The following is a 106,981-nucleotide window of genomic DNA, read 5'->3' as shown; positions in this document are numbered from 1 at the left end:
GGCTTCCGCCGCGGCACGACGCTTCTTGTCCTCTTCGGCGAACTTCTCGGCATCGCGCACCATCTGCTCGATGTCGGAGTCGTTCAGACCACCCGAGGCCTGGATGCGGATCTGCTGCTCCTTGCCGGTGCCCTTGTCCTTGGCGGACACGTTGACGATGCCGTTGGCGTCGATGTCGAAGGTGACCTCGATCTGCGGCACGCCGCGCGGCGCCGGCGGAATGCCGACCAGGTCGAACTGGCCGAGCATCTTGTTGTCGGCCGCCATCTCGCGCTCGCCCTGGAAGACGCGGATCGTCACCGCCTGCTGATTGTCGTCAGCGGTGGAGTAGACCTGCGACTTCTTGGTCGGGATCGTGGTGTTGCGGTCGATCATGCGGGTGAACACGCCGCCCAGCGTCTCGATGCCCAGCGACAGCGGGGTCACGTCGAGCAGCAGCACGTCCTTCACGTCGCCCTGGAGCACGCCGGCCTGGATCGCCGCGCCGATGGCGACGACTTCGTCCGGGTTCACGCCGGTGTGCGGCTCCTTGCCGAAGAAGTCCTTCACGACCTGACGGACCTTGGGCATGCGGGTCATGCCGCCGACGAGCACGACTTCGTCGATCGCCTCGGCCTTGACGCCCGCATCGGCCAGCGCCTTGCGGCACGGCTCGAGGGTGCGCTTGATCAGGTCATCGACCAGGCGCTCCAGATCGGCGCGGGTGATCGTCTCCACCAGGTGCAGCGGGGTGGTTGCGCCACCTTCCATGCGGGCGGTGATGAAGGGCAGGTTGATCTCGGTCGTCGCAGCCGACGACAGCTCGATCTTCGCCTTCTCGGCCGATTCCTTCAGCCGCTGCAGCGCGAGCTTGTCGGTGCGGAGGTCGAGGCCTTCCTTCTTCTTGAACTGGTCGGCCAGGTAATCGACGATCTTGTTGTCGAAATCCTCGCCGCCGAGGAAGGTGTCGCCGTTCGTCGCCTTCACTTCGAACACGCCGTCGCCGATTTCCAGCACGGAGATGTCGAAGGTGCCGCCGCCAAGGTCATAGACCACGATGGTCTTGTTGTTGTCCTTGTCGAGGCCATAGGCGAGCGCGGCCGCCGTCGGCTCGTTGATGATGCGCAGCACTTCGAGGCCCGCGATCTTGCCGGCGTCCTTGGTCGCCTGGCGCTGGGCGTCGTTGAAATAGGCCGGCACGGTGATGACGGCCTGCGTCACGCTCTCGCCGAGATACGATTCGGCGGTTTCCTTCATCTTCTGCAGGATGAAGGCCGAGATCTGCGACGGGCTGTACTCTTCGCCGCCGGCCTTGACCCACGCATCGCCGTTCGTGCCGCGCGCGATCGTATAGGGCACCAGCTCGGTGTCCTTCTTGGTCACGGGGTCGTCGAAGCGGCGGCCGATCAGGCGCTTCACTGCGAAGATGGTGTTGTCCGGGTTGGTCACCGCCTGGCGCTTGGCCGGCTGGCCGATCAGACGCTCGCCATCCTTGGCGAAGGCGACGATCGACGGCGTGGTGCGTGCGCCTTCGACATTTTCGATGACCTTGGGCTTGCCGCCTTCCATCACAGCAACGCAGCTGTTGGTCGTGCCCAGGTCGATACCGATAACTTTAGCCATGGTCCTCGTTGGCCCCCACAATCGAAACAAAAGGGTTCATAAGCGTTATCCGGATGCCGGCCCCAGAAGAGGCGACCGCCGTCCAGATGTCCGAGGGGGGATATAGGTGCGTCGTGCCTTGCCGCAAGACGCCCGGGTTTCTACAAGATTTCCCAAATCAAAGAGGGAGGATGCCGAATGCGCACTCTGGCGGGACTTGTAGCGGTTCTGGGGCTGGGGGCGTGTTCGCCCCAGGCGGATGGCGTAAAGGTCGATGGCGCCTGGATTAGGCTGCCCGCGGTGGCGGGCCAGCCAGGGGCAGCGTATTTCACGCTGCACGGCGGGCGCGAGGCGGAAACGTTGGTCAGCGTGTCGACTCGCGCGGCCGACAAGGCCGAGATTCACGAGAGCACCAAGGATGGCGCGGGCATGGCGAAGATGACCCAGCTCGCCAGCCTCGACCTGCCGGTCGGCTCCGAGGTGAAGTTCGCGCCGGGCGGCAAGCATGTCATGCTGTTCGGGTTGGTGCCCAATGTCCATGCCGGCGAGAAGGTGCCGCTGACGCTGCACTTCGCCAGCGGGCACGAGGCGACGGCGGTGGCCGATGTCGCCGTGCCGGGTGCCGAGCAGCGGTAGGCTTCCCAAACTCTCGCTTCTTCTAATCCCCCCCTCCCGCACGCGGGAGGGGGGATTTAGGGCAGCCTCAGAACGAAAGCCGTGCGCGCCCGAGCACGCGGTTGCCGCTGTGCTGCAGGTCCGCATAGGGCGACGCCACCGCGCGGTTGGTATCGATGTCGGTCCCGACATAGTCGACCCCCAGCGTCAGCGGCCCGCTGACATGCTCCACGCCGATCCGCCAATCGGTATAGTCGCCGGTCGGGCGCAGCCGCGCGGCGCGGATGTCGTCGGTGCTGCCGGTCGTATGGCCGATCGAGCCGGACACGGTGAACGGCGTCGACGGCACGCCCACCGCGGCGCCCGCGTGCAGATAGAGATTGTCGCCGCCGATCGGCCCCTGGTCCGGCGCATAGGTCGCGCCGCCGTTCAGCTGCAGCGGGCCGAGTGAAAACCTGCCGTCCGCGCCAACCTCGACATAGTCCATCGCGCGCGCCGCGCCGGTGAAGACATGGCCGGTGACGAAGCCGCGCAGCTTGAACACCCCGATGTCGAAGCCGTGGCCGGCTTCCAGGTCGAACACCGTGTCGGCCCCGGCATGGCGGCTCGATTCGCGCACCATCGCAACGCGCGCCGATGCGTCGAAGCCGAGGATGCCCGCGGACAGGTCGCCCGAGGCACTCAGCTGGTTCTCGCTCCAGCTGAGGCCGCGGCGGCTCTCGTCGGTCGAGAGTTCGACGCCGCCCGAAACCTTGGGCAGCACCTGGGCCTGGGCAGCGAGCGGGAGGGTGAGCGCGGCGAAGGCGGCAACGGCAATGGGAATACGCATCAGGTGTGTACACGTCCTATGTGATCGAGTTCGGCGCGCAGCATCTCGGCATCCTGGCCGGCGAGCGCCTCGACCGCGCCTCGCATGTCCTTGGTGGCGCTGGCAACGTCCTTGGCGATTACCGCGCGGTTGGCGGTGCACCAGCCGGGACGGCTGCCGGTCGCGACGCTTTCCTGGCGCAGCGCGCGCTGGAGCGTGCCGGCGGCGTGGCGCGCCTGGCGATCGACCACCAGATCGGCCTCCCACCGGCAGCGCAGCGTCGAGGCGCGGCCGCCGGGCCCTGCGACGCCGAGCTGCTGGTGGCGGACGTCGACCCGCATGCGGTAATCGGCATGGACCGGGCCGCTGTCATGATCGATGCGCACGCTGTGCGCGATCTCGGAAAAGGGGGCGGCGAGCAGCAGCCCCAGAATCAACGGGATCATGGCTCTTCTCCTGCGGTTGCCCCGGCTGTTGTCGCCGGTGGCATTGAGTCTTTGCGCGCTGCCTTCACCGGAATGCAAGTTACCAAGTGTTTCCGAGGGCTTGGGCCGCGCGGCTGAAATGTCGACCGTCGTACGGGTTGTGGGGCGGTGCGGGCGGCCTACATCGCGCACAAACAACGCGGAGAAGCACATGACCGGCACGCGCACCGAAACCGACTCGATCGGCGCGATCGAAGTTCCCGCCGACGCCTATTGGGGTGCCCAGACCCAGCGATCGATCCAGAACTTCCCGTTCGGGCCCGAGGAGCGGATGCCGATCGGCATCGTCCATGCCCAGGCGATCGTGAAGCAGGCCGCGGCGCGCGTGAACGTGAAGCACGGGCTCGATCCGAAGATCGCCGAGGTGATCGACCAGGTCGCGCAGGAAGTGATCGACGGCAAGCTCGACGACCAGTTCCCGCTGGTGGTCTGGCAGACCGGCAGCGGCACCCAGACCAACATGAACGTCAACGAGGTGATCGCCGGCCGCGCCAACGAAATCCTCACCGGCAAACGCGGCGGCAAGACCCCGATCCACCCCAACGATCATGTCAACATGGCGCAGTCGTCGAACGACAGCTTCCCGACCGCACTGCACATCGCCGCGGCGCGTGCGGTGACGCTGGACCTGTTCCCAGCGCTGGAGCGACTGCACACCGCGCTCGACCGCAAGGCGCATGACTGGGATCACATCGTCAAGATCGGCCGCACCCATCTGCAGGACGCGACGCCGCTGACGCTTGGGCAGGAATTTTCCGGCTATGTCGCGATGCTCGCCTCGGCGCGGGCGCGGTTCCAGAGCGTGCTGGAGCTCGACATTTTCAAGCTGGCGCTCGGCGGCACGGCGGTGGGCACCGGGCTCAACTCGCCGCCGGGCTATGCCGAGGACGTGGCGGCGGAGATCGCCAAGATCACCCGGCTGCCCTTCGTCTCCGCGCCCAACAAGTTCGAGATGCTGGCGACCAAGGACCAGCTGGTGAACCTGTCGGGGGTCTGCAACACGCTGGCGGTGTCGCTCACCAAGATCGCCAACGACATCCGCCTGCTCGGCTCGGGCCCGCGCTCGGGCCTGGGCGAGCTGGAGCTGCCGGCGAACGAGCCGGGCAGCTCGATCATGCCGGGCAAGGTCAACCCGACCCAGAGCGAGTCGCTGACGATGGTCGCCGCCCAGGTGATCGGCAACCACACCGCCGTGACGGTGGGCGGCATGCAGGGCCATTTCGAGCTCAACGTGTTCAAGCCGCTGATCGGCGCGAACCTGCTGCGCTCGATCACGCTGATGTCGGTGGGCATGACCAACTTCGCCGAACGCGCGGTGGACGGCGCGGTGGCGAACGAGGCGCGGATCAAGGAGCTGGTCGATCGCTCGCTGATGCTGGTCACCGCGCTGGCACCTGCCATCGGCTATGACGCGGCGGCCAAGATCGCCAAGAACGCGCACGAGAAGGGCCTCACCCTCAAGGAATCGGGCCTGGCGCTGGGCCTTGTCGACAGCGCGACTTTCGAGAAGTTCGTGAAGCCCGAGACGATGATCGGCCGTTGATCGGCTGCGGCGAGCGGCGGGAACGCCGCCGCCGCACCGCCGTTCTTGCGGGGAAGGAGAAGACAATGATCGGCAAGTTGATTGCAGGCTGGATCGGCAGCAAGATCGACCGGCGCGACGGCGAAGGCGGCGCGGTGGGCGCAGCGGTCGGCGTCGCGACCTGGGAAGTCGCCAAGCGCGTGGTGCCCGCGGCGTTCGTGCTCGGCGCGGGCGCGGTGGGCGCGGCCTATCTCAAGCGCAAGCTGACCACCGAACACGGTCCCGATACGGGCCTCGGCGCGTAAGCCGCAAACGGTGCCCGGGCTTGACGGCTCGGGTGCCGCTACGCCAAAGGCCCGCATGGCCCATACGCACCAGAACGACCCGCATGGATTCCATCGCCGCGGGGTTTTGTTTGTCCTTTCCTCGCCCTCGGGCGCCGGCAAGTCGACCATCGCCCGCAAGCTGCTGGCAGCCGAACCCGATCTCGCCGTCTCCGTCTCGGTGACCACGCGCGAGCCGCGGCCGGGCGAAGTGAACGGGGTCGACTATACGTTCGTCAGCGTCGACCGGTTCCGCGAGATGGTGTCGCAGCACCATTTCATCGAGTGGGCGCACGTCTTCAAGCATCGCTACGGCACCCCCAAGGGCCCGGTCGACGCGGTGCTCGCCACCGGCCGCGACATGCTGTTCGACATCGACTGGCAGGGCGCCCAGCAGCTCCACCAGACGATGGGCGGGGACGTGGTCCGCGTGTTCATCCTGCCGCCCTCGATGGCCGAGCTCCACCGCCGCCTCGAAGGCCGCCAGACCGACTCGCCCGACGTGATCGCCCACCGCATGGCCCGCGCCTCGAACGAGGTGAGCCACTGGGACGGCTATGATTACGTCCTGGTCAACGACGATGCCGACAAGTGCTTCGAGGCGGTCCACACCATCCTCAAGGCCGAGCGGCTCAAGCGCTCGCGCCAGACCGGTCTGATCGGCTTCATCCGCGGGCTGATGAAGCGTGGCGACCCCACCGGGGAATCAGACGTCCTCTGAGGCGTCTCAGAGGAGGCTGAGGAACCGCACCGCTGCGTCGAAATCCGCGCGACGGACGTTGCGGGCGCGGGTGGCGAGGTCGTCCTCGCCCCATTGCTCAACCTGCCAGTCCTCGTCGAGCATGGCAGAACGCCACACCGTCTCGCGGTCCGCGGCACCTTCGAGCAGCGCCAGCGCAGCGACCAGCGAGCCGCTGATCGTCACCAGCGGGCTCAGTGCCGCGAGCCGGAACGGGTCGAGCGCTGCCACCACCTCCTGCAACCGCGCGATTGTTGCGGCCGGCTGGGGGTGGTGCATGATGCCAGCGGTCGTCTCGAAATGAATGTCGTAGCGGGTGCGTGCCCAGTCGAGCAGCGGGTCCCATTGCGCGGCCTGGCGCGCAACCAGCGGCTCGGGCAGCTCGGCGCGGTAGCAGAGCAGGTCGCTCTCGCCATAGCGCGCGAGGTCGGCCGCGAACGGCGCGGGGTTCGGCGCGATCTGGTCGATCGCCGCGTTGGCGAGCCCGGTCAGCGGCATGGCGCGGGGATTGAGTTCCTCGCCGACACTCCGCCACTCCTCTGCCACCGCTTCGGCCAGTTGGGGCGTGGGCAGCGTCAGCGCAGCGCGGGCAGGGGTGCGGACGGGGCGGCCATCGAGTTCGATCGCGCCGTCGACGATCGTTACGGTCTTCCAGAAACGTTTCATGCTTCGGGGGGTGTCCTCCAGCGGCGGGCGAGCATCCGGGGGACCGCCGCCATGAACCAGAACGAGGCGAGCATCAGCGCGATGCCCAGCATCGTCAGCTCGTTGGTGTTGGCGCGGCCCAGGATCAGCAGCGCCAGCACCGCGCCGGCCACGCCGACGCAGTTCGCGCCCATCATCAGAAAATAGCGATTGCGCGCAAGGCGATCGGCGTCTGTCATAGGGCCTCCAGATGCGCCGGAATCGCCGACGCATGCTCCACGACCCGCACCGCGCCGGCCGCGTGGAGATCATGGGGAGTGTGGTAGCCCCATGCAACACCCAAGGGGTGGGCAGCAGCCGCCACGGCCATTGCCATGTCGAAGCTGGTGTCGCCGATCATCACCGTCGTCTCCGGACCCGCGCCGGCTTCGGCCATCGCGGTCTCGATCATCGAGGGGTGCGGCTTGGAGGGGTGGCGGTCGGCGGTCTGCAGCGTGACGAAGCGCTGGCCCAGGCCATGCGCCTCCAGCACCCGAATCAGCCCGCGATCGGACTTGCCGGTGGCGACGCCGAGCAACCAGCCATTCGCATCCAGCGTCTCGATCGCCTCGAGGATTCCGTCATACAGCGGCTCCTCCTCGATATGGCCGGCGGTGCGCAAGGCGAAATAGGCGAGCTTGTACTCTTCGGCGAGGTGGCGGTGGAAGTCGTCCTCCGCCGCCGGCAGCAGCTGGGCGATCGCCTCGACCAGGCTGAGCCCCACGATGCGACGAATCGCCTCGCGGGTGGGCGGCTCCAGCTTCTGGCCGGCGAAGCAATGCTCCATGGCGAGGCAGATGCTCGCCTGGCTGTCGACCAGCGTGCCGTCGCAATCGAACAAAGCGAGGCGGTTCATGGCTGCTTGCCGACCGCCATCACTTCTTCTCCCCGCGGCCCCGCCGTTCGCCGCGGCGTTCCTTGCGGTAATTCTTCGCGTGGGCCTTGGCCTTCTGCTTGAGCAGTTCCTTGCTCATCGGCGGCGGACCGTCGTCGATCTCCAGCGCGTTGCCCACCGACAGGTCGAAGCCCAGCGTATGCATCGACTCGGCGAAATGATGCGGCAGATCGGCGCGGACGTCGATCCGGCCGCCATCGGGATGGTCGATGCGGATGCGGCGGGCATGGAGGTGCATCTTGCGGCTGATGCCGCCGGTGAGGAACGCCTCCTGCAGCCCGTACTTCCCGTCGCCGACGATCGGATGGCCGATCGCCGCCATGTGGACGCGCAGCTGGTGGGTGCGGCCGGTAAACGGCTGGAGCTCGACCCAGGCGCAGCGATTGCCGGCCATCTCGATCACCCGGTAGCGGGTGCGGGCGGGCTGGCCCTCTTCCATGTCGACCTGCATCTTCTCGCCGCCGGTGCCCGGCTGCTTGCCGATCGGCAGCTCGATGAAGCCGTCCTCGATCTCCGGCACGCCCATCACCAGCGCCCAGTAGATCTTGCGCGCGGTGCGGCTGGAGAAGCTCTTGGAGAAGAACGCCGCGGCGCGCGCCGAGCGGGCGACGAGCAGCGCGCCCGAGGTATCTTTGTCGAGCCGGTGGACCAGCTTGGGGCGGCCCTCCGCCTCGAACCACAGCCCGTCGAGCAGTTCGTCGACATGCTCGAACGTCTTGGTGCCGCCCTGGGTCGCGAGGCCCGGCGGCTTGTTGAGCACCAGCGCGGCGTTGTCGCGGTGGATCACCAGCGATTGCGCGAACGCCGTCTGCTCCTCGCTGAGCGGCTTGGGGGCACGCTTGGCGCGCGGGGCAGACGCGGCGGCGGCCTTGGCCGGCTCGGCCGGAGGGACGCGGATCTGCTGACCGGCGGCGAGGCGGTCGCCCGGCGTGGCGCGGGCGCCGTCGACGCGCAGCTGGCCGGTGCGGGCCCAGCGCGAGACGATGTTGAAGCTCACGTCCGGCAGGTGCCGCTTGAACCAGCGATCGAGCCGGATGCCTTCATCGTCATAGCCGACGACGAACTGGCGGACGCCGTCCTCGTTGCTGCTCATGCCGTCACCGCCCGGGCGAGCGTCATGCCGACGGCGAGGGCGCCGATCGCGCCGATCACCGAGGCGAGGACATAGCCGAGCGCCACCAGCACATCGCCGCGCTCGATCATCGCGAAGGTTTCGAGCGAGAAGGAGGAGAAGGTGGTGAAGCCGCCGAGCACGCCGACGCCGAGCAACAGCCGCGCCTGTTCGGCATTAGGGCCGAAGCGCAGCAGGCTGGCGCCGAGCATCCCCATCAGGAAGCCGCCGACAAGATTGACGGCGAGGGTCCCCCAGGGGAAGGCCGGGCCGAGCAGGGCGACGCCGGCGCGGCCAACGCCGTAGCGGGCCGCGGAGCCGATGGCCCCGCCGAGCATCACGAGAAAAAGATTGGGCATGCCGCGCCCCTAGCGCGAATCGGGGCAAAGGGGAAGTTTCGGGGTGGGCGGTTGTCCCAGGGTCTCTGGGCGGTCGTTGCGGCGGCCGGCAGTCGCCAGCCTAAGTTCACGAAGTTCACGCATATGCGCAATTCGACTAGCGGCAAAATCGGGACCGCCGGGCAGGACAAGTTGCCAAAGTTCACACGCACGCACGTTTACCTATGCGAGCGCGTAGGTGCAGTCGTGCCGCCCAGGGGAACGATGCGCGGGGCCGCGGGACGTGCAGTCGCCGCGAACGTGCCAGGGAGAAGCTAAACCTTATCAAATAGCGGCGCGCATTTTGCGGGCATGAGAACATATGGGAAACATTGCGACGGGATCAAGCTTGGCAATCGCGCAATCGCCGGCGATACGCCGTTGCGCTCAGGTAATGTTCGGAGTGTCGGAGCGCGCGATCGTTAAGCAACGCGCGGTACCAGTTGCTCGTCGCCAGCTCCGCGCTGCCCGGGCGCGGTCTTGGTCGATCGTGAGAATGACACCCGTTGGTGGCAGTACCGATATGATCGTTCGCGGTTTCGCGAAACGTACGCCCCAGCGATGACCGATTTGGCGGAAGGAGCGTTGGCGTGAGTGCGAGAGATCACTCTGCAGGACGAGAAATCGTCGATTGCGTGGACGAGGGCCTGCACGGCGGCGCGACCGTCCAGCTCTATATCCGGGCGAGAGCCGAGCCCCTTGCCATCGTTCGCATCAACAAGAGCCAGTTCTCCGTCCGCGTCTACACGCAGGGCGGGGAGTTCTTCGATTTCGCGTACAGCGCCATCGAGGGCGCAAGGTACAAACGCCCGCCCACGATGGACCTGTCGGGCGTGTGAATCGATGGGGCTGCGGCAAACGTCGCGCCTAGGACGCGGAGGTGGTGAGTGGCCGGAATTGGTGGACAGCTGCCGGCGGGCTTCTTGGCGGCACGTGGCGATTCATGCGACAGGCATTTTTATGGCAATCTTGCACGAATCTGCCGCTTCGATCGGTTTCTACGGTGACGATCTCGATCCGGAGGAGATTTCAGCGGCTTTAGGTGCTGAACCTACCGTGGGTGTAGCCAAGGGCGGCCGGTGGAAAACGAAGTCAGGAGCGGTGAAAACAGCGGTGACGGGATCGTGGCGGATCGAAGCCGATCGGCGGCAGCCAAGTGATCTGGATGGTCAAATCAACGGCTTGCTCGACGGTTTGTCCAATGACCTCGTAGCCTGGCGGTCTTTTTCACAGCGACACCGGGGACGAGCATTCTGCGGCTTGTTCCTAAACAGCGGGAACGAAGGCCTGACATTGCGATCCGAGACGCTGTTTCGTCTGGGAGAGCGCGGGCTGCTCGTTGACCTCGACATCTACGGTTTGGATCAGCCTGGCTGAAGATTGCCAGTGGGGCGGTGGCGGCTCGGCTGCACCTCAAGTTGGCTATCACCCTCATTTCAATTTGAAGATGATTGGAATGAGGGTGAAGAAACGCAGCACGGAATCTTCCGATCCGTGCTCAAGCTGTTTGGCTACCTTCGCGAACGGAAACACGATATTTTTCTCGTCGAATCTGACTCCCCAGGACTCGTCGGTGAAAGCCCAGCTGCCGCCGAGGGAGCGTATGATGCACTCACCAAGAAAAGATCCGAGCAGGCTGATCAGCCCATCGCGAGTCGCGACTTCGCCGTGTTCATGCTGACGTTAAATATACCCATCGAGCCAACGCACACCCGTCTCGTCATATCCGATCGCTACACCAAGCTTCTCTGTCGCAAGCGAAAGGACCAACTGAGCGTTTGCGCGAAGGCGCTCCTCCATTGGTAGGTCGGCGGGCTGCATCGCTACTCAAACTCCTGCTGAATGAGGGCAGGACCATCGCCTGTTGACTGCTTTCAAATGGCGGCCCGACCGTTCCGTTTGCCGTATGTGCGCCAAGGTTAAGATCTTGTTGGGTCGCGCCAAAGCCTGCGCGTCCTATCTTGATAACACACCTCCGCTGCCCCACATGCCCGTCATGTTCAACGCACTCTCGCTGCTGATCGGGCTGGTGGCGCTGCCCTTTGCGCTGGTGGGGATCATTCCGTTCCCCTTCGTGCCGCTGGTCAACTGGATCGCCTTTCCGATCGCGGTCACCGGCACGGTGGTCGGTATGCTGTCGCGGGGCACGGCGGGGCGGAACCTCAACCTGCTGATCCTGATCGTCAGCGGCGTGCGGCTGATGCTCACCGGCGGGTTCATCTAGGCAACAAAAAAGGGGCCCGGCGAACCGGGCCCCTCATGATGCTTGCCGTCCGGCCTCAGCGGCAGCGGACGTTGCCGCGGTCCACCGACTGGCCGAGCGCGCCGCCCGCGACGGCGCCGAGCAGGGTGCCGAGCGTCGCATTGCCGCCCGAGGACAGCGCGTTGCCCAGCAGCCCGCCGCCCAGGCCGCCGACGATCAGGCCGGTCGTGCCGTCGTTGCGGCGGCAATAATAGCGATTGTCGCGGCCGCGATAGATGCGGTCGTTCCGGCTCAGCCGGCGCTCCTGATAATAGCGACCGTCGCGATAATATTGGTCGGCATAATAACGGCGCTGGCCGGGGCCGGGGCGGTTATAGTCATAGTTGCGGAAGCGGCGCCAATCGCCGCGATCCGCGCCATGGCCGCGCCCGCGATCGTTCCAGCGGCCGTCATGATCGCGGCCATGGCCACGGTCCTGCCAATGGGCGTCGCGATTCTGCCAGCCCTGCGCCATCGCGGGCACGGTCGGCAGGGTCAGCGCCGCCGCCGCGGCGGCTACGAACAACATGCGCATCGGGACATTTCCTTGTCGTTATCGATGCGTGCCGAACGTGCCGGGGCGGCGGCAAGTTGCGTGAATATGAAACTACATATGGTTCATTCGGCGTCCATCGACGGGACACGCGCGTCGCCCGGATAGGCGAACAGCAGATCGCTGCCGACTTCGGCGTGCAGTTCGGCATGGCCCTGTACGGTCACGCACTCGCCGGCCTTGAACGCGACGCCGTCGACCACGCCTTCGCCCCGGATCGGGATCAGCCAGCCGGTGGTGCCTTCGGGCAGATCGAAGCGGCGATGCCCGCCTTCCCAGCGCTCGAGCACGAACTTCGGGCCCTCGACCAGGATCGTACGGTTCGGCGCCACCGCGCCCGGCATCGGGTGCGGCACGAAAGGCACCGGATCGGCGACGGCGATGCCCGCATCCAGATGCAGTTCGCGCGGGCGGCCGTAATCATAGAGGCGGTAGGTGGTCTCGCTGTTCTGCTGGACCTCGATCAGCGTGATTCCCGCGCCGATCGCGTGCACCGTGCCCGAGGCCGAGTAGAAAAAGTCGCCCGCCTTGACCGGCTTCCAGTCGAGCATGTCCTCGATCGAGCCGTCGAGCGCCCCGGCGCGCAGTTCCTCGCGGGTATAGGGCTGCTTGGTGCCGAGTGCGATCGTCGAATCGGGCTGGGCGTCGAGGATCACCCAGCATTCGTCCTTGCCGCGCGGCAGCCCGGCGGCGTGCGCCTGCTCGTCGTTCGGGTGGACCTGCACCGACAATTTCTCGCTGGTGAACAGATACTTGATCAGCAGATCGGGGGTGCTGTCGCCCGGCGTCTGGAACCAGACCTCGCCGACCGGATCGCCGTCCTTGGCGGGATCGGCAAAGCCCGGATACAGGGTGTGGCGGCCCCAGGGTTTTTCGACGCGATGGGTGGCGAGAAGCGTGGCGGGCACGGAAGATCCCCTTCAATTACGGTCACGGAAACGGGAGCGCATGTGGCCCGAAGCAGGTTCCGCCGCAATCCCGCCCCGAAAAGGATTGTTTGCAGCCACGGCCCCGGTCTAAGAACCCCGCCATATGCGTAGTCCTCTGCCTCGCGCGCTTGCGTTCGCGCTTCTCCCGGTGTTCGCCCTTTCCGTCGCCGGCTGCGCCAAGCGCGGCGGAGTGAAGGATCTCCCCTATGTCGCGCGCGACGTGGGCACCTTGTACAGCACGGCCAAGCAGAAGCTGGACCAGCACCAGTACAAGCTCGCCGCCGCGCTGTTCGACGAAGTGGAGCGCCAGCACCCCTATTCGGTGTGGGCCCGCCGCGCGCAGCTGATGGGCGCGTTCAGCTATTATCTGAACCGCGACTATGCCGAAGCGATCGCCTCGGCGCAGCGCTTCCTGGCCGTGCACCCGGGCAACCGCGATGCGCCCTATGCCTATTATCTGATCGGCATCTCCTATTACGAGCAGATCAGCGACGTCACCCGCGACCAGAAGATCACCCAGCAGGCGCTCGATTCGCTGGGCGAGCTGATTCGCCGCTATCCCAATTCGCGCTACGCCGCCGACGCCCGCCTGAAGCTCGACCTCGTGCGCGATCACCTGGGCGGCAAGGAAATGGAAGTCGGCCGCTTCTACGAGAAGCGCGGCCAGTGGCTGGCGGCGGCGCTGCGCTTCCGCAACGTGGTCGACAACTATCAGATGACCACGCACGTGCCTGAGGCACTGATGCGTCTGACCGAGAGCTATCTCGCGATGGGCGTGCCGGAGGAGGCCAACAAGGCCGCCGCGGTGCTGGGTGCGAACTATCCGGGCACCGACTGGTACAAGCATGCGTACGAGCTGATGCAGGAAAACCAGGACAAGGTGGCAGCCGCCGCCAAGGCTAGCCCGCCGCCCAAGCCTGCGAGCTAAAAGCACTTTCGTTCTTCTCCTGTTCCTGCGATAGGAGGCCCCGATGCTGACCGCGCTATCCATTCGCGACGTGGTGCTGATCGAGGCGCTGGACCTGGAGTTCGGCGAAGGGCTCGGCGTGCTGACCGGCGAGACCGGGGCGGGCAAGTCGATCCTGCTCGACGCGCTGGGGCTGGCGCTGGGCGCGCGCGCCGATAGCGGGCTGGTCCGCAGCGGCGCGAGCCAAGCGGTGGTGGTGGCGAGCTTCATGCCGCCGGCCGCCGACGGCGAGATCGCCAACCTCTTCGCGCAGAACGGCATGGAGCTGGAACCGGGCGAGCCGCTGCTGGTCCGCCGGCTGGTCAAGGCCGATGGCGGCAGCCGGGCGTTCGTCAACGACCAGCCCGCATCCGCCGGGTTCCTCCGCGAACTGGCGCCGCACCTCGTCGAAATCCACGGCCAGCATGACGATCGCGGCCTGCTCAATCCGCGCGGGCACCGGCTGTTGCTCGATTCCTTCGGGCGCTGCGACACGGGGCCGGTGGCGATCGCGCATCGCGCCTGGCGCGCTGCCGAGGATGCGCTCGCGGTGGCGCGGGCCGAGCAGGACACCGCCGAACGCGACCGCGAATGGCTGGAACATGCCGTCACCGAACTTGCCGCGCTCGCCCCCGAGGAAGGCGAGGAGGAGCGGCTCGCCGAGCGTCGCGCCTCGATGCAGCGCGGCGAGAAGATCGCGACCGACCTGCAGGGCATCGCCGATCTGCTCGAGGGATCGGACGGCGGGCTGGCGCGGTTGCGGCAGGCGGCGCGGATCCTCGAACGCGTGTCCGACGATCACGAAGCATTGGCCGAGGCGCTGGCTGCGATCGATCGCGCGATCACCGAGGGCAGCGAGGCGCAGGCGCAGGTCGATTCCGCCGCCGAGGCGTTGGCGTTCGATCCTGCCGCACTGGAGGCTGACGAGGCGCGGCTGTTCGAACTGCGTGCCGTCGCCCGCAAGCACCGGGTGCAGCCGGACGAACTCCCCGCGCTGCTCGCCGAGCTTTCCGGCCGGATGGAGCGGCTGACCAGCGGCGGGGCGGGCATTGCCAAATTGGAAAAGGCGGCGGCGGCAGCGCATGCCGCCTATCGCGAGGCGGCGCAGACGCTTTCCGCCATGCGCACCATGGCAGCGGCGCGGCTGGATGCCGCGGTGGCCAGCGAACTCAAGCCGCTCAAGCTCGATGCCGCGCGCTTCCGCACGGTGGTCGAGCCGCTTGACGAGAATCAGTGGAGCGCGGCCGGCATGGACCGGGTGGAGTTCGAGGTCTCGACCAACCCCGGCGCACCCTTCGCGCCGCTGATGAAGATCGCCAGCGGCGGCGAGCTGTCGCGGTTCATCCTCGCGATGAAGGTGGCGCTGGCCGAGGAAGGCGGCGCCCGCACGCTGATCTTCGACGAGATCGATCGCGGCGTCGGCGGCGCGGTGGCGGACGCGATCGGCGAGCGGCTGGCGCGGCTGGCGCAGGGCTCGCAGCTGCTGGTGGTGACCCACAGCCCGCAGGTCGCGGCACGCGGCGCGCGGCACCTGCTGATCGCCAAGAGTCACGACGGCATCGTCACCCGCACCGGCGTCACCCCGCTCAGCCCCGAGCAGCGCCGCGAGGAAATCGCGCGGATGCTCTCGGGCGCCGAGATCACCCCCGAGGCGCGCGCCCAGGCCGAGCGGCTGCTCGCCGCCTGAACCTGAACGAAGGTCGCGAGCTTGCGACAATTGGTGACGGAAAATCTCGGTGGGTGGGACAAAATCGCGACATCGGCGTTCCACAACGGCTCTCGACCGCAGGGGCGGTCCAGTCGAATTGAGGAGTACCCGATGAAGAAGTTCATGCTGCTGATCGCAGGCCTTGGTGTCGCCACCGCCGCCGTTCCCGCATCGGCGCAGCCGGGCTGGCAGAACATCAACGCCCGCCAGGATCGCATCGAACAGCGCATCAACCAGGGCATCCGCTCGGGTTCGCTGAGCCGCCGTGAGGCGACCCAGATCCGCAACGAATATCGCGGCCTGGTGCGCCTGGAGGCGCGCTACCGCGCCTCGCGCCCCGGCCTGACCATGCAGGAGCGCCGCGATCTCGACCGCCGCTACGACGCGCTGTCGGCGAAGATCCGCTACGAGCGGCACGACCGCAACAACCACCGTCGCTGATCGCGGCGACGGGTGAAGGAGACGGGCCTCGCCGCACGGCGGGGCCCGTTTCGTATCTGCCGGCTATGCCTTGGGCGGTGAAATCCGCTGGAGCAGCAGCCGCCACAGGGGGATCGTCGCGAGCGTCATCTGCGAGGCGAAGGGAAACACCAGCGCCATGGCGAAGGCAGAGATGGTGCCGAGCAGCGTCGCGATCCCGCGCTGGCGGATCACCCGGCAATGCGCCTTGGACACGCGCTCACCAACCACTGGCGGCGAGGTCGCCAGCCGCTGCACCCAGATATTGGCGAGTGCGATCAGGATCATCCAGAAGGCATAGAGCGCCGAGGGCACCCGGTGCCCGTAATATTCGGACGAGAAGGCGGTGAAGAACGGCATCGCCGCCACCGTGCTGAGCATGAAGAGATTGGGCAGGATCAGCTTGGGCGACCAGTGGCGCGCGCAATCGAAGGCGCGGTGATGCCCCGCCCAGAACGCGCCGATCACGAAGAACGACACGAAGAAGCTGAGGAACTTCACCCACAGATGCGCCAGCGCCTGCAGGAACGCCGCGTCCGTGAGGGGCGGGTGGATCTCCGGTACGTGGATCTCGATGATCAGCAGCGTGATCGCGATGGCGAACACCGCGTCCGAGAAGAAGATCAGGCGCTCGATCGCATGGCCGGGTCCATGCGTCTCGGGCGCGTGCGTGGTCTGCATGAAGTGCTCCCCTGGTTACCCCGGCGCCCAGGATAGCAGGCGATCAGCTCTCCGTCTTGGGCGGCGTGCGGCGGGTGCGTGGCTTGGCGGTGGTGTCGGTCTTCTTGCGGGTGCGGCGCGGCGGCGGGGCCTTGGTGGGCTTTGCGACCGCGGTTTCCGGGGCAGCGGACGCGGTGGTCGTGTCCGCAGCGGCGGCCGGCTTAGCGGTCGCGGGCTTGCGGGCGCGGCGTACCGGCGCGGGTTTCGCAGCGGGCGCAGCCTCTGCTGGCGCAGCGGCGGCCGGCTTGCGGATGCGCTTCACCGCCGGCTTGGCGGGCGTTGCCGCCGCTTCGGTTGCGGCCGGTGCGGGCGCGGGTTCGGGCGTGGGCGCCGGCGTGGCTTCGGCCTTGGCTTCGCCGCCCTTGATCCGCTGGGCGAGCGCGACCAGGCCTGAGGCGAGCAGGTCGGCGATGACGGGATGCTTGGCGAGACTGGTAAGCTGGCGGCGGGCGTCCTTGGGCAGCTTGATGCCGTCGATCACCTTGGGCAGGAACGAGGTCTTCTTGCCGTCTTTCTTCGCCTTCTTCTCTTTCTTGCCGGCCATGCCGCACCTCCCTCTCTGGGTGAAGCGGCCAGCTTCCGCCAAGCGATTCGAGCTGTCAACGTTTGGCGGCAGGCGGGGTCAGTGGTGGGTCGGCTCGTCGGCCTCCCATTCGAAGACGATGTCGAAATCGGTCTCGACCGGCGCGGTGGCGGCGCGACGCAGCCGGCGCGGCGGCAACGCTGCCGGAGCATGGCGTCGGCGCGGCGATCGATAGGGCTTGGGCTTCTGCATCACGGGCTCCTTGCGTTTCCCCGACAGCTACGAACCCCTGCAGATACGCTCAGGTTCCGCGATGTTGGGCGACAAGTCGTGCCAGATGCCGGTGCAATCGTTCGCTGTTCGCTTCCCAGGTGAAGGGGGCGGCAACACGGCGGACATCCTCGGGGGCCGGGGGCGCGGCGAGCAGTTCGGCGATGCCGGCGGCGAGTGCGGCAGGGGTGCGTTCGACGATGCGCCCGGCGTCGGCTTCGGTGACGACCTGGCGCGCGCCGCCGACATCGGGGATCACGATCGGCGTGCCGCTCGCCAGCGCCTCGAGCCACGCATTGGCCAACCCTTCGGAGGCGGAGGCGAGCGCCATCACATCGGCGGCGGCAAGCAATTCGGCGATCCGCTCCGGGGGGAGGGGGCCGCACAGCCGGATGCGGTCGCCGCAGCCATGGCCAGCGATGCGGGCGGCAAGCCGCTCGGCTTCCGGCCCCTGGCCGGCGATGGCGAGATGGACGCCCGGCAGGCTCGCGACCGCGTCGATCAGCAGGTCGTGCCCCTTCAGCGGGATCAGCGCACCGATCGAGGCGACCAGCGGCCCAGTAATTCCCAGCGCTTGCTTGGCAGCGGCGCGGTCGCGAGGAGCGAAGCGGGCGAGGTCGACGCCAGTGACGATGCAGTCGGTCCGCTCCGCGGGCATGCCGAGCGCGATCATATCGTCGCGTAGTGCGAGGGAGACGGAGAGGAGCCCGTCCGCTGCCCGTCCCGCGCGCACGATCTGCCGGGCGATGGCGGGGCGGCGGGTCCATTGGTGGATGTCCGAGCCGCGTGCCTTGATCGAGACCGGCACGTCGAAGGTCTTTCCCAGCGCAACGGCGGCGGGTCCATCGGGGAAGAAGAACTCGGCGTTGATCACGTCGAAGGGGAAGGTGCGGCGCAGCTCGGCCAGCATCGGGCGAAGTGCGCGGGCGAGCATCGTGGCATGGAAGCGACCGCCGGTGCCGGGCAGGTTGAGGAAGCGCGGACGATGGACGGCGAGGCCGTTCCAGTCTTCGCGCGGGGGCTGGTCGGCAAGCGCGGCATAGCGCGGGTGGCGATCGAGCGGGAAGGGTGGCAGCCCGCGCGGGGCGACGACCCGCACCTCCACCCCGTCCCGCGCCGCGAGCGCCCGGGTCTGGCGCTCGACGAAGATGCCGAAATTCGGGCGCGCGGCGTCCGGGAACAGGGTGGAGAGGACGAGGACGCGAAGCATGCCCCGGCGTGTCTACCACCCCGGGGTTAATGCTTCAGCGCATCAGCGGCAGTTGCTGCCGCCCTTTTCGATCGCGCGGCCGGCCAGTGCGCCAGCGACGCCGCCGAGCAGGGTGCCGGCCATGCGGTCACCATCGGTGTCGATGGTGCGGCCGAGCAGCGCGCCACCGACCGCACCGACCACGGTGCCGGTGGTGCCGTCGGGCTTGCGGCAATAGCGGCGGCCGTCGCGACCGCGCCATTCGCGATAGGCGTAGCGGCGGTTGTCGTCGCGGTAGCGGCGGTCATCGCGATAGCGGCGATCGTCATGGTCGCGATAGTAACGGTCCTGGCCGATCGAAGCCTTTGCCTCGGCCTGGGTGGCAGGCAGCACGACCGCGGCAGGAATGGCGAGCGCGGCGGCGCTGAGCGAAAGCAGAAGGGTACGCATGGGATACTCCCCGAGTTGTTGTTGTTGAAAAGAACGTGTCGGGTTTAATCCCGGTTGCATGAACCCAATACTACGCGGCGTTCAGGCAGGAGGCAGGCAGTTGGACGAGGCGCGGAAGATCATCGAACGACTGGGGCTGGCGGCCCATCCCGAGGGCGGCTGGTATCGCGAGACGTGGCGGGCCCCCGCCGAGGGGGAAACCCGCTCGCCGGGCACCGGAATCCTCTTCCTGCTCGAGGCGGGGCAGCGCTCGCACTGGCACCGGGTCGATGCCGATGAATTGTGGCTCTGGCACGCCGGATCGCCGCTCGACCTGCTTATCGAGGGCCCCGAAGGGGCGATCGAACGCGTCCTGCTCGGGGGCGACGTGCTTGCGGGGCAGGCGCCACAGGCGCGCGTGCCCGCTGGGCGCTGGCAGGCGACCGAGGCGCCGCACGGCTGGGGCCTGGTGAGCTGCGTGGTGGTGCCTGGCTTCGACTTTGCCGGGTTCGAGCTGGCCGCGCCGGGCTGGTCGCCGCCGGGGCTCTGAGCGCGGGTTATCCCCGTTATCCACAGTATCAACAGGCGATGCCGCTTGGTCCGACTCGCCGCGAGTGAGACCCTCAAACCTGTAAGAAGGCTGGCGGCGCGGAGGGAAACCGAAGCGAAATCAGCAGCTTGCAAGCTGGTGTCGGCGCTGGTGCCTTTCGGAAACCGCGCGACCCGGCAGGTGCGCGACGATCGCCCCTCCCGGTGGCGGTTCGCGTGCCGAACCGGTGAGCGTCCCCCTGCCGGGGCGGTCGCCGCAGGCCGCCGACGGGCCAGGCGATGCGCTTCGGCGCACCACCCGATCGGCCGGCGACATGGGGGGGCTGGCGGCAACGCCGGCCCCCCTTTAGCGTCTGGCCCTATCCCACTGCGGTATGGCCCCGATTGGCAAGCGCCCGGCGCACGCGCATAGCGGCGCGACCACGGATCGGGAGCATCGGCTTGGGACGCATTTTCGAACGGTTCGCGCAGAGCGTCGCAGGATGGGCGGGGCGTCCGCCGGCCTTCGTCTTCGCCTTCCTGATCATCATCGTCTGGGGTTTCAGCGGGCCCGTGTTCCACTGGTCGGACACCTGGCAGCTGGTGATCAACACCGGCACCACCATCGTCACCTTCCTGATGGTGTTCCTGATCCAGAACGCCCAGAACCGCGACGCCGCCGCGCTGCAGGCCAAGCTGGACGAAGTGATCCGCGCGATCGACAAGGCGCGCAACGAGTTCATCGGCATCGAGCATCTCAGCGAGAAGCAGCTGCTCGACATCCGCGACCGGCTGGAGCGCGAGTTCGGCGAGGCCGATCCGGCGCGGCACGAATCGATCGAGAAGGTGATCTCGCGGCGCTGAATCCGTCTAGCGGACCTGCTTGCGGATCTCGGCTAGGCGGGCGAGCGCGGCGGGAATCACCGGGCCGCCGCAATTGACCAGGCTTCGCGAGAATTGCGCCTGGGTGACCTGGAGGCCTGTCTCGGCGATGGCGCGCGTGCGCAGGATCGCGGCGCGCGAATCACTGTCGTGCCCGGCGGCTTCGGGGGCGAGCATCACGCGCGGCGGGTCGGCGATCACCCGCTCCATCGGCAGATGGCCGGTATGGGTGAGGCCGTAATGCGCCGCCTGGTTGGAGAAGCCGGCGGTGGTCATCAGGTCGTCGAGCAGCGTCTGGCCGCCGGTGACGAGGTTGCCGCCGATCCAGAGCAGGGCGGGGGCCTTGGGACCGGTCCAGCGGGCGCCCGCGACGGCGGTTTCGATCTTGGCATTGAGCGCGGCGCCCTTGGCGGGCTCGCCGACGGCGGCCGCGAGTTCGGTCACCTGTGCCTTGCTCTCGGCGATCGAGGGCGGGATGCCGAGGTACAGCACATTCAGTCCCGCACGGGCAAAGGCCTCGCGGGTCGAGGGCGCCGTGAAACTGCTGGCCACCACCAGATCGGGCTTGAGGCCGATCACCTCTTCCGCCGTGCCGTTGTTGCCACGGAAACGGTGCGCGACCTCCAGCGAAATCGAGGTGGAATCGGCGCGCCGCGAATAATGGCTGATCGCGGCGATCCGCGACGGCGGCACCAGCTCCAGCAGCGTCGCGTCGGCGCAGGGATTCATCGAGACGATGCCCCCGCCGCCGACGGAAGGCGGCGCCGCGCAGCCCGCGAGCCCCAGGCAGAAAAGCCCAAGCCAGGCAAGCAGCGCGGCGCCGAACCTCACTGGAAGCGCACCCGCACGCCGCCAAAGGCAACGCGGCCATAGGTGCCGTAGCCGGTGGTCTGCTGGTAGCGCACGTCGCCGATATTATCGACGCGGCCATAGACCGAAAGCAGCTTCGTCACCGGCATCTCGGCGCGCACGCCGGCCAGCGCATAGCCGTCGATCGGGGTCAGGTTGCCGACATCGTTGAAGCTGTCCCCCACCATCGTCACCGTGCCGCCGATCGCCAGTCCGAAGGGGAAGCGATAGTCGGCCGATACATTGGCGGTGTCGCGCGGGCGGCGCGGCAGGTCGTTGCCCCGATAGCCGGTGCTGCGATTCTCCGAGAAGACATGGGTGACGTTCGCCCGCACCGTCAGCGCGCTAACCGGCTGGAGCAGCGCCTCGAGCTCCACGCCCTCCGCCCGCGTCTTGTTGAGGTTGTAATAGGTCGAGGTATCGAAGTTGTAGTCGATCTGGTTGTCCGAATCGCGGTGGAACCAGGTGGCGCCCAGCGCGACCTTGCCGCCCGCCAGCGTCTGCCGCACCCCGGCCTCGTAGCTCCTGGCCGTTTCCGGGCGGAGGCTGCGATCGCCATAGGCGCTGTAGAGCTGGTAGAGCGTCGGCGCCTTGAAGCCCTCGCCGATGCTGGCGTGCAGCACCGTGGTCGCGGTGGCGCGGACGGCGAGATCGCCGTTCCAGGTCCAGTGGCCGCCGAACGTGTCGTGATCGTCGTGGCGGACGCCGCCGGTCAGCGTCACCGGTGCGATCGGGGTGACGATCGCCTGGCCGTAGAAGCTGGTGATGCCCACGGCGTAGCGGCCGGCGCTGCCGAAGCCCTCGTCATAGCGGATGCGGCTCTGCTCATGCTCGGCGCCGAACACCAGGCGGAACTGCTCGGCCAGCGTCGCGTCGCCCTGATAGGTGTAGCGCTCGGCGCGGCCGCGATAGCGGTAGGCGATCGACGAATCGTCGTTGTAGCCGTCGCGGTGGATGTCGGAGAGCGTGAAGCCCAGCCGGTTGTGCAGCCTGCCGCCGACCGCGTCGTTCTTCAGCCCGGCATAGCCGTAGATCTCCTGGGTCTTGGCATATTCGCCCGTGTCGCCGAAATCGTAGGTCGGCGGGGCGTAACCGTCGAGGTCGACCTTGCTGTCGGCATAATAGCCGCGCAGGTCGAGCGCGAGGCCGGGGGCCAGCTGTACCTCGACATTGCCGGTGGCGCCGACCTGCCGATAGCCGTCGGCCTCCTTGCCATTCGCTGCCGCCGAGATGCCGTCGGTGGTGAGATAGCCTGCGGTCAGCCCCGCGGTGATCCGGTCGTTGCCGCCGGCGATCGCGGCGTTGCCGTTGAACGTGCCGAACGATCCGCCCTCGGCATTGCCGCGCATGTGCAGACCCTGCGCGCCCTGGAGCGTGGTGACGTTGACAACGCCGCCGATCGCCTGGCTGCCCCAGATCACCGAATTGGGCCCGCGCAGCACCTCGACGCGCTCGACCGATCCGGCGAGCAGGCTGGCGAAATTGTAGGCGCCGCCGGTCGCGGAGGGATCGCCCACGCGGACGCCGTCGATCAGCACCAGCGTCTGGTCGCTCTGCGCGCCGCGGATGCTGAGCGCCGTCGCGGTGCCGAGCCCGCCGTTGCGGACGACGGTGACACCCGGGGTGGTGGCGAGCAGGTCCGAGAGCGCCACGGTCTGGCGCTGCTCGATCTCCTCGCGGTCGATGGTGGTGATCGAGCGCCCGACCGTATCGGCGCGCTGGGCGACGCCGCTCGCCACGACGACGATGCGGTCGTCGTCGGGATCGGCATGGGCGGCCAGCGGCGCGAGCGCGGCGGTGGCCAACAGGGCAAGCTTGAAGAACTGCATTTCAGACACCCGGATGGGGGAGCAGGCTGCTCCCGCATGGTTTGGTGTCGCTCACACGGGGATTTCAGCCCCGATCACCCGGTGCACCCCGCCCGCGTGAAGGAATCGACCGTAGCGGGCAGGTCTCCTGGCTCCCGGGTCGTCGCAGGCGCGCCGCCTTCCCGGAAGCATTCGGCTCCAGTGGCAGATTGGCGCGCCGGCTTACCGGCTACAGTTGCGGGGGCAGCGCCGGACTTTGCACCGACTTCCCTTTTCATCCCCCCATCGGCGGGAGGACACCCGTTACGCCGCTGCCTGTAGCGGCAAGCGGGGCAGGGCGGCAACCCACCGCGGAATCACCACAATACGCCGGCCTTGTCGGGCGTGGCCGGTTCGGGCGCAGGGTCGCCGATCGATTGCAGCAGGTCGATCTCGATCGTGCGACACATCGCGTTCAGCGGCAGGTCGTGCACCGTGTTGGCGAAGGGGTCGACCAGGTCGTCGCCGATCGCGAGCACCGCCAGGAACATCAGCCCGGCAATGGTCGAGCCCAGCGGCGTCGCCACGCCCAGCGTCTCGACCAGCCCGATTGGCAGCAGCACGCAGAAGATATGGGTGAAGGCGGTCGGCACGAAGCGGAATTGCATCGGCAGCGGCGTGTTTTTCAGCCGCTCCATGCCGCCCTGGGCATTGGCGATGTCGATCAGCACGCTTTCCATCGAATGCTGCTGCATCGAGGTGATCCAGCCCTTCGAGCGGGCAATCTCGATCCGCCGGCCGGTACCGTCGACGATGCCGTTGGCGATGTTGGTGCGGGCCAGCGCATAGTCGGCCTCGCCCTTGGAGAGGAAGCGCAGCACTTCTTTGTCCGCCGACTGGCGGCGCAGCTGGCAGCGCAGCGCGTTCACATAGGCGATCTGGCGCAGCACGATGGTGCGCTTGAGATCGACCGCCTCGCCTTCGGGGAGGTAGTTGCGCGCCATCCGCGCCAGGTTCCGGCTGGCGTTGATCATCAGCCCCCACAGCCCGCGGCCTTCCCACCACCGCTGATAGGCCGAGTTGGAGCGGAAGCCGAGGAACAGCCCCAGCACCGTTCCGAACAGCGTCAGCGGTAGCGAAGGCGCGCGGAACGGCAGTACGAAGTAGACGATGGTGACGATCACGTCCCAGAGGAACAGCAGCGCCAGCGGCATCCAGATTTCGCGGAGGACCTGCTTGGCGCGGGGGGCGGTGGTGACGATCATGGGCGGACTCTACGCGCGAAAACGATTGTAGGTCCGGTCAGCCGTCGTTCCGGTCGGGCGCGGGGCTCGACGCGTGGGACATCGCCGCGGCGGTCCCGCTCGCCGGGCGCAGGTGGAACCATTCGGGGCGGTCGATGGCGATCAGAAAGGCCAGCGTGCCCAGCCCGAACAGCAGCAGCGCGATCGAGCTTCGCAGGCGTTCCATGCGGCGGGTTCGTTCATCCTGGGGCATCGTGGGAGTCCTCTTGCAGTGAGGCTCCTGACCTAAGTGCCGAATTTAACCGGCAAATGGATCAAAGGTAACGTAAGTTTGCGCACCGCATCAATCGCGCTGCGCCGCACCAATTGATTGACGAAACGCGCAAGTGCAGCGCCAGAGCGCCGCTGATTTATAACTTATGATGCTAACTCAAACACATAAGCTGCCCGTTTCGGAACGCGGCCGGGGGCGGGGCGTTCGGACCCGGAAACCGAGGAGGTCTGTATGATGAAGAAGCACCTGTTGATCCTGAGCGCCGCCCCGATCTTCGCGCTCGCTGCTTGCGGCGGCAACAGCAATGGCGGCACCGATGCCATGAACAGCGGCGACACCGTCACCAACGTCCCCGCCGGCGAGACGCCCATGGGCGACAATATGGGCGCGATGAACGGCATGGACGGCAATGCCATGGCCGCCGCGCCGATGACCGGCCAGGATTTCGCCAACACGGTCGCGGCGAGCGACGCCTATGAGATCGCTGCCGGCAAGCTCGCCCAGCAAAAGGCGACGGCCGCCGACCTGAAGAGCTTCGGCAAGCAGATGGTCGAGGATCACACCAAGTCCACCGCGATGCTGAAGACCGCAGGCGGCAAGGCCAGCCCGGCGATCACCCCGGCCCCGGCGATGACCGACGAGCAGCAGGCCAATCTGAAGACGCTCGAATCGGCGACCGGCACCCAGTTCGACACGGCGTACAAGAGCCAGCAGGTCGTCGCGCACCAGAAGGCCCTGGCGGCGGTGCAGGCCTATGCCAATGCGGGCGATGTGGCGCAGCTGCGCGACTTCGCGAAGGAGGCGGCGCCCGTCATTTCCAAGCACTACGACATGATCAAGGGCATGTGACCCAGCAGGGGAGGGGGCCTCAGGCCGCTTCCTCGCTCGCCTTGATCAGCACCGGCGGCGCGACCGTGGCGGTCGCGCCGCCGATATGCTTGAGCCGGCCGTCGATATGGCCGCCCTGTTCGACCATGATCGTCTCATATTCGACGTCGCCGGTGATCCGCGCGGTGCGCTCGATGGTGAGCTGGCGGGCACGCACCGATCCTTCGACCGACCCGGCGAGGCGTGCGTCCTCGGCCTCGACTCGGCCGAAGATCTGGCTCTCGGCGCCCTGGACCAGGCTGCCGCAGCGGACATCGCCTTCGATCCGCCCGTCGATATGCAGGTCCGACGTGGCGACGAGGTTGCCGGTGATGACGATGTCGGCGCCGAGCACCGAGAATTGCCCGCGCCGGGCATTGCTCTGCGCCGCGCTTGCCGAGGAGGTGTTACGCTCCTCCCGATTGCGGTTGCCGTTGAACATGCGCCACATCCCCATGTTGAACCCATTCGGCACGCGGGCTAGCACAGCCGCCGCCGGGGAGCAGCCCCTGGAAAGGGTTAACGCCCGCGGTGCGGCGGCCCGAGGGGGCGCGCTGTTGACCGGAACGCCCTGCATCGGTATAGGCCGCCCGGTTCCGGGTAGGGCGATTCCTGCCTTGGGTACAAAGAGCTGAACGTTGCTGGAGACGCAATCGCCCGGGGGGCTGAGGCCTTCGGGGCTTTTTCGTATTCTGTCCAACAGGGCTCCAGCAAAGTAACCATCTGAAAGGTGAAGGGCTTCATGCCGACGATTAACCAGCTGGTCCGCAAGGGCCGCGAACCGCAGAAGGCCAAGTCCAAGGTCCCTGCGATGGAACAGAACCCGCAGAAGCGCGGTGTCTGCACCCGTGTGTACACGACGACCCCGAAGAAGCCGAATTCGGCACTTCGCAAGGTGGCCAAGGTCCGTCTGACCAACAGCCGCGAAGTCATCAGCTACATCCCGGGCGAAGGCCACAACCTGCAGGAGCACTCGGTTGTGCTCATCCGCGGTGGCCGTGTGCGCGATCTTCCCGGCGTCCGCTACCACGTCCTTCGCGGCGTGCTCGATACGCAGGGCGTCAAGGATCGTAAGCAGAGCCGTTCGAAGTACGGCGCGAAGCGTCCGAAGTAATCAGGCCATAGTAAGCCCCGGACGTGTTCCGGATCGGCTGAAGATCAGAAGGAATTATGTGAGATGGCACGTCGTCGTCGTCCCGAAAAGCGGGAAATCCTGCCCGATCCCGTCTACGGTGATCAGGTTCTGTCGAAGTTCATGAATTCGGTCATGCTGGACGGCAAGAAGGCCGTTGCAGAAGCGATCGTCTACGGTGCCCTGGAGACCGTCGAGCAGCGCGCCAAGCGCGAGCCGATCGGCGTCTTCCATGACGCGCTGAACAACGTGAAGCCCGGCATCGAAGTCCGCAGCCGCCGCGTCGGCGGTGCGACCTACCAGGTTCCGGTCGAAGTTCGTCCGGAGCGTGCGCAGGCGCTCGCGATCCGCTGGCTGATCAATTCGGCCCGCAACCGCAGCGAGCACACCATGGCCGCCCGTCTTTCGGGTGAGCTGATGGATGCGGCGAACAACCGCGGCAACGCGGTGAAGAAGCGCGAAGACACGCACCGCATGGCGGAAGCGAACCGCGCCTTCAGCCACTACCGCTGGTAACTTTCGACCCTACATATTGGGGAGCCGGACGGTCCGGCTCCCCAAATTTTCAAGGAAACCACGATCATGGCCCGCAGCCATCCGCTCGAGCGTTACCGCAACATCGGCATCATGGCCCATATCGACGCCGGTAAGACGACCACGACCGAGCGCATCCTTTATTACACCGGCAAGTCCTACAAGATCGGCGAAGTGCACGAAGGCACCGCGACGATGGACTGGATGGAGCAGGAGCAGGAGCGCGGGATCACGATCACGTCTGCTGCTACCACCTGCTTCTGGCGCGCCCAGGACGGCAAGGGCGAAGAGCACCGGATCAACATCATCGACACCCCCGGCCACGTCGACTTCACCATCGAAGTCGAGCGTTCGCTGCGCGTGCTCGACGGTGCGGTTGCGTGCTTCGACGGCGTTGCCGGCGTTGAGCCGCAGTCGGAAACCGTGTGGCGTCAGGCCGACAAGTACGGCGTGCCGCGCATGTGCTTCGTCAACAAGCTCGACCGCACCGGTGCAGACTTCTATTTCTGCGTGAACTCGATCATCGACCGCCTCGGCGCGCGTCCGGCAGTGCTGTATCTCCCGATCGGCATCGAGGGCGGCTTCAAGGGTCTCGTCGACCTGGTCGAGAACCGCGCGATCATCTGGCTCGAAGAGAGCCTGGGCGCGAAGTTCGAATATCAGGACATCCCGGCGGATCTCGCCGAGAAGGCCGCGAAGTATCGCAGCGACCTGATCGAGATGGCCGTCGAACTCGACGATTCGCTGATGGAAGCGTATCTCGAAGGCAACGAGCCGAGCGTCGCCGACCTCAAGAAGCTGATCCGCAAGGGTACGCTCGAGATGGCGTTCGTGCCGGTGGTGTGCGGTTCGGCGTTCAAGAACAAGGGCGTGCAGCCCCTGCTCGACGCCGTGATCGACTATCTGCCGAGCCCGCTCGACGTTCCGGCGATCAAGGGCGTCAAGCTCGACGGCGAGACGCCGGACGAGCGTCCGTCCTCGGACGAAGTGCCGTTCTCGGCGCTCGCGTTCAAGATCATGAACGATCCGTTCGTCGGCACCCTGACCTTCGCGCGCATCTATTCGGGCAAGCTCGAAGCGGCCACCACCGTGATGAACTCGGTGAAGGACAAGAAGGAAAAGGTCGGCCGCATGCTGCTGATGCATGCGAACAGCCGTGAGGACATCCAGGAAGCCTATGCGGGCGACATCGTTGCGCTCGCCGGCCTCAAGGATACCACGACCGGTGACACGCTCTGCGCGCAGAACGCGCCGATCATCCTCGAGCGGATGGAATTCCCCGAGCCCGTGATCGAGCTGTCGGTGGAGCCGAAGACCAAGGCGGACCAGGAAAAGATGGGCGTCGCGCTCAATCGTCTTGCCCGCGAGGACCCGTCGTTCCGCGTCTCGTCCGACTCGGAGAGCGGCCAGACCATCATCAAGGGCATGGGCGAGCTCCATCTCGAGATCCTGGTCGACCGCATGAAGCGCGAGTTCAAGGTCGAGGCAAACGTCGGCGCGCCGCAGGTGGCGTATCGCGAATATCTCGCGAAGCCGGTCGACATCGACTACACGCACAAGAAGCAGTCGGGCGGCACCGGCCAGTTCGGTCGCGTCAAGGTCAAGCTGACGCCGGGCGAGCGCGGTTCGGGCTTCGTCTTCAAGGACGAGATCAAGGGCGGTAACATTCCGAAGGAATATATCCCCGCGATCGAAAAGGGCTTCCGCGAGACCGCCGAGACGGGTTCGCTGGTCGGCTTCCCGATCATCGACTTCGAAGTGCTGCTGTATGACGGTGCGTACCACGACGTCGACTCGTCGGCGCTGGCCTTCGAAATCACCGCCCGTGCAGCGATGCGCGAAGCGGCGCAGAAGTCCGGCATCAAGCTGCTCGAGCCGATCATGAAGGTCGAAGTCGTCACCCCGGAAGACTATCTGGGCGACGTCATCGGCGACATGAACAGCCGTCGTGGCCAGATCCAGGGCACGGACACCCGCGGTAACGCGCAGGCCGTCACTGCCATGGTGCCGCTGGCGAACATGTTCGGTTACGTGAACGCGCTCCGCTCGTTCACCCAGGGCCGTGCGCAGTACACGATGCAGTTCTCGCACTATGACGAGGTGCCCGCCAACGTCGCCGACGAAGTGAAGGCAAAGCTGGCGTAATCGGAAAACAGCCGCTATGGGGCCGCGTTCTCGCGAGTCCCCATGGCGGCACGGGAAATTGAATCAGAAGGTAGGAAGACAATGGCGAAGGCAAAGTTCGATCGGAGCAAACCGCACCTCAACATCGGCACCATCGGTCACGTCGACCATGGCAAGACGTCGCTGACGGCTGCGATCACGAAGATCCTGGCGGAAAACGTTGCGGGCAACGCAGCGGTCGATTTCGCGAACATCGACAAGGCTCCGGAAGAGCGCGAGCGCGGCATCACCATCTCGACCGCGCACGTCGAGTATGAGACGAACAGCCGTCACTACGCGCACGTCGACTGCCCGGGTCACGCCGACTACGTGAAGAACATGATCACCGGCGCAGCGCAGATGGACGGCGCGATCCTGGTGGTGGCAGCGACCGACGGTCCGATGCCGCAGACCAAGGAGCACATCCTGCTCGCCCGTCAGGTCGGCGTGCCGACCATGGTCGTGTTCCTCAACAAGTGCGACCTGGTCGACGACGAGGAAATCCTCGAGCTGGTCGAAATGGAAATCCGTGAAGAGCTCTCCAAGCGTGAGTTCGACGGCGACAACATTCCGATCATCCGTGGTTCGGCGACCGCCGCTCTGAACGGCACCGACGACAAGCTGGGCAAGGACGCCATCCTGGCGCTCATGGCCGCTGTCGACGAGTCGATCCCGGAGCCGGAGCGTCCGCTCGACAAGCCGTTCATGATGCCGATCGAAGACGTGTTCTCGATCTCGGGTCGCGGCACCGTGGTGACCGGCCGTGTCGAAACCGGCATCATCAAGGTTGGTGAAGAAGTCGAGATCGTCGGCATTCACGACACCCGCAAGACCACCGTCACGGGCGTCGAAATGTTCCGCAAGCTGCTCGACCAGGGCCAGGCCGGCGACAACGTCGGTGCGCTGCTGCGCGGCGTCGCTCGCGACGAAGTGGAGCGTGGTCAGGTTCTGGCGAAGCCGGGCTCGATCAAGCCGCACACCGAGTTCAAGTCGGAAGTGTACGTCCTGTCGAAGGACGAGGGTGGCCGTCACACGCCGTTCTTCGCGAACTATCGTCCGCAGTTCTACTTCCGTACCACGGACGTGACCGGCACCGTCGAGCTGCCCGAGGGCACCGAAATGGTGATGCCGGGCGACAACATCGCGCTCGGCGTCAAGCTGATCGCGCCGATCGCTATGGACGTCGGCCAGCGCTTCACCATCCGTGAAGGCGGTCGTACCGTCGGCGCGGGCGTGGTTGCCTCGATCGACAAGTAAGCATTTGCGGGCCTCGGCCCGCAGGTGACTGCAAAAAGGTTCCGCCCGGCACTCAGAAAATGAGTGTCGGGCGGTTGCCTTTTTATAGAAGGGTCGTTAAAGGGGCGCCCTTCGAGTTTTGAGTTCAACAGCAAGAGGCGGCCATCCAGCCGCCGTTCCGGTTCAACCGGCGCCGCCCGAATCGCTCTAGCAGCGGATGGGGCAGGGGCCGGGGCTTCGCCGGGATGGCAATTGGGTGCGTTGCCCCGCTCTTTCGCATCGGTAGGACCATGGAAACGCAGAATATCCGCATTCGCCTCAAGGCGTTCGATCACCGCGTGCTCGATCAGGCTGCCGGCGACATTGCCGACACCGCCCGCCGTACCGGCGCCCTCATCCGTGGCCCCATCCCGCTCCCGACTCACATCGACAAGTTCACGGTCAACCGTGGCCCGCACATCGATAAGAAGTCGCGCGAGCAGTTCGAGACGCGCACCTACAAGCGCATGCTCGACATCGTTCAGCCGACCCCGCAGACCGTGGACGCGCTCATGAAGCTCGACCTGGCCGCCGGCGTCGACGTCGAGATCAAGCTGGCCTGAGCCGGCTCCAGCCCCCGCGCTTCGCGGGGGCTTTTGGCGTTCACCCTTTAATGCGGTGGACATGGAAGCGTAGCTGACGTAAAGGCGCCGCTTCCTCGAGATTCGCGGCTCCTTTACTGGAGTCGCCATCCTCCTCGACCGGATCGTTTCCCGATCCAACGCAAGGAGTGGCGGGCCGACCAGGCTCGCAGCGACAAGGGATACCGCCGGCGGCTTTCGAGTGGCCGGGCCTGCGTCCCCCGTCTCTTCCACCGCAAGGTGGAGGTTCAGCCCGGACGGGGGCTTCGCAGTAAAACATTCAGGGTTGAACACGCACCCGCGGGAATGGTCCCGGGGGTGCCTCTGTAATAGGAGCAACAGGCCGATGCGCACTGGCGTTATCGCGAAGAAGATGGGGATGACCCGCCTGTTCCAGGACGACGGCCGGCACGTGCCGGTGACCGTTCTGGCACTGGAAGGCGTCCAGGTGGTGGCACAGCGCACCACCGACAAGGATGGCTATGTGGCCGTTCAGGTCGGCGCCGGCACGGCGAAGGCCAAGAACGTCGCCAAGCCGCAGCGCGGCCACTTCGGCAAGGCCGAAGTCGAGCCGAAGGCGATCCTCTGCGAATTCCGCGTCGAGGAAGATGGTCTGCTGGACGTGGGCGCCGAAATCTCGGCCGACCATTTCGTCGCAGGCCAGCTGGTCGACGTGTCGGGCCGTACCCAGGGTAAGGGTTTCGCCGGCGCCATGAAGCGTTGGGGCTTCGGCGGTCTGCGCGCCACCCACGGCGTTTCCGTCTCGCACCGTTCGCACGGTTCGACCGGTAACCGCCAGGATCCGGGTCGCGTCTTCAAGAACAAGAAGATGGCCGGTCACATGGGCGACCGCAATCGCACCCAGCAGAATCTGGAAGTGGTCGGCACCGATGCCGAGCGCGGCCTGATCTTCGTCAAGGGTTCGGTTCCGGGCTCGAAGGGCGGCTGGCTGATCGTGAAGGACGCCGTCAAGGTTGCCCGTCACGCCGAAGCGCCGTACCCCGCCGGTCTGAAGACCGTCGCGAACAGCAACGAGGCTCCCGCCGAAGCGCCCGCAGTGGCGGCTCCGGAAGCCACCGAAGGCCAGGAGGGCTAAGTGAAGGTCAAGGTTCAAACCCTCGACGCCGCCGAGAAGGGCGATATCGAGCTCAACGACGAGATCTTTGGTCTCGATCCGCGCGCCGACATCCTGCACCGCGTCGTCACCTGGCAGCTCGAGAAGCGTCGCGGCACCGCCCGTGGCACCCGCGAGCGCGCCGACGTTGCGCGTACGGGCAAGAAGTGGGGCCGCCAGAAGGGCGGTGGTACCGCACGTCACGGCGATCGCCGCGCGCCGGTGTTCATCGGCGGTGGTAAGGCGCACGGCGCCCGCGTCCGCGACTTCAATCCGTCGCTGAACAAGAAGATCCGCACGCTGGGCCTGAAGATGGCGCTGTCGAGCCACGCCAAGGCGGGTTCGCTGATCGTCATGGACAGCCTGGTCGTCGAGAACGGCAAGACCAAGGTCCTGGCCGGCAACCTCGAGAAGCTGGGCTTCGGCAAGAAGGCTCTGGTGATCGATGGCGACACCATCGAGAACAGCTTCGCGCTGGCAGCAGGCAACCTGCACCAGGTGGACGTGCTGCCGGCGATCGGCGCCAACGTCTACGACATCCTGAAGAGCGACACGCTGGTCCTGACCCGCGCTGCCGTCGAGAAGCTGGAGGCGCGCTTCAATGGCTAAGCAGTCCAAGCCGGTCGACATCCGTCACTACGACGTGGTGCTCGCCCCGCACATCACCGAAAAGTCGACGCTCGTCTCCGAGGCGAACGCCGTGGTCTTCAAGGTCGCCAACGATGCGACCAAGCCGGAGATCAAGGCTGCCGTCGAGGCGCTGTTCAACGTCAAGGTCACCGGCGTGAACACCCTCGTCCAGAAGGGCAAGACCAAGAAGTGGAAGGGCGCGCCCTACCGCCGTTCGGACTTTAAGAAAGCGGTCGTGACGCTCGCCCAGGGCGAACAGATCGACGTGACCACGGGGATCTGAGACCATGGCGCTCAAGAACTATAATCCGACGTCGCCTGGCGTCCGCGGGCTGATCCTGATCGACCGCTCGCAGCTCTTCAAGGGTCGCCCCGTCAAGGCGCTGACCGAAGGCAAGACCAAGACCGGCGGCCGTAACAACAAGGGCCATGTCACCTCGCGTGGCATCGGCGGCGGTCACAAGCAGCGCTATCGCATCGTCGATTTCAAGCGCCGCCTGTGGGACGTCGAAGGCACCGTCGAGCGGATCGAGTATGACCCGAACCGCACCGCCTTCATCGCGCTGATCAACTACGGCGCCGACGAAGCCGGCAAGGATCGTCTGGCCTACATCATCGCTCCGCAGCGTCTCGCTGTCGGCGACAAGGTGATCGCGGGCAAGAAGACCGACGTGAAGCCGGGCAACGCCATGGAGCTGGGCCAGATTCCGGTCGGCACCATCGTCCACAATGTGGAGATGAAGCCGGGCAAGGGCGGTCAGATCGCGCGTTCGGCTGGTGCGTACGTCCAGGTCGTCGGTCGTGACCGCGGCATGGTGATCGTGCGTCTGAGCTCGGGTGAGCAGCGCTACATCCACGCCGCCTGCATGGCGACCGTGGGTGCGGTGTCGAACCCCGACAACCAGAACCAGAACTTCGGTAAGGCCGGTCGTAGCCGCTGGCAGGGTTCGCGTCCGCTTACCCGCGGTGTCGCGAAGAACCCGGTCGACCACCCGCACGGCGGTGGTGAAGGCCGTACCTCGGGCGGCCGTCACCCGGTCACCCCGTGGGGCAAGCCGACCAAGGGTGCGCGCACCCGCCACAACAAGGCGACGGACAAGATGATCATCCGTTCGCGTCACGCGAAGAAGAAGGGCTGATAGATGGCTCGCTCCGTATGGAAGGGTCCGTTCGTGGACCTGCATCTGCTCAAGAAGGCAGAGACCGCTCAGGAAGCCGGCACCCGCGCTGGTCCGATCAAGACCTGGTCGCGTCGTTCGACGATCCTGCCGCAGTTCGTTGGTCTGACGTTCAACGTCTACAACGGCCGCAAGTTCGTCCCGGTCTCGGTCAACGAGGACATGGTCGGCATGAAGCTCGGCGAGTTCGCGCCGACCCGTTTCTTCCCCGGCCACGCCGCGGACAAGAAGGGTAAGCGCTAATGAGCAAGCAGGCAGCCCCCCGCAAGGTCGGCGACAAGGAAGCCCTTGCCGTCGCCACCCAGATCCGTGGCTCGGCGCAGAAGCTGAACCTGGTCGCTGGCCTCATCCGTGGCCGCACCGCGGCTGAAGCGATGAACATCCTCGCCTTCTCGAAGAAGGCGATGGCGGTCGACGCGCGCAAGGTTCTGGCCTCGGCCATCGCCAATGCCGAGAACAACCACAACCTCGACGTCGACGCCCTCGTCGTCGCCGAGGCCTCGGTCGGCAAGTCGATCACGATGAAGCGCTTCGCGACGCGCGGCCGTGGCAAGTCCACCCGCATCCTGAAGCCGTTCAGCCGTCTGCGCATCGTCGTGCGCGAGCAGGAAGAAGCATAATGGGTCAGAAGAGCAATCCCATCGGTCTGCGCCTGCAGATCAACCGCACCTGGGACAGCCGCTGGTTCGCGGAAGGCCATGACTATGGCCGTCTGCTGCTGGAGGACCTCAAGATCCGCAAGTTCATCCTCAAGACGCTGCCGCAGGCCGCGATCTCGAAGGTGGTCATCGAGCGTCCGGCCAAGCTGTGCCGCATCTCGATCTTCGCGGCACGTCCCGGCGTGATCATCGGCAAGAAGGGCGCGGACATCGAGAAGCTGCGCAAGACGCTCGGCGCGATGACCTCGTCCGACGTCTCGCTCAACATCGTCGAGATCCGCAAGCCGGAAGTCGATGCGAAGCTCGTCGCGCAGGGCGTGGCGGACCAGCTGGAGCGCCGTATCGCGTTCCGTCGTGCGATGAAGCGCGCGGTGCAGTCGGCTCTCCGTCTCGGCGCCGAAGGCATTCGTATCACCTGCGCCGGCCGTCTGGGCGGCGCGGAAATCGCCCGCACCGAATGGTACCGCGAAGGCCGCGTTCCGCTGCACACGCTGCGCGCGAACGTCGACTATGCCGAGGCCGAAGCCCACACCGCCTATGGCGTGTGCGGCGTGAAGGTCTGGATCTTCAAGGGCGAAATCCTCGGCCACGATCCGATGGCGCAGGACCGGCTGAACCTCGAGGCACAGACCTCGGGCGTGCGCCCGTCGCGCGACGATCATCGCCGCTAAGGACTAGGACAGAACAATGCTGCAACCGAAGCGCACCAAGTTCCGTAAGGCCTTCAAGGGCCGCATCCATGGCGACGCCAAGGGTGGTACGGCGCTCAACTTCGGCTCCTATGGCCTGAAGGCGATGGAGCCCGAGCGGATCACCGCGCGCCAGATCGAGGCGGCTCGCCGCGCGATCACGCGTCACATCAAGCGTCAGGGTCGTCTCTGGATCCGCATCTTCCCGGATGTTCCGGTTTCGTCGAAGCCTGCCGAAGTCCGCATGGGCTCGGGTAAGGGTTCGCCGGAGTTCTGGGTCGCCCGCGTCAAGCCGGGCCGCATCCTGTTCGAGCTGGACGGCGTTCCCGGCCCGCTCGCCGCGGAAGCGTTCGAGCGCGCCGCGATGAAGCTGCCGATCAAGACCAAGGTCGTCGCTCGCCTCGGCGACACGACGCACCTGGAGGGCTGATAGAAATGACCAAGGCAACCGACTTTCGGGCCAACACCGACGACCAGCTCGCCGAGCAGCTGGGCAACCTGAAGCGCGAGCAGTTCAACCTGCGCTTCCAGGCCGCCACCAGCCAGCTCGAGAAGCCGACCCGCGTGCGGGAAGTGCGTCGCGACATCGCCCGTATCAAGACGCTGCAGAACGAGCGCTCGCGCTCGACTGCCAAGTAAGAGGACCGAGACCATGCCGAAGCGCGTGCTGACCGGGAACATCGTCTCAGATAAGGGCGACAAGACCGTGGTGGTTCTCGTGGAGCGTAAGGTGAAGCACCCGCTCTACGGGAAGATCATCCGCCGCTCGAAGAAGTACCACGCCCATGATGAGGCGAATGAGTACAAGGCCGGCGAGACCGTGCGCATCGAAGAGACTGCGCCGATCTCCAAGCTGAAGACCTGGAAGGTGATCGGGCGGGTTGATACCCACGCGACGCCGAACACGGTCGACGCATAATCGTCATCTCCGCTCTTGCGGAGAACTCGAGTTGCGGTCATAGGCCGCCGCTTTGGTGCCCCGGCCGTGAGGCCGGGGTGACGCATTAGAAACGGAACCACCGGGCTCGTCCCGGCAGGCCAAACGAGAAGGAACCGGATCGATGATCCAGATGCAGTCCAATCTCGACGTCGCTGACAACAGCGGCGCGAAGCGGGTGCAGTGCATCAAGGTGCTGGGCGGGTCGAAGCGTCGCTTCGCCGGCGTGGGCGACGTCATCGTCGTCAGCATCAAGGAAGCCGCCCCCCGCGGCAAGGTTAAGAAGGGCGACGTCCACCGCGCGGTTATCGTCCGCACGGCGAAGGACATCCGCCGCACCGACGGCTCGGTGATCCGTTTCGACGGTAACGCCGCCGTGCTGGTCAACAAGAACGAGGAGCCGATCGGCACCCGTATCTTTGGCCCGGTGGTCCGCGAGCTCCGCTCGAAGGGCTTCATGAAGATCATTTCGCTCGCCCCCGAGGTGCTGTGATGGCTGCTGCCAAGATCAAGAAGGGCGACAAGGTCGTAATCCTGTCCGGCAAGGACAAGGGCAAGACCGGTGAAGTCGTCAAGTCGCTGCCGAAGGACGACAAGGTCGTCGTTTCCGGCGTGAACATCGCCGTCCGCCACAAGAAGCCGACCCAGGGCGAGCCCCAGGGTGGCCTGGTGCGCATCGAAGCGCCGCTGCATGTCTCGAAGGTCGCGCACGTGACCGCCGACGGCAAGCCCACCCGCGTCCGCTTCGAAGAACGCGACGGCAAGAAGGTTCGCGTCGCCGTCAAGACCGGGGAGGTCATCAATGGCTGACAAGTACACGCCTCGCCTGCGCAAGCTCTATGACGAGCAGATCGTCAAGGCGATGACCGAGAAGTTCGGCTACAAGAACGTCATGGAAATTCCGCGCATCGAAAAGATCGTGCTGAACATGGGCGTTGGCGAAGCCACCCAGGACAAGAAGAAGGTCGAGCAGGCCGCTTCTGAAATGGAACTGATCGCCGGCCAGAAGCCGGTCGTGACCAAGGCGAAGAAGTCGATCGCGCAGTTCAAGCTGCGTGAAGGCATGCCGATCGGCGCGAAGGTTACCCTTCGTCGTGAGCGCATGTACGAGTTCCTCGATCGTTTCATCACGATCGCGCTCCCGCGCGTCCGCGACTTCCGCGGCCTGAACCCGAAGTCGTTCGACGGTCGTGGCAACTATGCCTGCGGCCTGAAGGAACAGCTCGTGTTCCCCGAAATCAACTATGACCGCATCGACAAGGTGCGCGGCATGGACGTGATCGTTACCACCACTGCCAAGACGGATGACGAGGCTCGCGAGCTTCTCCGTCTCTTCGGTTTCCCGTTCCCGCAGGCGGACGGCGAAACGAAGCAGGCGGCGTAAGGAAGGAAGAACTTAAGTCATGGCGAAACTGAGTTCGATCAACAAGAACGAGCGTCGCAAGCAGCTGGTGAAGAAGTACGCCGGCAAGTACGCGAAGCTCAAGGCGATTGCGAACGACGAAAGCCTGGATGAGACCGAGCGTCTCATCGCACGGCTCAAGATGGCCGAGATTCCCCGCAACGGGAACCCGACCCGCATTCGCAACCGGTGTGAGCTGACGGGTCGTCCCCGCGCTTATTACCGCAAGTTCCGTCTCGCACGTGTCATGCTGCGCGATCTGGCCAACAAGGGCCTGATCCCGGGTGTCACGAAGTCGAGCTGGTAAAGGACACGCAAGATGGCAGTGACCGATCCCCTGGGTGACATGCTCACCCGCATCCGCAACGGTCAGCGCGCGCGCAAGGACTCTGTCCTCACGCCGGCGTCGAAGTTGCGTGTCCGTGTCCTCGACGTGCTTCAGCGCGAGGGCTATATCCGTGGCTACAGCGAAGAGCAGATGGGCCCCGCGGCCGGCATCCGCATCGAGCTGAAGTATTTCGAGGGTCAGCCGGCGATCAAGCACGTCGCGCGCATCTCGAAGCCGGGCCGCCGTGTCTATTCGGGTTCGCAGGAGCTTCCGCGCGTCCGTAACGGCCTCGGCATCACGATCGTCTCGACGCCTCGCGGCGTTCTGTCCGACGCCGAAGCGCGCGAACAGAATGTCGGCGGCGAAGTGCTCGCGGAGGTGTTCTGATGAGCCGCATCGGTAAGAAGCCGGTTCCCGTCCCCGCGGGCGTGACCGCGAACATCGACGGCGGGCAAATCTCGGTGAAGGGCCCCAAGGGGACCCTCACCATGCCGCTCGCGGACGACATCAAGTACGAAGTGATCGACGGCGGCATCTCGGTGCAGCCGGCGAACGAGACCAAGCGCGCCCGTGCCTTCTGGGGCATGCAGCGTACCCTGGTGCAGAACCTCGTCACCGGCGTGACCACCGGCTTCACCAAGAAGCTGCTGATCACCGGCGTGGGCTACCGCGCTGCTTCGCAGGGCAAGGTCCTGAAGCTGCAGCTCGGCTATTCGCACGACGTCAACTTCGACATCCCGGAAGGGATCGAGATCAAGACGCCGGATCAGACCACGGTCGAGATCTCGGGCATCGACAAGCAGAAGGTCGGCCAGGTGGCCGCGGAAATCCGCCGTTGGCGCAAGCCGGAGCCCTATAAGGGCAAGGGCATCAAGTACGATGGCGAATTCATCTTCCGCAAGGAAGGGAAGAAGAAGTGATCAGCACCAAGGGTCTTTCGCTTTTCGAAAAGCGTCGTCGCCGCAACCGTACCGCGCTTCGTGCGCGGGCCGGTGGCCGTCCTCGTCTGTCGATCCATCGCTCGGGCAAGCACATCTATGCCCAGGTGATCGACGATGCCGCAGGTCGCACCGTCGCCTCGGCTTCCACGCTCGAGAAGGACGTGCGTGGCCAGACCGGCGCCACGATCGCCGCGGCACAGGAAGTGGGCAAGCGCGTTGCCGAGGCCGCCAAGGCCGCAGGCATCACCCAGGTCGTCTTCGACCGCGGTGGCTTCCTCTACCATGGTCGCGTCAAGGCGCTGGCGGATGCCGCGCGTGAGAGCGGATTGGAGTTCTAACGATGGCCGATGAAATCAACACGACCGAAGCACCGGTCGAGGCGCAGGACGCCGGCCAGGCGGCACCCGACCAGCAGCAGCAGGGTCGTGGTTCGCGTGGCGGCCGTGGCCGTGGCGCTCCGGGCGGCGGCGGTGACAACCGCGGCCGTGGCGGTCGCGACGGCAACCGTGGTCGCCGTGACGATCGTCGCGGTGGTCCGCAGGACGACGGTGGTGAGGAGCTGATCGAAAAGCTCGTCCACATCAACCGCGTCTCGAAGACGGTGAAGGGCGGTAAGCGCTTCGGCTTCGCAGCGCTCGTCGTCGTCGGCGACGGCAAGGGCCGTGTCGGCTTCGGTCATGGCAAGGCGCGCGAAGTGCCGGAAGCCATCTCGAAGGCGACCGCTTCGGCGAAGAAGGCGATGATTCGCGTTCCGCTGAAGGAAGGCCGCACGCTGCACCACGACGGCAACGGCCACTTCGGCGCAGGCCGCGTGACCGTCCGTTCGGCGCCCCAGGGTACCGGCATCATCGCCGGCGGCCCGATGCGCGCGATCTTCGAATCGCTGGGCGTGGCCGACGTGGTGACCAAGTCGGTCGGCACCTCGAACCCGTACAACATGATCCGCGCCACGTTCGAGGCACTGGGTGAGCAGACTTCGCCGAAGTCGGTTGCGCAGCGCCGTGGCAAGAAGATCGCCGACCTGCTCGGCCGCGGTGGTTCGCAGACCGCCGAGGCGGACGCTGCGGCCGTTACGGAGTAATCGATCATGGCGAAGATCAAGATCAAGCAGATCGGCTCGCCGATCCGCCGCACCAAGGATCAGCGCGCAACGCTGATCGGCCTTGGCCTCAACAAGATGCACAAGGTTTCGGAGCTGGAAGACAGCCCCGAGGTCCGCGGCATGATCCGCAAGCTGCCGCACATGGTGGAAGTGATCGAGGGCTGAGCCTTCGGTCTGCTGACACAGCGACATTGGAAAAGGGCGGTGGGCAACCACCGCCCTTTTTATTTGTCTGGTGGAAGTCGGGTCGGGGAAGCAAGAAGTTGAATTTTGCAGCGCCGCCCGTCGGTCGGCGAATGCTTGTCGACAACGAACTGGCGGTCGCCTACGACGAGGTCAGTTCTTTTCCGGGGGGAAGCTAATGAACGTGCATCAGTACTTGTTGCTGTCTATTGCTTGCGCGCTGGCTGTGTCAGGGTGCAGCGATGGCGGCTCTCAGCAAGCTGCTAACGGCACGCCGACACCGGCACCGGTCCTCACGCCTGCTCCACCCGGACCGAGCCCTACGCCAACGCCGACGGTCACGGCGTATTCTCCGTTCGCAGACTTCAGCCTCGACCGTAACTTTACAGGGCTCGTCCTGGCGTCGACCACGCAAACTATACCTGCGTCGGTAATATATCGCGATCCTGACGCCACCACTTTCAGCTATAGGGCGGCGACGCAATCGTTCACGCGCGCATATCCAAATTCGCAGTCCACCATCACTCCGGGTGTAGATGGAACCACGTTGGCCCAAACGGATGCGGCTCTCGCCTACAAGTATGTGATCGGCACGAGTGATGCGTTCCTGACTATTCACCGCAATGTCGGCGGAGCCATCTACGTGGGCTACATCAAGGATCTGGAAAACGTGAAGCCAATTGGCTTTTCCGGGTTTACACTGGCGGGCGCGCCGACCTTGGCCTTGGACCTACCTGTAGCTGGGACGACAATCTACCAGGCGACGGTGGTGGAAATCGGAGCGGCCTCGGCTGGGCAGACCGTGGCTGTCGATGCGTCAGCGCGTCGGCTGAGCGGAACGATAGCGGTAACAATGAATGGGGGCAGCGCGCCCATCAACCTGATCTTGGATGGCGTACTGGACCCGCAAAGCGGGCGCGTAGATGGTACGGTCACGACGGCTGATGGCATCTTGAAAGGCGCCGCACATGGTCGTCTGTATGGACCAGGGGGCGGGGAGATTGGCCTGATCTTCGATTTGAAGGATAGCACCGGAAATGCGTCACCTGGCGTCCTGATCGGTCGCAAGTAGAAGCAGAATCTCTGACGTTTTTCGCGGCCGTTGGTGGTTGCTACAGGCAGGCGCGCTTGGTCGGTTCCAGCGCGGTCGTTGATGCTTCGCAGGAGGTCGACAAGCACGAACTGCGCACCCGGACTGCGCTTCATGAGAATGTCCCCGTCCGCCAAACAAGAGTCGACATTCCCCCCGCTCGCCGCTATGAGCCCGCGCTTCCCAACAACGCGCGACAAAAGCGAAAGCGAGTGCACACATCATGAAGCTGAACGAACTCAACGACAACCAGGGCGCCCGTCATCGCCGTATGCGCATCGGCCGTGGTATCGGCTCGGGCAAGGGCAAGACCGGCGGCCGCGGCGTCAAGGGTCAGAAGAGCCGCGAAGGCGTCTCGATCAAGGGCTTCGAAGGCGGCCAGATGCCGCTCCACATGCGTCTGCCGAAGCGTGGCTTCAACAACATCTTCGCCAAGGACTATGCCGAGGTGAACCTGGGCGAGATCCAGAAGGCTGTTGACGCCGGCAAGCTGACCGGCACCGACATCGATCACGCTGCGCTGAAGGCCGCTGGCCTGGCCCGTGGCGGCAAGGACGGCGTCCGTCTGCTCGGCAAGGGCGAACTGACCGCGAAGCTGAACTTCACCGTCGCCGGCGTCTCCGCCGGTGCGCGTGAGGCGGTCGAGAAGGCCGGTGGCTCGGTCACCGTGCCGGAGATCGTTCCGGCCGCCGACAAGCACAAGGCGAAGCACCGCACGGCCCAGGCCGCTGCCAAGGCCGCCAAGCAGGGCTGACGAAACGCGAAGGCGGGGCTCCCAAGGCTCCGCCTTCCTTCGTGCTGGGCTTGGGTATGCGCGCGTCGCGAACGACGCCGATCCCTCCAAGTCTGTCATCCCGGCGGAAGCCGGGATCCATTCGCCACTACGTCATGGCAAGCGCCGCGCCGGTGACCCCAATGGATTCCGGCTTTCGCCGGAATGACGAGGGTTTGGGCGAAGGCCGGGGCAGGTGCCGGTTTCTTTCCGCGCCCGCAGCCATTAGACAAGCCGCGCACAACCCCTATATGCGACTCCGCAGGGCGGGGGAGCGCCCGTCACTTATCCGGGACGAAGATACGAAATGGCATCCGCAGCCGACCAGCTGGCCTCCAGCATCAATCTGGCGAAGTTCAGCAAGGCCACCGACCTCAAGAAGCGCCTGTGGTTCACCCTCGGTGCGCTGATCGTCTTCCGCATGCTGAGCTATGTGCCGCTGCCGGGTATCGACCCGACGGCGCTCGGCCTGCTCGCGCAGCAGACGCAGGGCGGCGTGCTCGACTTCTTCAACAACTTCACCGGCGGCGCGCTGTCGCGCATGTCGATCGTGGCGATGGGCGTGATGCCCTACATCACCGCGTCGATCGTCGTGCAGCTGGCGACCTCGCTGTCGCCGCAGCTCAACGCGATCAAGAAGGAAGGCGAGAGCGGCCGCAAGCGGCTGAACCAGTACACCCGCTACGGCACTGTGCTGCTCACCTGCATCCAGGGCTATTTCCTGGTGCAGGGCCTCGAGGCAGCGGGTGCGGCCAAGGGCCTGAGCCCGGTGGTCGAGCCGGGCCTGGCCTTCACCCTCACCGCGGTGGTCAGCCTCGTCGGCGGCACCATGTTCCTGATGTGGATCGGTGAGCAGATCACAAGCCGCGGCATCGGCAACGGCATCTCGCTGATCATCATGGCCGGCATCGTCGCCCGCCTGCCGGTCACGCTGGTCCAGCTGTTCGAGAGCGGCCGTTCGGGCTCGATCGATCCGCTGCGCCTGATCTTCGTGATCGTCGGCGTCGCCATCCTCGTGCTGTTCATCTGCTTCATGGAGCGCGCCCAGCGCCGCATCCTGATCCAGTATCCGAAGCGCCAGACCGCGCGCGGCGTCCAGGCCGAGCGCAGCCACCTGCCGCTCAAGCTCAACACTGCCGGCGTGATCCCGCCGATCTTCGCCTCGTCGCTGCTGCTGCTGCCGCTGACGATCACCCAGTTCGCCGGCCAGGCCGCGCAGGGCGATACCTGGTATGGCGACCTGATCGCGAACCTGAACATCTGGCTGCGCCACGGCTCGCCGATCTACATGTCGCTTTATGCCGCCGGCATCATCTTCTTCTCGTTCTTCTACACCGCGGTGGTCTTCAACCCGGAGGAAACCGCGGACAATCTGAAGCGCTATGGCGGCTTCGTCCCCGGCATCCGCCCGGGCAAGAACACCGAGCTGTATTTCGACTATGTGCTGACCCGCATCACCGTGATCGGTGCAGCCTATCTGACCATCATCTGCCTGGTCCCGGAATGGGCGTTCTCCGCGATGAGCATCCCGTTCCTGATGGGCGGCACTAGCCTTCTCATCGTGGTCAACGTAACCATGGATACGGTGACGCAGATCCAGTCGCACCTGCTGGCCCACCAGTATGGCGATCTGATCAAGAAGGCGAAGCTCAAGGGCGGCCGCGCGCGCTGATCGTCGCGCGGCACAAGGGGAGGTACCTGTTGAATATCATCCTGTTGGGTCCGCCGGGGGCCGGTAAGGGCACCCAGGCGAAGCGTCTCGAGACCGAGCGCGGCATGGTGCAGCTGTCCACGGGCGACATGCTGCGCGCCGCGGTGAAGGCGGGGACGCCCACGGGCCTGAAGGCCAAGGCAGTGATGGAGGCGGGCCAGCTCGTCTCCGACGAGATCGTCTCGGGCATCATCGGCGAGCGGCTCGACATGGCCGATACCGAACAGGGCGCGATTTTCGACGGTTATCCGCGCACCTATGCGCAGGCCGAATCGCTCGACGCGCTGCTCAGCGAACGCGGCCGCAAGCTCGACTATGTGATCGAGCTGCTGGTCAACGAAGAGGCGCTGGTCGACCGGGTCGAGGGCCGCTTCACCTGCGCCAAGTGCGGCGAGGGCTATCACGACAAGTACAAGCTGCCCAAGACGGAAGGCGTGTGCGACGTGTGCGGCTCGACCGAGTTCAAGCGCCGCCCCGACGACAATGCCGAGACGGTGCGCACCCGCATGGCGGAGTATCGTGCAAAGACCGCGCCGATCCTGCCCTTCTACGAAGAGAAGGGGCTGGTCCGGCGAGTCGACGGCATGGCCGATATCGACGAGGTGACGCGGCAGATCGCCGCGGTGCTTGACGGGCAGGGATAACGGAAAGGGCGGGGGAAACCCCGCCCTTTTTGATTCTGAGCTATATGCGGCGCTGCGGCTCGTCCGCTTCCGCCCAATACCAGTCGCAAACCCGCCCTGCTTCTTGGATGGTCCCGAAGGTTTCTCATCGGAATTCCACGCGGTGGAGGCGGTCCGTTTTCTCGCCGCTTCGCGGCAAGTGGCGATCGCCTCCCGTCCAGCATATATTCGGGCTCAGGCTCTTCCTAACTGCGAGCCGCTCACCTTGCGGAAACCGGCTCGAACGTCACCAGGACCATCCGGGTGTCGAACAGAGGCCCGTATTTGATGCCTTGTGTCGGTGCCGGCGCCTGTACCATGACCTGCTGACATGCCACCTTGTCAATCGCGACGAGACCGCTCGTCACTTCGATCCGGCAGGCATCCGGTTTGCCGGACTTTGCAAAATGCACCCGCGTCAGCGCGGGTCTGGCATATCCGGCCGGCAGTTTCGCAACTTCCACGACGAGATCGATACGCGGAATCTCGCCGGGCGCGGGACCATCCTGCGACGTCCACGTGAACTTGTTGGAATATATCGCACGAATAGGGGTCCCCGCCGAATCACGTGCTGGGCTGAACCGCGCGCGCTTCAGGAGGATGGCGCAAGCAAGCTGATCCAATTGCAAATATCCGGAAGTTGCGGTGATATAGCAACCATCCGGAACGCCCTTCGTATCTACGGCCAGGGTAAAATGCACCCGGCCCAGCTCGCCCTTGTCGACTGCGCTGGACGGATAATCCGCGTCCGTCACCCATTCAGCCGGCGCGCTCCTCGGCTTCAACGGCGTCGCCAGTTCGCCCTTCGGCACCTCCCCGGCCTGCACCAGAGCGATCACCCCCAACAACAACCATTCCATTCGTCAGCCCCCGGTCTACCTCTCCATCATGGCCTGCCGTTGCGCGGCGAATCAAGACCCCTGGCCCACGCTTCAAAAACTGTTCCTGTGCGCTGTAAGACTGCGCGGCGGAACCGGCCCGCCCTCTTCTGTCACATTTGTGGATTGGAGGTGGTCTTCACCCTTCTTTGTCCGCCAGCGGAGCGATAGCTCCCCACCAATGCCCGCCATGGCCGCTCCCGCCCCACTTGCGGACGTGGCGCCGCTCGGTAGCATGGGCGCATGAGCTTTTTCGTCTATCATCGCGGTGTTGTTTGCGAGACCGATTCGCTGGCGTCGGTATTGAGTCGCTTGGCCGATGAAATGGAAGAGTGTCCCGGAGACGAAGAACATGCTTCCGTCTCTGTTATTCACGAGAGTGAGTGGGGTCTCGGCTACTACGGAGGCGGCTACGTCACCTATGAGCATGTCGAGGACCATGGCCAGCCACGACACATGACCGGGTTACCACGAAAGAAGGTGCTTGAGCTAATGCAGAGCGTTGCTGAAGGCGACCTTGCGCGGCTGGAGGATAAGCCGTGGTCGCCGGGTTACTAACGACTGCTTCCCACCTAATCTCGGTCGTGACCTGATCGTCGGGTTGCGTGCACCCGCCAGTCTGCAATCCCCAACTTCCTATCCGAAACGGGACGCGCTTCGCCGCCGCACCCCTCACCGCGCTTGGCCTGCCGGGAACCTTGCTATATAAGGAGGGTTCAGCATTTTCCGGCCCCGCGGCGCTTGACAGTTCGCCTGCGGCCCCGTATCTCGCCCAACTTCCGGAACAGTAGATTACGGCGGCGCTCCCTGCGTGCGTCGTGCCACTGCATTTCGGAAGGCAACGCTACGAGATGGGGCGCCGCTGCCATGCAGTGCCTCGTGGAGCTGGGAGAATATATTTCATGGCACGTATTGCGGGTGTTAACATCCCGACCAACAAGCGCGTCGTCATCGCGCTGCAGTATATCCACGGCATCGGCCCCGCAAAGGCCAAGGAACTCACCACGCAGCTCGGCATCGCGCCGGAGCGCCGCGTGCAGGACCTGAGCGACCAGGAAGTGCTGCAGATCCGCGAAGCGATCGACGCCGGCTACACCGTGGAAGGTGATCTTCGTCGCCAGGTGGCGATGAACATCAAGCGCCTGATGGACCTGGCCTGCTATCGCGGCCTGCGTCACCGCAAGGGCCTGCCGGTCCGCGGCCAGCGCACGCACACCAATGCGCGCACCCGCAAGGGCAAGGCCAAGCCGATCGCCGGCAAGAAGAAGTAAGCAGCGCTCCCCAGCGCGCACTTCTTCCCCCGAGGCCCAGCGCCTCCAGGCACCAAGCTTCTAGGTCAGGAAATTCCAAATGGCACGTGAACCGCAGCGTATTCGCCGTCGCGAACGCAAGAACATCACCGCCGGCGTCGCGCATGTGAACGCCAGCTTCAACAACACCATGATCACCATCACCGACGCGCAGGGCAACGCGATCAGCTGGTCGTCGGCCGGCATGATGGGCTTCAAGGGCTCGCGCAAGTCGACCCCGTACGCCGCGCAGGTCGCCGCCGAAGACGCCGGCCGCAAGGCCGCCGAGCACGGCGTTCGCACCCTCGAGGTCGAGGTCAAGGGTCCGGGTTCGGGCCGTGAGTCGGCGCTCCGCGCGCTGCAGGCGGTCGGCTTCCAGATCACCTCGATCCGCGACGTGACGGCGATCCCCCATAACGGCGTGCGGCCGTCGAAGCGTCGCCGCGTCTAAACGTCCTGCTTGCACCGCGGGCCCTGAGGCGGGTCTCGCGGTCTTGCAGTAGGTACCTGGCGGGGAATGCCTCTTCCCCGCCCAACATGAGGAAAGCCCGTGTCGGTCAACGCTAAGAACTGGCAGGAACTCAAGAAGCCCAACGGCCTCGAGAAGAAGCCCGGTGGCGATCCCAAGCGGAAGTCGACGTTCGTCGCCGAGCCGCTGGAGCGGGGCTTCGGCCTCACCCTCGGCAACGCGCTGCGTCGCGTGCTGCTGTCGTCGCTGCAGGGCGCGGCAGTCACCTCGATCAAGATCGAGAATGTGCTGCACGAATTCTCGTCGCTCGCCGGCGTGCGCGAGGACGTGACCGACATCGTCCTCAACGTGAAGCAGATCGCGCTCAAGATGCAGGGCGAAGGCCCGAAGCGTCTCCAGCTGTCGGCCACCGGCCCGGCGGAAGTGAAGGCGGGCGACATCGCGGTTTCGGGCGACATCGAAGTGATGAACCCCGAGCTGGTGATCTGCCACCTCGACGACGGCGCGACCCTGAACATGGAACTGACCGCGGACGTGGGTAAGGGCTATGTGCCCGCTACCGCGAACCGCCCGGCCGATGCGCCGATCGGCCTGATCCCGGTCGATGCGCTGTTCAGCCCGGTCCGTCAGGTCTCGTACAAGGTCGAGAACACCCGCGTCGGCCAGGAGCTCGATTACGACAAGCTCACGCTGACCGTCGAAACCGACGGCACGGTGACCCCGGAGGACTCGCTGGCCTATGCCGCGCGGATCCTGCAGGACCAGCTGGCGCTGTTCGTCCACTTCGACGATTCTTCGATCACCCGGGCAGCCCCGGTCGGCATGGCGCCGGCAGCGGCACCGGCGGAAGGTGGCGCAGGCGATGCCGCGCAGATCAACCGCTATCTGCTCAAGAAGGTCGACGAGCTGGAGCTTTCGGTCCGCTCGGCCAACTGCCTCAAGAACGACAACATCATCTATATCGGCGATCTGGTTCAGAAGACCGAAGCCGAGATGCTGCGCACGCCGAACTTCGGCCGCAAGTCGCTCAACGAGATCAAGGAAGTCCTCTCCAGCATGGGCCTGCGCCTCGGCATGGAAATCCCGGGCTGGCCGCCCGAGAACATCGAGGAAATGGCCAAGAAGCTCGAGCAGGAGATCATGGGCTGAGCCTCGCGTCCGGGATTAGCCTTGCTAATCCCGGGCTGATCGCGAGGCCCGGCCGGCGGGGCCGCAGGCTCCGACCGACGACGCGGCTTTGCCGCGGCGGCCAGCAGACGAAGTTCGCTACACTGTGAACTTTGGCAACTTAGGGTTTTGGGCGGTGGCCCTGATTGCACCGCCTGGTCTGGGGTTCCGTCGAACGGCCCCTTAACGAACGAAGGAAAGAACCATGCGCCATCGTGTAGGCGGTCGTAAGCTGCAGCGTACCTCGGCTCACCGTATTGCCCTGTTCCGCAACATGAGCGCCGCGCTCATCAAGCACGAGCAGATCACCACCACCGTCGCCAAGGCGAAGGAACTGCGCCCGTACGTCGAGAAGCTGATCACCCTCGCCAAGAAGGGTGGCCTGTCGAACCGTCGTCTGGCCCATTCGCGCCTGATGGACGACGCCCAGCTGGTGAAGCTGTTCGACGTGCTGGCTGCGCGCTACGCCGATCGCAACGGCGGCTACACCCGCATCATCAAGGCCGGTATCCGCGCCTCGGACGCGTCGCCGATGGCGATCATCGAGTTCGTCGACCGCGACGTCTCGGCCAAGGGCCAGGATTCGGGCCCGGTGATCTCGGACGAGGATTTCGACGAAGCCGCCTGATCGGCGCTTCGTTCGGAACGAACTAGGGAAGGGCGGTCGCTGGTGCGGCCGCCCTTTTCTGTTGGGCAGTCTTTCTTGCCGCCTCCCAAGTTTCGTTTCGCTTGCAAACCCGTCGGCGCTCCCCATCTCCGCCGCCGAACAGGGTGCATCGTCTCGGCAGGCGGTGCTGGAGAAACAACATGTCTCGCAAGTCCAAACGGGCACGCTCGGCCGCGCCCATCGATATTGGCGCGTGGATTGCCGCGCTGCTGGCGCTGTCGCCGCTCGCGGCCTTTGCCTGGGTGATCGAGCTTGGCGGCTTGGCTTGAGCCAAGAGACCGGCCTGCCTAGGGTAGGCGCATTCTTTGGGAGCCCTTGAATGCGCCGTGCATTGATCCTGCCGCTACTCTTCGCCAGCCCCACCGTTGCCCAGACCACCAAGCCGGAGACCACCGCGCCGATGACCAAGTTCGCCTATCCCGAAACCCGCCGCGTTGACGTGGTGGACGAACAGTTCGGGGTGAAGGTCGCCGATCCCTATCGCTGGCTGGAAAACGACGTCCGCAACGACAAGGAGGTCGCCGCTTGGGTCGAGGCGGAGAACAAGGTCACCGACGCCTATCTGGCGACGCTGCCGGGCCGCGATGCGCTCAAGGCGCGGATCAAGCAGCTGTTCGATTACGAGCGCTTCGGCGTGCCCGAGCAGAAGGGCGGCCATTATTTCTACGCGCACAACAGCGGTCTGCAGAACCAGGCGGTGCTGTTCGTCCGTGACGGTCTGAAGGGCGAGGGTCGGGTGCTGATCGATCCCAATGGCTGGTCGAAGGACGGCGCCACCGCGCTCGCCGAATGGCTGCCGAGCGAGGACGGCAAGCTGCTCGCCTATTCGATCCAGGACGGCGGCACCGACTGGCGGACGATCAAGGTGCTCGACGTCGCCACCGGCAAGGACACCGGCGACACGGTGAGCTGGGCCAAGTTCACCATGGGCGTTGCCTGGGCCAAGGACGGCAGCGGCTTCTTCTACTCGCGCTATCCGGAGCCGCCCGCGGACGCCAAGTTCCAGGCGCTCAACGAGAACCACCGCATCTATTTCCACAAGCTGGGCACCCAGCAGTCGGCCGACCGGCTGGTCTACGAGACGCCCGCGACGCCCAAGCAGAGCCATTATGCCGGCATCACCGACGACGGCCGCTATCTGGTGATCACCACCAGCGAGGGCACCGACAACAAGAACCTCGTCCACATCATCGACCTGCAGGATCCCGCAGGCAAGGCGAAGACCGTCATCGGCAAGCTCGAGCATGACTGGTCGGCGATCGGCAATGTCGGGACGAAGTTCTGGTTCGCGACCGACGACGGCGCGCCGCGCCAGCGGATCGTCACCATCGACCTCGCCGATCCCGCGCTGACTCCGCACGAGGTGGTGCCCGAGCAGAAGGAGACGCTGGCCGGCCAGTCGATCGTCGGCGACCGGCTGATCCTCAGCTACATGGTCGATGCCGCCACCGAGGTGCGCCGCTACACGCTGGACGGAAAGGCCGACGGCAAGGTCGCGCTGCCCGGCATCGGCACCGCGAGCGGCTTTGGCGGGCATCCGCATGATGGCGAGACCTTCTTCGCCTTCACCAGCTTCAACTATCCGACGACGATCTTCCGCTACGACGTGAAGACCGGCAAGGCCGAGCCTTGGGCGCAGCCGAAGGTGGCGTTCGAGCCGCAGGATTATGCGGTGGAGCAGCGCTTCTACGCCTCCAAGGACGGCACCAGGGTGCCGATGTTCATCGTTCGCAAGAAGAGCGTGACCGGCCCCGCGCCAACGATCCTCTACGGCTATGGCGGGTTCAACATCCCGATCACCCCCGGCTTCTCGGCGGGCCGGCTGGCCTGGCTGGAGCAGGGGGGCGTGTTCGTCGTGGCGAACATCCGCGGCGGCGGCGAGTACGGCAAGGCGTGGCACGATGGCGGCCGCCTCGCCAACAAGCAGAACGTGTTCGACGACTTCATCGGCGCGGGCGAGTTCCTTATCAAGGAAGGCATCACCGGCAAGGGCCAGCTGGCGATCCAGGGCGGCTCCAATGGCGGCCTGCTGGTCGGCGCGGTGACCAACCAGCGCCCGGACCTGTTCGCCGCGGCGCTGCCGGCGGTGGGCGTGATGGACATGACCCGGTTCGACCGGTTCACCGCCGGCCGCTACTGGGTCGACGATTACGGCTATCCGTCGAAGGAAGCGGACTTCAAGCGGCTCTATGCCTATTCGCCCTATCACAACATCAAGAGCGGCGTGGAATACCCCGCCATCCTGGTGAGCACGGCGGATACCGACGACCGCGTCGTGCCGGGCCACAGCTTCAAGTACACGGCGGCGCTGCAGCATGCCCAGATCGGCGATCGCCCGCATCTGATCCGCATCGAGACCCGCGCCGGCCATGGCTCGGGCAAGCCGACCGACAAGGTGATCGAGGAAACCGCCGACCTCTGGGCGTTCGCCGCCAAGTGGACGGGGCTGGCGATCAAGTAAGCAGGGGAGGGCGGCCATGTCCGGCGACGACCCGCGACAGGGCCGCCCTCTTACCGATGCCGAGCGGGCGCTCGCCCTCGGCATGTTCGGCACTGCGATCGACCTCGATCCGGTGCGCATCTACCGGCGGAAGTGGTTTCCCTTCCAGCCGCGCAACGTCACCATGGCGCCGCGCGGGCATCTTCACTTCCATCCGGCGGGGGATGCCTATCGGGACTGTTTCGCCAGCGCGGGGCTGGGGCTGCAGGGGCATCTGATCCACGAGCTGGTCCATGTCTGGCAACACCAGCAGGGGCTCAACCTGGTGCTGCGGCGGCACCCCTTTTGCCGCTATCACTACAGCATCAAGCCGGGCTGGACGCTGGCGCGCTACGGCATCGAGCAGCAGGCAGAGATCGTCCGCCACGTCTTCCTGCTGCGGCAGGGGGCGACGGTGCCGGGCGCACCGCCGCTGGCGACGCTGGAGAGCATCCTGCCGTTTGGCACGGGGTAAGGGGAAGGGTGGGGGACACGCCCCCCACTGTCATCCCGGCGAAAGCCGGGATCCAGTCGCCTCTACGCCTCAGCAAGAGCAACGACGGAGGCCCCAATGGATCCCGGCTTTCGCCGGGATGACGAAGGGTAGGAGGCGCGCCTTACTACTCCGCAGGCGACTCCCACAGCTCGATCGGATTGCCCTCCGGATCGTGGATGCGGGCGAAGCGGCCGGTTTCCGGCGTGTCCCACTCCGCCCGCGTTTCGATCGCCACGCCGGCGGCGTTGAGCTGCTCCAGCAGCCCGTCAAGGTCGATCACCCGCAGGTTGAGCATCACCTGCTTGTCCGAGGCGTAATAGGTGCTGTCCGCCTGGAACGGCTGAAAGATGACGCCGCCGGGTTCGGGATACCAGAACCACGGGCTCGTCTGGCCGCTGGGATCGGTGCCGCATCCGCCGCCGACGCCCAGCATCTCCTGGTACCAGGCCTTCAGCCCCTCCGGATCCTGCGCGCGAAAGAAATAGCCGCCCAGCCCCACTACCGGCATGTCCGTCCCCCGATCAGGCGGCCTGGGCGATCTCCTCGCCGGCCGCGGCCTCCAGCAGACGCCGCTCGATCGTCTTGAGTCGCGACGTCGAGCTGATCTTATCCCCGATCAGGTCGGTCAGATAGAAGGTATCGACCGCGCGCTCGCCATAGGTTGCAACATGCGCCGAATGAATCGTGACCTTCGACTGGAAGAGGGCATTGGCAAGGCTGTAGAGCAGCGCCGGCCGATCGCGCGCATTGACTTCGATGACGGTGAAGCGGTTCGACGCCTTGTTGTCGATGAACACATTGGGTTCGATCGAGAAGGCGTCGGCGCGCAGCCGCACCGGTGCCTTGGTCTTGAGGCGTTCGGAAAGCCGCGCGCGGTTGGCCAGCGCATCGGCGATGCCGGTCTTGAGCCGGGTGAGCCGCGCTTCCTCGTCGAAGGGCTGGCCGAACGGATCCTGGACGAGGAAATTGTCGAGCGCCATGCCGTCGCGCGTCGTGTGGATGCGCGCGTCTATGATGTTGCCGCCGGCGACATGGATCGCACCGGCGATGCGGTAGAACAGGCCGGGATGGTCGGCGGCATAGACCGTGACCAGCGTCGCGCCGCGATCGGGATAGACCTGCGCCTCGACGTGCAGCGTCGCATCGCCCGCCGCGGCGACCATCGCGGCGTTGCGCTCCAGCACGTCGCTCGGCTCGGCGATCCAGTAGCTTTCGGTGAAGCGGCGTTTGAACGCCTCGAACTTGGGCGCTGGCCAGCCGAGTGCTGCGCCCAGTTCGTCCTGCTTGGCGGCGATGCGCTCGGTGCGGCCGCGCTGCTTGTGGCCGAGGCGGAGGACTTCCTCGGCGGCTTCGTACAGCCCGCCGAGCAGCTGGCGCTTCCAGCCGTTCCACACGCCGGGGCCGACCGCGCGGATGTCGACCACGGTCAGCGCGAGCAACATGCGGAGGCGCTCGGCGCTCTGCACCTGCGCGGTGAAGTCGAGGATCGTCTTGAAGTCGGCGAGGTCGCGCTTGAACGCGGTGGCGGACATCAGCAGGTGCCAGCGCACCAGCCACGCCACCATCTCGGTCTCGCCCGGCGTCAGGCCCAGCCGCGGGCAGAGCCGTTCCGCAACCTCGGCGCCGAGGATCGAATGGTCGCCGCTGCGGCCCTTGGCGATGTCGTGGAGTAGCACCGCCACGTACAGCGCGCGGCGCGAGGCGAGCTGGTGGAGGATGCCGCTGGCGAGCGGATGGTCCTCCTTGAGCTGGCCCTTCTCGATCTTGCTGAGCAGCCCGATCGCGCGGATCGAATGCTCGTCCACCGTATAATGGTGGTACATGTCGAACTGCATCTGCGCGACGACGCGGCCGAAGTCCGGCACGAAGCGGCCGAACACGCCGGCTTCGTTCATCCAGCGCAGCACCGTTTCCGGGTCGCGCGGCGAGGTCAGCACGTCGAGGAACAGCGCATTGGCTCGGGGATCGTTGCGAACATCGTCGACCAGCTTGGCGTCGCGCGCGGCGGCGCGCATGGCCAGCGGGTGGATTTCCAGTTCGTGCAGGTCGGCCAGCGCGAACAGCTCGACCAGGCGGACTGGGTCTTCGCGGAAGAAGGTGTCACGCGGCAGCGCCAGCCGGCCGCGCTCAAGCACGAAGCCCTTCAGCTTGCGCCGCCCGCGCCACAGCGCCGGGAAGCCGAAGCGGCGGCCGCGCGCGGCGAACTTCTCGTCGAGGTGCGCGAGGAACACGCCGGTGAGGTCGCCCACCACCTTCGCCTGGAGGAAGTAGTAGCGCATGAAGCGCTCGACCTTGGGCATCCCGGGCCGATCGGCGAAGCGCATCCGCTCAGCGATCTCGCGCTGGACGTCGAAGGTCAGGCGGTCCTCGGGGCGGTTGGTGATCAGGTGGAGCTGGCAGCGCACCGCCCAGAGGAAATTCTCGGCGCGGCGGAACTGGCGATATTCGGTTGGGGTGAGCAGCCCGGCCTCGACCAGCTCGGCAGGCTCGCGGACATTATAGGCGAACTTGCCGATCCAGAAGAGCGTGTGCAGGTCGCGCAGGCCGCCCTTGCCCTCCTTCACATTGGGTTCGACGACATAGCGGCTGTCGCCCATCTTCTTGTGGCGGGCGTTGCGCTCCTCCAACTTGGCGGTGATGAAGCCGCGCGCGCTGTCCGCCTGGATCTCCGCCTTGAAACGCCGCGCCGCCTCGTCATACAGATCGGTATCGCCCCACACATAGCGCGCCTCGAGCAGTGCGGTGCAGACGGTGACGTCGGCCTTGGCCTGGCGGACCATCTCGTCGAGCGAGCGCGACGAATGTCCCACCTTCAGCCGCATGTCCCACAGCGAATAGAGCATCGATTCGATCACCTGCTCGCTCCAGCCGGTGACCTTCCAGGGGGTGAGGAAGCCGATGTCGATGTCCGAATGCGGCGCCATCTCGCCGCGCCCATAGCCGCCCACCGCGATCAGCGTCATCCGCTCGGCGGCGGTGGGATTGGCATTGGGGTGGAGCCGCTCGACGGTGAAGTCCCAGAGCAGGCGCAGGATCTGGTCGGTGAGGAAGGCGCCGGCCGCGGCCGCTTCGAGGCCACGCGAGGGGTGTTCGGCGAGGCGACGGGCAATCTCCGCCTGGCCCGCGGCGAGCGCTGCCTTGAGCTCGGTGGCGCCGGCCTGGCGCAGCGCGGCGGTGTCGCGGGCCTCCAGCGCGGCGAGGCGTTCGGCGACGGCACGGCGATCGATCAGGGCGCGGCGATGGGGGACGGAAGCGAAGCGGGTCGGCATGCGAGTCAGATAGGAGGATTTGGGGGGAAGTTCACGCAGGAAGGAATGGGGGACGCGATTTCCTGCCTTCTTAAGCCCCTCCCCTTCAGGGGAGGGGTTGGGGGTGGGGGCTGACCGAGAAGTTGAGCCCTTGAGGATCCGTCATGCCCCACCCCAACCCCTCCCCTGAAGGGGAGGGGCTTTTGCTTGCTGCGCCGTCTGCGCGGGAACAAAAGCTGAGCCATGCGGGTAGGGCGGGGCAACGCCTGCGGAGACGCCATTTGCCTTTGAAGACCTGCTCGCTCGCCGCGGCGCTGCTGCTCCTCGCGCCGCTGACGGCCTGCAACGGCCCGAAGCCGGCCGACGACCCGACCGCGAACGTCGAATCGACCGCAACGCCGAGCCCCGTGCCGTCCCCCCGCACCACGCCAATGGCGAACGACGAGACCCCGCCACACTCCTCCGCCAAGCAGTGCCATTTCGAGGTCGACGGCAAAACGCTGCTCGACGGCCGCTGTCAGGTCTATCCGATGGGCGACGGCGGCTACACGCTCAACACGTGGAGCGCCGGCAAGCCCGTCCAGTCGCACTTCGCCGTGGTCACCACCCGTGCCGACGGCAAGGCCGATGCGACCTGGAATGCCGATCCCGACGACGACAGGGCTGGGGATCCGCTGGGCACCGTCACCCGCAAGGATGGCTGCTGGGTGAACCAACGCACCCGCATTTGCGCCCGCTGATCGCGCATCGCGCGGAACACGCGCGCGTCCCGGCCCGTTGACCGTACCGTAACCGAAAGGAGATTTCGATGGCCACCGCCAGCAAGACGCCCAAGACCTCCACGCCGCGCAAGCGCACGCCCAAGGCCGCGACCACGGCTGCAGCCGCTGACACCAAGGCGGAGCCCGCCGCCGCCAAGCCGGCGCCCAAGGCCCGCCCGAAGCGCGCGCCCAAGGCCGCTGCGCCGGCAACCAAGGTCCGGAAGCGCTCGGGGCTGGGACGGACCGGCATTGCGGCGATCGCTGCGGCCGGGTTGGGTGCCATCGGTGCGATTGCCTTCGGTACGCTGTGGAACCGCCGTGGCGTATCCGAGCCGGGCACTGTGCCGACCGACCTGATGGGCGACAGCCACCCCGACGGCAGCCAGCGCGCGATCGAGCAGTTCCGCCCCGATCCCACCGCATCGATCCCGGCGAACGAGCGTGAGGCATTCGCGCCGGCGCTGGCCGGCGGCTCGGCACCGACGCTGGTCGCCGGCCAGGCCGACGAGCTCCGCCGCAACGACGCAGCACCTTCCTGATCCTCCCCGGATCGGCACGGCCGCGCAACCTTCCTCGTGGCCGTGCATTCCCCACGCACATCAACATGGATCAGGAGAGAGACCCGATGCGCATCTTCGCTTTGAGCATGGTCGCGGCCGCGACGCTGGTTTCCGGCTGCGCCGAGGGCGGCTACGGCCCCGGCTATGCCGGCGGTGGCGGCTATCGCCAGTATGATTATAACCGCCCGGACCCGGCCTATAACGGCTATTATGCCGATCGCTATTATCGCGAGAATCCGCGCGCCCGCGAGCGTCGCCTGTCGCAGAATGATCGCGTCTATCGCGGCCAGGACGGCCGCTATTATTGCCGCCGCAACGACGGCACGACCGGCCTGATCGTCGGCGGCGTGGCGGGCGGGCTGCTCGGCAACATCATCGCGCCGGGCGGATCGCAGACGCTGGGTACGCTGCTCGGCGCCGCCGCGGGTGCTGCCGCGGGTCGTTCGATCGATCGCAACAACGTCACGTGCAAGTGATAGGATCGGGCCGGGGTCGATTCCCCGGCCCGACCATTTCGAGGAGTCTGCCATGACCACGCGCACCGCCACCGCCCGCTACACCGGCTTCGGCAAGGCCGGCAAAGGCCAGCTGACCAGCCCCTCGGGCGTGCTGGAGGCGACTCCCTACAGCTTCAACACGCGCTTTGGCGACGAGAAGGGTACCAACCCGGAAGAGCTGATCGCGGCGGCGCATGCCGGCTGCTTCACCATGGCGCTGAGCTTCGCGCTCGCCCAGGCGGGGTTCAGCGACGGCACGCTGGAGACGACGGCGGCGGTGAAGCTGGAGCAGGACGGCGACGGCTTCACCATCACCCGTTCGGACCTGAAGCTGCGCGCCGAAGTGCCCGGCATCAGCGAGGAGCAGTTCGAGGCGCTCGCCAAGGGTGCCGAGGCGAACTGTCCGGTGTCCAAGCTGCTCAAGGCCCAGATCGCCCTGGAGTGGGAACTGGCCTGAACCTGATCCCCAAAGGGGTGTGGAAAGGGCGGGCGGGTGCTGGTGCACCCGCCCGTTTTCGTATCAGCGCAAGGGTGCCACGCGCAGCGAGGCCATCGGCGCGTCCTGGGTCCGGGTATCCACCTTCCAGGCGATCACCTTGTCGCTGCCGACGGTCTCGGCGCCGGCCTCGTTGTTCTGGCTGATCACCTCGGCATCGGTGGTGAGGGTGAAGCTGCCCTCCATGCGATCGGCCGCCTCCGCGCTTTGCGACATGCCCGCGCCCATGCCGCCAAGGCCCGCCGCCTCGCTCTTCTGCCGGGCAAAGCCCTGCGCCTTCACCCGCACCGCATCCTTGCCGCGCAGCTCGATCGCGATCCACGGCAGGACGATCTCGTTATCCTGGTTGTACGGGTAGACGAAGGCGTGATCGAGCACGCCCGAGAGCGCGAAATCGACATAGAAGATGCCGTTGCCGCGATATTCGACGCTGCGATAGCCCGCTTCCTTGGCGAGTTCGACCGCGAGCTTGCGATATTCCTCGTCGCGCTTCGCCTGCTCGGCCGCCTTCACCTTGGCCGGATCGGCCGAGCCATTCTTGCCCTTCTTGGCGGTCTCTTCCTCGGCCAGCTTGGTGAAATCGCCGCCGATCCCCTTCAGGTCGATGGCGACCACCTCGCCCTTGTAGGTGAAGGTGAAGCTGCGATCGCGGTGGATAGTGAGTGCGGAATCGAACTTGCCGGGCACGAACAGGCAGCTCGCCAGCACCATCGGCGCGAGTACCACCAGCGCCAGCGTGCGCAACATCCTGGTCATGTCCCTGCTCCTCAGCCGCGCGTGTTCACCGCATAGAGCGCCACGGCCGCAGCGTTCGACACGTTCAGGCTCTCCACCTTCGGCGAGATCGGCAGGCGGGCGAGGGTGTCGCAATGCGCCTCGGTATTCTGGCGCATGCCTTCGCCTTCGGCACCGAGCACCAGCGCGATCCGGCCCGCGGTCATCACCTCGGCCAGCGTCGCTTTGGCGTGGCCGGTTAGACCGATGCGCCAAAAGCCGGCTTCGGCGATCTCGTCGAGCGCGCGCGACAGGTTCACCACGCGCACCCAGGGCACCACTTCCAGCGTCCCCGCTGCCGAGCGCGCGAGCGTGCCGGTCTCGGGCGGAGCGTGGCGGTCCTGGGTGACGATGCCGAGCGCGCCAAATGCCGCCGCCGAGCGCAGGATCGCGCCGACATTGTGCGGGTCGGTGACTTGGTCGAGCACCAGCAGCGGCCGCATGTCCCCCTCGCCCTGTTCGAGAAGGTCGCCGAGCCAGATCTCTTCGAGCGGATCGACTTCGATCACCAGCCCCTGGTGCGGCGCGTCGGCCGGCACCAGGCGGCCGAGATCGGCGACGTCGGCATAGACGATCGGGATGACCGGGGGCAGGTCCAGCGCCGACAGCGCCTCGCGCGTGCCCCAGATCTTGCGCACCGTCCGCTCGGGATTGGCGAGTGCCGCGAGCACCGCATGGCGGCCGTAAAAGCGCGGCCGCGAGGCGGAGGCTTGGCTCGGACGATGGCCTCGACGTTTCATCAGTGTGCAGACTCCGGGAAGGGGTAGAATTGATCGGCCGGGGTCGGCGCGGTCGCAAGCGGCGCGCGCGGCAGCGGCTGATCGCTGTTGGCGGCGTTGATCAGGAATGCGGCGAGGATGGTTGCGCCCTGGCGCATATCGTCGGCCTTCAGATGATCGAACGTATCGACGTCCGTATGATGCACCATGGAGCCATAGTCGAGGGGGTCCTGGATGAACTGGAACGCCGGGATGCCTACCGCGTCGAAGAAGACATGGTCGGTGCTGCCGGTGCGGCGTGCGGAGACCTGGGTCGCGCCCATGGTGTGGAAGGGCGTGAACCACTGTTCGAAGATCGGCATCACCGCGGTGTTGCCCTGCGCATAGATGCCGCGGATCTTGCCCGAGCCGTTGTCGAGGTTGAAATAGGCGGCGAGCTTGCCGTGGTCCGGCCCCGGCGTGATCGGGAAGGCGCGGCTCCACGTCATGTAGCGCACGATGCCGGCCGCGCTCGGATCGACGGGGCGCTTGGCGACGTGCGCCTCGACATAGGCCATCGAGCCGAGCAGGCCCTGTTCCTCGCCCGCCCACAGCGCGAAGCGGATCGCGCGCTTGGTCTTGATCCCCGAGGCGCGGATGATGCGCGCGGCTTCCATCACCATCGCGCTGCCGGCGGCATTGTCCGCGGCGCCGTCACCCATCGCCCAGCTGTCGAGATGCGCGCCGGCCATCACATAGCCAGCCTTGGGATCGGTGCCGGGGATGTCGGCGAGGATGTTGTAGCCCTTGGTATCGCTGTCGTCGAAGCGGTTGACCGCGTCGATCTCCAGCGTCGGCTTGGCGCCCATCTTGGCGAGGCGGGCGAGGCGGCGATAGTCTTCCGCCGCGATCTCGATGCCGGGCAGCGCGCCCGACTGGCCGACCTGGAACTGGCTGTTCTGGCCGTGGACCAGCTTGCCGTTGCGGCTGGACATGATCGCATAGCCGATCGCGCCCTCGGCCTTGAGGAAGGCGTCGCGCTTGCCGGCGAAGGTGTAGCGGGCCGGGTTGAAGGGGCGTTCGCCGTCGCCGTTGGGCAGGTCGTAGAAGTCGCGCTTGGCCATTTCCTCGACGCTCCAGCGCTTGAACGGCGCCTCGGTCGCTTCCTCCAGCTCGCGCGGCTCGGTGAGCAGCACGACCTTGCCCTTCAGCTTGCCCTTGTACTGGGCGAAGGCGGCTTCGTCGGCGAGGGGGGCGAGGATGACCTCGCCGGTGATCGCGCCGTTGGTCCCGGGCGTCCAGGGCAGGGGGGCGGCGACCAGCTGGAGCGGGCGGGGCGCGACCATCCGCACCGCCAGCTTCTCGTTCGACCAGCCGCGGCCGAACTCGAAGCCTTCCTTGTGGACGTTGACCAGGCCCCATTCGCGGAACTTGGCCTGGGTCCAGTCCTCGGCCTTGCGGATGCCGGGCGAGTTGGTGAGCCGCGCGCCGATCACGTCGGTGAGGTACTGCGCGATTCGCATCACCTCCGAATGGTTGGTGCCCTGGTCGATCACGCGGTCTGTGGGGGAAGTCTGGATCGTCTGAGCGGCGATCGGTGCGCTGGCGAGCAGCGCGGCGGTGAGAGCAAGGACGGTGCGACGCATTTGGTTTCCCCCCAAAAAGTGAAGGCGGGACGCTATGCGCGCAAAAGAGTGCACGCAAGGCGTTGACAGGTCCGCTTCGCTTCGGCATTGGGCCCACCTCGCTCGCAAGCGGCGGTCTCCATGGATAGGTGGCCGAGTGGTTAAAGGCAGCAGACTGTAAATCTGCCGGGCTTCGCCCTACGGTGGTTCGAATCCATCCCTATCCACCACCGCCCTTGCGAGCGATCCTTCCCAAGATCGCCAGCATTACGCATGCGCTACATCGCGTCGGACGCGATCAGCGGCTAGCGTACAGCGCCAGCGTCCGGTCGCGATATTCGATCAGTTGCAAAAGATGGTCCAGCTCGCAGATCTGCGATGCCGGCGCGCCTTCGCGGATGGCCGTTTCGATCTGATCGAGAAGATAGCGCGCGCTGTCGGTGCCATGGGTCAGGTAGATGGCTTCGGCGCGCTCCAGGAGCGTAGAAAGCGGAGTCACAGGCCTTCCTTGCGGCAAAGCTCAGCAATATCCAAAATGGACATAGCGGCGCAATGCACAAAGACTTGCGATCCTGTTGGTTGCCGCACTAGGTGTGTCCCGCGTCGGGATTATTCCTGACTTGTCCATGCGTGCCCGAAAATCCAATACGGATATAAAGATACGCGAGTTTTTGAAGCAATGGACGAACGGGGCGCAGGTATCGAGACGGTGTGCACGCACCTGGTGGACGCGATCGCGCTGCTCGACCTTATGGGCGAGGATGCCGAAGCGGCTAATATCTCGCTGTCGCTCGAGCGGCTGACGACGAAATATGGGGTTACGGCGTCGGCGGGTGCGCTGCGCGATCCAGGATGAGGTCGAAATAGCGGTCCAGCGCCGCGCCCGTTTTCTCGGTCAATTCCAGATAGGTGAAGCGCCGATCGGTGGCGAGGCTGCGCTTGTGGATCATGCCGCGCCGGGCGAGCGCGTTGATCCAGCGCAGCGCCGTCGTGGTCGGCACGCCGGAGGCGGTGCAGGCCGCAGAGGTCGACACGTCCTTGCCGTCGGCGCGGCTTACATAGAGCGTCAGCAGGATGTTGAACGCCGGGTCGGCGAACAGATCCTTGGCGACTTCGCGTTCCAGCAGCGTGCGGCCCCAGAGAATCATCCGGGCGAGTTGCAGCCGCCCGAACGAACCGGCCCGCGATTCGCCGGCAGCCGCGGGGGCGTCACCAGCGAACTGCGTGAAAAGCCGCTTGATTTCGCTCAGCCGCGCATCGACTTCATCGAATAGTTCGGTGCCGCGCACCCCCAATTTGTCCTCCATCGTCGCCCGTGCTTAGGCAGCGATCGTTACTCGATCAACATATGGACGTCGTTAGGATAGCTTAAACCTTCGATGTCATGAATATCGTTGCAGCTGAAATAGACCCGCCTCAGAAGACCGAGGCGACCAATTGGCGGAATGCGTCGGCGCGATGGCTCATCGCATGTTTCGCGGCCGGCTCCATTTCGCCAAACGTTTCCGCATGCCCCAGCGGTACGAACATCGGATCATAGCCGAAGCCCTTTTCACCACGCGGCGGCCAGACGAGTTCGCCGTGCACTCGACCTTCGAACCATTCGACATGGCCGTCGGGCCAGGCGAGCGCCAGCGCGCAGACGAAATGCGCGGCGCGGCTGGTCTCGGGCGGGAGCGCCGTCAGCTTGGCCTCGACGCGCTGCATCGCCAAGTTGAAGTCGCGGCCCTCGAACGGGGCGACGGGCTCGAGTCCGTCCATCCCAGGCGCCGCCGCGCCCCAGCGGGCGGAGTAGATGCCGGGGGCAAGCCCCAGCGCCTCGACGCAGAGCCCCGAATCGTCGGCGAGCGCGGGAAGGCCCGACAGGTCCGCCGCCTGCAACGCCTTCAGTTCGGCATTGGCGACGAAGCTGGTGCCGGTCTCCTCGGGCTCGGGCAGGTCGAGCTCGGCGGCGGAGACCGGCTCGATCCCATAGGGACCGAGCAGCTCGCGGATCTCGCGCACCTTGCCTGCATTGTGGCTGGCGATCACCAGCTTGCCCGGCGCGAGCTTGCGGATAGCCTGCGGGGTTTCGCCCTCGCCGCTCATCCGACCGCCTTCAGCTGGGCGTCGAAGATGCGGGTGCAGCCGATGCGAGCCAGACGGAGCAGGCGCAGCAGGCCTTCCTCGTCATAGGTCGCGCCCTCGGCGGTGGCCTGCGCTTCGGCGATGTTGCCGTTGGCGAGCAGCACGAAGTTCGCGTCCGCGTCGGCCGACGAGTCCTCGGGATAATCGAGGTCGAGCACCGGCGTACCCTGGTAGATGCCGCAGCTCACCGCGGCCACCTGGGTGGTGATCGGATCGGTGGCGATCGCGCCGTCCGCCATCAGCTTGTTCACCGCCAGGCGCAGTGCGACCCAGGCGCCCGAGATCGCCGCGGTGCGGGTGCCGCCATCGGCCTGGAGCACGTCGCAGTCGAGCGTGATCTGGCGTTCGCCGAGCAGCTTGAGATCGGTGACCGCGCGCAGCGAGCGGCCGATCAGTCGCTGGATTTCCTGGGTGCGGCCCGACTGCTTGCCCTTGGCCGCTTCGCGCTGGCCGCGGGTGTGGGTGGCGCGCGGCAGCATGCCATACTCGGCCGTCACCCAGCCTTCGCCCTTGCCGCGCAGGAACGGCGGCACGCGCTCTTCGACGCTGGCGGTGACGAGCACGCGGGTGTCGCCGAAGCCGATCAGCACCGATCCTTCGGCGTGACGGGTGAAGTTCGGCGTGATGGTGATTTCCCGCATTTCGTCGGGGGCGCGGCCGGATGGGCGCATGCGATTCAGTCTCCCTAAAGGTCGAGCCGGGCACCTAGACCGTGGCGGCGCGTTCCGCCAGTCTTGCACGATAAGGGGAGAAAGACACGCATGCGCCTGTTGGTTGCACTGGTTTGCGGCGGAGCGATGCTCGGCGGCTGCATTCCCCAGGTGGCGCCGCCCGAGGGATCGTCGCGCCCGGCGCCCGCCAGGCCCTCTCGCCCGGCAACACCGCCGCCGCCGCCGGTCAGCAGCGGCGTGCCCGCAGGTCCGTCCGCACCGATCGTTCGCGGCGAGATGATCCGCTATGCCACCAGCCCGTGCGGCGGGGCATGCCCGGTCTATTCGGTCACCGTGCGGCCGGATGGGACCGGTACCTTTGAGGGGCAGCGCTTCACCGCGGTAACCGGCGCGCGCGACTTCCGCGTGTCGCCCGCGCAGTACGAGGCGTTCCTCACCCGCCTCGCACCTTATCGACCGCGCAGCGGCAGCGTCCGCACCGCACCGGGCACGCCCGCCTGCGGCCAGCATGCCACCGACATGCCGAGCGTCGAGGTGCAGTGGGACGGAAGGGCCGGGCACCGGGCGCTATCCTATTATTTTGGCTGCGACCGCACGCGGAGCCCGGGCGTCGCCGATGCGCTGGGTTCGGCGCCCGATCTGCTGCCGATCGCCGGCCTGATCGGCGCGCGGCCTTGAAGCAGGGGCGCCGGACCGCCTAGATAACAGCCACCATGATCACGCCGCCGATCCACGAGCTGACCGACCGCGCGCGCGACGTGTTTCGCATCGTGGTGGAATCCTATCTGGATACCGGTGCGCCGGTGGGTTCGCGCACGATCTCGCGCATCTCGCCGCTCAACCTGTCGCCGGCCTCGATCCGCAACGTGATGCAGGATCTGGAGGAAGCGGGGCTGCTCGCCGCACCCCATACCAGCGCCGGCCGGATGCCGACCGAAAGCGGACTGCGCCTCTTCGTCGACGGCATGATGCAGGCGAGCGAACCTTCGGTCGAGGAACGCGCGGCGATCGAGGCGCGGGCGGGCGCCGGTGGACCGGTAGAGGATGCCATTGCCGGCACCACGGCGGCGCTGTCCGGCCTGTCGGCCTGTGCTGGCCTGGTGCTGGTCCCCAAGGCGGAGACCGTGCTGCGCCAGTTCGGCTTCGTGCCGCTGAGCCAGGATCGCGCGCTGGCCGTGCTCGTCGGCGAGGACGGCTCGGTCGAGAACCGGGTGGTTGAGCTGCCCGGCGGGGTCGATCCGATGTCGCTGCAGCGCGCCGCCAATTACATGAGCGCCACGCTGGCAGGCCTGACCCTCGCCGAGGCGCGCGGCCGGATCGAGCGGGAGCTGCGCCAGCAACAGGCGGCCCTCGATGCTGCCGCCTCGGAGCTGGTCGAGCGTGGCCTCGCGGTGTGGAGCGAGGACAGCGGCCGCCGTCCGGTGCTGATCGTCCGCGGCCAGGCCCGGCTGATCGATACCAGCGCCACCGAGGATCTCGACCGCGTCCGCCAGCTGCTCGACGAGCTGGAGGGCAAGGAAGAGATCGCCCGGCTGCTCGACAGCGCCCGGGAAGGCGAGGCGGCGCGGATCTTCATCGGCTCCGAGAACAAGCTGTTCGCGCTTTCCGGCTCGTCGGTGATCGCCAAGCCGGTGCGATCGCTCGACGGGCGGGTGGTCGGTGTCGTCGGCGTGATCGGCCCGACCCGGTTGAACTATGCTCGCGTCGTGCCCATGGTGGATTTCACGGCGGCCACATTGGCCCGTTTGCTGGCCTGAAGAAAACAGGGAACCATGTCCGAGAATATCGAAAATACCGAACCGACCCAGGGCGAAACGCTGCGGGAAGAAACTGCACAAGCTGCCCCTGAGGTTGCCGAGCAGGACCGCGTCGCCGAGCTGGAGGCGCAGCTGGCCGAGGCCAAGCAGGCGCATCTCTACGTCCAGGCCGACATGCAGAACCTCCGCCGCCGCACCGAGAAGGAAGTGGCGGATGCGCGTGCTTATGCGGCGACTAGCTTTGCCCGCGACATCCTTTCCGTCGCCGACAATCTCGGCCGGGCGCTGCAGGTCATTCCGGCCGAACTGCGCGAGGACGAGAAGATGAAGGGCCTCGTCACCGGCCTGGAAGCCACCGGCCGCGAGCTCGAGGCGATCTTCGGCCGCCACGGCATCTCCAAGGTGGTGGCGCTGGGCGAGACGCTCGACCCCAACAAGCACCAGGCGATGATGGAAATGCCCGTCGCCGACAAGGAGCCCGGCACCGTGGTGCAGGAGATCCAGTCCGGCTACATGATCAAGGACCGGCTGCTCCGCCCGGCGCTCGTCGCCGTCGCCAAGAAGCCCGACTGACACGGCCGACGCGCCTGCCCCGAAGCCGGGGCGGGCGCGTCGCTGCCAGCTGGTCCCGCACTGGTTCCTTCTCACGGCGCGCATAACAACTCCCGGAACTGCTTGTCGTCTTCCACCCAGGCGAGCGTGCGGCATTGTACGATGGTGCGGCCCTGCACCGTCGTCCGGCGGACCTCGCCGATCACGGCACCGTCACTGACGAGCGTCTCCGGCGTGGGCAGACGAAAGCTGCTGCGCACTTCCTCGTGAAAACTCGATCCCGGCCGGGTGGACGGCACCTGCAGATGCGCGTGCGTCGTCCTGTCGAGCACGAGGCGGGCGGCGCCGTCGATGCGCAGATAGCCGCGCAGATTGTGCTGCGACACGCCGGAGCCGCGGTCGACCATCACGTCATGGACGAGGATCGCCGGCGGATATCCGGGGACGAGCGGGCGCAGTTCGACCCGGACCGGCTCGCCGTACCAGTTCTCGATCGGAAGCGCCGCATCCGGTCGCCATTTCCCGTCCACCCGCCAGAAGGGGAGGAGGAAATCGGTGCGGCACGCCCCGGTTTGGACCTGCACCACGGCGGCCATGTCGTCGGCGCTGCGGACGAGTGCCACCGCATCGACGTCGCAGGGCGTGCCGTCGGCGCCGACGATGCCGAGCGCGCGCAGAAGCGCCGCGTCCGGTGCCGGCTGCGCCAGCGTCGCCTGTAGCGCGGCCGGGTCGGCGGGTGCCGTCTGGCCGATGCCGACCAGTGCCGCTACCCCGACCACCCACGAACCCCATAGTCCTTGCATCCCCGTTCCCCGTCCTTTGCTGGTCCCGCCGACACCACGCATCGGCCCATCGCCATTGCATTCGCCGTCCCAAAGGCCCACATAGAGCGGGCTGAAGTCGCAAATCGTTGGTCTCTGGTGCTTTGCGGCTCCGTTTTCCTTCCATCCCTGCCCTGAAGCGCGAGGTCCGCCCGCACGGGGTGCGCCGACAATGTAAGGAAAACACCATGAGCATCACTGGCACCGTCAAGTTCTTCAACGCCGACAAGGGCTATGGCTTCATCGCGCCGGATACCGGCGGCAACGACGCCTTCGTCCACATCACCGCGGTGGAGCGCGCCGGCATGATCACGCTGCAGCAGAACCAGCGCGTGACCTACGAACTGGAAGAGGATCGCCGCGGCAAGATGGCGGCGGTCAACCTCCAGGCGGCCGACTGACCTGACCCCCAAGACGGCGGCTCCATCCGGGGCCGCCGTTTTCGCATGTCCCTCCCTCTTTCCCCAGCGAGGACCCCCCGCCGATGACCGAAATCGAACTGTTCCGCGCCCGTGCCGACGAAGCCGGCAATGCCGCCGCCGGCTGCGATCTCGACAATGTCCGCGAGCGGCACCTCCGTTCCCAGGCGGCCTGGGAAGCGATGGCCGTCCGCGCCGAGCGGGTCGCCACCCAGCGCGCGCTCAACGAGGCCGAGAAGGAAGCCCGCGCCGTCGCCTTCTGAGGGCGACCGGATCAGCGCGGCGCCCGGACCTCGACCAGCCGGGCAATATCGGCGTGCAGCGAATCGATCTTCGCGTGCAGCTCCTCGATCTGCGCCTCGGCGCGCAGGTTGGTCTCATAGTCGAGCCGCGCCTCGAGCCGGTCCTTCGCCGCCTGGCGGTTCTGGCTCATCATGATGATCGGGGCCTGGAGCGCGGCGAGCATCGACAGCATCAAATTCAGGAAAATAAACGGGAACGGGTCGAAGGCGTGCGCGGCCAGCACGACCGTGTTCAGCACCGCCCAGGCGGCGAGGAACAGGCCGAAGCCGATGATGAACCCCCAGGAGCCGCCGACCGCCGCGACCCGATCGGCGAGTCGCTCGCCGAAGGTCAGGCGTTCGTCGAACACCGCGTTGAGGTCCCGCGACGCACCGCCGATCCGGCGCAGGTCGTTCAGGAAACGAATGGCTGCATTCATGGATACACCTCACTGCCGACCGGCCCCCCGGGGCCGGCGCGTGCGGTGACCCAGTAGGATCAGTTCAGCGCGGCGGCCCTGGCAGGCGCGGTCGGTCTACTTTGATCGTTACTGGGCATGGTTCCTTCTCGGATCCGTTGGCGTTTGGACGCACCCCGGGTGCGTGCCGGGGGCGAGATGGGCGCCTCGGCCGGAGGTGTCAACCCGGGGGCGGCGGGGTCCGTCCCGGGATGCGACGAAGCGGGTAGGGGAGGTGCCTTCTTACCCCTTTCCCGCTTGCGGGAGGGGGAATGGGTAGCCTCGCCTTCGACCTCGATCGGACGCGCTTCGCTCGGCTCGCCCCAGAGCGGCACGCCGTGCGGGTCGACTTCGATCACGTCGACCCCGTCCGCGAAGAACGCATCGCGTTCCTGCGCCGCTGCCACGCGCCGCGCCTCGCGCGCCGCCCGCAGCGGGCCCTCCAGCACCTCCAGCTCCTCGGGCGACAATTCGCGCGCATAGTCCGGCTCGCCATAGTCCCCGAACTCCTCGCCGTAGAAACCCTCGGGCGGCGGGAAGCTGGTGCGCCATTCGCCGAGCTTGCTGTCGCACCACACGGGGTCGCCGTTCGGATTGTCGCGCCCGCTAAGTTGCCAAAGTTCACGCCCCCGCGCGTTTTCCACCGGCGCGGGCGGCGGCGCGAGGACGAGCAGCCCCGCCGCCTCGGCGCGTGCCCATTGCTCGGCGCTCCAGCCGCGCCGCTGCGCCGGATCGAGATCGTCCACCGCCACGCCCTCGCGCGCATCGGCGCCGGTGCGCAGCCAGGCATCGGCGCGGGCGAGCGCGCGCACCGCCGCCAGCTCGTCCGCCCCTTCCGCGCCGATACCGCCCGCGCCGCCCGCCCGCCGCGCGAGGAACAGCCCGGCGCGCGCCGCCCCGCCATCGCCCGCGACCAGCGCCAGAAACTGCTCGAACTCGCCGGCGACCAGCCGCGCGGCGGCATGGTCGGCGGGGCCGCAGCCCTCCTCGGCCAGACGGTCGAGCCGGTTGAGCATGTGCATCGCCAGCCGATTGTCGTGGCGCTGGCGGGTGACGGTGGAGCCGTCGGGCCGGGTGATCGTGTCGACCGAGCCGTGCATCGCGCGTTCGAGCAGCCGGTCGGCCAGATGCTCGCGCGCGAGCAGCAGCGCCGCCTGCCAGCCGAGCGCGAACGCCGCCCCCGCCGCCGAGCGACGCAGCGCATAGGCCGAGCTGGTCGACATGCCGAGCGCGGCGCACGTGTTGGTGATGGTGTGCCCCTCGGCCAGCATCTGGAGGAACTGGCGCTGCTTGGCCGGCGTCCAGCCATCGTGCCGTTCGCGCCGGGCGGGCAGGCCGCCGCCGAAATCGGTGCGCGGCTCGATCATCGTGTCGAGGCAGAACAGGTCGTCGTCGTCGGGGTGGACGGTAAGCGCGTCGGGATCGGGGATCATCGAACGTCTCCTGGTTGCAGGCGACTCTCCAGATATGCCGGATCGGATGCTGTAGGAAAGCGATTTGTTGCCGGTTTGTTCTGCGGGAACGGGGCGTGTGCGAGCGCGCGACGGCATAGGGCCCCTTATCCCCCTCACCCTTCCGCCGCTTCGCGGCTCCCTCCCTCTCCCACAAGGGGAGAGGGAGCGGGGATCGAAACTCCCTCTCCCCTTGTGGGAGAGGGAAGGGGCCCGCCGCCGAAGGCGGTGGGAAGGGTGAGGGGGACCCGGGTTGAAAAGCCCCCGTCTTCACCGCGGCCGGTGGGTGGTGCCGATGCCGGGGGTGATGAAGATCGCGGTGCAGCTCCCGCCCGGCGCGACATCGGCGGTGTGCCACGTGCCCGCCGGGTTGATGGCATAGTCGTTCGCGGCGAGCGTCACGCGCTCGGTGCTGCCGTCGGCATGTTCTTGGTGGAGCGTGCAGGCGCCCTGGGTGCAGATCACGAGTTCCGCGCCGTGCGGGTGCATCTCCCACGAGTCCCAGCGCTCGGAAAAGGCGAACTGCGAGACCAGCCGGCCCTCCAGCCCGTCCGCTGCGTGGCGGGTGGCATAGGCCTCGAACCAGTCGGGGCCGGTGAAGTCGGGCTCGACGGTGGCGCTGGCGGCGTGGCCGATCCTCCCGCCACTCACAGAAGTGGCGGGAGGATCGGACTTACATTGCGGTTGGAGGTCTATAGGGGTAATTGGCCCAAAGGGCTGTATATTCACTCTTTTCTATAACTTTGAAGACTAGGTCGGAATTGGTATGCCCAAGTAGGTTTCCATGTGGAATGGTAATTGCTTCTCCGAAATCTGCATCCGGTACTCCGACTAAGGAGCTCGGATAATTTAATTCAAGCGGCCTGGCGCGTTCGTCTTCGAATCTCTCGATAACCTGACCGAAATCACTGATCTTCCTTTCTTTTAACCACCATCTCTTTGGGGCTAGGCGCTTTGCGTCGGCAATCTCAAAAGCTTGCCTCATCCAAACCTCGCAAGCTATGATAACATCTAACTCCGGAAATTCTTCAGGTCGCCTGAAATGCTCTAGGCCATTTCTGACACCAGGGAGGCCCGAGCGAAGTATCAAATTCGCTACATCGGTGAAAGATTTTACGAACTTTTCCAGTTCATCATGATCTGAATTGGCCCATAGGGGTGGCTTGTGGAACGGGAAAAGTTGACTGGAAGATGGTACATAGTGAGGGTATTGTGTTCTATTGGGTATGGAATTCGCTTCCGTCGCCAGCAGCTGTTTCATCCACTCGACTGAGGCTGATAGATAGGAAATTAAAACGCCCAGCGTGTTACCGCCAGTAATCTTCCAACTGGATATTTCTTGCGTCGGAAGCGTCTCGCCCACGATCTTAAGGCTATCCTCCGGTCTATATATAAAGCTGTGTTCTAAATGATCGTTCTGCAGCAGCCAGACGTTGTACGAAATGAAAGTCTCAATAAACCATTCAAGATGAACAAAGAGGTTGACGCCCGAGGCGCGAATTCTCTCTCGGTCCGCTGTCGTGAGGGGATCTTCGCAAGATAGAAGGGTTAATTTGAAAGAGTCTAGATTACGCGTTATGGTTGAGAACTCGTCGCCAAATCTGGGAGCGTCAAGGCCAATCTTCCATAGAATCTGCGCCACTAGATGAGCTTCATCTAGTCCGTCTGTAGATTCTATGAAAAGCGCCTCTGTTACGTCTTGCGATACCTCTCTGCTGCTAAGAATTAGCTCCGAAACAGCTTGGCTAGGAGAATGCTGCTTCAAATAATCTAAAACTGCCCCGGGGCTAGCCGGGCCAGCAGATCTCATGGTCCGCCATGAAAGGTCTGCGAGGCGATCAGCCTTTCTATATGCTATCCATATTTCAGTTGAAAGCCGGGACAAGGGATTATTAGAGTCCGATCTAATCCCAAGCGACGATATTGAGCTGCTTGATTCGCCATAGTTGATGCTTGGGGGGGTCTGCTTAGCCACCCTCTTCTCTGCGGCAGGTACAATAATTCTTTTAGACAGTATCGTTCTGTCTATTGCCTTGACGATATCGTCATCTGAGCAAGCTAGAATTAATTGAACAAGAGTGTTTTGCGAGAGATTTAATGATAGTTCGGTAGGGTCTTTGCTCTTATAATTTCCTTTTGGCATGCTATTGATTTCATCCCACATATCCGATTTGGATTGGGAGGAAGTTAGCAGGTCCCTAAAAATTATTCTGATTTCACTTACAGAAAAACATTCTTGGGTAATGGAAATTATATCATGATACTCTAAAGGGTAATGAATATCCCTATCAATTAAAATTGCAGAGGTCCAGTGTGATGGAAGTCCATGCGTGTTATTGGCCGCATAATTGATTTTATTGAAAGAGTGCGGTATGATGTTATTTTTATCACTCAGGAGAACATCATGCAGATGGTTGCAGCCCATGTTCTCGCAGTGCCACAGCGGTATTGATCTTGTAGGTGGTGCGTATCTAAGTCCGCGGCTTATAATTAGCCCAAGTGGACCTAGAAGAAAATTCCCAGCCTGAAATACCCCCTGCTCTTCATTTAATAGTAGGCGCTCTGTTTCTTCGGGAGTTAGAGAGTCGCGACGATCGTACGGGAAGAGATCGGAATACTTGTCATATAGGCGCCTGCCAAATCTCTGAGGCAAAAGCACATGTTTATTCTTTATCAAGCTAGAAAGGTATTCGCAGAGTGCTTGAACTTCAAACTTTTCCAAATCAAATAATAGTTCGTGATGGTAGAATGATGTAAAAGCGGCTATCGATAGTGCAATATCTGGGGTGTTTGATAGATCGTTATCTTTAGATATTATCTCGGCTGCGTGTTCGCTGATCTTTATGAGCTCGCCAAAACCCTTATAAAAATCGAGTTCGTTAACAAAGATGAGGCCCTTGAGGATTTGACTTAATTCGAATGCGTCGATTAACTTTTCTTGTTTTTCCAGCTCCCAGTCTTTGATCACCTTCCGGATCGAAGCGGTATTGCGCCATTTAATTTCTTGTGACGACATATTTCCACCGTGCATAGGCACGCATCGTGAGTCTGGCGACGCCAGCCGTCAAGGGATTCGTCACCTAAATATGAGTTAAGCGACATAAAATCTGCGACCTAGAAGGATGACTTTTGTTTCGGCTGCCCGGCAGTTTCAGTGGTAGACTGTGACGCAGGTCGTAATGCTGGCTACCCTTACAATGCTAGTTGTGATGATGCTGGGACTTGCTCGAGGCGCTCACTCCGCCGCCACCTTCGCCGCCTTCCCCCGCGGCTTGAGCAACGGCGCCAGATACCGCCCGGTATAGCTGCCCGGCACCTTCGCCACCTGCTCCGGCGTGCCTTCGGCGACGATCTCGCCGCCCTTCACGCCGCCTTCGGGCCCCAGGTCGAGGATCCAGTCGGCGGTCTTGATGACGTCGAGATTGTGCTCGATCACCACCACCGTGTTGCCCTGTTCCACCAGCGCGTGGAGCACTTCCAGCAGCTTGCGCACGTCCTCGAAGTGCAGGCCCGTCGTCGGTTCGTCGAGGATGTACAGCGTCTGCCCGGTGGCGCGGCGCGCCAGTTCCTTGGCGAGCTTCACCCGCTGCGCCTCGCCGCCGGACAGCGTCGTCGCCTGCTGGCCGACCTTCACATAGCCCAGCCCCACTTCGGCGAGCATCGCCATGCGGTCGCGGATCGGCGGCACGGCCTTGAAGAACTCGACCGCGTCTTCCACCGTCATGTCGAGCACGTCGGCGATCGACTTGCCCTTGAACTTCACCTCCAGCGTCTCGCGATTGTAGCGCGCGCCGTGGCACACGTCGCAGGTGACGTAGACGTCGGGGAGGAAGTGCATCTCGATCTTGAGCACGCCGTCGCCCTGGCACGCCTCGCACCGGCCGCCCTTGACGTTGAAGCTGAACCGGCCGGGCTTGTAACCGCGCGCCTGCGCCTCGGGGAGGCCGGCGAACCAGTCGCGGATGTTGGTGAAGGCGCCGGTATAGGTCGCCGGGTTCGAGCGCGGGGTGCGGCCGATCGGCGACTGGTCGATGTCGATCACCTTGTCGCAGTTTTCGAGCCCGGTGATCTTGTCGTGCTTGCCGGCGAGCACGCGCGCGCCGTTGAGCTGGCGCGCGGCCGAGGCATAGAGCGTGTCGAGCGTGAAGCTGGACTTGCCCGAGCCGGAGACGCCGGTGATGCAGGTGAAGGTGCCGAGCGGGATGCTCGCCGTCACGCCCTTGAGGTTGTTGGCCGTGGCATTGTGCACCGTGATCTTCTTGCCATTGCCCTTGCGGCGCTTGGCCGGCAGGGGGACCTCGCGGGTGCCGTTGAGGTAATCGGCGGTGACGCTGCCTTCGGTGGCCAGCACCTCGTCGAGCGTGCCCTTGGCGACGATCTCGCCGCCATGGACGCCGGCGCCCGGCCCCATGTCGATCACATAATCGGCGGTGCGGATCGCATCCTCGTCATGCTCAACGACGAGCACGGTGTTGCCGAGGTCGCGCAGCCGCTTGAGGGTGGCGAGCAGCATGTCGTTGTCGCGCTGGTGCAGGCCGATCGAGGGCTCGTCGAGCACGTAGAGCACGCCCGACAGACCGCTGCCGATCTGGCTGGCGAGGCGGATGCGCTGGCTCTCGCCGCCGGACAGCGTGCCCGAGGTGCGATCGAGGTTGAGGTAATCGAGCCCGACATTGTTGAGGAAGCCGAGCCGCTCGTCAATTTCCTTGAGGATCGCGCGGGCGATCTCGCGCTGTTGGAGCGTGAAGGTCTCGGGCAGGGTCTGGAAGAAGCCGAGCGCGTCGACCACCGAGAGATGGGTGGCATAGGCGATGTCCTGCCCCGCGACCTTCACCGCCAGCGCCTCGGGCTTGAGGCGGGCGCCGCCGCACACCTCGCAGGGGTGGCTGGCCTGGTACTTGCCCAGCTCCTCGCGCATCCAGGCGCTTTCGGTCTGCAGCATGCGGCGGTTGAGGTTGCCGATCACGCCCTCGAACGGCTTCTTGACGTCGTAGCTCTTGCGGCCGTCGATAAAGGTGAGGGTGACCGGCTTGCCGCCGGTGCCGTGGAGGATGGTGCGCTGCACCTCGGCCGGCAGCTCGCCCCAGGGGGTGTCGAGCTTGAAGCCGAACTCGCGGGCGAGGCTGCCCAGCACCTGCATGTAATAGGGCGAGGGCGGGTTGGACTTGGCCCAGGGCACCACCGCGCCCTTCTTGATGCTGAGATCATGGTTGGGGACGACGAGATCCTCGTCGAACTCGAGCTTCTCGCCGAGGCCGTCGCACGCCGGGCAGGCGCCCTGGGGGGCGTTGAACGAGAACAGGCGCGGCTCGATCTCGGGAATGGTGAAGCCGGAGACCGGGCAGGCGAACTTCTCGGAGAAGACGATGCGGTTGTCGGGGATGCCGGTGTTCTTCATCCCCTTCTTGGCCTTGGGGGCCTCGCCCTCCGCGGCGGCGGGGTCGGCGCCCTCGATCTGGAACGCCTGGGGCGCCTCGCGCACCGCATTGCCCTGCAGCGCCTCGACCGTGGTATCCACCAGATCGACATAGGCCAGCCCCTCGGCCAGCTTGAGCGCGGTCTCGAAGCTCTCGGCCAGCCGCGTGCCGATATCGTCGCGCACCACCAGCCGATCGACCACCACTTCGATGTCGTGCTTGAACTTCTTGTCGAGCGCCGGGGCTTCCTCGATCAGATACATCTCGCCGTCGATGCGGACGCGGCTGAAGCCGGCCTTCTGCCACTCGGCCAGCTCCTTGCGATACTCGCCCTTGCGCCCGCGCACGACCGGGGCGAGCAGCAGCAGCCGGGTGCCCTCGGGCAGCGCCAGCACGCGGTCGACCATCTGGCTCACCGTCTGCGCGCTGATCGGCAGCCCGGTGGCGGGGGAGTAGGGCACGCCCACCCGCGCCCACAGGAGGCGCATGTAATCGTAAATCTCGGTGACCGTTGCCACCGTCGAGCGCGGGTTGCGGCTGGTGGTCTTCTGCTCGATCGAGATGGCGGGGGAGAGGCCCTCGATATGCTCGACATTGGGCTTCTGCATCAGCTCGAGGAACTGGCGCGCATAGGCCGAGAGCGACTCGACATAGCGGCGCTGCCCCTCGGCATAGATGGTATCGAAGGCGAGGCTCGACTTGCCCGAGCCCGACAGCCCGGTGATCACCGTCAGCGTGTCGCGGGGAATGTCGATGTCGACGCCCTTGAGATTATGCTCGCGCGCGCCGCGGACGGAGATCGTGGTGAGTGCCATAGGGGAGGGTTCTATCTTTGTTCTGAAAGGTTTTCCAGAGCCGAGATAGGAAGCCGATGCCGATGGTGCGAGGGGTACCGGAGGGCAGCGTTGGTGCAGCCCCCCGGCGGATGCGGTCAGGGGCGCCGCGCCACCAGCACGCCGGCCACCGAAAGCTCGCCGACGGCGTTGCCGACGCCGCTCGGTGCCTTGTACTTGCCAGCCAGTTGCATCGCGGCTTCTTCGCCGTGCGGTCCGAAGAACTGGCCGAAGCCATAGCCTTCGAAGTCGCGTGTCGCCCCCGGAGCCCCCAGAAGGTTGCCGTTGAACGCGCTGCTGCCCTTGTCGAAACTACCCGAGAAGCTGAGCTTGCCATAGTCGAACGAAGCCCCGCCTCCGGTGGGGGTGAACACCGGTGCCAGGGTGCCGGTAACGCTGCCGCCGCCGCCGCGCGCGAAGTTGACGTCCAGGCTAGCGGTGCCGCGCATTTCGTAGCCGCCGACCGCGCCCAGGCGTTGAGCATTGCCGTACAGCTCGCCCGTGAAGCTGGCGGTACCGGCGCGGGGCATCGCCGACGGCGCCGTTGCGATGCCATAGCTGAACCACACATGGCCGAACCCGTCGAGGGACGGGAATGGCTTGTCCTGGTTGGTGTACATGCCGAATCCCGCATAGTTCAGCACCAGCTCGCCGCGGCTGCCGCTGGGGACATAGATGCGCAGGCTCTTGGTGTCGGTGCCGGTTCCGACGCGGTAGGTTTTGATTCGGTCGGTGCTTTCCGCTGCGACGAGCGTCGCTGCCGTGAAGCTGGTGTCGTACAGGCCGTAGCTGCCCGCTGCCGGATCGAACGCCACTTTGGTGCGATCGCCGATGCCGGGGCGGGTCGAGACGACCGTACCCGTCGCGCTATCAAGCGCGTAGCCGAGCGTGGCGGTGACCACATCGAAGGTGCGCGGCGTGCCGATGCTGGCAAGCGTTTCCGTGCTCACCATATCCTTCCGGCCCGTGATGGTGCCGACGGTCCGGACCACGCCGTCATTGCGCCTGTGCTTGGTGGCGAAGCTTGCCCCTACTTCGTTCGCTTCGGGACCATAGAAGCGTCCCGTCAGCGTTCCGGAGACCCCGTACATCGATAGCGACATGGTGCCGTCGAACTGGCCGGTGTCGCTGGTGAGCTTTGCGAGGCCGAGGAAATCGAAGTCGAAATTCATGCCTTGCACGAGACCGACGCTACGCCCGGTACCACTGATGCCGATCTTGCCCGCGGTGAAATCCACGTCGAGCTGTCCAGTGCCGGCGAGACTGGCCAGTTCGGTCGGGGAAGCCTGGACGCCGATCAGGTCCACCGCATAGCTGGCGAGCCCGGTACGCGGCAACGCGACGGGCAGGGTTCGGACGCCATAGGTGAATGCATCGACCGAGCCGCTGAGGGCATTGCCGTTTCGGCTGGTTTGCTGCCAGAATCCTGCGCCGACATATCGATAGCGATAGGCGCCCGACGTGCCCGTGCTGGTGAGTGTCAGGGAATCGGTCGTGTCGCCGGTGGTGCGCTGGAAAACGGTTAGCTGCGGGGTACTGGTGGCCGCATCCATGTCCGACGAGCGGAAGCTCTGGCTGCGACTACCGGACGTGACGACATAATTCCCGTTCGTCGCGTCATAGGCAACGGTGACCGCAGGGCTGCTGGCGGTCACCGTTCCAGGCCCGGTGCCGGGATAGGTTGCTGAAATGGTGCTGCCATCGGTCGCGAAGGTCTCACTTTTGGTGAGTTCCATCAGCGACGGGTTCAACGCCGGCGCTGGGCCCGGCGCGGGAGTTGGACTTGGCGTCGGGCTTGGCGTCGCCGTCGGAGTTGGCGTCGCGGTCGGAGTTGGCGTCGGCGTCGGGCTCGAAGCTGGAGACGGAGAAGGCGTTGGAGTTGCTACCGGCGTTGGCGTCGGCGTCGGGGACGTGGCCGGGCTGGTGCCGCTGCCTGCGGGCGCCGGCGATCCCGCCGAGGCGACGCCGCCGCTACTCCCGCCGCCGCTGCACGCGGACAGCAGGGCGCTGGCCGCGAGCGCGGCAACGCTTACCGAATATTTCAACATGCCCCCCCCCGTTGCTAAGGGCAGGTTAACCAATCGGTCGCGCGCCGCACAAGCTTGTTTCGGATGAGGACGTGCTATTTCCGCACAGGGCTGCGTACCTAGGTCGATAGCCACGGGCAGGCGAACCGCCTCGCGCAGGATCGCGACGCCTGCGAGGTCCCGTTGCACCGAAACGGTCGAGGACAGCGTCGCGGGCGATCGATCCCTTTCCATCCTGTGACGCGCGTCACGCCGCTGCGTTGCCGCTTTGTGGCAGAGGCACTGCAGCGCCGGAGCCAAGGGTTCGCGGCGCACCAGGTCTCCCAGGACGCCGCTTTCGGGGGAACGCGGCGTCCCGTGCGAGCGGGCATGTCCAGGCCGGGGGGCTGGGCATGCCCGCTCGCCCTCATTGGGGGCTGCCGGAAACCTCGGTCAGTCTGCCATCGCGCCGAGCGCCTTCACCGTCGCGCGCGCACCCGCGCTCGGCCCGGCTTCGCCCGCTTCCTGGAAGCTGTTCGCCTGGCGGGCCAGCCGGTCGACCTCGCGCGCCAGGTTCTGTGCGGCGGCCGAGGTCTGCTCCACCATGGCCGCGTTCTGCTGGGTGGCGCGGTCCATCTCGCCGATGGTTGCCGACACCTCGCTGATCGCGCCCGCCTGGGTCTGGTTGTCGCTCGCCATGCCGGAGACCAGCTCGTTCACCGTCGCCACGTCGCCAGCGATGTTGGACAAGGCGCCGTCGACCTTTTCGACCATGCCGACTGCCGCGACGATGTCCGCCTGGGTGGCGGTGAGCTGGTCGCGGGCGCGACCGGCCTCTTCCTCCGCCCGCATCGCCAGCGCCGAGACGAGGTCCGCCACCACCGCGAAGCCGCGGCCCGCCTCGCCGGCGCGGCCGGCTTCCACCGCGGCGTTCATCGCCAGCACGCGGGTCTGGAAGGCAATCTTGTCGAGGCCTTCGATCACATTGTCGATGCCCTTGGCGCTCTCGGAGACGCGCTCCATCGCCGCGACCGCCTGTTCGGTGATCGTGCGGCCGGTATCCACCGTCGCCTTGGCGCCGTCGGCGCGCTCCACCGTGCGGCTGGCGCTCTGCGCGGTGGCCTTGAGGCGCTGATCCATTTCCTGCACCGAGGCGGCGGTCTCGGCGAGGCTGGCGGCGTTGGCTTCGGTGCGGCGGGCGAGGTCGCCCGAGGCCTGGGCGATCTCCTGCGAGCCGGTCTTGATCGCATCCACCGTCTCGTTGATCGCGCCGAGCAGCGCGGCGAGCGCCTTTTCGCGCTCCTGCAGCGCTTCCATCGCCTTGGCGCGGCCGGCCTGTTCCTGCTCGAAATAGATCGAGACCGACATTTCGAGGTCGATCAGCGCGGCGGTGACGATCGCGCGGAGCTGGTCGAAGCGCGGATCGGGCTTGCGGCGGCCGAAGGGGAGGCGGGGGCCGCTCTCCATCGCGGCGAAACTCTCGATCATCGAATCGAGGATGATGGCGTAGCTGCCGATATACCATTGCGGGGTGAGCCCGATCTGGGCGTGGCGCGCGCCGATGCGCTTCACCCGCTCGACATAATCGGCATCGAAGGCGGCACCGGAAAGGTGTGCCCAATGATCGGCCTGAAGCTGCTTGGCCTTGGTGATGTGGCTCGAGCCCGAGAACATCTTCGCCGTTTCGGGATGCGCGGCGATCTGGGTGTAGAGCCGGTCGAGCGCCGGGGCGAGCGCCGTCTGGATCGTGTCGCGCGCGTCGGCGATAATGGCGCGCTTGTCCGCGGTGTAGCCGACGAAATCGAGGCGGGTGGTGAGTTCGGGGTGCAAGATCCGGCTCCTGGAACGGGCGATGCCCTTTCCGGGATTATAGTGCACCGCTACGTGCCGAGCGGCGCGTGCCCCCGTGTCCCTTGGGACATTCCGGGGCCCTCCGGAGGCCCCGCCTCAGAAGGCCCGCGTCAGCCCGATCGTCGCCGCCTTGCGGGTGAAGTCGTAGATGCCGACCGTGGAACTGTTGCGCTCCCAGTCGAGCCGCAAGATCGGCGCGAAGCCGTGGATCTGGAGGCGGCGGAAGGTGGCGCCGGCGCCCAGGCTGATGTTCCAGTCCTTGCGGCGCTCGGGGAACAGGAACAGCCGCGCGTCGCCCTCCAGCCGGCGGACGCCCGCCGTGGCATAGACGGTGGTGCGGCCGAACTCGCGCCAGGCGAGCAGGCTGCCCGCGCCCGAGGCGGTGGCATAGCCGGGGTCCTCGGCATTCTGGCGGGTGGCGGAAAGCGTGATGCTGCCGCCGGCGCGGGCGGAGAAGGCGCGCTCGTACGACACCGCGCCGTTGAGCAGCAGGCCGTCCTGCAGATGGTTGCCGCGATAGGTGGTGTCGGCGAGCGTGACGCTGGTGGTCAGCTGCGCCTTGGTGCCGAGCGGATGCTGCCAGTCGATCGCGGCGGTGGCGGTGCGGGCATAGGGGCTGCCGCCATACCAGCGCTGGGTGCCGCCCACCGAGGGACGCAGTCGATCGCGGCCGAGGCTCCATTCCAGCCCGACCAGCCCGGAGGCGGAGACGTCGTTGAAGCGGCCCTCGCGGTAGAAATCGCCCTGGCCCGAGACGCGCGGGACCAGCGAAAGGTTGGTCGCGATCGGCACGCGCGCATAGAGCTGGCCGCCGGCATGCGCGCCAACGCCGGATTGCTCGCGGGCATCGCGCGACAGCTGGAGCGGGGCGAGCACGGTATCGAGCGTCGCCGCATCGGTGGCGCGGTTGACGTTGCTGTCCGGCACCAGCGCGACTTCCAGGCTGGCACCCCACGGCTTGCGCGAGCGCAGTGCGGCAGCGAACTGGTCGACGATCTGCGCGACCTGCGGCGGCAGCCCGCCGGCCTGGGCGGCGCGCAGCTCGCGGCGGGCGGCGCCCTCGTCGCCGAGCTGGGTGAGCAGCCGGGCAAGCTCCAGCCGCACGCGTGCGGCGCCGGGCTTCTCGTCGAGCAGCGCGCGATAGGTGGTCGCCGCCTCGCGCTTGCGGCCGAGCTTCTCGAGCAGCTGGCCGAGCCGGAAGCGCGCCTCGGCGCGGACCTCGCTATCGGGGTCCTTGGCGAGCGCGCGGTACATCGTCTCCGCTTCGTCCGGACGGCCGGCGCCTTCGGCCTGGGCGGCGAGCGCGAACAGCTCCACCGCCGAGACCTGGCGTTGCTCGGGTGCCTGGGCAAGGGCGGGGATCGGCGCGAGCAGGGCCAGCGCGAGGCAAGTCACGATGCGGTGGGTCACGGCGCCTTCTTAGCGAGCGTTGCGCCGTTGAGAACCGCCTTGTCGCCGTTGGAGAACGTTTGGACGGCACCGAAACGCGCGCCGATCTCCTGCGCCTGCGGGCCGAAGAACCAGCCGGTGAGGCTGCCGCTGCCGCCGGTGCCGCTGAGCGCGCCGGTGAAGCCGTTGGCCGAGATACCCGCGCCGGCGAAGCCGAGGCTGCCGAAGTCGCGTGTGCCGGCCGCGCCGCTGCCGGTGATGGCGAGGCTGCCGCTGGCGCTCGCCCGGGCGAAGTCGACCGCGAAGCTGCTCGTGCCGCCGAGCGTGTAGCTCGCGGCCCCAACGGTGCCGGTGCCGAACACCTGCCCGGCATAGCTGGCGGTGCCGGTGCGCGGCATCTGGTCCGCCGTGGTGCGCTGGCCGAAGGGCAGGTACCAGCGCAGCGGATCGCTGCCCGCCGCCGCGTCGCTGGCCAGATAGGCGAGTTCGGCGAAGCTGGCATAGCTGAGCGCGAGCGGGCCCTTGCCGGCATCGTAGATCCGCGCCTGGACGGTGCCTGCGGCCAGCGTCTTGCGATAAACGTCGAAGCCCGCGTCGCTGGTGATCGCCTCGCGATCGGCGGCGGTGAGCAGCACCAGCGTCTCGGACAGGCCGGGCAGGCCGGTCACGCTGTAGCCGGCGGCGGCATCGCCGGCGAAGTCCGGCGTGGCCAGGGTCCGGCCGCCAGCGAGCGCACTGCCGCTCTTGGCGCCGACCAAGCTGACCGCGGCTGCCTCGCCGCTCGCATCGGCGAGCGCGGCGGCGGCGCCGACCTCGTCGGCCGCGGGGCCGTAGAAATGGCCGGTCAGCGCGCCGCTATACCCGGCGAACAGCGCAAGGTTGAGGCTGCCGGTGAAGCTGTTGGCGCTGCTGGACAGCGTCGCCGATCCGCTGAAGCTGCCGGCGGTGCTGGTGGTCGCGTTGGCCGCATCGGTGAAGCTGGCGGTGGCGGTGCCGCTGGTCGCGATCGCGCCGCTGGCGAAATCGGCGGTGAGCGTGCCGCTGCCGGTGACCGCGAACGGCCCCGGCTTGCTGGCGTCGGCGAGTGCGCCCGCCAGCCGCACGGCATAGCTCGCCGATCCGGTGCGCGGCACGCTGCCGGCGGCGGTTGCCATGCCGAAGGTGAACGCGTCGGTCACGCTGCTGGTGATGCCGTTGCTGCTGCTGGTCGTCGCCCAGCGGGCGGCGCGGACATAGCGCATGCCGCCCAGCGCATCGAGCGTCAGCTGGTCCGGGGCGCCCGCCGTGGGATTGGCGGGGAACAGGCCGGTGCGCGCGCCCGAGATCACCACATAATTGCCCGAGGCGGCGTCGTAGCTCACCGTCGCCGGCTGCGCGGCGGCGCTGGGGGCGGTGAGTTCGCCCGTGGTATCGCCGTAGCGCGCGGTCAGCGTCGCCGCCTCGCCGGTGAAGATCTGGCTGGCGGTAAGGCTGGTGAGGCTGGCATTGCCGGTCTGCGCGCCCGACTGGCGGCCGATCAGCACGCCGGCGGCGGCGCGGCCATCGGGATTGGCCGCGCTCCACGCCGCGCCGACTTCCTGCGCGCCCGTCCCGTAGAAGCGGCCGTCGAGCGTGCCGGCGAGCTCGCCGCCGGAAAAGGCGAAGATCCCGGCAAAGGCGTTGTTGCTGGCTGCCATCTGGGCGAGGCCTAGAAAGGCCGAGCTGGTGATGGTGGCGCCGGTGGTGGTGGAGACCTCGCGCACCTCGCCGCTGGTGACGACCTTGCCAGTGGCGAAATCGACCTGGAGCGTGCCGCTGCCGACCAGGCTTTCGAGCACGCCATAGCCGAGCGAGCCGACCAGATCGACCGCATAGGCACCGTTGCCGACGCGCGGCTGGGCGGCGTCGGGCGTTTCGACGCCATAGGTGAAGGCGTTGAAGCGGAAGGCGCTTTCGCCCGTCGCCGCCATGTCCGCACGCTGCCAGAAGCCGGCGCCGACATATTGATAGGTCAGCGCGCCGCTGGTGCCCGGCAGGGTGAGCGTCAGGGTGTAGTCGCTGGTCGCGCTCGCGTGGCGATAGACCCGCAGCACGCTGTTCGACTGCGACGTGTCCATGTCGCCGGGAAGGAAGGTCTCGGTGTTGACGCCGTCGCTGACCGTGTAGCCGCGGGTGGCTGCATCGAAGCGGATCGTGAGGGCACGCGTGTCCGCCAGGCAGCCGCACGCACGTGCATCAGGATAAAAAGTCCCCGCGTAGCCGGTCGCGTCGTTGTCGAAGCTTTCCGTCTGGGTGAGCGACAGCAATGAAGCGTTGATCGGCGGATTGGTTGGCGTCGGCGTCACGCCCGGCGTAGGCGTGGGGGTGGGCGTGGGAGACGGCACCGGGGTAGGGGTTGGCGTCGGGCTCGGCGTGGGCGTCTTGTCCGGGGTGGGCTGGGGTGCCGCAGGCGTGGTTGCGACGCCGCCGCCGCCCCCACCGCCGCTGCAGGCGCCGACCAGGGCCAGGGCAGAAACCATCGTCGGGAAGAGGATCGCGCGCCGCATGCCGAATCCTTTGAAAGACGCATTAACCATGGACTCGGCTATGCGGCGCGCGACGCTAAGTTTTGGTTAATCCGATGTTTTTCATATTGTTGCCGGAGCTGTCCGCATTGTCATGCTTTGTTCACCGGAGGCGGCGGATGGTGGCGGCACGATGTTGGACAGGATGACGCGATGACCCGGATCACCCCCTGGATGCTCGGCGCAGCGCTGCTCTGCGGAGCCGCGCACCCCGCCGCCGCGCAGAACGGCGCGATCGTCACCGCCGGCTCCGCCGACGTCGATGCGGAGGGCGAGAGCAGCTATCGCTGGATCGACCGCGCCCATGCGCTGTGGGACACGCTGGGCGACGCCCCGCCCGACTACAGCTTCCGCTTCGACGGCGGCACGCCCGTCGCCTGGGAGTTGCGCGACGGCTATTGGGTGGTGGCCGAGGACCAGTCCGAGGGCGCACGCACCTATTTCTTCGCCTCGGGCGAGCGCGGCCCGTTCCTGGTGCGCGAGGCGGATCGCAGCTTCGGCTATCAGGATGGCAATGTCGCCGCGGTCTATGACGGCGGTGGCCGGCTGCTGCCGCGCGACGCGGGCGTGCGCTGGATCGACGCGGGCGAGCGGCTCTACCAGCGCGGGCGGCGGCTGCGCGATGCGCTGCTCGACCGGCAATGGGACGCGGTGGACACCACCAGCTGGGGCGACATGAACCTGTTCTTCGTCGGCATTGATCCCGGCTGGGATTCGGGCTGGCAGTATCGCGGCGCGAACTTCGCCTTTGCCGATCAGCAGCGCTGGGCTGCCGAGCGCGCCCGCCGCGCGGCGATGGCGGCGGCGTTCGCGCGCTGGCGGAGCGGCGGCTTCAACGGTCCGCCGCCGCCGGGGCTGGGCCAGCACTGGCAGCATCGTCCGCCGCGGCCGGGCCGCCCGCCGCACGCCGCGCCGCCGCCCGGGGCAGGGCAGCCGGTCCCGCCGCCACCGGGCACCGGCAAGCCGGGGCGGCCATGGATGTGGGGCGGGCTGCCGGGGCAGCGCCCGGATCGGCCCGGTCGCCCGCAAGGCGGCACGCGTCCAACGCCCCCGCCTGGCACGGTGACGACCACGCCGGGGCCCGGTGCCGTTGCACCGAGCCAACCGCCGGTCACCGGTGCACCGAGCGGGAGCGCGGGACGCCCGCGCCCGGACGGCTGGACCGCGCGTCCACCGCGCGGTGACGGCGACGGGCGCCCGGGCTGGCAGGGCCCGCGCCCGGGCTGGTCGGGGAACCGGCCGGGCGCCGGCACGCCGCAACCCGCGCAGCCGCCCGCTGCCGCACCGGCACCGGCAGCACCCGCGGATGCGGGGCCCCGGCGGGGCGGCTGGATGACACCGAATTGGGCACGCCAGCCACGGCCGGACAGCGCGGGCGCGCAGGTGCCGCGCCCAGTGTTCAATCCGCCGGCGGCACGTCCCCAGGCCGCGCCCGGCCGTCCGAGCCCGCCCGCCGCTGCCACTCCCGCACCGGGGGCCCGGCCGGTGCCCCCGGCCGTCAGGGCGCGGCGTGAGGCCCGCGGCGACTGACGCTGCACCGATGCAAGGCGGACGAGAGGACTCGGTGTGGCGCGCGCGATCTCAATCGAAGTAGCAAAAGTAGAAATAACCATTTTCAAGGTCGTAGTGATCGCGACAATAATTCACAAACTCGTGGAGATTATTCAGATAAACGACGGTCTGAACGCCTCTTCGGCTGATTTCTTCGGCGGGCCGGTTCACATGGAAATGTGTGAATAGTCCGTTGCCCCGGTCGGAAAGTCCCGAAAGATTTGCATCGGTCTGGCTGAGGCCGGTGAAATTGCCATCGGCATCTCGCTCGATGCGAGCATAGTGAAATCCATGGTTGGCAAGGTTAAAATAAGCGATCGCCGTCGCTATTGCCGGTATCGGGGTGATAACGAAATAGTTGGCGCTGCGGGCATGGGCAAAGTTGAAGCTCGCTGGTGTTCGGTATGCTAACGGTTGCTGGGCGTGTGTGAACCCGTCAATGGATCCGGATTTATAGGGTCCGGAGCGGTTTGCCGCATATTGTCCACAATCCGCCTGGCTGCCGATACCGTGAAAACTTCTCTGGTTACCTTGCGACCAAGTATTATTCATTAACTGCATCCTCGTTCACGCTATGGCGGTGTCCCGCAACGGTGGGGGCGAGGGTACTTCGAAATGATGTCGTCGCGGCCATGCTTGATGACAGTCGTGACATGCGGCGCTGCCCGGAAAGGCGCGGACGCCCGAACCCGGATCGCTCTGCATCCCCGGCGGCGGTCGAATGGCGTCTCCTCCCGCTCATTCGGGGGTAGCCCCACACCCCTCCCGGGATTGCTCCCCCCGCGTCCCTTGCGTCACCCCATGTTGCGAAGGGATCGCAACCATGCCCCGCCTCGCTCCCGCGCGGGAAGCGGGCTGGCGTCTTTTGAACGGACCTCCGTTTCGTGCCGCCGGAGAAGGGCGATACGCGTCCGTTCTGTTGCAGTCCGTATGAGGAACGCGACCTAACATATCGGCGACTGCGCGCCTAAAATTTGCAGGATTCAGCACTAAGAGTTGGAAATTTGTCTACATTAACCAGTGCGTCGTGTTCGGCGATGTCGACAGATTTAGCGGATGCAGGGAATCCGACGATGTACGTCCAAATAGGCACTCCAGGCGGCTTCATGCGAGCGGATCACGCCGCCTGATCCAAGCTGGAAGACATGCTGGGGATCATGCCGGACGACCGGATCAAAGCAAGCATCAGGCGTCCGTAGGAACGAAATCGGAGCGGCGGCTCCGCTCACCACCCAATGGGGCAGACACCCTGCAACGCGACATGACCCGGGCCGGTGATTGCACAAGAAGGGCCCGCCGTCGGCGGTTTGCGTTGGGTGAAAGACCCGAAGAACGAGGTAAGGGACATAATGAACGCGATTACGCATATTGAACCGAGCCTCGATCCTGAGACGGAGAAGGCCGTCGAGATATTCGCGTTGATCGTGAATGATCTCCGGCAAGACGTGGATCGCCCGGAAATGTGGGAGGCCTTTCCACAGTTTCTCGCTGCCGTCCCGAAGCTTCCGGAACAGGCCAGGGGCGCCCTGCAATACTATGCTGGGCGGGATCAGACCATAGCGCAGGCGGCGACCATTGTTCTCGCCCTTAGCGCCGCACATTCGGGCGCGGTGGACCAGGCGATCGGGCTGATGACCCCGCTCCTTGCCGTCAACGCAAACTCGCCGCTGGTTGCAGGTGTCACCTTCTTCCTTCAGGGAATGGCTGCACCCGACAATCCCAAATATCAGCTCGCCGGCAAGATCTGCCCGGTGCCGTTCGAGCGGCTCGACGTGCTCGAGACCAGCAGCCATCTCTGCTGTTCAAGCTTCCTGAAGCCGAACGTCGGCAACCTACAGGAAGCCGCCGACTGGCGCGACGTCTGGAATTCGCGATCGGCCGAGGCGATCCGCGCAAGCATCCACGACGGCAGCTATCGACATTGCAACAAGATGTCGTGCCCGACGATCCAGTCGAACACCATCCCGCCAGCTGAAGAACTCTCCGCCCGATCGAGCGAATGGCGGGAGATTATCGAGCAGCGCGAGACTAGCCTCGAGCAGGGCCCGGTGGTGGTCAATCTTGCCTATGACAGGACCTGCAATCTCAGCTGCCCGAGTTGCCGAAGCAGCAACTATGCGGCCGATGAAGCGACACGTCTCCAATATGACGCGCTTCAGGAGCGGGTGATGTTGCCGATGCTGAAGCACACGCAGGTCGTCACCATCACCGGCTCGGGCGACCCCTTTGCCAGCAAGAACTTCCGGCATCTTATGCAGCGGCTGGCCGACGATGATTATGCCAACCTGAAATTCCACATCATGACCAACGGCATGCTGTTCACGCCACGCGAGTGGGAGCGCTTCCCGGCCTTGCATAATCGTGTGAACGTGCTGTCAATCAGTCTCGACGGTGCGTCCGCCGCGACGCACGAGACGCTCCGCCGCGGCGCGCGCTGGGACGTTATGGAAAAGAACCTGTCCTTTGCCGGGGAGTTGCGCCGCCAAGGCCTTATCGACGCCTACCACCTGGGCTTCGTCGTGCAGGTCGAGAATTATCATGAGATGGGTGAGATGATCAGTCTCGCAGAACGGGTGGGCGCTGACGGTGTCTATTTCGGCAGGATCACGAACTGGGGCACGTTCTCGCAGGCCGAGTACAAGCGGAAGGCGGTCTTCCTACCGGAGCACCCGGAGCATGGACATTTCATCGAAGCGATGGCCGATCCGCGGCTGACCGATCCCCGCGCGCATCTCGGCAACTTGGTCGACTTCCTCCCTGAGGCGAAATCGATGCGCCGGAGCCAGGACGCACAGACGCCAGCTGATGCGGACAGCGAGATGAATGCTGCCTTTGCAGGTTAGCTGTTGGCAATCGGAGCGGCGCGCAGGGTACGATCGGTATCGTGCCGCGCGTCGTTCCCAGGCCCTCTTCGAGGGAACGCTTCTACTCAGGATGCGGGGCAAATCCGGACAGGACTCCCGATCCGTTCCAGCCATGCGCCTGTCATAGGTTCGTGCCTGGGGATTTAGCGGCATTCGGCAGCGCGCGGCTGCCATAGTCCCTCCTGCTGTTGGGCGGGACACGCGCCGGCATCCCATTCGGGGGGCACCCCTGCACCCCATCCGGGATTGCTCCCCGGCGCCCCTTGCGCCACGCCTGTTGCGAAAGGATCGCAACCATGCCCCGCCTCGCTCCCGCGCCCGACGCGCAGCCCGTCGTACTGGTGGTCGACGACGATCCGCTGGTGCGCGGGTCGCTCGATTCGCTGTTCCGCTCGGTCGATTTCGCGGTGCGCAATTACGGCTCGGCCCAGGAATTTCTCGACGCCGCCCTGCCGGAGACGCCCTGCTGCCTCGTCGTCGACGTCCGGATGCCGCACATGGGCGGGTTCGAGTGCCGCGACCGGCTCGCCGAGCGCGGAGTCGACCTGCCGGTGATCTTCCTTACCGGCCACGGCGACATCCCGATGTCGGTCAAGGCGATGAAGGGCGGGGCGGTGGACTTCCTCACCAAGCCGTTCCGCGACCAGGACATGCTTGACGCGGTCAATGCCGGGCTCGCCCGCGCTGCCGAGCGGCGCGGCGCCGCGCAGCAAAGCGAAGCCGTCCGCCAGCGCTTCGCCACGCTTACCGCGCGCGAGCGGCAGGTGATGGAGGGCGTGGTTCGGGGCTTGCTCAACAAGCAGATCGCGGGCGAGCTGGGCATCGCCGAGATCACCGTGAAGCTTCACCGCGCCAGCCTGATGCGCAAGATGGGGCTGCGCACCGTGCCCGATCTGGTCCGTGCCGCCGAGGCGCTGCCGTCCTCCGATGGGAATGCGTAGTTTCCCGAATAACCAAGCGTATAGCTTACAGACGCGGCAACGCACCCTAGCTTTGTAGCCAGTCCCGGATGGCCCGGCGACATTGGAGCGTAGCGCGTGCCGGACAGCCTGGTTGCCGTGGTGGATGACGATGCCCTGGTGCGCGATGCGGCGGCGAGCCTGATCCGCTCCTTCGGCTATCGCACCGCGATCTATGCCTCGGCCGACGCCTATCTCGATGCCGGCGACGATGCCGCGGACTGCGTGCTCACCGACCTGCAGATGCCCGGCCGATCGGGGCTGGAGCTGCGCCAGCGGCTGCGCGAGCGCGGATCGACGGTGCCGGTGATCCTGATGACCGCCTATCCCACCGCCGAATTGCGGGCGCGTGCGGCCACGCTGGATCTGGTGGCACTGCTCGACAAGCCGGTCGATCCGGACCTGCTTTGCGGCGCACTGGAACGCGCGCTGGGCTGACGATGCCCCACCTATTCATCGTCATTCCGGCGAAAGCCGGAATCCATTGGGGTCGGCGTCTCGGCTCCAGCTGGTAGCGCGTGGCGTCTGGATCCCGGCTTCCGCCGGGATGACGGCCTGGGGGGAGCGCTGGACTCAGGCCGCGAGCGGCAGCTCGATCGCCGCCAGCGCACCGCCATCGGGATGGTTCGCGAGTGAAATGCGGCCGTCGTGCAGCTCGACGATCGAGCGGCAGATCGACAGGCCCAGCCCCATGCCGCCGGGCTTGGTGGTGGCGAAGGTCTCGAACGGCTCGGCGATCTCGGGCGCGAGGCCCGGCCCGTGGTCGCGCAGCAGCAGCAGGACATGCTCCTCCTTGGCGTGGAGCGTCAGGTCCATCCGCTTGTCGGCGATCCCTGCCGCTTCCATCGCCTGCAGCGCGTTGGTGATCAGGTTGAGCAGCAAATGCTTGAGCAGGATGCGATCGCCGACCACCGTCGGCTCGCCCAGCGGCGCGACATGGATCCGTGCACCGTGCGCGTCGAGATCGCGCGCGGCGATGGCGAGCGTGTCCGCAACCAGGGTGCCGAAACCCAGCGGCTGCATGTCGCACTGTGCGCCGCCGACCAGCGAGCGGACCCGCCGGATCACCGCATGGACGTTCGCCACCGCCTGGTTGAGCCCGGCAAGCGACAGCCGAACCTCGGCGAGGTCCGGCTCGGGCCGGGCGAGCCAGCGCGCGGCGGCATCGGCATAGCTCTGCACGGCGGAGATCGGCTGGTTGATCTCGTGCGCGATCGAGGCGGACATCGCGCCGATCGCGGCGGTGCGCTGGACGCGCTCCAGCTCGATACGGGTGCGCTCGACGGTGGTCTCCAGCCGCTTGCGCTGGCGGATGTCGAGGATGCTGCCGGGCACGTGCGCCAGGCAGGTACCGGGCGCCAGGCTGAAGGCGACGATGATGTCGATCGGGGTGCCGTCGGCGGCGATCACCTGGGTTTCGGCCTGGAACATCGGGCGGCGCTCGTCGATCGCCAAGATGCAGTCGGCGAAGCTGGCGTCGCTTTCGGGCAGGAAGTCGCCCAGCTTGCGGAAGAAGGCGGCTTTGCTCGGCACACCCATCAGGTCGAGCGCGGTCTGGTTGACGTCGGTGATGCGCACCTGGCGGCGGATATGGGCGACGAAATCGGGGTGCGCGCGCAGATAGGCGCGCAGATCGGTGACGCCGCTCGACCGCAGCGCCTGGATCGCGGCGTCGACGCAGCTGAAATCATGCTCCCAGATGGCGACGGCGAGCGTGTCGGTCATCGTCGCATAGCGGCGCTCCTCGCGCGCCACGCGCTGGTCGAGCGCGATGCGGTGGAGCAGCAGCGCGGTGGTGACGGCATTGGCGGCGAGGCTCACCAGCAGGCGCAGCACCGCTTCGGTGGTCGGCGCATCGCGGTGGACGACGACGAAGCTCGTCAGGGTGAGCGCGGCACAGGCCAGGCTCCAGCCGATCAGCTGGCGCCGATCGAGCCGTGCGCCCGCGAGCAGCAGCACGACCGCGTAGAGCGTGGCGATGGCGCTGTGGAAGCTCGTGAAGCTGTCGATCCAGAAGATGCCGAGCGCGAGCAGCGCGGCGGCGAGGGCGCGCAGGCGGGCGCCGTCCAGCGCAGCACCCAGCTGTGTTCCGCCCGACAAGGCGACGCTGCCGCCGCTCGTGGCCCGATCCCCGAAATCCGACATGGGGGCAGGATGCCGCGATGGCTGCGGTGTCACCAGCCCAAGGCGAGCAAGGCGGTACCCCCCATTTGGGGGTTGTAGGGGGGGCGGAGTTCGCACTTCTTAGCCCCTCCCCTTCAGGGGAGGGGTTGGGGTGGGGCAGTGTCTCACGGAGACCAACAGACGTTCTGGAATCCCTCCACCCCAACCCCTCCTCCGAGGAGGAGGGGCTTAGAGCATTGGTCAGATCGCGTTTGCTTCGCTCACCGCTTCCGCCGCGCCCATCAGCGCCGGGAAGAAGCCCTCATGCGCCGTGCGCAGGTCGGCCAGGCTCACGCAGAAATCGCCTTCCTCCATCTCGAAGATGATGCGGTTGGCGATGGTGCGGCCGATCGGATCGGCGGCGAGGCCGGCCTTGTCGGCGGCGACCAGGAAGTCGGCCAACGCCTCATCCTTCACGGTCACCACATACAGGCCCTGGTCCTCGCCGAACCAGCTGCCGGCGACGCCGAACGGCTGGGGCTGGTCGAGGATCGCGCCGATGTTCGAGGCCAGCGCCATCTCGGCGATCGCCACCGCCAGGCCGCCGTCCGACACGTCATGGCAGGCGGTGATCGCGCCGCCGCAGATCGCCGAGCGGATGAACGCGCCGGTGCGGCGCTCCATCATCAGGTCGACGGGCGGGGGCGGGCCTTCCTCGCGGCCGCAGATCTCGCGCAGCCAGATCGACTGGCCGAGATGGCCGCCGCGCTCGCCGACCGCGATGATCACGTCGCCGGTGCCCTTGAAGGCGATGGTGCAGTTCTTCTGCCAGTCCTTGAGCAGGCCGATCGCGCCGATCGCCGGGGTCGGCAGGATCGCCGAGCCGCCGCCGGTCGCCTTGCTCTCGTTGTAGAGGCTGACATTGCCCGAGACGATCGGGAAGTCGAGCGCGCGGCACGCCTCGCTCATGCCTTCCAGCGCGCCGACGATCTGGCCCATGATCTCGGGGCGCTGCGGGTTGGCGAAGTTGAGGCAGTTGGTCACCGCCAGCGGGGTCGCTCCCACCGCGGAGAGGTTGCGCCATGCTTCGGCAATGGCCTGCTTGCCGCCCTCGACCGGGTCCGCGAAGCAATAGCGCGGGGTGCAATCGGTGGTGATCGCCAGGCCCTTGTTCGTGCCGTGGACGCGGACGACCGCCGCGTCACCGCCCGGGCGCTGCACGGTGTCGCCGCCGACCATGTGGTCATACTGCTCCCAGATCCAGCGGCGGCTGGCGATGTCGGGCGAACCCATCAGCTTGACGAGATCGGCGGCGGGATCGGTGCACTCCGGCACGTTCTGCAGCTCGGGCTGCTTGGGCGTCGGCACATGCGGGCGATCGTAGAGCGGGGCGTCGTCGGCCAGCGGGGCGAGCGGGATGTCGCACACCACGTCGCCCTTCCACTTGAGCACCATGCGGCCGGTGTCGGTGACATGGCCGATGACGGCGAAATCGAGCTCCCACTTGCGGAAGATCGCCTCGGCGAACTCCTCACGGCCGGGCTTGAGCACCATCAGCATGCGCTCCTGCGATTCGGAGAGCATCATCTCATAGGGCGTCATGCCGGTTTCGCGCTGGGGCACGTCGTCCATGATCAGCTCGATGCCGACGCCGCCCTTGGACGCCATCTCGACGCTGGACGAGGTGAGGCCGGCGGCGCCCATGTCCTGGATCGCGACGATCGCGTCCGAGGCCATCAGCTCGAGGCAGGCTTCGATCAGCAGCTTCTCGGTGAACGGATCGCCGACCTGGACGGTGGGGCGCTTCTCTTCCGAATCCTCGCCGAAATCCGCGCTCGCCATGGTCGCGCCGTGGATGCCGTCGCGGCCGGTCTTGGAGCCGACATAGACGATCGAATTGCCGACGCCGGATGCTGCCGAATAGAAGATCTTGTCGGTATCGGCGATGCCGACGGTCATCGCGTTGACCAGGATGTTGCCGTCATAGGCCGGGTGGAAATTCACCTCGCCGCCCACGGTCGGCACGCCGACGCAATTGCCATAGCCGCCGATGCCGTGGACGACGCCGGCGATCAGATGCTTCATCTTGGGATGATCGGGCCGGCCGAAGCGCAGCGCGTTCATGTTGGCGATGGGCCGCGCGCCCATGGTGAACACGTCGCGCAGGATGCCGCCCACGCCGGTCGCCGCACCCTGATAGGGCTCGATGTACGACGGATGGTTGTGGCTCTCCATCTTGAAGATCGCCGCCTGGCCGTCGCCGATGTCGACCACGCCGGCATTCTCACCGGGGCCGCAAATGACCTGGGGGCCGGTGGTCGGCAGCTTCTTCAGGTGGATGCGGCTGGACTTGTAGCTGCAATGCTCGGACCACATCACCGAGAAGATGCCGAGCTCGGTCAGGTTCGGCTCGCGACCGAGCGCCTTGAGGACGCGGTCATATTCTTCGGGCGAAAGGCCGTGCTCGGCCACGATCTCGGGCGTGATCTGGGTCATGGCCGGACCCCTTAGCGGGGTGTTCGCCGCGCGTCACCCCGGGAGTTACGGAGAGGGTGGGGAACGCTGCATTAACCGGGGCATGCTAACGTTTGGCATGTTTATCCAGCCTCTCCTCGGCAAGGGACTGCGCGCCGGCGATCCGCTGATCCCGCTGCCGGCTGCCTGGGAGTGCGATCTCGCCACCGACGCGCTGCGCTGGTCGCCGGGCGTCTATGACCTGTTCGGCGTCCCAAGGAGCGAACCGCTGTCCCGCGACGACGTGGTCGCGATGTACACCCCGGAGTCGCGGGCGATGCTGGCGCGGGTCCGCAACAGGGCTGTCGCGGAAGGCGCGAGCTTCACCATCGACGTGGCGATCCGCCGCCGCGACGGCGCCCTGCGCAAGATGCGGCTGACCGCCGATGTGGAGTTCGAAAACGGCCGCCCGGTGCGGCTGTACGGCACCAAGCAGGACGTGACCGACGAATAGGGGCTACAGCACCGCCCAGAGTGTCAGCAGTAACGCGGTCATCGCGGCGTTGAGCGCCATGCCGATGCCGGCGAAGGTGCCGCCCAGCTCGGAAACCTGGAAGGCGCGAGCCATGCCGATGCCGTGCGCCGCGACGCCGGTGGCGAAGCCGCGGACGCGGTAATCCTCGATCCGCAGCGCGTTGAGCACCGGGGTTGCGATCATCGCGCCGAACACGCCGGCGATCAGCACGACGATCGCCGCCAGCGCCGGGATGCCGCCCAGCTGCTGCGCCAGCGCCATCGCCACCGGCGTCGTCACCGAGCGCGGCGCGACCGTCGCGAGGATCGCGGCGCTGCCGCCGAACGCCCAGACAATCGCGGTGACGCTGAGGATCGCGGTGAGCGAGCCCGCCGTCAGCGCGAGCAGCAGCGGCCCGGCGGCGCTGCGCACCAGCGCGCGGTTGCGCCACAGCGGCACCGCCAGCCCGACCGTCGCCGGGCTGAGCAGGAAGGGGAGCACCGCCGTGTTCTGCGCATAGACGGGGTAGGGGGTGCGCGTCGCCAGCAGGATCGCGATCAGCACCGGCGTCGCCAGCAGCACCGGGTGGCAGAGCGGATGGCGGTTGCTGCGCTTCGACAGGCGATCGGCACCTTCGAACACCAGCAGCGTGACGGCGAGCCAGAGCAGGGGCGTCGCCTGGAGCGTCGTCCAGAGCGCGGTCATGCGCCGCGCTCCTGCCGGGCGAGGGCCCAGCGGAAGACGAGCGCGGTCACCACCACGGTGAGCAGCGTCGAGGCGAGCGTGGCGACGACGATCGCGACGCCGTTGGTCGCGAGCACGGGACCCTCCTCGATCAGCCCAACGGCGGCAGGAACGAACATCACCGAGAGGTGCGCGGTCAGCCAGGCGGAGACCTGCACCAGCGTGGGCCGCTCGCCCGGGCGGAGCAGCAGCCAGCCGAGCAGCAGGAACATGCCGAGCACCGGTCCGGGCAGCGGCAGGCCGGTGACGAGGTGAATCCCCTCGCCAATCAGCTGGCAGAGGAGCAGGGTGGCGATGGCGGCGATCATGGCCGAGTGCCATGCCATGCCGGCGCGGCGAGGTACAATGCGGGGTACGTCAGGGCTGGTCGCGGGACGCGCAAGCGGTGGCGCTACTCGGCAGCCTCCGCCTGTTCCTCGGCCGGCATCAGCGCGGCGATGTTCGCCTGGATCCACTCGACCAGATCCTCGACCTTGGCCGCGGCCTGCTCGCCCAGCGGCGTAAGGGTATATTCGACGTGCGGCGGCACCACCGGCAGGCTGTAGCGGGTGACCAGCTGGTGCGCCTCGAGCTGCTGGAGCGTCTGGGCCAGCATGCGTTCGCTCACCCCGTTCACCCGGCGGCGGAGCTCGCTGAAGCGGCGGGTGCCGTCGCGGAGGGCTACCAGCACGAGCAGGCCCCAGCTGCTGGTGATCCGCTTGAGCACCGCGCGTGACGGGCAATCGGGGACGAACACGTCGCCGCGGTCCATCATCGCGGCCAAGGTGCGGGGCGTCTCATCCGACATTTTTGATACTTACCTTTGTGTGCGTACTTACGATTCGTAAGTGGGGTGTTACATCGCTCTGGTCAATCCACGATTGGAAGGAACTGCCATGTACGCCATCACCGGAGCTTCGGGCCAGCTGGGCCGCCTCGTTATCGAATCGCTGCTGCAGAAGGTCGCGCCGAGCGAGATCGTCGCGCTGGCGCGCAACCCCGAGCGCGTTGCCGATCTCGCCGCCAAGGGCGTGACCGTGCGTGCGTTCGACTATGACGCGCCGGAAACGCTGGCACCGGGGCTGGCGGGCGTGACCCGGCTGCTGCTGATCTCGGGCAATGCCATCGGCAGCCGCGTGCCGCAGCACCAGGCGGTGATCGAGGCGGCCAAGGCGGCGGGCGTGCAGCTGATCGCCTATACCAGCCTGCTCCGCGCGCAGACCTCGCCGATGCAGATGGCGGTCGAGCACAAGGCGACCGAGGATCTGCTCGCCGCCAGCGGCATCCCCGCCGCACTGCTGCGCAACGGCTGGTACACCGAGAACTATCTGATGAGCGCCGGTCCCGCGATCGAGCATGGCGTGCTGATCGGCAGCGCGGGCGACGGGCTGGTCTCGGGCGCGGCGCGCGCGGATTATGCCGAGGCGGCGGCGGTGGTGCTGGCGCGTGGGCAGGCGGGGACGTTCGAACTGGCCGGCGACAGCGGCTTCACCCATGCCGAACTGGCGGCGGCGCTGGCCGAGGCATCTGGCAAGCCGGTGGCCTATCAGGACCTGCCGCAGGCCGAGTACGCCAAGGCGCTGGAAGGCGCGGGGCTGCCGGGTCCGTTCGCGGCGATCCTGGCGGACAGCGATGCGCGGGTGGCGGACGGCGCGCTGTTCGACGAGTCGAAGACGCTGTCCGGGCTGATCGGCCGGCCGACCACGCCGTGGCGCGAGACGATCGCGGCCGGGGTGCAGGGCTGAAAAATTCCTCCCCGGAGCGGGGAGGGGGACCATTCGCGCCAGCAAATGGTGGAGGGGCCGCGCCGGCAGGCGCGGAAACCTTCCCGTGGGGGTGCGGGGCTGAGCCAAGCCCTTGTCATCCCGGCGGAAGCCGGGATCCATTCGCCACTCGCTCCAGGCAGGAGCCGATACGGCGACCCCAATGGATCCCGGCTTCCGCCGGGATGACGGCTGTTGGTGGCGGGATATCTGCTCGCTCCGGCGAGAAGATGCCCCGTTACAGGATTTCCCGAACCTTCTCAGGCGGCCTTCCCAGCCGGACCCCACGCTCCGTCACCACCAGCGGGCGTTCGATCAGGATCGGGTTGGCCGCCATCGCGTCGAGGATCGTGTCGTCGTCCGCGCCCTTGAGCGGCTTGGCGGCATCCTCGGCGATGCGCAGGCCTTCGCGGGCGGTCATGCCCGCGCGCTTGTACAGCTCCGCCAGCGTTTCGCGGCTCGGCGGAGTCTTCAGATATTCGATCACCTCCACCTCGGCGCCGGCGTCCCTGAGGATCGCCAGCGCCTCGCGCGACTTGGAGCAGCGCGGGTTGTGGTAGATGGTGGCCTTCACGCCGCGGCTGCCTCGTCCTGCTTGGCCAGCCACTCTTCGAGCCACTTGATCGTATAGTCGCCCTTCAGGAACTCGGGATCGTCGAGCAGGGCCTGGTGGAGCGGGATCGTCGTCTTGATGCCGTCGACCACGAACTCTTCCAATGCCCGCTTCAGTCGCAGGATGCAGCCCTCGCGGGTGCGGCCATAGACGATCAGCTTGGCGATCATGGAGTCGTAATAGGGCGGGATCCGGTAGCCCGAATAGATGCCGCTATCGACGCGGACGTGCATGCCGCCCGGCGCGTGGAAATGCGTGATCGTGCCCGGCGAAGGCGCGAAGGTGCGCGGATCCTCGGCGTTGATGCGGCACTCGATCGCGTGGCCGCGGAATTCCAGATCCTCCTGGCGCACCGACAGGCCGTGCCCTTCTGCGACGCGGATCTGCTCGCGCACCAGGTCCATGCCGGTGATCATCTCGGTCACCGGATGCTCGACCTGGAGGCGGGTGTTCATCTCGATGAAGTAGAACTCGCCATTTTCCCACAGGAACTCGATCGTGCCCGCGCCGCGATAGCCCATATCGGACATCGCCTTAGCGACGATGCCGCCCATGCGCGCACGCTCCTCGGGCGTGATCACCGGCGATAGCGCCTCTTCGAGCACCTTCTGGTGGCGGCGCTGGAGCGAGCAATCGCGCTCGCCCAAATGGATCGCGTTGCCGTTGCCGTCGCCGAACACCTGGAACTCGATGTGGCGCGGATTGCCGAGATACTTTTCGAGATAGACGGTGGCGTCGCCGAACGCGGCCTTCGCCTCCGAGCCCGCTTGCTGCATCAGCGTCTCAAGCTGGTCCTCGCTGGTGCACACCTTCATGCCGCGACCACCGCCGCCCGAAGCGGCCTTGATGATCACCGGATAGCCGGCCTTGGCGGCGATCGCCTTGGCCTCTTCCAGATCCGCGATCGGGCCGTCCGAGCCGGGCACCAGCGGCAGGCCGAGCGCGCCTGCGGTGCGCTTCGCTTCGATCTTGTCGCCCATGGTGCGGATATGCTCGGGCTTGGGACCGACGAAGATCAGCCCGTGCGCTTCGACGATCTCAGCGAACTGGGCGTTCTCCGAGAGGAAGCCATAGCCCGGGTGGATCGCATCCGCGCCCGAAATCTCGGCGGCCGAGATGATGTTCGGGATGTTGAGATAGCTCTCCGCCGCGGACGGCGGGCCGATGCAGATCGCCTCGTCCGCCAGGCGCACGTGCATCGCGTCGGAATCGGCGGTGGAGTGCACCGCCACCGTCTTGATGCCCATTTCGTGGCACGCGCGGTGGATGCGCAGCGCGATCTCGCCGCGATTGGCGATCAGCAGCTTCTTGATCTCGGGCATGGCCGTTCCCGTTACTCTACCACGACGAGCGGCTGGTCGAACTCGACCGGCTGGCCGTTCTCGACCAGGATCGCCTTGACCGTGCCGGCGCTGGGCGCGTGGATCGGGTTCATCACCTTCATCGCCTCGATGATCAGCAGCGTGTCGCCGGCGGCGACCTGCTGGCCGACGGTCACGAAGGTCTTCGCTTCCGGATTCGGCTTGAGATAGGCGGTGCCGACCATCGGCGACTTGACCGCGTTCGCGGCCGGCTGCGGCGCGGCGACGATCTCGGCCGGGGCAGCGGCAGCGGCCGGCGCGGCGAGCATCGGCGCCGCCGGGGCGGCGGCATACTGCACCGCTGCGGGCGCTGCGGTCACCTTGCGCGCGACGCGGACGCGGCGTTCGCCGTCCTCGACTTCGATCTCGGTGAGCTGGGTGTCATCGAGCACGGCGGCGAGCTGGCGAACCAGCTCGATGTCGACCATCATTGCACCCGACTTGGTTTCTTCGGCCATACGACCCTTCTTTTGAATTCTACAGATGAAACGGCGCCCTCTGTCAGAGACGCGCGGCGGCTTCAAGCGCGAGCATATAGGAGGTTGCACCAAACCCGGCCACTGTGCCTTTCGCAGCACGGGCGACGAGGCTCGTGTGGCGGAAGGATTCGCGCGCGTGCGGATTGGAGAGATGCACTTCGATCACCGGCGTGCTGATGCTTTTGATCGCATCGTGTAGCGCAACCGAGGTGTGCGTGTAGCCTCCCGGATTTAGTAGGACGGCGCGCGCGCCATCGGCCTGGGCTTCGTGCAGCCAGTCGATCAGATGGCCCTCATGGTTGGACTGGCGCACCTCGACCTCGAGCCCCAGCTCGCGGGCGCGATCCTCCAGCATGCCGGCAATGTCGTCCAGCGTGTCCGACCCATAGATTTCCGGCTCGCGGAGCCCCAGCAGATTGAGGTTGGGACCATTCAAGACGAAGATCGTATCGGCCAATGCAAAGCGCCTTTCGGTTGCGGGCAGGATGCGGTCCTCCCTATATGAGCCGGCGTCTCCGATCAAATCCAAGGCTCTTCATGCACAGCGACGGCACCGTCTCCATCCGCGTCAACGGCGAACACAAGCGCATCACCGCCGGGCTCACACTCGCACAGCTCGCGAGCGAGCTGGGGCTGGTGCCCGAGAAGGTGGCGGTGGAACGCAACCTCGAGGTGGTGCCGCGCTCGACGCTGGCGCAAGTGATCGTCGAGGACGGTGACGAGCTGGAAATCGTGCACTTTGTCGGCGGCGGCGACCATGCAGCGCCGCTCGCGGACGACAGCTGGACGGTGGCGGGCAAGACCTTCCGTTCGCGGCTGATCGTCGGCACCGGCAAGTACAAGGATTTCGAGCAGAATGCGGCCGCGGTCGCGGCTTCGGGTGCGGAGATCGTCACTGTGGCGGTGCGCCGGGTGAACGTGAGCGACCCCAAGGCGCCGATGCTCACCGACTATATCGATCCGAAGAAGATCACCTATCTCCCGAACACCGCCGGCTGCTTCGATGCCGATTCGGCGATCCGCACGCTCCGCCTGGCGCGCGAGGCCGGTGGCTGGGAGCTGGTGAAGCTGGAAGTGCTGGGCGAGGCGCGGACGCTGTATCCGGACATGGTCGAGACGCTGCGCGCCACCGAAGTGCTGGCCAAGGAAGGCTTTTTGCCGATGGTCTACTGCGTCGACGATCCCATCGCCGCCAAGCGGCTGGAGGATGCCGGCGCCGTCGCGATCATGCCGCTCGGCGCGCCGATCGGGTCGGGGCTCGGCATACAGAACCAGGTGACGATCCGGCTGATCGTCGAAGGCGCCAAGGTGCCGGTGCTGGTCGATGCCGGCGTCGGCTCGGCCTCGGACGCGGCGGTGGCGATGGAGCTGGGCTGCGACGGCGTGCTGATGAACACCGCGATCGCCGAGGCCAAGGATCCCATCCTGATGGCGGCGGCGATGAAGGCTGCGGTCGAGGCCGGGCGGCTTTCCTATCGCGCCGGCCGCATGGCGAAGCGCCGCTATGCCGATCCGTCGAGCCCGCTGGCAGGCCTGATCTGATGCGGCGCGCGCTGGCGGCACTGGCATTGGTCGCGGTGGCGGGCTGCCATCCGCGGCCGCAGAAAGACCCGATGGACAATCAGGGCCCGATCTCGGCCGAGCCGGTAACGCTGCGCGCCGCCGACGGGATCAAGATCGCGGGCGTCTATACCAAGGCGGCGAAGCCCAAGGCGCTGCTGCTGCTGTTCCACCAGGCCGAATCGGGCAAGGATGAGTACGCCTTGCTCGCGCCCCAGCTGGCGCAGGCGGGCTATTCGTCGCTGCGGATCGACCAACGCGCCGGCGGCACCTTGTTCGGCGTCAACGAGACGGTGAAGATGCTCGGCCATTCGGCCAGCTATGCCGATGCGAAGAAGGACCTCGACGCCGCCTTCGCCTGGGCGGAGCAGCAGAAGCTGCCGATCATCCTGTGGGGCAGCAGCTATTCGGCCGCGCTGATCTTCCCGCTCGCCGCCGAGCACAAGGGGCAGGTCAAAGCGCTGCTCGCCTTCTCGCCGGGCGAGTATCTCGACGAGAAGGGCGCCGTCGCGCGCGCGGCCAGGCAGGTTACCATGCCGATCTTCGTCACCTCGGCGCAGGACGGGAAGGAAGAGGATGCCACGCGGGCGATCCTCGCCGCGTCGCCGTCGACGCAGAAGACCCAGTTCGTGCCCAAGCTGGGCGGGGTGCATGGGTCGTCGACGCTGCTGCGGACCAAGAACCCGAACGGCGCGCTGGACGCATGGCGCGTGACCAAGGCGTTTCTGGGCGAAGTCACGCGCAACTGATCGGGAACGGTCCCGCCCGACAGTCGTTATTTCAGGCAAGTCGCAGGTGTCGTGTCGTGTGGCACCCGACCTTAGCCAGGAGTATCGATCATGGGCGAGCTGACCGACAAGATCAAAGGCAATCTCAACGAGCTGGCCGGCAAGGTGAAGCAGCAGAGCGGCAACCCGGAAACGCGCGATGAAGGCGCGGCGCAGGAGCTGAAGGGCAAGGCCCAGCAGCTCGGCGGCAAGGTGAAGGGTGCGCTCGGCGACGACATCTGAGTCGAGCGAGAGACCGGACAATTGGACGGGTCGTACCGAAAGGTGCGGCCCGTTCTGATTCTATCTAAAGCCCCTCCCCTTCAGGCGCATCAGGTCGGCGCTGCCCCCGGCAGCGCCTGAACAGCGCGGGGCGCTGTTCACCTGATGCGGGGTTGGGGTGGGGCAGTGTCTCACCGAGACCAACTGATGTTCTGGAATCCCTCCACCCCCAACCCCTCCTCCGAGGAGGAGGGGCTAAGAAGGGCTCCTCAATCCGGAACGTAGAACGCCCACATGTCCGGCTCGACCTGCGCCGCGGCGAAGCGCACCGGCGCCGAGGCGAGTCCGACCTCGCAGATCATGAACGAGAAGAGCTGGTCCGTGTGCAGCGGGTGCGGCAGGCGAACGGTGTTCTTGTTGATCCACCGCCACTCGCACTGCCAGAGTTGCCGCCCTCCCAGACGCACGCGGTCTCCCCGCTTGCCGAGATGCGCCGTCTTCCACCGCTCTTTCGTCTGCTGTCCCATGCAGACAATCTAGAATCGGGTCGGTTAACGGGTTCCTAGCCGTTCAGCGATTTCGTAGCTTGCTGATTGTCGTCGCCGGGCTGATCACTTCGACATCGGTCTTGCAGTGCAACAGCTTGAGCCCCGGTTGTTCGAGGGCAAGCGCCAGCGCCGGCGCAAACGCCTCCGTGGTTTCCACGGTGGTCGCCCAGCCGCCGAACGCGCGGGCGAGCGCGGCGAAGTCGGGGTTGCGGAGCTGCGTGCCCGAGAGGCGCTCGGGAAACTCCCGCTCCTGGTGCATGCGGATCGTGCCATAGGCGCTGTTGTCGACCACGATCACCAGCAGGTCCGCGCCGTGCTGGACCGCGGTGGCGAGTTCCTGGCCGTTCATCAGGAAGTCGCCGTCGCCTGCCACCGCAACGACTCGCCGATCGGGGAAGCGCAGCGCCGCGGCTACCGCGGCCGGCACGCCGTAACCCATCGCGCCGGCCGTGGGCGCGAGCTGGCTCGGCTGCGCGGTATAGGGCCAATAGCGGTGCCACCAGCCTGAGAAATTGCCCGCGCCGTTGCAGATGATCGTGTCCGCCGGCAGCACCGCGCGCATCGCGGCGACGCAGGGGCCGAGATCGAGCGCCACGCCGGCGCGCGGCTTGGGGCTGGACCATTCCAGCCATTCGGCATGCGCGGCGGTGCCGTCGAAGCGGGGGAGGTTGGCCGCTTCTGCCGTGGCCGAGGCGGCGACGGCGAACTCGAAGGGCCGGGCGCAGATCGGCAGGTCGACGCGGTAGACGCGGTGGAATTCGCTGGGGTCCGGGTGGACATGCACCAGCGTCTGCCCAGGATGCTCCGGAGTGATCAGGCTGTAGCCGTCCGTCGTCGCCTCGCCGAGCCGCGCGCCGACCACCAGCAGCAGGTCCGCCGCCTTGATCCGCGCGACCAGCTTGGGGTTGGGGCCATAGCCGAGATTGCCCGCCCAGACCGGCGAGGCATTGTCGATCGCATCCTGCCGCCGGAAGGCGCAGGCGACCGGCAGGTCGATCGACTCGGCGAAGCGGGCGAAATCCTCCGCCGTATCCGAATCCCAGCCGCCCCCGCCGACGATCGCGATCGGGCGCTCGGCCTCGCGGAGCAGATCGTAGAGCTGGTCGAGATCGAAGGCGTCGGCGGCCTGGATCGGCTCGGCGATGGCGGGGCGGTCGACCGCCTCGACCACATCGAGCAGCATGTCCTCGGGCAGCGCGATCACCACCGGGCCCGGCCGGCCCGAGGTGGCGACGTTCCAGGCGCGCGCGACATATTCGGGGATGCGCCGGGCATCCTCGATCCGCGTCGCCCATTTGGCGAGCGGCGCGAACATCGCGGGCAGGTCGACTTCCTGGAACCCCTCGCGGTCGCGCATGCCGCGGTCGACATCGCCGATGAACAGCAGCATCGGCTGCGAATCCTGCATCGCGACATGCACGCCGATGCTGGCATTGGTCGCGCCCGGCCCGCGCGTCACGAAGCACACCCCCGGCCGCCCGGTCATCGCGCCATCGGCACAGGCCATGAACGCCGCGCCGCCTTCCTGGCGGCAGGTGACGAGATCGATGCTCGACTCGTCATGCAGTGCGTCGAGCACGGCGAGGAAGCTCTCGCCCGGTACGTGGAAGATCCGGTCGCAGCCCTGCGCTACCAGATTGTCGACGAGGATCCTGCCCCCGGTGCGTTTTGCGGTCATCCCGCATGCTAGGCGCGCCGGGGGCGGAAAGTCGAGCGGTCAGCTGGCCCATTCCGCGGCGAGCTGCTCGGCGGGACCGTCATAGTAATTCTGGTCGACATGGCCGGCGCCGTCGCCCGGAATGCCGGGAACGGTCGCGGCACCGTCCGAATATTGCCACAGCCAATAGGATTTCCAGCTCGGCTGCACCGATGCCGTCGCGCTATATTGCGCCAGCCACAGCCGGTGCGCGCCGAAGAAGGGATCGATCCGGGTGCCCAGCTCCTCCTTGATCAGGCTGCCCGAGTAGAGCACCGCGCGCCGCCCCAGCTTTTCCTGGATGCGTTCCAGGAACTCGCGGGCGCCGTCCAGCGTCATCTGGTTGTTCGGGCTCGGCTCGTAATCGAGCGCCACCAAGGTCCTGTCGTCGGGCTTCGCCCAGCCGAGGAAGTTTTCGACCTGCTGGGCCGGGGGCAGCGCGGTGCCCCAGTGATAGGCGCCCCACAGCAAGCCGGCCTTCTCGGCAGCAAGGCGGCGATCGTCGTACAGCTCGTCCCGGCCGCTGATGCCGGTGGTCGCCTTGTGGATGATGCCTTGCACGCCGGCCGCCCTGGCAGCGGCCAGATCGCGGACGATGCTGCGGTGATAGACATCGACCACCATCGGAACCCTGGGGCGCACGGCGCTGCCGCCGGCGGTGCCTGCCGCCCCGGTCTGCAGCGCGTCGCAGCCGCCGCTCCACAGGAAATTCTGGTCGGTCGTGCCGTACCATAGTGCATTGCCCTGCACCGCATCGCCCACCGCCACGCTGGTGACGGGAACGACGGTGCCGGCGGCGAGCTTTCCGACTACCGGGGCGCTGATGCGCGGCGCGCCGTGGCGGAGGTTGACCAGCGTGGTGGTGCGCACCGTGCCGGTCACCGGCGTGGTCCCGGCGGCCATCAGCCGACCGCTCCGTCGGCGCTTGCCGGCAGGTCGGCGAGCGGTGCTGCGGCGACCGGCGTGGGGGCAGGCGTGGGCGTGGGTTGCGGCGCGGGCAGGCTGGGTGTGATCCGCGTCATGAAGCCTTCGATGAAGTCCGCGCCTGCATAGCCGGCGGCGGAAAGCGCGAAGATCTGCTGCGACGAGATATGGGCGAGGTCGCTGATCAGCTGGCTGCTGGCGAGCGCCCCGGCGATGAAGCCGATCAGCAGCGAGATGACGAGCTGCGTCGGCACGATCATCGCGGCCAGCGACGTGTTGGTGTTGGAGGCTTGGTCGTTGAGCTTCTTCATGCCCACGATCACGCGGATCGCCTGGCCCATCGCGCCGGCCAATCCGCCCAGCGTCAAAAGTTGAAACCACGCGACTGCATCGAATTGTGCCATGTTCGGCTCCCCCCAAGGCATGAACAACATGGATGGAGTGCGCACGGGGTGCGACTCCTACTGATGGGGGAAAGTATATCGATCGCGCCAATTGTAGGAAATAGCAGGCGCGTACCAGGCAAGCGTCGCTGTCTTGTGGATTTCGTGCAAACGAAAACCCCGCATCGTTGCCGATGCGGGGTCTTCGGAAATCGCGGCGCGGGGGCGCGCCGCCGATCCTGGATCGCTCAGAAGCGGTAGCCGATGCCGGCCAGCACCTGGTGGCGCACCACGTCCTGCGACGCGTTGGTGTAGCGATACTCGACCTTGCCGTAATAGTGGCCGAAGGTGCGCTCAACGCCGGCGCCGAGGCGCACGCCGTCGAGGTTCTCGGCGTCGCGGAGCTGGCCCGAACGCGCGATCACGCGGCTGTTGTCATAGCCGACCTTGCCGTACAGCAGGGTTGCCGGGGCGACGACGTAGCCGATGCGAGCGCCGGCGTAGAAATCGCGGCCGCCCTTGATCGTGCCGAGGTCGAAGGTCTTCTTGGTGGTGGTGCCGGTGATTTCACCGTCAACGCCGACAACCAGGTTGCCGCGCTGCAGGTCATAGCCCGCTGCACCGCCATAGACGAAGCCCGACGCGCTCACGCCATCCGACTTGATGTTGTCCCAGCCGCCGACCGCTTCGATGCGCGGGCCCTGGAAGGTCGCGTCCTGCGCGAGGGCGGGAGTTGCGGAGGCCATGAGGGCGAGCGCCGTCACTGCGAAAATACGCATGATTCAGATACCTTTGGACTTGTTACTTGTTATTCCCGGATGGCCATCCAGACGCCCCAAATAGGCACTCTGTTCGCGGGTGCAATATGACAAGTACGTTACACCTTGGTATGTTGCGCAGATGCAACAGTTAGCGCTTCCGTACGGTCAACCACGACAAGTTGAAACTCGGTTCAGGTTCGCTTGACCCGGTCGCCTCGGGGGTATTATCGCCACCCCAAACATTCGGAGGGAATCGTCGATGGACAAGCTCTACCCCAACGCGAACGCAGCGCTGGAAGGGCTGCTGTTCGACGGGATGATGATCTGCGCGGGCGGTTTCGGCCTGTGCGGCATCCCCGAGCGGCTGATCGACGCGATCCAGGCTGCGGGCGTCAAGGACCTCACCATCGCCTCGAACAATGCCGGCATCGATAACGAGGGCCTGGGCAAGCTGCTGCGCAGCCGTCAGGTGAAGAAGATGATCTCCTCCTATGTCGGCGAGAACAAGGAGTTCGAGCGCCAGTATCTCTCCGGCGAGCTGGAGGTGGAATTCTGTCCGCAGGGCACGCTGGCGGAGCGCTGCCGGGCAGGGGGCGCGGGCATCCCCGGCTTCTACACCAAGACCGGCGTCGGCACGAAGGTGGCCGAGGGCAAGGAAGTGAAGGTCTTCGACGGCGAGGAATATATCCTCGAACGCGGCATCCGCGCCGACATCTCGATCATCAAGGGCTGGAAGGCCGACGAGGCGGGCAACCTCATTTTCCGAAAGACCGCGCGCAACTTCAACCAGCCCATGGCCACCGCCAGCCACCTCTGCATCGCCGAGGTGGAGGAAGTGGTGCCGGTGGGCGCGCTGGACCCCGACCAGATCCACCTGCCGGGCATCTATGTGAAGCGGCTGGTCGTCGGCGCACCCTACGACAAGAAGATCGAGTTCCGCACCGTCCGTCCGCGCGAGGCGGCATGATTCGCCACGGGCTGCTCCTCGCGGCCGGGCTGGCGCTGTCGGGCTGCGTGGTCGATGCGAGCGTGACGCAGGCCCCGCCCGCGCCGGTGCCTGCGGTACCGGCCGGCGGGGTGCCGGCGGGCATGCAGTATCTCTACGGCTCCGGCGAGGCGGCCGCGCTCAGCGTGCAGGCCTATGCTGCGCTGGTCGACCAGACGCGGGCGCGCATCGCCAAGCGCGGCGGCGTGTCGGTGGTGCTGGAGCCCGGCGCGACGCTGGCGAGCCCGCGCTTCCAGTCCTGCGGCGACAAGCCGCCGGCCGCCGTGTTCGACGTCGACGAGACGCTGCTGCTCAACCTCGGCTATGAGGGCGACGATGCGCAGCGCTCGGACGGTTGGGATTCGGCGCGCTGGGATCGATGGGAAAAGACCGGCGCGATGAAGGTCGCCGCCGTCCCCGGTGCGCTCGACGCGGTGCGAGCGCTCAGG

General features: G+C 66.4%; 126 protein-coding genes, 1 tRNA gene and 1 riboswitch (2 of these 128 cut by a window edge). Of the genes, 72 read left to right on the top strand and 55 right to left on the bottom strand.

Annotated features, from left to right (window positions below):
* Window positions 1-1,602 carry the 5' portion of a molecular chaperone DnaK gene (gene dnaK, locus ABIC35_RS10690; protein WP_121074212.1) on the bottom strand. It extends 321 nt beyond the left edge of the window, so the window shows 1,602 of its 1,923 coding nt (coding positions 1-1,602); its start codon is at window positions 1,600-1,602; its stop codon lies off the left edge, out of view.
* 177 nt (window positions 1,603-1,779) lie between these two features.
* On the opposite strand from dnaK, the gene ABIC35_RS10685 reads away from it, so the two are divergent.
* Window positions 1,780-2,217: a copper chaperone PCu(A)C gene (locus ABIC35_RS10685; protein ID WP_121074215.1), complete on the top strand. Its 438-nt coding sequence runs from the start codon at window positions 1,780-1,782 to the stop codon at window positions 2,215-2,217.
* A gap of 67 nt (window positions 2,218-2,284) precedes the next feature.
* Here the strand turns inward: ABIC35_RS10685 and ABIC35_RS10680 are convergent, their stop codons facing one another.
* Both ABIC35_RS10680 and ABIC35_RS10675 read right to left on the bottom strand, forming a co-directional pair.
* Window positions 2,285-3,025 (bottom strand): TorF family putative porin, encoded by a 741-nt coding sequence (locus ABIC35_RS10680; protein ID WP_121074218.1) that lies wholly within the window; start codon window positions 3,023-3,025, stop codon window positions 2,285-2,287.
* Window positions 3,025-3,450: a hypothetical protein gene (locus ABIC35_RS10675; protein WP_121074221.1), complete on the bottom strand. Its 426-nt coding sequence runs from the start codon at window positions 3,448-3,450 to the stop codon at window positions 3,025-3,027. Before ABIC35_RS10675 ends, ABIC35_RS10680 begins: the two co-directional genes overlap by 1 nt.
* A gap of 190 nt (window positions 3,451-3,640) precedes the next feature.
* Between ABIC35_RS10675 and fumC the strand changes: the two genes are divergently transcribed.
* The 3 genes from fumC (at window position 3,641) to gmk (ending at window position 6,055) form a co-directional block, all read left to right on the top strand.
* The gene (gene fumC, locus ABIC35_RS10670) at window positions 3,641-5,032 is read left to right on the top strand and encodes a class II fumarate hydratase (protein WP_121074224.1); all 1,392 of its coding nucleotides are present in this window, start codon (window positions 3,641-3,643) and stop codon (window positions 5,030-5,032) included.
* Window positions 5,033-5,097: 65 nt separating this feature from the next.
* Window positions 5,098-5,316 carry a hypothetical protein gene (locus tag ABIC35_RS10665; protein ID WP_093294653.1) on the top strand — a complete coding sequence of 73 codons (219 nt, stop codon included), beginning with the start codon at window positions 5,098-5,100 and terminating at the stop codon, window positions 5,314-5,316.
* A 55-nt stretch (window positions 5,317-5,371) separates the two neighbouring features.
* Window positions 5,372-6,055 (top strand): guanylate kinase, encoded by a 684-nt coding sequence (gene gmk / locus ABIC35_RS10660; RefSeq protein ID WP_121074227.1) that lies wholly within the window; start codon window positions 5,372-5,374, stop codon window positions 6,053-6,055.
* 6 nt (window positions 6,056-6,061) lie between these two features.
* On the opposite strand, the gene ABIC35_RS10655 is transcribed toward gmk, so the two are convergent.
* The 5 genes from ABIC35_RS10655 to crcB are packed head-to-tail and all read right to left on the bottom strand — an operon-like array spanning window position 6,062 to window position 9,122.
* Entirely contained in the window at window positions 6,062-6,739 is a 678-nt protein-coding gene (locus ABIC35_RS10655; protein WP_121074230.1) for an ATP12 family chaperone protein, read from the bottom strand.
* Window positions 6,736-6,957 (bottom strand): hypothetical protein, encoded by a 222-nt coding sequence (locus ABIC35_RS10650; protein ID WP_121074233.1) that lies wholly within the window; start codon window positions 6,955-6,957, stop codon window positions 6,736-6,738. The genes ABIC35_RS10655 and ABIC35_RS10650 overlap by 4 nt, the downstream gene beginning before the upstream one ends.
* Complete coding sequence (locus tag ABIC35_RS10645) at window positions 6,954-7,613, bottom strand: HAD-IA family hydrolase (RefSeq protein WP_121074236.1); 660 nt, start codon at window positions 7,611-7,613, stop codon at window positions 6,954-6,956. The genes ABIC35_RS10650 and ABIC35_RS10645 overlap by 4 nt, the downstream gene beginning before the upstream one ends.
* A gap of 19 nt (window positions 7,614-7,632) precedes the next feature.
* Window positions 7,633-8,745, bottom strand: coding sequence for an RluA family pseudouridine synthase (locus tag ABIC35_RS10640; protein WP_121074239.1), 1,113 nt, complete (start codon window positions 8,743-8,745; stop codon window positions 7,633-7,635).
* Window positions 8,742-9,122, bottom strand: a complete 381-nt coding sequence (gene crcB / locus ABIC35_RS10635) for a fluoride efflux transporter CrcB (protein WP_121074242.1) — start codon at window positions 9,120-9,122, stop codon at window positions 8,742-8,744. The genes ABIC35_RS10640 and crcB overlap by 4 nt, the downstream gene beginning before the upstream one ends.
* A gap of 608 nt (window positions 9,123-9,730) precedes the next feature.
* On the opposite strand from crcB, the gene ABIC35_RS10630 reads away from it, so the two are divergent.
* From ABIC35_RS10630 to ABIC35_RS10615, 4 genes are all read left to right on the top strand, one after another.
* Window positions 9,731-9,979, top strand: coding sequence for a hypothetical protein (locus ABIC35_RS10630; RefSeq protein WP_183049313.1), 249 nt, complete (start codon window positions 9,731-9,733; stop codon window positions 9,977-9,979).
* A gap of 94 nt (window positions 9,980-10,073) precedes the next feature.
* Window positions 10,074-10,517 (top strand): DUF4279 domain-containing protein, encoded by a 444-nt coding sequence (locus ABIC35_RS10625; protein WP_220667334.1) that lies wholly within the window; start codon window positions 10,074-10,076, stop codon window positions 10,515-10,517.
* A gap of 117 nt (window positions 10,518-10,634) precedes the next feature.
* Window positions 10,635-10,946, top strand: coding sequence for a hypothetical protein (locus tag ABIC35_RS10620; RefSeq protein ID WP_121074251.1), 312 nt, complete (start codon window positions 10,635-10,637; stop codon window positions 10,944-10,946).
* Window positions 10,947-11,136: 190 nt separating this feature from the next.
* Complete coding sequence (locus ABIC35_RS10615) at window positions 11,137-11,364, top strand: hypothetical protein (RefSeq protein WP_121079160.1); 228 nt, start codon at window positions 11,137-11,139, stop codon at window positions 11,362-11,364.
* Between the two features lie 55 nt (window positions 11,365-11,419).
* Here the strand turns inward: ABIC35_RS10615 and ABIC35_RS10610 are convergent, their stop codons facing one another.
* Window positions 11,420-11,917 carry a glycine zipper 2TM domain-containing protein gene (locus ABIC35_RS10610; RefSeq protein ID WP_121074254.1) on the bottom strand — a complete coding sequence of 166 codons (498 nt, stop codon included), beginning with the start codon at window positions 11,915-11,917 and terminating at the stop codon, window positions 11,420-11,422.
* Between the two features lie 83 nt (window positions 11,918-12,000).
* Window positions 12,001-12,843: a class I mannose-6-phosphate isomerase gene (locus tag ABIC35_RS10605; RefSeq protein WP_121074257.1), complete on the bottom strand. Its 843-nt coding sequence runs from the start codon at window positions 12,841-12,843 to the stop codon at window positions 12,001-12,003.
* A 124-nt stretch (window positions 12,844-12,967) separates the two neighbouring features.
* On the opposite strand from ABIC35_RS10605, the gene ABIC35_RS10600 reads away from it, so the two are divergent.
* From ABIC35_RS10600 to ABIC35_RS10590, 3 genes are all read left to right on the top strand, one after another.
* Window positions 12,968-13,792 carry an outer membrane protein assembly factor BamD gene (locus ABIC35_RS10600; RefSeq protein ID WP_121074260.1) on the top strand — a complete coding sequence of 275 codons (825 nt, stop codon included), beginning with the start codon at window positions 12,968-12,970 and terminating at the stop codon, window positions 13,790-13,792.
* 43 nt (window positions 13,793-13,835) lie between these two features.
* A complete protein-coding gene (gene recN / locus ABIC35_RS10595) occupies window positions 13,836-15,497 on the top strand; it encodes a DNA repair protein RecN (protein WP_121074263.1) in 1,662 nt (553 codons plus the stop codon).
* 132 nt (window positions 15,498-15,629) lie between these two features.
* A complete protein-coding gene (locus tag ABIC35_RS10590; RefSeq protein ID WP_121074266.1) occupies window positions 15,630-15,959 on the top strand; it encodes a hypothetical protein in 330 nt (109 codons plus the stop codon).
* Between the two features lie 63 nt (window positions 15,960-16,022).
* Here the strand turns inward: ABIC35_RS10590 and ABIC35_RS10585 are convergent, their stop codons facing one another.
* From ABIC35_RS10585 to ABIC35_RS10565, 5 genes are all read right to left on the bottom strand, one after another.
* On the bottom strand, window positions 16,023-16,658 hold the full coding sequence (locus tag ABIC35_RS10585; protein ID WP_121074269.1) for a TMEM175 family protein: 636 nt from the start codon (window positions 16,656-16,658) through the stop codon (window positions 16,023-16,025).
* Between the two features lie 43 nt (window positions 16,659-16,701).
* The gene (locus tag ABIC35_RS10580; protein ID WP_121074272.1) at window positions 16,702-17,241 is read right to left on the bottom strand and encodes a hypothetical protein; all 540 of its coding nucleotides are present in this window, start codon (window positions 17,239-17,241) and stop codon (window positions 16,702-16,704) included.
* A 78-nt stretch (window positions 17,242-17,319) separates the two neighbouring features.
* Entirely contained in the window at window positions 17,320-17,472 is a 153-nt protein-coding gene (locus tag ABIC35_RS10575; RefSeq protein WP_183049314.1) for a hypothetical protein, read from the bottom strand.
* A 49-nt stretch (window positions 17,473-17,521) separates the two neighbouring features.
* Window positions 17,522-18,700 carry a glycosyltransferase gene (locus tag ABIC35_RS10570; RefSeq protein ID WP_121074275.1) on the bottom strand — a complete coding sequence of 393 codons (1,179 nt, stop codon included), beginning with the start codon at window positions 18,698-18,700 and terminating at the stop codon, window positions 17,522-17,524.
* A 42-nt stretch (window positions 18,701-18,742) separates the two neighbouring features.
* Window positions 18,743-19,129 (bottom strand): glycine zipper 2TM domain-containing protein, encoded by a 387-nt coding sequence (locus ABIC35_RS10565; protein ID WP_121074278.1) that lies wholly within the window; start codon window positions 19,127-19,129, stop codon window positions 18,743-18,745.
* Window positions 19,130-19,229: 100 nt separating this feature from the next.
* On the opposite strand from ABIC35_RS10565, the gene ABIC35_RS10560 reads away from it, so the two are divergent.
* Both ABIC35_RS10560 and ABIC35_RS10555 read left to right on the top strand, forming a co-directional pair.
* A complete protein-coding gene (locus tag ABIC35_RS10560) occupies window positions 19,230-19,658 on the top strand; it encodes a cupin domain-containing protein (protein ID WP_436286776.1) in 429 nt (142 codons plus the stop codon).
* A gap of 440 nt (window positions 19,659-20,098) precedes the next feature.
* The gene (locus ABIC35_RS10555; RefSeq protein WP_121074284.1) at window positions 20,099-20,500 is read left to right on the top strand and encodes a low affinity iron permease family protein; all 402 of its coding nucleotides are present in this window, start codon (window positions 20,099-20,101) and stop codon (window positions 20,498-20,500) included.
* Window positions 20,501-20,506: 6 nt separating this feature from the next.
* Here the strand turns inward: ABIC35_RS10555 and ABIC35_RS10550 are convergent, their stop codons facing one another.
* The 4 genes from ABIC35_RS10550 to ABIC35_RS10535 all read right to left on the bottom strand — a co-directional run bounded on the left by ABIC35_RS10550 (window position 20,507) and on the right by ABIC35_RS10535 (window position 24,624).
* Window positions 20,507-21,349: an ABC transporter substrate-binding protein gene (locus tag ABIC35_RS10550; protein WP_121074287.1), complete on the bottom strand. Its 843-nt coding sequence runs from the start codon at window positions 21,347-21,349 to the stop codon at window positions 20,507-20,509.
* Entirely contained in the window at window positions 21,346-23,196 is a 1,851-nt protein-coding gene (locus ABIC35_RS10545) for a TonB-dependent receptor plug domain-containing protein (protein ID WP_121074290.1), read from the bottom strand. Before ABIC35_RS10545 ends, ABIC35_RS10550 begins: the two co-directional genes overlap by 4 nt.
* Before the next feature lie 100 nt (window positions 23,197-23,296).
* Window positions 23,297-23,494: riboswitch (cobalamin riboswitch) on the bottom strand.
* Between the two features lie 37 nt (window positions 23,495-23,531).
* Window positions 23,532-24,419, bottom strand: a complete 888-nt coding sequence (locus tag ABIC35_RS10540; RefSeq protein WP_121074293.1) for a bestrophin family protein — start codon at window positions 24,417-24,419, stop codon at window positions 23,532-23,534.
* A 37-nt stretch (window positions 24,420-24,456) separates the two neighbouring features.
* Window positions 24,457-24,624, bottom strand: a complete 168-nt coding sequence (locus tag ABIC35_RS10535; RefSeq protein ID WP_313535827.1) for a hypothetical protein — start codon at window positions 24,622-24,624, stop codon at window positions 24,457-24,459.
* A 279-nt stretch (window positions 24,625-24,903) separates the two neighbouring features.
* Here ABIC35_RS10535 and ABIC35_RS10530 point away from each other — a divergent pair, with 279 nt between their 5' ends.
* Window positions 24,904-25,521 (top strand): DUF4142 domain-containing protein, encoded by a 618-nt coding sequence (locus tag ABIC35_RS10530; RefSeq protein WP_121074299.1) that lies wholly within the window; start codon window positions 24,904-24,906, stop codon window positions 25,519-25,521.
* Between the two features lie 19 nt (window positions 25,522-25,540).
* On the opposite strand, the gene ABIC35_RS10525 is transcribed toward ABIC35_RS10530, so the two are convergent.
* Window positions 25,541-25,996 (bottom strand): bactofilin family protein, encoded by a 456-nt coding sequence (locus ABIC35_RS10525; RefSeq protein ID WP_354278429.1) that lies wholly within the window; start codon window positions 25,994-25,996, stop codon window positions 25,541-25,543.
* Window positions 25,997-26,281: 285 nt separating this feature from the next.
* Here ABIC35_RS10525 and rpsL point away from each other — a divergent pair, with 285 nt between their 5' ends.
* The 28 genes from rpsL to ABIC35_RS10385 all read left to right on the top strand — a co-directional run bounded on the left by rpsL (window position 26,282) and on the right by ABIC35_RS10385 (window position 44,604).
* Entirely contained in the window at window positions 26,282-26,653 is a 372-nt protein-coding gene (gene rpsL, locus ABIC35_RS10520; protein WP_010545715.1) for a 30S ribosomal protein S12, read from the top strand.
* Between the two features lie 63 nt (window positions 26,654-26,716).
* Window positions 26,717-27,187 carry a 30S ribosomal protein S7 gene (rpsG, locus tag ABIC35_RS10515; protein WP_121074302.1) on the top strand — a complete coding sequence of 157 codons (471 nt, stop codon included), beginning with the start codon at window positions 26,717-26,719 and terminating at the stop codon, window positions 27,185-27,187.
* A gap of 66 nt (window positions 27,188-27,253) precedes the next feature.
* Window positions 27,254-29,350, top strand: coding sequence for an elongation factor G (gene fusA / locus ABIC35_RS10510; protein ID WP_121074305.1), 2,097 nt, complete (start codon window positions 27,254-27,256; stop codon window positions 29,348-29,350).
* An 81-nt stretch (window positions 29,351-29,431) separates the two neighbouring features.
* Window positions 29,432-30,625, top strand: coding sequence for an elongation factor Tu (tuf, locus tag ABIC35_RS10505; protein WP_010545718.1), 1,194 nt, complete (start codon window positions 29,432-29,434; stop codon window positions 30,623-30,625).
* A gap of 269 nt (window positions 30,626-30,894) precedes the next feature.
* Window positions 30,895-31,206 carry a 30S ribosomal protein S10 gene (rpsJ, locus tag ABIC35_RS10500; RefSeq protein ID WP_010545719.1) on the top strand — a complete coding sequence of 104 codons (312 nt, stop codon included), beginning with the start codon at window positions 30,895-30,897 and terminating at the stop codon, window positions 31,204-31,206.
* 364 nt (window positions 31,207-31,570) lie between these two features.
* Window positions 31,571-32,320, top strand: a complete 750-nt coding sequence (rplC, locus tag ABIC35_RS10495) for a 50S ribosomal protein L3 (protein ID WP_121074307.1) — start codon at window positions 31,571-31,573, stop codon at window positions 32,318-32,320.
* On the top strand, window positions 32,321-32,947 hold the full coding sequence (gene rplD / locus ABIC35_RS10490) for a 50S ribosomal protein L4 (protein WP_121074310.1): 627 nt from the start codon (window positions 32,321-32,323) through the stop codon (window positions 32,945-32,947).
* Window positions 32,940-33,251, top strand: a complete 312-nt coding sequence (locus ABIC35_RS10485; RefSeq protein WP_010545722.1) for a 50S ribosomal protein L23 — start codon at window positions 32,940-32,942, stop codon at window positions 33,249-33,251. Before rplD ends, ABIC35_RS10485 begins: the two co-directional genes overlap by 8 nt.
* A 4-nt stretch (window positions 33,252-33,255) precedes the next feature.
* Window positions 33,256-34,107, top strand: coding sequence for a 50S ribosomal protein L2 (gene rplB, locus ABIC35_RS10480; RefSeq protein ID WP_121074313.1), 852 nt, complete (start codon window positions 33,256-33,258; stop codon window positions 34,105-34,107).
* Between the two features lie 3 nt (window positions 34,108-34,110).
* Window positions 34,111-34,389, top strand: coding sequence for a 30S ribosomal protein S19 (gene rpsS, locus ABIC35_RS10475; RefSeq protein WP_066719904.1), 279 nt, complete (start codon window positions 34,111-34,113; stop codon window positions 34,387-34,389).
* Window positions 34,389-34,766, top strand: coding sequence for a 50S ribosomal protein L22 (gene rplV, locus ABIC35_RS10470; RefSeq protein WP_010545725.1), 378 nt, complete (start codon window positions 34,389-34,391; stop codon window positions 34,764-34,766). Before rpsS ends, rplV begins: the two co-directional genes overlap by 1 nt.
* Entirely contained in the window at window positions 34,766-35,476 is a 711-nt protein-coding gene (gene rpsC / locus ABIC35_RS10465; RefSeq protein WP_010545726.1) for a 30S ribosomal protein S3, read from the top strand. The genes rplV and rpsC overlap by 1 nt, the downstream gene beginning before the upstream one ends.
* 16 nt (window positions 35,477-35,492) lie before the next feature.
* The gene (rplP, locus tag ABIC35_RS10460; protein WP_064313338.1) at window positions 35,493-35,924 is read left to right on the top strand and encodes a 50S ribosomal protein L16; all 432 of its coding nucleotides are present in this window, start codon (window positions 35,493-35,495) and stop codon (window positions 35,922-35,924) included.
* Between the two features lie 5 nt (window positions 35,925-35,929).
* Window positions 35,930-36,133 (top strand): 50S ribosomal protein L29, encoded by a 204-nt coding sequence (gene rpmC, locus ABIC35_RS10455; protein WP_010545728.1) that lies wholly within the window; start codon window positions 35,930-35,932, stop codon window positions 36,131-36,133.
* 13 nt (window positions 36,134-36,146) lie between these two features.
* Complete coding sequence (gene rpsQ, locus ABIC35_RS10450; RefSeq protein ID WP_010545729.1) at window positions 36,147-36,413, top strand: 30S ribosomal protein S17; 267 nt, start codon at window positions 36,147-36,149, stop codon at window positions 36,411-36,413.
* A gap of 142 nt (window positions 36,414-36,555) precedes the next feature.
* A complete protein-coding gene (rplN, locus tag ABIC35_RS10445; protein ID WP_010545730.1) occupies window positions 36,556-36,924 on the top strand; it encodes a 50S ribosomal protein L14 in 369 nt (122 codons plus the stop codon).
* The gene (gene rplX / locus ABIC35_RS10440) at window positions 36,924-37,241 is read left to right on the top strand and encodes a 50S ribosomal protein L24 (protein ID WP_121074316.1); all 318 of its coding nucleotides are present in this window, start codon (window positions 36,924-36,926) and stop codon (window positions 37,239-37,241) included. Before rplN ends, rplX begins: the two co-directional genes overlap by 1 nt.
* Entirely contained in the window at window positions 37,234-37,815 is a 582-nt protein-coding gene (rplE, locus tag ABIC35_RS10435; protein WP_010545732.1) for a 50S ribosomal protein L5, read from the top strand. The genes rplX and rplE overlap by 8 nt, the downstream gene beginning before the upstream one ends.
* Before the next feature lie 19 nt (window positions 37,816-37,834).
* Entirely contained in the window at window positions 37,835-38,140 is a 306-nt protein-coding gene (gene rpsN, locus ABIC35_RS10430) for a 30S ribosomal protein S14 (RefSeq protein ID WP_010545733.1), read from the top strand.
* Window positions 38,141-38,152: 12 nt separating this feature from the next.
* The gene (rpsH, locus tag ABIC35_RS10425; protein WP_010545734.1) at window positions 38,153-38,548 is read left to right on the top strand and encodes a 30S ribosomal protein S8; all 396 of its coding nucleotides are present in this window, start codon (window positions 38,153-38,155) and stop codon (window positions 38,546-38,548) included.
* On the top strand, window positions 38,548-39,081 hold the full coding sequence (rplF, locus tag ABIC35_RS10420; protein WP_121074319.1) for a 50S ribosomal protein L6: 534 nt from the start codon (window positions 38,548-38,550) through the stop codon (window positions 39,079-39,081). Before rpsH ends, rplF begins: the two co-directional genes overlap by 1 nt.
* Entirely contained in the window at window positions 39,081-39,440 is a 360-nt protein-coding gene (gene rplR, locus ABIC35_RS10415) for a 50S ribosomal protein L18 (protein ID WP_174539078.1), read from the top strand. Before rplF ends, rplR begins: the two co-directional genes overlap by 1 nt.
* Window positions 39,441-39,442: 2 nt before the next feature.
* Entirely contained in the window at window positions 39,443-40,183 is a 741-nt protein-coding gene (rpsE, locus tag ABIC35_RS10410; protein ID WP_121074322.1) for a 30S ribosomal protein S5, read from the top strand.
* A gap of 6 nt (window positions 40,184-40,189) precedes the next feature.
* Window positions 40,190-40,369, top strand: coding sequence for a 50S ribosomal protein L30 (rpmD, locus tag ABIC35_RS10405; RefSeq protein WP_019369689.1), 180 nt, complete (start codon window positions 40,190-40,192; stop codon window positions 40,367-40,369).
* 565 nt (window positions 40,370-40,934) lie between these two features.
* Window positions 40,935-41,459: a hypothetical protein gene (locus ABIC35_RS10400; RefSeq protein ID WP_121074325.1), complete on the top strand. Its 525-nt coding sequence runs from the start codon at window positions 40,935-40,937 to the stop codon at window positions 41,457-41,459.
* Window positions 41,460-41,700: 241 nt separating this feature from the next.
* Window positions 41,701-42,231, top strand: coding sequence for a 50S ribosomal protein L15 (gene rplO / locus ABIC35_RS10395; protein WP_121074328.1), 531 nt, complete (start codon window positions 41,701-41,703; stop codon window positions 42,229-42,231).
* Between the two features lie 325 nt (window positions 42,232-42,556).
* Window positions 42,557-43,921 carry a preprotein translocase subunit SecY gene (gene secY, locus ABIC35_RS10390; RefSeq protein WP_121074331.1) on the top strand — a complete coding sequence of 455 codons (1,365 nt, stop codon included), beginning with the start codon at window positions 42,557-42,559 and terminating at the stop codon, window positions 43,919-43,921.
* A 29-nt stretch (window positions 43,922-43,950) separates the two neighbouring features.
* Window positions 43,951-44,604 carry an adenylate kinase gene (locus ABIC35_RS10385; RefSeq protein WP_121074334.1) on the top strand — a complete coding sequence of 218 codons (654 nt, stop codon included), beginning with the start codon at window positions 43,951-43,953 and terminating at the stop codon, window positions 44,602-44,604.
* A gap of 239 nt (window positions 44,605-44,843) precedes the next feature.
* On the opposite strand, the gene ABIC35_RS10380 is transcribed toward ABIC35_RS10385, so the two are convergent.
* A complete protein-coding gene (locus ABIC35_RS10380) occupies window positions 44,844-45,482 on the bottom strand; it encodes an energy transducer TonB (protein ID WP_121074337.1) in 639 nt (212 codons plus the stop codon).
* A 261-nt stretch (window positions 45,483-45,743) separates the two neighbouring features.
* Here ABIC35_RS10380 and ABIC35_RS10375 point away from each other — a divergent pair, with 261 nt between their 5' ends.
* From ABIC35_RS10375 to ABIC35_RS10340, 8 genes are all read left to right on the top strand, one after another.
* A complete protein-coding gene (locus ABIC35_RS10375; protein ID WP_121074340.1) occupies window positions 45,744-46,058 on the top strand; it encodes a hypothetical protein in 315 nt (104 codons plus the stop codon).
* 344 nt (window positions 46,059-46,402) lie between these two features.
* Entirely contained in the window at window positions 46,403-46,771 is a 369-nt protein-coding gene (gene rpsM, locus ABIC35_RS10370; protein ID WP_010545744.1) for a 30S ribosomal protein S13, read from the top strand.
* Window positions 46,772-46,850: 79 nt separating this feature from the next.
* Window positions 46,851-47,240, top strand: coding sequence for a 30S ribosomal protein S11 (rpsK, locus tag ABIC35_RS10365; protein ID WP_019368402.1), 390 nt, complete (start codon window positions 46,851-46,853; stop codon window positions 47,238-47,240).
* A gap of 99 nt (window positions 47,241-47,339) precedes the next feature.
* On the top strand, window positions 47,340-48,407 hold the full coding sequence (locus ABIC35_RS10360; RefSeq protein WP_010545746.1) for a DNA-directed RNA polymerase subunit alpha: 1,068 nt from the start codon (window positions 47,340-47,342) through the stop codon (window positions 48,405-48,407).
* Window positions 48,408-48,630: 223 nt separating this feature from the next.
* The gene (gene rplQ, locus ABIC35_RS10355; protein WP_066719853.1) at window positions 48,631-49,053 is read left to right on the top strand and encodes a 50S ribosomal protein L17; all 423 of its coding nucleotides are present in this window, start codon (window positions 48,631-48,633) and stop codon (window positions 49,051-49,053) included.
* A 179-nt stretch (window positions 49,054-49,232) separates the two neighbouring features.
* A complete protein-coding gene (locus tag ABIC35_RS10350; protein WP_354278428.1) occupies window positions 49,233-49,361 on the top strand; it encodes a hypothetical protein in 129 nt (42 codons plus the stop codon).
* Window positions 49,362-49,411: 50 nt separating this feature from the next.
* Window positions 49,412-51,553, top strand: coding sequence for a prolyl oligopeptidase family serine peptidase (locus ABIC35_RS10345; protein WP_121074343.1), 2,142 nt, complete (start codon window positions 49,412-49,414; stop codon window positions 51,551-51,553).
* Between the two features lie 16 nt (window positions 51,554-51,569).
* Window positions 51,570-52,046 carry a vgr related protein gene (locus ABIC35_RS10340; protein ID WP_121074346.1) on the top strand — a complete coding sequence of 159 codons (477 nt, stop codon included), beginning with the start codon at window positions 51,570-51,572 and terminating at the stop codon, window positions 52,044-52,046.
* A gap of 145 nt (window positions 52,047-52,191) precedes the next feature.
* On the opposite strand, the gene ABIC35_RS10335 is transcribed toward ABIC35_RS10340, so the two are convergent.
* Window positions 52,192-52,575 (bottom strand): VOC family protein, encoded by a 384-nt coding sequence (locus ABIC35_RS10335; protein ID WP_121074348.1) that lies wholly within the window; start codon window positions 52,573-52,575, stop codon window positions 52,192-52,194.
* Window positions 52,576-52,588: 13 nt separating this feature from the next.
* On the bottom strand, window positions 52,589-55,336 hold the full coding sequence (locus ABIC35_RS10330) for a [protein-PII] uridylyltransferase (RefSeq protein ID WP_121074351.1): 2,748 nt from the start codon (window positions 55,334-55,336) through the stop codon (window positions 52,589-52,591).
* A gap of 260 nt (window positions 55,337-55,596) precedes the next feature.
* Here ABIC35_RS10330 and ABIC35_RS10325 point away from each other — a divergent pair, with 260 nt between their 5' ends.
* The 4 genes from ABIC35_RS10325 to ABIC35_RS10310 all read left to right on the top strand — a co-directional run bounded on the left by ABIC35_RS10325 (window position 55,597) and on the right by ABIC35_RS10310 (window position 57,590).
* Window positions 55,597-56,055, top strand: a complete 459-nt coding sequence (locus tag ABIC35_RS10325; RefSeq protein WP_147425826.1) for a hypothetical protein — start codon at window positions 55,597-55,599, stop codon at window positions 56,053-56,055.
* 68 nt (window positions 56,056-56,123) lie between these two features.
* Entirely contained in the window at window positions 56,124-56,615 is a 492-nt protein-coding gene (locus tag ABIC35_RS10320) for a hypothetical protein (protein ID WP_121074357.1), read from the top strand.
* An 86-nt stretch (window positions 56,616-56,701) separates the two neighbouring features.
* The gene (locus ABIC35_RS10315) at window positions 56,702-57,112 is read left to right on the top strand and encodes a glycine zipper 2TM domain-containing protein (RefSeq protein ID WP_121074360.1); all 411 of its coding nucleotides are present in this window, start codon (window positions 56,702-56,704) and stop codon (window positions 57,110-57,112) included.
* Between the two features lie 52 nt (window positions 57,113-57,164).
* Window positions 57,165-57,590 carry an OsmC family protein gene (locus ABIC35_RS10310; protein WP_121074363.1) on the top strand — a complete coding sequence of 142 codons (426 nt, stop codon included), beginning with the start codon at window positions 57,165-57,167 and terminating at the stop codon, window positions 57,588-57,590.
* Between the two features lie 63 nt (window positions 57,591-57,653).
* Here ABIC35_RS10310 and ABIC35_RS10305 read toward each other — a convergent pair whose 3' ends face one another.
* The 3 genes from ABIC35_RS10305 to ABIC35_RS10295 are packed head-to-tail and all read right to left on the bottom strand — an operon-like array spanning window position 57,654 to window position 60,747.
* Window positions 57,654-58,385 carry a hypothetical protein gene (locus ABIC35_RS10305; RefSeq protein ID WP_121074366.1) on the bottom strand — a complete coding sequence of 244 codons (732 nt, stop codon included), beginning with the start codon at window positions 58,383-58,385 and terminating at the stop codon, window positions 57,654-57,656.
* Window positions 58,386-58,396: 11 nt separating this feature from the next.
* Window positions 58,397-59,143: a 23S rRNA (guanosine(2251)-2'-O)-methyltransferase RlmB gene (rlmB, locus tag ABIC35_RS10300; RefSeq protein ID WP_121074369.1), complete on the bottom strand. Its 747-nt coding sequence runs from the start codon at window positions 59,141-59,143 to the stop codon at window positions 58,397-58,399.
* Window positions 59,143-60,747 (bottom strand): M20/M25/M40 family metallo-hydrolase, encoded by a 1,605-nt coding sequence (locus ABIC35_RS10295; RefSeq protein WP_121074372.1) that lies wholly within the window; start codon window positions 60,745-60,747, stop codon window positions 59,143-59,145. Before ABIC35_RS10295 ends, rlmB begins: the two co-directional genes overlap by 1 nt.
* A gap of 122 nt (window positions 60,748-60,869) precedes the next feature.
* Here ABIC35_RS10295 and ABIC35_RS10290 point away from each other — a divergent pair.
* Window positions 60,870-60,956, top strand: a tRNA-Tyr gene (locus ABIC35_RS10290).
* Window positions 60,957-61,024: 68 nt separating this feature from the next.
* On the opposite strand, the gene ABIC35_RS10285 is transcribed toward ABIC35_RS10290, so the two are convergent.
* Window positions 61,025-61,225, bottom strand: a complete 201-nt coding sequence (locus tag ABIC35_RS10285; RefSeq protein WP_121074375.1) for a hypothetical protein — start codon at window positions 61,223-61,225, stop codon at window positions 61,025-61,027.
* Window positions 61,226-61,405: 180 nt separating this feature from the next.
* Between ABIC35_RS10285 and ABIC35_RS10280 the strand changes: the two genes are divergently transcribed.
* Window positions 61,406-61,582 (top strand): hypothetical protein, encoded by a 177-nt coding sequence (locus tag ABIC35_RS10280; protein WP_183049316.1) that lies wholly within the window; start codon window positions 61,406-61,408, stop codon window positions 61,580-61,582.
* Here the strand turns inward: ABIC35_RS10280 and ABIC35_RS10275 are convergent.
* From ABIC35_RS10275 to rph, 3 genes are all read right to left on the bottom strand, one after another.
* The gene (locus ABIC35_RS10275) at window positions 61,545-62,033 is read right to left on the bottom strand and encodes a transcriptional regulator (protein ID WP_121074378.1); all 489 of its coding nucleotides are present in this window, start codon (window positions 62,031-62,033) and stop codon (window positions 61,545-61,547) included. The genes ABIC35_RS10280 and ABIC35_RS10275 overlap by 38 nt on opposite strands.
* 109 nt (window positions 62,034-62,142) lie before the next feature.
* On the bottom strand, window positions 62,143-62,814 hold the full coding sequence (gene rdgB, locus ABIC35_RS10270; protein ID WP_121074381.1) for an RdgB/HAM1 family non-canonical purine NTP pyrophosphatase: 672 nt from the start codon (window positions 62,812-62,814) through the stop codon (window positions 62,143-62,145).
* A complete protein-coding gene (gene rph, locus ABIC35_RS10265; protein ID WP_121074384.1) occupies window positions 62,811-63,524 on the bottom strand; it encodes a ribonuclease PH in 714 nt (237 codons plus the stop codon). Before rph ends, rdgB begins: the two co-directional genes overlap by 4 nt.
* 90 nt (window positions 63,525-63,614) lie before the next feature.
* Here rph and ABIC35_RS10260 point away from each other — a divergent pair, with 90 nt between their 5' ends.
* From ABIC35_RS10260 to grpE, 3 genes are read left to right on the top strand one after another with little or no spacing between them, the layout of a single operon-like run.
* Complete coding sequence (locus ABIC35_RS10260) at window positions 63,615-64,202, top strand: DUF6438 domain-containing protein (RefSeq protein ID WP_121074387.1); 588 nt, start codon at window positions 63,615-63,617, stop codon at window positions 64,200-64,202.
* A 35-nt stretch (window positions 64,203-64,237) separates the two neighbouring features.
* Window positions 64,238-65,281 carry a heat-inducible transcriptional repressor HrcA gene (gene hrcA, locus ABIC35_RS10255; protein ID WP_121074390.1) on the top strand — a complete coding sequence of 348 codons (1,044 nt, stop codon included), beginning with the start codon at window positions 64,238-64,240 and terminating at the stop codon, window positions 65,279-65,281.
* Between the two features lie 15 nt (window positions 65,282-65,296).
* On the top strand, window positions 65,297-65,854 hold the full coding sequence (gene grpE / locus ABIC35_RS10250; protein WP_121074393.1) for a nucleotide exchange factor GrpE: 558 nt from the start codon (window positions 65,297-65,299) through the stop codon (window positions 65,852-65,854).
* A gap of 71 nt (window positions 65,855-65,925) precedes the next feature.
* On the opposite strand, the gene ABIC35_RS10245 is transcribed toward grpE, so the two are convergent.
* Window positions 65,926-66,612 (bottom strand): hypothetical protein, encoded by a 687-nt coding sequence (locus tag ABIC35_RS10245; RefSeq protein WP_121074396.1) that lies wholly within the window; start codon window positions 66,610-66,612, stop codon window positions 65,926-65,928.
* A gap of 230 nt (window positions 66,613-66,842) precedes the next feature.
* Here ABIC35_RS10245 and ABIC35_RS10240 point away from each other — a divergent pair, with 230 nt between their 5' ends.
* Both ABIC35_RS10240 and ABIC35_RS10235 read left to right on the top strand, forming a co-directional pair.
* Window positions 66,843-67,055: a cold-shock protein gene (locus ABIC35_RS10240; RefSeq protein WP_121074399.1), complete on the top strand. Its 213-nt coding sequence runs from the start codon at window positions 66,843-66,845 to the stop codon at window positions 67,053-67,055.
* Window positions 67,056-67,138: 83 nt separating this feature from the next.
* Window positions 67,139-67,336 carry a hypothetical protein gene (locus ABIC35_RS10235; RefSeq protein WP_121074401.1) on the top strand — a complete coding sequence of 66 codons (198 nt, stop codon included), beginning with the start codon at window positions 67,139-67,141 and terminating at the stop codon, window positions 67,334-67,336.
* Window positions 67,337-67,347: 11 nt separating this feature from the next.
* Here the strand turns inward: ABIC35_RS10235 and ABIC35_RS10230 are convergent, their stop codons facing one another.
* The 9 genes from ABIC35_RS10230 to ABIC35_RS10190 form a co-directional block, all read right to left on the bottom strand.
* Window positions 67,348-67,794 carry a DUF1003 domain-containing protein gene (locus tag ABIC35_RS10230; protein ID WP_121074404.1) on the bottom strand — a complete coding sequence of 149 codons (447 nt, stop codon included), beginning with the start codon at window positions 67,792-67,794 and terminating at the stop codon, window positions 67,348-67,350.
* Window positions 67,795-67,853: 59 nt separating this feature from the next.
* Entirely contained in the window at window positions 67,854-69,245 is a 1,392-nt protein-coding gene (locus ABIC35_RS10225; protein ID WP_183049317.1) for a hypothetical protein, read from the bottom strand.
* A gap of 288 nt (window positions 69,246-69,533) precedes the next feature.
* Complete coding sequence (locus ABIC35_RS10220; RefSeq protein ID WP_121074407.1) at window positions 69,534-69,914, bottom strand: cupin domain-containing protein; 381 nt, start codon at window positions 69,912-69,914, stop codon at window positions 69,534-69,536.
* A 22-nt stretch (window positions 69,915-69,936) separates the two neighbouring features.
* The gene (locus ABIC35_RS10215) at window positions 69,937-72,231 is read right to left on the bottom strand and encodes a hypothetical protein (protein ID WP_147425828.1); all 2,295 of its coding nucleotides are present in this window, start codon (window positions 72,229-72,231) and stop codon (window positions 69,937-69,939) included.
* A 267-nt stretch (window positions 72,232-72,498) separates the two neighbouring features.
* Window positions 72,499-75,495, bottom strand: coding sequence for an excinuclease ABC subunit UvrA (uvrA, locus tag ABIC35_RS10210; RefSeq protein ID WP_121074410.1), 2,997 nt, complete (start codon window positions 75,493-75,495; stop codon window positions 72,499-72,501).
* A 116-nt stretch (window positions 75,496-75,611) separates the two neighbouring features.
* Window positions 75,612-77,249 (bottom strand): hypothetical protein, encoded by a 1,638-nt coding sequence (locus tag ABIC35_RS10205; RefSeq protein ID WP_183049318.1) that lies wholly within the window; start codon window positions 77,247-77,249, stop codon window positions 75,612-75,614.
* A gap of 723 nt (window positions 77,250-77,972) precedes the next feature.
* The gene (locus tag ABIC35_RS10200; RefSeq protein WP_121074413.1) at window positions 77,973-79,349 is read right to left on the bottom strand and encodes a protoglobin domain-containing protein; all 1,377 of its coding nucleotides are present in this window, start codon (window positions 79,347-79,349) and stop codon (window positions 77,973-77,975) included.
* Between the two features lie 117 nt (window positions 79,350-79,466).
* Window positions 79,467-80,780, bottom strand: a complete 1,314-nt coding sequence (locus tag ABIC35_RS10195) for a surface lipoprotein assembly modifier (protein ID WP_121074416.1) — start codon at window positions 80,778-80,780, stop codon at window positions 79,467-79,469.
* Window positions 80,777-83,284 (bottom strand): transferrin-binding protein-like solute binding protein, encoded by a 2,508-nt coding sequence (locus ABIC35_RS10190; protein WP_183049319.1) that lies wholly within the window; start codon window positions 83,282-83,284, stop codon window positions 80,777-80,779. Before ABIC35_RS10190 ends, ABIC35_RS10195 begins: the two co-directional genes overlap by 4 nt.
* Window positions 83,285-83,455: 171 nt before the next feature.
* Here ABIC35_RS10190 and ABIC35_RS10185 point away from each other — a divergent pair, with 171 nt between their 5' ends.
* Entirely contained in the window at window positions 83,456-84,832 is a 1,377-nt protein-coding gene (locus tag ABIC35_RS10185; protein ID WP_147425829.1) for a hypothetical protein, read from the top strand.
* Window positions 84,833-84,883: 51 nt separating this feature from the next.
* On the opposite strand, the gene ABIC35_RS10180 is transcribed toward ABIC35_RS10185, so the two are convergent.
* Window positions 84,884-85,405, bottom strand: a complete 522-nt coding sequence (locus tag ABIC35_RS10180; protein ID WP_147425830.1) for a hypothetical protein — start codon at window positions 85,403-85,405, stop codon at window positions 84,884-84,886.
* Window positions 85,406-86,202: 797 nt separating this feature from the next.
* Here ABIC35_RS10180 and ABIC35_RS10175 point away from each other — a divergent pair.
* The 3 genes from ABIC35_RS10175 (at window position 86,203) to ABIC35_RS10165 (ending at window position 89,114) form a co-directional block, all read left to right on the top strand.
* The gene (locus ABIC35_RS10175) at window positions 86,203-87,696 is read left to right on the top strand and encodes a radical SAM protein (RefSeq protein WP_121074427.1); all 1,494 of its coding nucleotides are present in this window, start codon (window positions 86,203-86,205) and stop codon (window positions 87,694-87,696) included.
* A gap of 317 nt (window positions 87,697-88,013) precedes the next feature.
* The gene (locus ABIC35_RS10170; protein ID WP_121074430.1) at window positions 88,014-88,658 is read left to right on the top strand and encodes a response regulator transcription factor; all 645 of its coding nucleotides are present in this window, start codon (window positions 88,014-88,016) and stop codon (window positions 88,656-88,658) included.
* Window positions 88,659-88,754: 96 nt separating this feature from the next.
* On the top strand, window positions 88,755-89,114 hold the full coding sequence (locus ABIC35_RS10165; protein ID WP_121074433.1) for a response regulator transcription factor: 360 nt from the start codon (window positions 88,755-88,757) through the stop codon (window positions 89,112-89,114).
* A gap of 135 nt (window positions 89,115-89,249) precedes the next feature.
* Here ABIC35_RS10165 and ABIC35_RS10160 read toward each other — a convergent pair whose 3' ends face one another.
* Both ABIC35_RS10160 and purL read right to left on the bottom strand, forming a co-directional pair.
* Complete coding sequence (locus tag ABIC35_RS10160; protein ID WP_121074436.1) at window positions 89,250-90,821, bottom strand: PAS domain-containing sensor histidine kinase; 1,572 nt, start codon at window positions 90,819-90,821, stop codon at window positions 89,250-89,252.
* A gap of 219 nt (window positions 90,822-91,040) precedes the next feature.
* Window positions 91,041-93,275 carry a phosphoribosylformylglycinamidine synthase subunit PurL gene (gene purL / locus ABIC35_RS10155; protein WP_121074439.1) on the bottom strand — a complete coding sequence of 745 codons (2,235 nt, stop codon included), beginning with the start codon at window positions 93,273-93,275 and terminating at the stop codon, window positions 91,041-91,043.
* A gap of 97 nt (window positions 93,276-93,372) precedes the next feature.
* Here purL and ABIC35_RS10150 point away from each other — a divergent pair, with 97 nt between their 5' ends.
* On the top strand, window positions 93,373-93,747 hold the full coding sequence (locus ABIC35_RS10150; RefSeq protein WP_121074442.1) for a PAS domain-containing protein: 375 nt from the start codon (window positions 93,373-93,375) through the stop codon (window positions 93,745-93,747).
* Between the two features lie 3 nt (window positions 93,748-93,750).
* Here ABIC35_RS10150 and ABIC35_RS10145 read toward each other — a convergent pair whose 3' ends face one another.
* The 3 genes from ABIC35_RS10145 to ABIC35_RS10135 form a co-directional block, all read right to left on the bottom strand.
* Complete coding sequence (locus tag ABIC35_RS10145) at window positions 93,751-94,452, bottom strand: LrgB family protein (protein WP_121074445.1); 702 nt, start codon at window positions 94,450-94,452, stop codon at window positions 93,751-93,753.
* Window positions 94,449-94,799, bottom strand: coding sequence for a CidA/LrgA family protein (locus ABIC35_RS10140; protein WP_121079164.1), 351 nt, complete (start codon window positions 94,797-94,799; stop codon window positions 94,449-94,451). Before ABIC35_RS10140 ends, ABIC35_RS10145 begins: the two co-directional genes overlap by 4 nt.
* Before the next feature lie 83 nt (window positions 94,800-94,882).
* Window positions 94,883-95,278 (bottom strand): winged helix-turn-helix transcriptional regulator, encoded by a 396-nt coding sequence (locus tag ABIC35_RS10135; protein ID WP_121074448.1) that lies wholly within the window; start codon window positions 95,276-95,278, stop codon window positions 94,883-94,885.
* 88 nt (window positions 95,279-95,366) lie between these two features.
* Between ABIC35_RS10135 and ABIC35_RS10130 the strand changes: the two genes are divergently transcribed.
* A complete protein-coding gene (locus ABIC35_RS10130; RefSeq protein WP_121074451.1) occupies window positions 95,367-96,215 on the top strand; it encodes an NAD(P)H-binding protein in 849 nt (282 codons plus the stop codon).
* A 256-nt stretch (window positions 96,216-96,471) separates the two neighbouring features.
* Here ABIC35_RS10130 and arsC read toward each other — a convergent pair whose 3' ends face one another.
* From arsC to aroQ, 4 genes are read right to left on the bottom strand one after another with little or no spacing between them, the layout of a single operon-like run.
* Window positions 96,472-96,807: an arsenate reductase (glutaredoxin) gene (gene arsC, locus ABIC35_RS10125; RefSeq protein ID WP_093294186.1), complete on the bottom strand. Its 336-nt coding sequence runs from the start codon at window positions 96,805-96,807 to the stop codon at window positions 96,472-96,474.
* Window positions 96,804-98,168 carry an acetyl-CoA carboxylase biotin carboxylase subunit gene (gene accC, locus ABIC35_RS10120; protein WP_121074454.1) on the bottom strand — a complete coding sequence of 455 codons (1,365 nt, stop codon included), beginning with the start codon at window positions 98,166-98,168 and terminating at the stop codon, window positions 96,804-96,806. The genes arsC and accC overlap by 4 nt, the downstream gene beginning before the upstream one ends.
* A gap of 11 nt (window positions 98,169-98,179) precedes the next feature.
* Entirely contained in the window at window positions 98,180-98,665 is a 486-nt protein-coding gene (accB, locus tag ABIC35_RS10115) for an acetyl-CoA carboxylase biotin carboxyl carrier protein (RefSeq protein ID WP_121074459.1), read from the bottom strand.
* Between the two features lie 43 nt (window positions 98,666-98,708).
* Window positions 98,709-99,143: a type II 3-dehydroquinate dehydratase gene (aroQ, locus tag ABIC35_RS10110; RefSeq protein WP_121074462.1), complete on the bottom strand. Its 435-nt coding sequence runs from the start codon at window positions 99,141-99,143 to the stop codon at window positions 98,709-98,711.
* 80 nt (window positions 99,144-99,223) lie between these two features.
* On the opposite strand from aroQ, the gene thiS reads away from it, so the two are divergent.
* From thiS to ABIC35_RS10095, 3 genes are all read left to right on the top strand, one after another.
* Complete coding sequence (gene thiS / locus ABIC35_RS10105; protein WP_121074465.1) at window positions 99,224-100,228, top strand: sulfur carrier protein ThiS; 1,005 nt, start codon at window positions 99,224-99,226, stop codon at window positions 100,226-100,228.
* Window positions 100,228-100,995 carry an alpha/beta hydrolase gene (locus ABIC35_RS10100; protein WP_121074468.1) on the top strand — a complete coding sequence of 256 codons (768 nt, stop codon included), beginning with the start codon at window positions 100,228-100,230 and terminating at the stop codon, window positions 100,993-100,995. The genes thiS and ABIC35_RS10100 overlap by 1 nt, the downstream gene beginning before the upstream one ends.
* A gap of 90 nt (window positions 100,996-101,085) precedes the next feature.
* Entirely contained in the window at window positions 101,086-101,256 is a 171-nt protein-coding gene (locus ABIC35_RS10095) for a CsbD family protein (protein ID WP_066719684.1), read from the top strand.
* A gap of 248 nt (window positions 101,257-101,504) precedes the next feature.
* On the opposite strand, the gene ABIC35_RS10090 is transcribed toward ABIC35_RS10095, so the two are convergent.
* The 5 genes from ABIC35_RS10090 to ABIC35_RS10070 all read right to left on the bottom strand — a co-directional run bounded on the left by ABIC35_RS10090 (window position 101,505) and on the right by ABIC35_RS10070 (window position 105,565).
* Window positions 101,505-101,762 carry a hypothetical protein gene (locus ABIC35_RS10090; RefSeq protein WP_121074471.1) on the bottom strand — a complete coding sequence of 86 codons (258 nt, stop codon included), beginning with the start codon at window positions 101,760-101,762 and terminating at the stop codon, window positions 101,505-101,507.
* A gap of 43 nt (window positions 101,763-101,805) precedes the next feature.
* Entirely contained in the window at window positions 101,806-103,461 is a 1,656-nt protein-coding gene (locus tag ABIC35_RS10085) for a thiamine pyrophosphate-binding protein (RefSeq protein WP_121074474.1), read from the bottom strand.
* Window positions 103,462-103,500: 39 nt separating this feature from the next.
* A complete protein-coding gene (locus tag ABIC35_RS10080) occupies window positions 103,501-104,382 on the bottom strand; it encodes a glycoside hydrolase family 25 protein (RefSeq protein WP_354278427.1) in 882 nt (293 codons plus the stop codon).
* Window positions 104,382-104,807, bottom strand: coding sequence for a hypothetical protein (locus tag ABIC35_RS10075; protein ID WP_183049509.1), 426 nt, complete (start codon window positions 104,805-104,807; stop codon window positions 104,382-104,384). Before ABIC35_RS10075 ends, ABIC35_RS10080 begins: the two co-directional genes overlap by 1 nt.
* A 227-nt stretch (window positions 104,808-105,034) precedes the next feature.
* The gene (locus ABIC35_RS10070) at window positions 105,035-105,565 is read right to left on the bottom strand and encodes an outer membrane protein (protein WP_121074477.1); all 531 of its coding nucleotides are present in this window, start codon (window positions 105,563-105,565) and stop codon (window positions 105,035-105,037) included.
* A 241-nt stretch (window positions 105,566-105,806) separates the two neighbouring features.
* On the opposite strand from ABIC35_RS10070, the gene ABIC35_RS10065 reads away from it, so the two are divergent.
* On the top strand, window positions 105,807-106,514 hold the full coding sequence (locus tag ABIC35_RS10065; RefSeq protein ID WP_121074480.1) for a CoA transferase subunit A: 708 nt from the start codon (window positions 105,807-105,809) through the stop codon (window positions 106,512-106,514).
* Window positions 106,511-106,981, top strand: the 5' portion of a protein-coding gene (locus ABIC35_RS10060; protein WP_121074483.1) for a 5'-nucleotidase, lipoprotein e(P4) family. 411 nt of this gene lie beyond the right edge of the window; 471 of the gene's 882 nt are visible here — the first part of the coding sequence; the start codon lies at window positions 106,511-106,513; the stop codon falls past the right edge of the window. Before ABIC35_RS10065 ends, ABIC35_RS10060 begins: the two co-directional genes overlap by 4 nt.

This window comes from Sphingomonas trueperi, from assembly GCF_040545965.1.
GTDB lineage: Bacteria > Pseudomonadota > Alphaproteobacteria > Sphingomonadales > Sphingomonadaceae > Sphingomonas > Sphingomonas trueperi_C.
Note: the sequence above shows the minus strand (reverse complement) of the source record. Positions and strands in the feature narration are given on the sequence as shown.

Bases quoted from the DNA above. Each gene is read 5' to 3' on its own strand.
- ABIC35_RS10685 (WP_121074215.1), top strand. From the start codon at position 1,780: ATGCGCACTCTGGCGGGACTTGTAGCGGTTCTGGGGCTGGGGGCGTGT.
- ABIC35_RS10680 (WP_121074218.1), bottom strand. From the start codon at position 3,025: ATGCGTATTCCCATTGCCGTTGCCGCCTTCGCCGCGCTCACCCTCCCG.
- ABIC35_RS10675 (WP_121074221.1), bottom strand. From the start codon at position 3,450: ATGATCCCGTTGATTCTGGGGCTGCTGCTCGCCGCCCCCTTTTCCGAG.
- fumC (WP_121074224.1), top strand. From the start codon at position 3,641: ATGACCGGCACGCGCACCGAAACCGACTCGATCGGCGCGATCGAAGTT.
- ABIC35_RS10665 (WP_093294653.1), top strand. From the start codon at position 5,098: ATGATCGGCAAGTTGATTGCAGGCTGGATCGGCAGCAAGATCGACCGG.
- gmk (WP_121074227.1), top strand. From the start codon at position 5,372: ATGGCCCATACGCACCAGAACGACCCGCATGGATTCCATCGCCGCGGG.
- ABIC35_RS10655 (WP_121074230.1), bottom strand. From the start codon at position 6,739: ATGAAACGTTTCTGGAAGACCGTAACGATCGTCGACGGCGCGATCGAA.
- ABIC35_RS10650 (WP_121074233.1), bottom strand. From the start codon at position 6,957: ATGACAGACGCCGATCGCCTTGCGCGCAATCGCTATTTTCTGATGATG.
- ABIC35_RS10645 (WP_121074236.1), bottom strand. From the start codon at position 7,613: ATGAACCGCCTCGCTTTGTTCGATTGCGACGGCACGCTGGTCGACAGC.
- ABIC35_RS10640 (WP_121074239.1), bottom strand. From the start codon at position 8,745: ATGAGCAGCAACGAGGACGGCGTCCGCCAGTTCGTCGTCGGCTATGAC.
- crcB (WP_121074242.1), bottom strand. From the start codon at position 9,122: ATGCCCAATCTTTTTCTCGTGATGCTCGGCGGGGCCATCGGCTCCGCG.
- ABIC35_RS10615 (WP_121079160.1), top strand. From the start codon at position 11,137: ATGTTCAACGCACTCTCGCTGCTGATCGGGCTGGTGGCGCTGCCCTTT.
- ABIC35_RS10610 (WP_121074254.1), bottom strand. From the start codon at position 11,917: ATGCGCATGTTGTTCGTAGCCGCCGCGGCGGCGGCGCTGACCCTGCCG.
- ABIC35_RS10600 (WP_121074260.1), top strand. From the start codon at position 12,968: ATGCGTAGTCCTCTGCCTCGCGCGCTTGCGTTCGCGCTTCTCCCGGTG.
- recN (WP_121074263.1), top strand. From the start codon at position 13,836: ATGCTGACCGCGCTATCCATTCGCGACGTGGTGCTGATCGAGGCGCTG.
- ABIC35_RS10590 (WP_121074266.1), top strand. From the start codon at position 15,630: ATGAAGAAGTTCATGCTGCTGATCGCAGGCCTTGGTGTCGCCACCGCC.
- ABIC35_RS10585 (WP_121074269.1), bottom strand. From the start codon at position 16,658: ATGCAGACCACGCACGCGCCCGAGACGCATGGACCCGGCCATGCGATC.
- ABIC35_RS10580 (WP_121074272.1), bottom strand. From the start codon at position 17,241: ATGGCCGGCAAGAAAGAGAAGAAGGCGAAGAAAGACGGCAAGAAGACC.
- ABIC35_RS10575 (WP_183049314.1), bottom strand. From the start codon at position 17,472: ATGCAGAAGCCCAAGCCCTATCGATCGCCGCGCCGACGCCATGCTCCG.
- ABIC35_RS10570 (WP_121074275.1), bottom strand. From the start codon at position 18,700: ATGCTTCGCGTCCTCGTCCTCTCCACCCTGTTCCCGGACGCCGCGCGC.
- ABIC35_RS10565 (WP_121074278.1), bottom strand. From the start codon at position 19,129: ATGCGTACCCTTCTGCTTTCGCTCAGCGCCGCCGCGCTCGCCATTCCT.
- ABIC35_RS10545 (WP_121074290.1), bottom strand. From the start codon at position 23,196: ATGCAGTTCTTCAAGCTTGCCCTGTTGGCCACCGCCGCGCTCGCGCCG.
- ABIC35_RS10540 (WP_121074293.1), bottom strand. From the start codon at position 24,419: ATGATCGTCACCACCGCCCCCCGCGCCAAGCAGGTCCTCCGCGAAATC.
- ABIC35_RS10535 (WP_313535827.1), bottom strand. From the start codon at position 24,624: ATGGAACGCCTGCGAAGCTCGATCGCGCTGCTGCTGTTCGGGCTGGGC.
- ABIC35_RS10530 (WP_121074299.1), top strand. From the start codon at position 24,904: ATGATGAAGAAGCACCTGTTGATCCTGAGCGCCGCCCCGATCTTCGCG.
- ABIC35_RS10525 (WP_354278429.1), bottom strand. From the start codon at position 25,996: ATGGGGATGTGGCGCATGTTCAACGGCAACCGCAATCGGGAGGAGCGT.
- rpsL (WP_010545715.1), top strand. From the start codon at position 26,282: ATGCCGACGATTAACCAGCTGGTCCGCAAGGGCCGCGAACCGCAGAAG.
- rpsG (WP_121074302.1), top strand. From the start codon at position 26,717: ATGGCACGTCGTCGTCGTCCCGAAAAGCGGGAAATCCTGCCCGATCCC.
- fusA (WP_121074305.1), top strand. From the start codon at position 27,254: ATGGCCCGCAGCCATCCGCTCGAGCGTTACCGCAACATCGGCATCATG.
- tuf (WP_010545718.1), top strand. From the start codon at position 29,432: ATGGCGAAGGCAAAGTTCGATCGGAGCAAACCGCACCTCAACATCGGC.
- rpsJ (WP_010545719.1), top strand. From the start codon at position 30,895: ATGGAAACGCAGAATATCCGCATTCGCCTCAAGGCGTTCGATCACCGC.
- rplC (WP_121074307.1), top strand. From the start codon at position 31,571: ATGCGCACTGGCGTTATCGCGAAGAAGATGGGGATGACCCGCCTGTTC.
- ABIC35_RS10485 (WP_010545722.1), top strand. From the start codon at position 32,940: ATGGCTAAGCAGTCCAAGCCGGTCGACATCCGTCACTACGACGTGGTG.
- rplB (WP_121074313.1), top strand. From the start codon at position 33,256: ATGGCGCTCAAGAACTATAATCCGACGTCGCCTGGCGTCCGCGGGCTG.
- rpsS (WP_066719904.1), top strand. From the start codon at position 34,111: ATGGCTCGCTCCGTATGGAAGGGTCCGTTCGTGGACCTGCATCTGCTC.
- rplV (WP_010545725.1), top strand. From the start codon at position 34,389: ATGAGCAAGCAGGCAGCCCCCCGCAAGGTCGGCGACAAGGAAGCCCTT.
- rpsC (WP_010545726.1), top strand. From the start codon at position 34,766: ATGGGTCAGAAGAGCAATCCCATCGGTCTGCGCCTGCAGATCAACCGC.
- rplP (WP_064313338.1), top strand. From the start codon at position 35,493: ATGCTGCAACCGAAGCGCACCAAGTTCCGTAAGGCCTTCAAGGGCCGC.
- rpmC (WP_010545728.1), top strand. From the start codon at position 35,930: ATGACCAAGGCAACCGACTTTCGGGCCAACACCGACGACCAGCTCGCC.
- rpsQ (WP_010545729.1), top strand. From the start codon at position 36,147: ATGCCGAAGCGCGTGCTGACCGGGAACATCGTCTCAGATAAGGGCGAC.
- rplN (WP_010545730.1), top strand. From the start codon at position 36,556: ATGATCCAGATGCAGTCCAATCTCGACGTCGCTGACAACAGCGGCGCG.
- rplX (WP_121074316.1), top strand. From the start codon at position 36,924: ATGGCTGCTGCCAAGATCAAGAAGGGCGACAAGGTCGTAATCCTGTCC.
- rplE (WP_010545732.1), top strand. From the start codon at position 37,234: ATGGCTGACAAGTACACGCCTCGCCTGCGCAAGCTCTATGACGAGCAG.
- rpsN (WP_010545733.1), top strand. From the start codon at position 37,835: ATGGCGAAACTGAGTTCGATCAACAAGAACGAGCGTCGCAAGCAGCTG.
- rpsH (WP_010545734.1), top strand. From the start codon at position 38,153: ATGGCAGTGACCGATCCCCTGGGTGACATGCTCACCCGCATCCGCAAC.
- rplF (WP_121074319.1), top strand. From the start codon at position 38,548: ATGAGCCGCATCGGTAAGAAGCCGGTTCCCGTCCCCGCGGGCGTGACC.
- rpsE (WP_121074322.1), top strand. From the start codon at position 39,443: ATGGCCGATGAAATCAACACGACCGAAGCACCGGTCGAGGCGCAGGAC.
- rpmD (WP_019369689.1), top strand. From the start codon at position 40,190: ATGGCGAAGATCAAGATCAAGCAGATCGGCTCGCCGATCCGCCGCACC.
- rplO (WP_121074328.1), top strand. From the start codon at position 41,701: ATGAAGCTGAACGAACTCAACGACAACCAGGGCGCCCGTCATCGCCGT.
- secY (WP_121074331.1), top strand. From the start codon at position 42,557: ATGGCATCCGCAGCCGACCAGCTGGCCTCCAGCATCAATCTGGCGAAG.
- ABIC35_RS10380 (WP_121074337.1), bottom strand. From the start codon at position 45,482: ATGGAATGGTTGTTGTTGGGGGTGATCGCTCTGGTGCAGGCCGGGGAG.
- ABIC35_RS10375 (WP_121074340.1), top strand. From the start codon at position 45,744: ATGAGCTTTTTCGTCTATCATCGCGGTGTTGTTTGCGAGACCGATTCG.
- rpsM (WP_010545744.1), top strand. From the start codon at position 46,403: ATGGCACGTATTGCGGGTGTTAACATCCCGACCAACAAGCGCGTCGTC.
- rpsK (WP_019368402.1), top strand. From the start codon at position 46,851: ATGGCACGTGAACCGCAGCGTATTCGCCGTCGCGAACGCAAGAACATC.
- rplQ (WP_066719853.1), top strand. From the start codon at position 48,631: ATGCGCCATCGTGTAGGCGGTCGTAAGCTGCAGCGTACCTCGGCTCAC.
- ABIC35_RS10350 (WP_354278428.1), top strand. From the start codon at position 49,233: ATGTCTCGCAAGTCCAAACGGGCACGCTCGGCCGCGCCCATCGATATT.
- ABIC35_RS10345 (WP_121074343.1), top strand. From the start codon at position 49,412: ATGCGCCGTGCATTGATCCTGCCGCTACTCTTCGCCAGCCCCACCGTT.
- ABIC35_RS10340 (WP_121074346.1), top strand. From the start codon at position 51,570: ATGTCCGGCGACGACCCGCGACAGGGCCGCCCTCTTACCGATGCCGAG.
- ABIC35_RS10335 (WP_121074348.1), bottom strand. From the start codon at position 52,575: ATGCCGGTAGTGGGGCTGGGCGGCTATTTCTTTCGCGCGCAGGATCCG.
- ABIC35_RS10330 (WP_121074351.1), bottom strand. From the start codon at position 55,336: ATGCCGACCCGCTTCGCTTCCGTCCCCCATCGCCGCGCCCTGATCGAT.
- ABIC35_RS10320 (WP_121074357.1), top strand. From the start codon at position 56,124: ATGGCCACCGCCAGCAAGACGCCCAAGACCTCCACGCCGCGCAAGCGC.
- ABIC35_RS10315 (WP_121074360.1), top strand. From the start codon at position 56,702: ATGCGCATCTTCGCTTTGAGCATGGTCGCGGCCGCGACGCTGGTTTCC.
- ABIC35_RS10310 (WP_121074363.1), top strand. From the start codon at position 57,165: ATGACCACGCGCACCGCCACCGCCCGCTACACCGGCTTCGGCAAGGCC.
- ABIC35_RS10305 (WP_121074366.1), bottom strand. From the start codon at position 58,385: ATGACCAGGATGTTGCGCACGCTGGCGCTGGTGGTACTCGCGCCGATG.
- rlmB (WP_121074369.1), bottom strand. From the start codon at position 59,143: ATGAAACGTCGAGGCCATCGTCCGAGCCAAGCCTCCGCCTCGCGGCCG.
- ABIC35_RS10295 (WP_121074372.1), bottom strand. From the start codon at position 60,747: ATGCGTCGCACCGTCCTTGCTCTCACCGCCGCGCTGCTCGCCAGCGCA.
- ABIC35_RS10280 (WP_183049316.1), top strand. From the start codon at position 61,406: ATGGACGAACGGGGCGCAGGTATCGAGACGGTGTGCACGCACCTGGTG.
- ABIC35_RS10275 (WP_121074378.1), bottom strand. From the start codon at position 62,033: ATGGAGGACAAATTGGGGGTGCGCGGCACCGAACTATTCGATGAAGTC.
- rdgB (WP_121074381.1), bottom strand. From the start codon at position 62,814: ATGAGCGGCGAGGGCGAAACCCCGCAGGCTATCCGCAAGCTCGCGCCG.
- rph (WP_121074384.1), bottom strand. From the start codon at position 63,524: ATGCGCCCATCCGGCCGCGCCCCCGACGAAATGCGGGAAATCACCATC.
- ABIC35_RS10260 (WP_121074387.1), top strand. From the start codon at position 63,615: ATGCGCCTGTTGGTTGCACTGGTTTGCGGCGGAGCGATGCTCGGCGGC.
- hrcA (WP_121074390.1), top strand. From the start codon at position 64,238: ATGATCACGCCGCCGATCCACGAGCTGACCGACCGCGCGCGCGACGTG.
- grpE (WP_121074393.1), top strand. From the start codon at position 65,297: ATGTCCGAGAATATCGAAAATACCGAACCGACCCAGGGCGAAACGCTG.
- ABIC35_RS10240 (WP_121074399.1), top strand. From the start codon at position 66,843: ATGAGCATCACTGGCACCGTCAAGTTCTTCAACGCCGACAAGGGCTAT.
- ABIC35_RS10235 (WP_121074401.1), top strand. From the start codon at position 67,139: ATGACCGAAATCGAACTGTTCCGCGCCCGTGCCGACGAAGCCGGCAAT.
- ABIC35_RS10230 (WP_121074404.1), bottom strand. From the start codon at position 67,794: ATGAATGCAGCCATTCGTTTCCTGAACGACCTGCGCCGGATCGGCGGT.
- ABIC35_RS10225 (WP_183049317.1), bottom strand. From the start codon at position 69,245: ATGATCCCCGATCCCGACGCGCTTACCGTCCACCCCGACGACGACGAC.
- uvrA (WP_121074410.1), bottom strand. From the start codon at position 75,495: ATGGCACTCACCACGATCTCCGTCCGCGGCGCGCGCGAGCATAATCTC.
- ABIC35_RS10205 (WP_183049318.1), bottom strand. From the start codon at position 77,249: ATGGAACTCACCAAAAGTGAGACCTTCGCGACCGATGGCAGCACCATT.
- ABIC35_RS10190 (WP_183049319.1), bottom strand. From the start codon at position 83,284: ATGCGGCGCGCGATCCTCTTCCCGACGATGGTTTCTGCCCTGGCCCTG.
- ABIC35_RS10185 (WP_147425829.1), top strand. From the start codon at position 83,456: ATGACCCGGATCACCCCCTGGATGCTCGGCGCAGCGCTGCTCTGCGGA.
- ABIC35_RS10180 (WP_147425830.1), bottom strand. From the start codon at position 85,405: ATGAATAATACTTGGTCGCAAGGTAACCAGAGAAGTTTTCACGGTATC.
- ABIC35_RS10175 (WP_121074427.1), top strand. From the start codon at position 86,203: ATGAACGCGATTACGCATATTGAACCGAGCCTCGATCCTGAGACGGAG.
- ABIC35_RS10170 (WP_121074430.1), top strand. From the start codon at position 88,014: ATGCCCCGCCTCGCTCCCGCGCCCGACGCGCAGCCCGTCGTACTGGTG.
- ABIC35_RS10160 (WP_121074436.1), bottom strand. From the start codon at position 90,821: ATGTCGGATTTCGGGGATCGGGCCACGAGCGGCGGCAGCGTCGCCTTG.
- purL (WP_121074439.1), bottom strand. From the start codon at position 93,275: ATGACCCAGATCACGCCCGAGATCGTGGCCGAGCACGGCCTTTCGCCC.
- ABIC35_RS10150 (WP_121074442.1), top strand. From the start codon at position 93,373: ATGTTTATCCAGCCTCTCCTCGGCAAGGGACTGCGCGCCGGCGATCCG.
- ABIC35_RS10145 (WP_121074445.1), bottom strand. From the start codon at position 94,452: ATGACCGCGCTCTGGACGACGCTCCAGGCGACGCCCCTGCTCTGGCTC.
- ABIC35_RS10140 (WP_121079164.1), bottom strand. From the start codon at position 94,799: ATGATCGCCGCCATCGCCACCCTGCTCCTCTGCCAGCTGATTGGCGAG.
- ABIC35_RS10135 (WP_121074448.1), bottom strand. From the start codon at position 95,278: ATGTCGGATGAGACGCCCCGCACCTTGGCCGCGATGATGGACCGCGGC.
- ABIC35_RS10130 (WP_121074451.1), top strand. From the start codon at position 95,367: ATGTACGCCATCACCGGAGCTTCGGGCCAGCTGGGCCGCCTCGTTATC.
- accC (WP_121074454.1), bottom strand. From the start codon at position 98,168: ATGCCCGAGATCAAGAAGCTGCTGATCGCCAATCGCGGCGAGATCGCG.
- accB (WP_121074459.1), bottom strand. From the start codon at position 98,665: ATGGCCGAAGAAACCAAGTCGGGTGCAATGATGGTCGACATCGAGCTG.
- thiS (WP_121074465.1), top strand. From the start codon at position 99,224: ATGCACAGCGACGGCACCGTCTCCATCCGCGTCAACGGCGAACACAAG.
- ABIC35_RS10100 (WP_121074468.1), top strand. From the start codon at position 100,228: ATGCGGCGCGCGCTGGCGGCACTGGCATTGGTCGCGGTGGCGGGCTGC.
- ABIC35_RS10095 (WP_066719684.1), top strand. From the start codon at position 101,086: ATGGGCGAGCTGACCGACAAGATCAAAGGCAATCTCAACGAGCTGGCC.
- ABIC35_RS10090 (WP_121074471.1), bottom strand. From the start codon at position 101,762: ATGGGACAGCAGACGAAAGAGCGGTGGAAGACGGCGCATCTCGGCAAG.
- ABIC35_RS10085 (WP_121074474.1), bottom strand. From the start codon at position 103,461: ATGACCGCAAAACGCACCGGGGGCAGGATCCTCGTCGACAATCTGGTA.
- ABIC35_RS10080 (WP_354278427.1), bottom strand. From the start codon at position 104,382: ATGGCCGCCGGGACCACGCCGGTGACCGGCACGGTGCGCACCACCACG.
- ABIC35_RS10075 (WP_183049509.1), bottom strand. From the start codon at position 104,807: ATGGCACAATTCGATGCAGTCGCGTGGTTTCAACTTTTGACGCTGGGC.
- ABIC35_RS10070 (WP_121074477.1), bottom strand. From the start codon at position 105,565: ATGCGTATTTTCGCAGTGACGGCGCTCGCCCTCATGGCCTCCGCAACT.
- ABIC35_RS10065 (WP_121074480.1), top strand. From the start codon at position 105,807: ATGGACAAGCTCTACCCCAACGCGAACGCAGCGCTGGAAGGGCTGCTG.